Origin of the sequence: Allobosea sp. ASV33, assembly GCF_016428755.1 — a bacterium.
Taxonomy (GTDB): domain Bacteria; phylum Pseudomonadota; class Alphaproteobacteria; order Rhizobiales; family Beijerinckiaceae; genus Allobosea.
In genome coordinates this window covers 57,672-153,777 of record NZ_JAELTI010000001.1, presented here as the reverse complement: position 1 = coordinate 153,777, position 96,106 = coordinate 57,672, and the positions used below count along the sequence as shown (strand labels likewise).

The 96,106-nt window shown below is 62.4% G+C and carries 87 protein-coding genes, 13 pseudogenes and 1 other annotated feature (1 of these 101 running past the window's edge); of the genes and pseudogenes, 31 read left to right on the top strand and 69 right to left on the bottom strand.

Going from position 1 to position 96,106, the window contains the following annotated elements; genetic code table 11:
* Both JHD80_RS00715 and JHD80_RS00710 read left to right on the top strand, forming a co-directional pair.
* A partial coding sequence (locus JHD80_RS00715) for a cupin domain-containing protein (RefSeq protein WP_465246487.1) occupies positions 1-233 on the top strand: 233 nt, incomplete at its 5' end.
* Between the two features lie 68 nt (positions 234-301).
* Positions 302-1,972: an FAD-dependent oxidoreductase gene (locus JHD80_RS00710; protein ID WP_199084436.1), complete on the top strand. Its 1,671-nt coding sequence runs from the start codon at positions 302-304 to the stop codon at positions 1,970-1,972.
* A gap of 248 nt (positions 1,973-2,220) precedes the next feature.
* On the opposite strand, the gene JHD80_RS00705 is transcribed toward JHD80_RS00710, so the two are convergent.
* The 12 genes from JHD80_RS00705 to JHD80_RS00650 all read right to left on the bottom strand — a co-directional run bounded on the left by JHD80_RS00705 (position 2,221) and on the right by JHD80_RS00650 (position 14,125).
* Positions 2,221-2,412: a hypothetical protein gene (locus JHD80_RS00705; RefSeq protein ID WP_199084435.1), complete on the bottom strand. Its 192-nt coding sequence runs from the start codon at positions 2,410-2,412 to the stop codon at positions 2,221-2,223.
* A gap of 235 nt (positions 2,413-2,647) precedes the next feature.
* A complete protein-coding gene (locus JHD80_RS00700) occupies positions 2,648-2,866 on the bottom strand; it encodes a hypothetical protein (RefSeq protein ID WP_199084434.1) in 219 nt (72 codons plus the stop codon).
* A 193-nt stretch (positions 2,867-3,059) separates the two neighbouring features.
* Positions 3,060-3,548 (bottom strand): hypothetical protein, encoded by a 489-nt coding sequence (locus JHD80_RS00695; protein WP_199084433.1) that lies wholly within the window; start codon positions 3,546-3,548, stop codon positions 3,060-3,062.
* A gap of 51 nt (positions 3,549-3,599) precedes the next feature.
* Positions 3,600-4,082, bottom strand: coding sequence for a hypothetical protein (locus JHD80_RS00690; protein ID WP_199084432.1), 483 nt, complete (start codon positions 4,080-4,082; stop codon positions 3,600-3,602).
* Positions 4,075-4,275 carry a hypothetical protein gene (locus JHD80_RS00685; RefSeq protein ID WP_199084431.1) on the bottom strand — a complete coding sequence of 67 codons (201 nt, stop codon included), beginning with the start codon at positions 4,273-4,275 and terminating at the stop codon, positions 4,075-4,077. The genes JHD80_RS00690 and JHD80_RS00685 overlap by 8 nt, the downstream gene beginning before the upstream one ends.
* A gap of 32 nt (positions 4,276-4,307) precedes the next feature.
* A complete protein-coding gene (locus tag JHD80_RS00680) occupies positions 4,308-4,553 on the bottom strand; it encodes a hypothetical protein (protein ID WP_199084430.1) in 246 nt (81 codons plus the stop codon).
* A gap of 50 nt (positions 4,554-4,603) precedes the next feature.
* Positions 4,604-7,477: an NHLP bacteriocin export ABC transporter permease/ATPase subunit gene (locus tag JHD80_RS00675; RefSeq protein WP_199084429.1), complete on the bottom strand. Its 2,874-nt coding sequence runs from the start codon at positions 7,475-7,477 to the stop codon at positions 4,604-4,606.
* Positions 7,467-9,629, bottom strand: coding sequence for an NHLP family bacteriocin export ABC transporter peptidase/permease/ATPase subunit (locus JHD80_RS00670; protein WP_349237183.1), 2,163 nt, complete (start codon positions 9,627-9,629; stop codon positions 7,467-7,469). Before JHD80_RS00670 ends, JHD80_RS00675 begins: the two co-directional genes overlap by 11 nt.
* Positions 9,630-9,643: 14 nt before the next feature.
* Positions 9,644-10,894, bottom strand: a complete 1,251-nt coding sequence (locus tag JHD80_RS00665) for an NHLP bacteriocin system secretion protein (RefSeq protein WP_199084427.1) — start codon at positions 10,892-10,894, stop codon at positions 9,644-9,646.
* Positions 10,895-10,943: 49 nt separating this feature from the next.
* On the bottom strand, positions 10,944-11,213 hold the full coding sequence (locus JHD80_RS00660; protein ID WP_199084426.1) for a hypothetical protein: 270 nt from the start codon (positions 11,211-11,213) through the stop codon (positions 10,944-10,946).
* A 92-nt stretch (positions 11,214-11,305) separates the two neighbouring features.
* Entirely contained in the window at positions 11,306-11,494 is a 189-nt protein-coding gene (locus JHD80_RS00655; protein WP_199084425.1) for a hypothetical protein, read from the bottom strand.
* A gap of 516 nt (positions 11,495-12,010) precedes the next feature.
* Positions 12,011-14,125: a sensor histidine kinase gene (locus JHD80_RS00650; protein WP_199084424.1), complete on the bottom strand. Its 2,115-nt coding sequence runs from the start codon at positions 14,123-14,125 to the stop codon at positions 12,011-12,013.
* Positions 14,126-14,155: 30 nt separating this feature from the next.
* On the opposite strand from JHD80_RS00650, the gene JHD80_RS00645 reads away from it, so the two are divergent.
* The 3 genes and pseudogenes from JHD80_RS00645 to JHD80_RS00635 all read left to right on the top strand — a co-directional run bounded on the left by JHD80_RS00645 (position 14,156) and on the right by JHD80_RS00635 (position 17,273).
* Entirely contained in the window at positions 14,156-14,932 is a 777-nt protein-coding gene (locus JHD80_RS00645; RefSeq protein WP_199084423.1) for a response regulator transcription factor, read from the top strand.
* Positions 14,933-15,434: 502 nt separating this feature from the next.
* A complete protein-coding gene (locus JHD80_RS00640) occupies positions 15,435-15,773 on the top strand; it encodes a hypothetical protein (protein ID WP_199084422.1) in 339 nt (112 codons plus the stop codon).
* Between the two features lie 113 nt (positions 15,774-15,886).
* Positions 15,887-17,273: pseudogene (locus JHD80_RS00635) on the top strand (IS1182 family transposase).
* 205 nt (positions 17,274-17,478) lie between these two features.
* Here JHD80_RS00635 and JHD80_RS00630 read toward each other — a convergent pair.
* From JHD80_RS00630 to JHD80_RS00590, 9 genes and pseudogenes are all read right to left on the bottom strand, one after another.
* Positions 17,479-18,456 (bottom strand): Csu type fimbrial protein, encoded by a 978-nt coding sequence (locus tag JHD80_RS00630; RefSeq protein ID WP_282568341.1) that lies wholly within the window; start codon positions 18,454-18,456, stop codon positions 17,479-17,481.
* Complete coding sequence (locus tag JHD80_RS00625; RefSeq protein ID WP_199084420.1) at positions 18,447-20,876, bottom strand: fimbria/pilus outer membrane usher protein; 2,430 nt, start codon at positions 20,874-20,876, stop codon at positions 18,447-18,449. The genes JHD80_RS00630 and JHD80_RS00625 overlap by 10 nt, the downstream gene beginning before the upstream one ends.
* 4 nt (positions 20,877-20,880) lie before the next feature.
* Positions 20,881-21,597 (bottom strand): fimbrial biogenesis chaperone, encoded by a 717-nt coding sequence (locus JHD80_RS00620; RefSeq protein ID WP_199084419.1) that lies wholly within the window; start codon positions 21,595-21,597, stop codon positions 20,881-20,883.
* Between the two features lie 118 nt (positions 21,598-21,715).
* Entirely contained in the window at positions 21,716-22,201 is a 486-nt protein-coding gene (locus tag JHD80_RS00615; RefSeq protein WP_199084418.1) for a Csu type fimbrial protein, read from the bottom strand.
* 213 nt (positions 22,202-22,414) lie between these two features.
* Positions 22,415-22,656: pseudogene (locus tag JHD80_RS00610) on the bottom strand (hypothetical protein); the annotation flags it as partial.
* An 827-nt stretch (positions 22,657-23,483) separates the two neighbouring features.
* Positions 23,484-23,678, bottom strand: coding sequence for a hypothetical protein (locus JHD80_RS00605; RefSeq protein ID WP_199084417.1), 195 nt, complete (start codon positions 23,676-23,678; stop codon positions 23,484-23,486).
* 81 nt (positions 23,679-23,759) lie between these two features.
* Positions 23,760-24,083: a hypothetical protein gene (locus JHD80_RS00600; protein ID WP_199084416.1), complete on the bottom strand. Its 324-nt coding sequence runs from the start codon at positions 24,081-24,083 to the stop codon at positions 23,760-23,762.
* Positions 24,084-24,127: 44 nt separating this feature from the next.
* Positions 24,128-24,355: a hypothetical protein gene (locus JHD80_RS00595; RefSeq protein WP_199084415.1), complete on the bottom strand. Its 228-nt coding sequence runs from the start codon at positions 24,353-24,355 to the stop codon at positions 24,128-24,130.
* A gap of 3 nt (positions 24,356-24,358) precedes the next feature.
* Entirely contained in the window at positions 24,359-25,546 is a 1,188-nt protein-coding gene (locus JHD80_RS00590; protein WP_199084414.1) for a GNAT family N-acetyltransferase, read from the bottom strand.
* A gap of 138 nt (positions 25,547-25,684) precedes the next feature.
* On the opposite strand from JHD80_RS00590, the gene JHD80_RS00585 reads away from it, so the two are divergent.
* Entirely contained in the window at positions 25,685-26,683 is a 999-nt protein-coding gene (locus JHD80_RS00585) for a LysR family transcriptional regulator (protein ID WP_199084413.1), read from the top strand.
* Positions 26,684-26,860: 177 nt separating this feature from the next.
* On the opposite strand, the gene JHD80_RS00580 is transcribed toward JHD80_RS00585, so the two are convergent.
* From JHD80_RS00580 to JHD80_RS00560, 5 genes and pseudogenes are all read right to left on the bottom strand, one after another.
* Positions 26,861-27,274, bottom strand: a complete 414-nt coding sequence (locus JHD80_RS00580) for a helix-turn-helix domain-containing protein (RefSeq protein WP_199084412.1) — start codon at positions 27,272-27,274, stop codon at positions 26,861-26,863.
* Positions 27,275-27,668: 394 nt separating this feature from the next.
* Positions 27,669-27,814, bottom strand: a pseudogene (locus JHD80_RS00575) (IS3 family transposase); the annotation flags it as partial.
* Between the two features lie 39 nt (positions 27,815-27,853).
* A protein-coding gene (locus JHD80_RS00570; RefSeq protein WP_248311302.1) for an IS3 family transposase occupies positions 27,854-29,085 on the bottom strand; the annotation gives its coding sequence in 2 pieces (ribosomal slippage) (positions 27,854-28,794 and positions 28,794-29,085; 1,233 coding nt in all).
* Positions 28,685-28,801, bottom strand: a sequence feature (AL1L pseudoknot). (Overlaps the previous gene by 117 nt.)
* 56 nt (positions 29,086-29,141) lie before the next feature.
* A pseudogene (locus tag JHD80_RS28530) lies at positions 29,142-29,666 on the bottom strand (transposase); the annotation flags it as partial.
* A gap of 77 nt (positions 29,667-29,743) precedes the next feature.
* Entirely contained in the window at positions 29,744-30,049 is a 306-nt protein-coding gene (locus JHD80_RS00560) for a hypothetical protein (RefSeq protein WP_199084410.1), read from the bottom strand.
* An 860-nt stretch (positions 30,050-30,909) separates the two neighbouring features.
* Between JHD80_RS00560 and JHD80_RS28525 the strand changes: the two are divergent.
* Positions 30,910-31,108 (top strand): annotated as a pseudogene (locus tag JHD80_RS28525) (integrase); the annotation flags it as partial.
* Between the two features lie 276 nt (positions 31,109-31,384).
* On the opposite strand, the gene JHD80_RS00555 reads toward JHD80_RS28525, so the two are convergent.
* The 8 genes from JHD80_RS00555 to JHD80_RS00520 form a co-directional block, all read right to left on the bottom strand.
* Entirely contained in the window at positions 31,385-32,437 is a 1,053-nt protein-coding gene (locus tag JHD80_RS00555; protein WP_199084409.1) for an extracellular solute-binding protein, read from the bottom strand.
* On the bottom strand, positions 32,434-33,204 hold the full coding sequence (locus JHD80_RS00550; RefSeq protein WP_349237182.1) for an ABC transporter permease: 771 nt from the start codon (positions 33,202-33,204) through the stop codon (positions 32,434-32,436). Before JHD80_RS00550 ends, JHD80_RS00555 begins: the two co-directional genes overlap by 4 nt.
* A 41-nt stretch (positions 33,205-33,245) precedes the next feature.
* On the bottom strand, positions 33,246-34,130 hold the full coding sequence (locus JHD80_RS00545; protein ID WP_199084407.1) for an ABC transporter permease: 885 nt from the start codon (positions 34,128-34,130) through the stop codon (positions 33,246-33,248).
* Positions 34,127-35,203, bottom strand: coding sequence for an ABC transporter ATP-binding protein (locus JHD80_RS00540; RefSeq protein WP_199084406.1), 1,077 nt, complete (start codon positions 35,201-35,203; stop codon positions 34,127-34,129). The genes JHD80_RS00545 and JHD80_RS00540 overlap by 4 nt, the downstream gene beginning before the upstream one ends.
* 24 nt (positions 35,204-35,227) lie before the next feature.
* Positions 35,228-36,517 (bottom strand): NAD(P)/FAD-dependent oxidoreductase, encoded by a 1,290-nt coding sequence (locus tag JHD80_RS00535; RefSeq protein WP_199084405.1) that lies wholly within the window; start codon positions 36,515-36,517, stop codon positions 35,228-35,230.
* Between the two features lie 3 nt (positions 36,518-36,520).
* Positions 36,521-37,342, bottom strand: a complete 822-nt coding sequence (locus JHD80_RS00530) for an IclR family transcriptional regulator domain-containing protein (RefSeq protein WP_199084404.1) — start codon at positions 37,340-37,342, stop codon at positions 36,521-36,523.
* A 395-nt stretch (positions 37,343-37,737) separates the two neighbouring features.
* On the bottom strand, positions 37,738-38,175 hold the full coding sequence (locus tag JHD80_RS00525) for a hypothetical protein (RefSeq protein WP_199084403.1): 438 nt from the start codon (positions 38,173-38,175) through the stop codon (positions 37,738-37,740).
* Between the two features lie 83 nt (positions 38,176-38,258).
* Entirely contained in the window at positions 38,259-38,768 is a 510-nt protein-coding gene (locus JHD80_RS00520) for a MarR family transcriptional regulator (protein ID WP_248311300.1), read from the bottom strand.
* Positions 38,769-39,042: 274 nt separating this feature from the next.
* On the opposite strand from JHD80_RS00520, the gene JHD80_RS29225 reads away from it, so the two are divergent.
* The 9 genes and pseudogenes from JHD80_RS29225 to JHD80_RS28515 form a co-directional block, all read left to right on the top strand.
* Complete coding sequence (locus JHD80_RS29225; RefSeq protein WP_349237181.1) at positions 39,043-40,011, top strand: helix-turn-helix transcriptional regulator; 969 nt, start codon at positions 39,043-39,045, stop codon at positions 40,009-40,011.
* Positions 40,012-40,758: 747 nt separating this feature from the next.
* Positions 40,759-45,000, top strand: a complete 4,242-nt coding sequence (locus JHD80_RS00510; protein WP_199084402.1) for an autotransporter domain-containing protein — start codon at positions 40,759-40,761, stop codon at positions 44,998-45,000.
* 75 nt (positions 45,001-45,075) lie between these two features.
* Positions 45,076-45,564 carry a DoxX family protein gene (locus JHD80_RS00505; protein WP_199084401.1) on the top strand — a complete coding sequence of 163 codons (489 nt, stop codon included), beginning with the start codon at positions 45,076-45,078 and terminating at the stop codon, positions 45,562-45,564.
* Positions 45,565-45,657: 93 nt separating this feature from the next.
* Positions 45,658-46,029, top strand: coding sequence for a hypothetical protein (locus tag JHD80_RS00500; protein WP_199084400.1), 372 nt, complete (start codon positions 45,658-45,660; stop codon positions 46,027-46,029).
* 170 nt (positions 46,030-46,199) lie between these two features.
* A complete protein-coding gene (locus JHD80_RS00495) occupies positions 46,200-46,448 on the top strand; it encodes a hypothetical protein (RefSeq protein ID WP_199084399.1) in 249 nt (82 codons plus the stop codon).
* 110 nt (positions 46,449-46,558) lie between these two features.
* On the top strand, positions 46,559-46,918 hold the full coding sequence (locus JHD80_RS00490) for a globin family protein (protein ID WP_210339759.1): 360 nt from the start codon (positions 46,559-46,561) through the stop codon (positions 46,916-46,918).
* Positions 46,919-47,046: 128 nt separating this feature from the next.
* A complete protein-coding gene (locus JHD80_RS00485; RefSeq protein ID WP_199084397.1) occupies positions 47,047-47,802 on the top strand; it encodes a SapC family protein in 756 nt (251 codons plus the stop codon).
* Complete coding sequence (locus tag JHD80_RS00480; protein WP_248311298.1) at positions 47,799-48,461, top strand: invasion associated locus B family protein; 663 nt, start codon at positions 47,799-47,801, stop codon at positions 48,459-48,461. The genes JHD80_RS00485 and JHD80_RS00480 overlap by 4 nt, the downstream gene beginning before the upstream one ends.
* 49 nt (positions 48,462-48,510) lie before the next feature.
* Positions 48,511-48,743 (top strand): annotated as a pseudogene (locus JHD80_RS28515) (hypothetical protein); the annotation flags it as partial.
* 129 nt (positions 48,744-48,872) lie between these two features.
* On the opposite strand, the pseudogene JHD80_RS00470 reads toward JHD80_RS28515, so the two are convergent.
* The 10 genes and pseudogenes from JHD80_RS00470 to JHD80_RS00425 all read right to left on the bottom strand — a co-directional run.
* Positions 48,873-49,241: pseudogene (locus tag JHD80_RS00470) on the bottom strand (xanthine dehydrogenase family protein molybdopterin-binding subunit); the annotation flags it as partial.
* Positions 49,236-49,546 (bottom strand): annotated as a pseudogene (locus JHD80_RS29360) ((2Fe-2S)-binding protein); the annotation flags it as partial. The pseudogenes JHD80_RS00470 and JHD80_RS29360, both read right to left, overlap by 6 nt.
* Positions 49,547-49,942: 396 nt before the next feature.
* The gene (locus JHD80_RS00460; RefSeq protein ID WP_199084396.1) at positions 49,943-50,947 is read right to left on the bottom strand and encodes an asparaginase domain-containing protein; all 1,005 of its coding nucleotides are present in this window, start codon (positions 50,945-50,947) and stop codon (positions 49,943-49,945) included.
* Positions 50,948-50,951: 4 nt separating this feature from the next.
* On the bottom strand, positions 50,952-51,776 hold the full coding sequence (locus JHD80_RS00455; protein ID WP_199084395.1) for a creatininase family protein: 825 nt from the start codon (positions 51,774-51,776) through the stop codon (positions 50,952-50,954).
* Positions 51,773-52,507 carry an HpcH/HpaI aldolase family protein gene (locus tag JHD80_RS00450; RefSeq protein WP_349237185.1) on the bottom strand — a complete coding sequence of 245 codons (735 nt, stop codon included), beginning with the start codon at positions 52,505-52,507 and terminating at the stop codon, positions 51,773-51,775. The genes JHD80_RS00455 and JHD80_RS00450 overlap by 4 nt, the downstream gene beginning before the upstream one ends.
* 86 nt (positions 52,508-52,593) lie before the next feature.
* On the bottom strand, positions 52,594-53,691 hold the full coding sequence (locus tag JHD80_RS00445) for an ABC transporter ATP-binding protein (protein WP_199084393.1): 1,098 nt from the start codon (positions 53,689-53,691) through the stop codon (positions 52,594-52,596).
* A complete protein-coding gene (locus JHD80_RS00440) occupies positions 53,688-54,800 on the bottom strand; it encodes an extracellular solute-binding protein (RefSeq protein ID WP_199084392.1) in 1,113 nt (370 codons plus the stop codon). The genes JHD80_RS00445 and JHD80_RS00440 overlap by 4 nt, the downstream gene beginning before the upstream one ends.
* Positions 54,797-55,612, bottom strand: a complete 816-nt coding sequence (locus JHD80_RS00435; protein WP_199084391.1) for an ABC transporter permease — start codon at positions 55,610-55,612, stop codon at positions 54,797-54,799. Before JHD80_RS00435 ends, JHD80_RS00440 begins: the two co-directional genes overlap by 4 nt.
* Positions 55,599-56,492: an ABC transporter permease gene (locus JHD80_RS00430; RefSeq protein ID WP_199084390.1), complete on the bottom strand. Its 894-nt coding sequence runs from the start codon at positions 56,490-56,492 to the stop codon at positions 55,599-55,601. The genes JHD80_RS00435 and JHD80_RS00430 overlap by 14 nt, the downstream gene beginning before the upstream one ends.
* 21 nt (positions 56,493-56,513) lie before the next feature.
* Entirely contained in the window at positions 56,514-57,143 is a 630-nt protein-coding gene (locus tag JHD80_RS00425) for an RraA family protein (RefSeq protein WP_199084389.1), read from the bottom strand.
* A gap of 110 nt (positions 57,144-57,253) precedes the next feature.
* Between JHD80_RS00425 and JHD80_RS00420 the strand changes: the two genes are divergently transcribed.
* Positions 57,254-58,150, top strand: a complete 897-nt coding sequence (locus JHD80_RS00420) for a LysR substrate-binding domain-containing protein (RefSeq protein ID WP_199084388.1) — start codon at positions 57,254-57,256, stop codon at positions 58,148-58,150.
* Positions 58,151-58,277: 127 nt separating this feature from the next.
* On the opposite strand, the gene JHD80_RS00415 is transcribed toward JHD80_RS00420, so the two are convergent.
* The 4 genes and pseudogenes from JHD80_RS00415 to JHD80_RS00400 all read right to left on the bottom strand — a co-directional run bounded on the left by JHD80_RS00415 (position 58,278) and on the right by JHD80_RS00400 (position 61,134).
* Entirely contained in the window at positions 58,278-59,357 is a 1,080-nt protein-coding gene (locus tag JHD80_RS00415; protein ID WP_199084387.1) for an ABC transporter substrate-binding protein, read from the bottom strand.
* Between the two features lie 392 nt (positions 59,358-59,749).
* The gene (locus JHD80_RS00410) at positions 59,750-60,034 is read right to left on the bottom strand and encodes a Csu type fimbrial protein (protein WP_199084386.1); all 285 of its coding nucleotides are present in this window, start codon (positions 60,032-60,034) and stop codon (positions 59,750-59,752) included.
* A 365-nt stretch (positions 60,035-60,399) separates the two neighbouring features.
* A pseudogene (locus JHD80_RS00405) lies at positions 60,400-60,545 on the bottom strand (tail protein X).
* A gap of 325 nt (positions 60,546-60,870) precedes the next feature.
* Complete coding sequence (locus JHD80_RS00400) at positions 60,871-61,134, bottom strand: hypothetical protein (RefSeq protein ID WP_199084449.1); 264 nt, start codon at positions 61,132-61,134, stop codon at positions 60,871-60,873.
* Here JHD80_RS00400 and JHD80_RS00395 point away from each other — a divergent pair.
* Positions 61,070-61,291, top strand: a pseudogene (locus tag JHD80_RS00395) (IS110 family transposase); the annotation flags it as partial. The gene JHD80_RS00400 and the pseudogene JHD80_RS00395 overlap by 65 nt on opposite strands.
* Before the next feature lie 423 nt (positions 61,292-61,714).
* Here JHD80_RS00395 and JHD80_RS00390 read toward each other — a convergent pair.
* Positions 61,715-61,909 carry a hypothetical protein gene (locus JHD80_RS00390; protein WP_349237179.1) on the bottom strand — a complete coding sequence of 65 codons (195 nt, stop codon included), beginning with the start codon at positions 61,907-61,909 and terminating at the stop codon, positions 61,715-61,717.
* A gap of 10 nt (positions 61,910-61,919) precedes the next feature.
* On the opposite strand from JHD80_RS00390, the pseudogene JHD80_RS00385 reads away from it, so the two are divergent.
* Positions 61,920-62,982: pseudogene (locus tag JHD80_RS00385) on the top strand (aminotransferase class III-fold pyridoxal phosphate-dependent enzyme).
* Positions 62,983-63,176: 194 nt separating this feature from the next.
* Here the strand turns inward: JHD80_RS00385 and JHD80_RS00380 are convergent.
* Positions 63,177-63,407: pseudogene (locus tag JHD80_RS00380) on the bottom strand (amino acid synthesis family protein); the annotation flags it as partial.
* 11 nt (positions 63,408-63,418) lie between these two features.
* Here JHD80_RS00380 and JHD80_RS00375 point away from each other — a divergent pair.
* Positions 63,419-65,092, top strand: a complete 1,674-nt coding sequence (locus tag JHD80_RS00375; RefSeq protein WP_199084385.1) for a helix-turn-helix domain-containing protein — start codon at positions 63,419-63,421, stop codon at positions 65,090-65,092.
* Between the two features lie 310 nt (positions 65,093-65,402).
* Complete coding sequence (locus JHD80_RS00370) at positions 65,403-65,732, top strand: site-specific integrase (RefSeq protein ID WP_349237178.1); 330 nt, start codon at positions 65,403-65,405, stop codon at positions 65,730-65,732.
* Here JHD80_RS00370 and JHD80_RS00365 read toward each other — a convergent pair.
* From JHD80_RS00365 to JHD80_RS00355, 3 genes are all read right to left on the bottom strand, one after another.
* Complete coding sequence (locus tag JHD80_RS00365; RefSeq protein WP_199084383.1) at positions 65,680-66,510, bottom strand: universal stress protein; 831 nt, start codon at positions 66,508-66,510, stop codon at positions 65,680-65,682. The two genes, JHD80_RS00370 and JHD80_RS00365, sit on opposite strands and share 53 nt — an antisense overlap.
* 77 nt (positions 66,511-66,587) lie before the next feature.
* Positions 66,588-66,983, bottom strand: a complete 396-nt coding sequence (locus JHD80_RS00360) for a hypothetical protein (protein WP_199084382.1) — start codon at positions 66,981-66,983, stop codon at positions 66,588-66,590.
* A 152-nt stretch (positions 66,984-67,135) separates the two neighbouring features.
* Positions 67,136-71,512 (bottom strand): chemotaxis protein CheB, encoded by a 4,377-nt coding sequence (locus JHD80_RS00355; protein ID WP_199084381.1) that lies wholly within the window; start codon positions 71,510-71,512, stop codon positions 67,136-67,138.
* Positions 71,513-71,926: 414 nt separating this feature from the next.
* Here JHD80_RS00355 and JHD80_RS00350 point away from each other — a divergent pair, with 414 nt between their 5' ends.
* On the top strand, positions 71,927-72,295 hold the full coding sequence (locus JHD80_RS00350) for a response regulator (protein WP_248311297.1): 369 nt from the start codon (positions 71,927-71,929) through the stop codon (positions 72,293-72,295).
* A 99-nt stretch (positions 72,296-72,394) separates the two neighbouring features.
* Here JHD80_RS00350 and JHD80_RS00345 read toward each other — a convergent pair whose 3' ends face one another.
* Complete coding sequence (locus JHD80_RS00345) at positions 72,395-73,105, bottom strand: BON domain-containing protein (protein WP_199084444.1); 711 nt, start codon at positions 73,103-73,105, stop codon at positions 72,395-72,397.
* 283 nt (positions 73,106-73,388) lie between these two features.
* Here JHD80_RS00345 and JHD80_RS00340 point away from each other — a divergent pair, with 283 nt between their 5' ends.
* Positions 73,389-74,000, top strand: a complete 612-nt coding sequence (locus JHD80_RS00340; RefSeq protein WP_199084379.1) for a hypothetical protein — start codon at positions 73,389-73,391, stop codon at positions 73,998-74,000.
* 439 nt (positions 74,001-74,439) lie between these two features.
* Here the strand turns inward: JHD80_RS00340 and JHD80_RS00335 are convergent, their stop codons facing one another.
* The 4 genes from JHD80_RS00335 to JHD80_RS00320 form a co-directional block, all read right to left on the bottom strand.
* Positions 74,440-74,775 carry a c-type cytochrome gene (locus tag JHD80_RS00335; protein WP_199084378.1) on the bottom strand — a complete coding sequence of 112 codons (336 nt, stop codon included), beginning with the start codon at positions 74,773-74,775 and terminating at the stop codon, positions 74,440-74,442.
* 172 nt (positions 74,776-74,947) lie between these two features.
* The gene (locus JHD80_RS00330; RefSeq protein WP_199084377.1) at positions 74,948-75,799 is read right to left on the bottom strand and encodes an ABC transporter ATP-binding protein; all 852 of its coding nucleotides are present in this window, start codon (positions 75,797-75,799) and stop codon (positions 74,948-74,950) included.
* On the bottom strand, positions 75,799-76,500 hold the full coding sequence (locus JHD80_RS00325; RefSeq protein WP_199084376.1) for a VIT1/CCC1 transporter family protein: 702 nt from the start codon (positions 76,498-76,500) through the stop codon (positions 75,799-75,801). Before JHD80_RS00325 ends, JHD80_RS00330 begins: the two co-directional genes overlap by 1 nt.
* 4 nt (positions 76,501-76,504) lie before the next feature.
* Positions 76,505-77,383 carry an aldo/keto reductase gene (locus JHD80_RS00320; protein ID WP_199084375.1) on the bottom strand — a complete coding sequence of 293 codons (879 nt, stop codon included), beginning with the start codon at positions 77,381-77,383 and terminating at the stop codon, positions 76,505-76,507.
* Positions 77,384-77,958: 575 nt separating this feature from the next.
* On the opposite strand from JHD80_RS00320, the gene JHD80_RS00315 reads away from it, so the two are divergent.
* Entirely contained in the window at positions 77,959-78,372 is a 414-nt protein-coding gene (locus JHD80_RS00315) for a DUF3775 domain-containing protein (protein ID WP_199084374.1), read from the top strand.
* 71 nt (positions 78,373-78,443) lie between these two features.
* Here JHD80_RS00315 and JHD80_RS00310 read toward each other — a convergent pair whose 3' ends face one another.
* Both JHD80_RS00310 and JHD80_RS00305 read right to left on the bottom strand, forming a co-directional pair.
* Complete coding sequence (locus tag JHD80_RS00310) at positions 78,444-78,677, bottom strand: NAD(P)H-hydrate epimerase (RefSeq protein WP_199084373.1); 234 nt, start codon at positions 78,675-78,677, stop codon at positions 78,444-78,446.
* A gap of 116 nt (positions 78,678-78,793) precedes the next feature.
* Positions 78,794-79,441: a BON domain-containing protein gene (locus JHD80_RS00305; RefSeq protein ID WP_199084443.1), complete on the bottom strand. Its 648-nt coding sequence runs from the start codon at positions 79,439-79,441 to the stop codon at positions 78,794-78,796.
* Between the two features lie 408 nt (positions 79,442-79,849).
* Between JHD80_RS00305 and JHD80_RS00300 the strand changes: the two genes are divergently transcribed.
* The 6 genes from JHD80_RS00300 (at position 79,850) to JHD80_RS00275 (ending at position 86,123) form a co-directional block, all read left to right on the top strand.
* On the top strand, positions 79,850-80,239 hold the full coding sequence (locus JHD80_RS00300; protein ID WP_199084372.1) for a PRC-barrel domain-containing protein: 390 nt from the start codon (positions 79,850-79,852) through the stop codon (positions 80,237-80,239).
* Positions 80,240-80,302: 63 nt separating this feature from the next.
* The gene (locus JHD80_RS00295; protein WP_248311295.1) at positions 80,303-80,563 is read left to right on the top strand and encodes a hypothetical protein; all 261 of its coding nucleotides are present in this window, start codon (positions 80,303-80,305) and stop codon (positions 80,561-80,563) included.
* 227 nt (positions 80,564-80,790) lie between these two features.
* Complete coding sequence (locus JHD80_RS00290; RefSeq protein WP_199084442.1) at positions 80,791-83,154, top strand: phosphoketolase family protein; 2,364 nt, start codon at positions 80,791-80,793, stop codon at positions 83,152-83,154.
* Positions 83,151-84,194 carry a class I fructose-bisphosphate aldolase gene (locus tag JHD80_RS00285; RefSeq protein WP_199084371.1) on the top strand — a complete coding sequence of 348 codons (1,044 nt, stop codon included), beginning with the start codon at positions 83,151-83,153 and terminating at the stop codon, positions 84,192-84,194. The genes JHD80_RS00290 and JHD80_RS00285 overlap by 4 nt, the downstream gene beginning before the upstream one ends.
* Entirely contained in the window at positions 84,188-84,823 is a 636-nt protein-coding gene (locus tag JHD80_RS00280) for a histidine phosphatase family protein (RefSeq protein WP_199084370.1), read from the top strand. Before JHD80_RS00285 ends, JHD80_RS00280 begins: the two co-directional genes overlap by 7 nt.
* Complete coding sequence (locus tag JHD80_RS00275) at positions 84,810-86,123, top strand: glycoside hydrolase family 130 protein (RefSeq protein ID WP_199084369.1); 1,314 nt, start codon at positions 84,810-84,812, stop codon at positions 86,121-86,123. The genes JHD80_RS00280 and JHD80_RS00275 overlap by 14 nt, the downstream gene beginning before the upstream one ends.
* Positions 86,124-86,175: 52 nt before the next feature.
* Here JHD80_RS00275 and JHD80_RS00270 read toward each other — a convergent pair.
* Together JHD80_RS00270 and JHD80_RS00265 are read right to left on the bottom strand one after the other, a co-directional pair.
* A pseudogene (locus tag JHD80_RS00270) lies at positions 86,176-87,315 on the bottom strand (glycosyltransferase family 4 protein); the annotation flags it as partial.
* A complete protein-coding gene (locus JHD80_RS00265) occupies positions 87,312-88,268 on the bottom strand; it encodes a class I mannose-6-phosphate isomerase (protein ID WP_199084367.1) in 957 nt (318 codons plus the stop codon). The gene JHD80_RS00265 and the pseudogene JHD80_RS00270, both read right to left, overlap by 4 nt.
* Positions 88,269-88,701: 433 nt before the next feature.
* Here JHD80_RS00265 and JHD80_RS00260 point away from each other — a divergent pair, with 433 nt between their 5' ends.
* A complete protein-coding gene (locus JHD80_RS00260; protein WP_199084366.1) occupies positions 88,702-89,457 on the top strand; it encodes an HAD-IIB family hydrolase in 756 nt (251 codons plus the stop codon).
* A gap of 221 nt (positions 89,458-89,678) precedes the next feature.
* Here the strand turns inward: JHD80_RS00260 and JHD80_RS00255 are convergent, their stop codons facing one another.
* The 7 genes from JHD80_RS00255 to JHD80_RS00225 form a co-directional block, all read right to left on the bottom strand.
* Positions 89,679-90,671: an ABC transporter transmembrane domain-containing protein gene (locus JHD80_RS00255; protein ID WP_199084365.1), complete on the bottom strand. Its 993-nt coding sequence runs from the start codon at positions 90,669-90,671 to the stop codon at positions 89,679-89,681.
* A gap of 92 nt (positions 90,672-90,763) precedes the next feature.
* The gene (locus tag JHD80_RS00250; protein WP_199084364.1) at positions 90,764-91,510 is read right to left on the bottom strand and encodes an ATP-binding cassette domain-containing protein; all 747 of its coding nucleotides are present in this window, start codon (positions 91,508-91,510) and stop codon (positions 90,764-90,766) included.
* On the bottom strand, positions 91,503-92,729 hold the full coding sequence (locus JHD80_RS00245; protein WP_199084363.1) for an ABC transporter permease: 1,227 nt from the start codon (positions 92,727-92,729) through the stop codon (positions 91,503-91,505). Before JHD80_RS00245 ends, JHD80_RS00250 begins: the two co-directional genes overlap by 8 nt.
* The gene (locus JHD80_RS00240; RefSeq protein WP_199084441.1) at positions 92,726-93,943 is read right to left on the bottom strand and encodes an efflux RND transporter periplasmic adaptor subunit; all 1,218 of its coding nucleotides are present in this window, start codon (positions 93,941-93,943) and stop codon (positions 92,726-92,728) included. The genes JHD80_RS00245 and JHD80_RS00240 overlap by 4 nt, the downstream gene beginning before the upstream one ends.
* A 178-nt stretch (positions 93,944-94,121) precedes the next feature.
* Entirely contained in the window at positions 94,122-94,670 is a 549-nt protein-coding gene (locus JHD80_RS00235) for a hypothetical protein (RefSeq protein ID WP_199084362.1), read from the bottom strand.
* Between the two features lie 73 nt (positions 94,671-94,743).
* Positions 94,744-95,391: a BON domain-containing protein gene (locus JHD80_RS00230; protein WP_199084361.1), complete on the bottom strand. Its 648-nt coding sequence runs from the start codon at positions 95,389-95,391 to the stop codon at positions 94,744-94,746.
* A gap of 133 nt (positions 95,392-95,524) precedes the next feature.
* Positions 95,525-96,106, bottom strand: the 3' portion of a protein-coding gene (locus JHD80_RS00225) for a BON domain-containing protein (RefSeq protein ID WP_199084360.1). The gene runs 159 nt beyond the window's last position; only the last 582 of its 741 coding nucleotides appear in the window; its start codon lies beyond the right edge, outside the window — the gene reads right to left on this strand; its stop codon occupies positions 95,525-95,527.

Sequence of the window (96,106 nt, the reverse complement as noted above, 5' to 3'; positions counted from 1 at the left end):
ACATTGGCTATGCTCCGATGGGCGCCGGGCATTACATCCGCAACACCGGATCGACGGTGTTGCGCGTCCTCATCGGGTTCAACAATGGGCATTATGAGGCGAACGACCTCTCAGCCTGGCTCGCCGCTAACCCGGTTGACGTGCTTGCAACGAATCTCGGTTTGCCTCGTGATGTGGCAATGACGCTTCCGCATCGGGCGCGCTTCATACTGTCCGGTTCCATCCCACACTGAGCGCAAGTCTTGTCGGCCTACATGTCGACGGCGGCCTGCATTCCTCACATGATCGATCGGAATTTGAGATGAGCCTGATCGAGACACGCGGCTACCAGATGTTCCCGGTGCTCGTTGCGGAACAGATTGCAACGTTCAGGAGGTTTGCCAGTGGGCCCGCGCGCCGGTTTCAACCCCACGAATTGATCTTTGACGTCGGCGACCACCATGCACCGGTATGGATGGTTCTGGACGGTGCGATCGAAGTCGTGCGCCGCGATGGCCTCGGGCGCGAGAATCCCATCACTGTTCACGGCATCGGACAATTTACGGGTGAAGTCAGCCAGCTTGCGGGGCGTGGCTCATTGGCCGCAGGCAAGGCGGGGGCAGGGGGGTGTCTGGCGCTGCCACTGGATGCGGCGCACCTACGGGCTCTGATCATCGGTTCGGCCGATCTCGGCGAAATCGTCATGCGCGCGCTGATCCTGCGCCGGGTCGGGCTGATCGAAGGGGGTTCGGCGGGATCGGTGCTGATCGGACGAACGGGAGAGAGCGAGCTCGTGCGCTTGCAGGGGTTCCTGTCCCGCAACGGCTATCCCTACACCACGATCGACGCGGAAGACGGCGGCGACGGGCCCATCATCGTAGAGCGGCTGGGGCTGCATACGGACGATCTTCCCCTGATGATCTGCCCGGTCGGCACTGTCTTGAAGCACCCCAGCAATGCGGAAGCCGGGGTCTGCCTCGGAATGACGCCCGAGCTCGATCCGACCAAGATCTACGACACTGCCATCGTAGGGTCCGGGCCGGCCGGGTTGGCCGCGGCCGTCTATGCGGCATCGGAGGGCTTGAGCGTTCTGGTGCTCGATCAGCGCGCCTTTGGGGGCCAAGCTGGCGCCTCGGCACGGATCGAGAACTACCTAGGCTTTCCGACCGGCATATCAGGCCAGGCCCTTGCCGGACGTGCCTATAATCAAGCTCAGAAATTTGGCGCCGAGATCGCTATTCCCCTGGCCGTAACCGAACTCGATTGCCACGACAGCAGGATCAAACGACTGTCCCTCTCGAACGGCATTGGCATCCAGGCTAGGACAGTTGTGATAGCTGCGGGCGCGAGGTACCGCCGGCCGGATATCGCAAACCTCGACGCGTTCGAAGGAAATGGCGTCTCCTACTGGGCCTCGCCTGTCGAAGCGCGCCTTTGCGAAGGTGAAGAGGTTGCGTTGGTCGGCGGGGGGAACTCTGCCGGGCAGGCGGTGGTATACTTGGCCCCCAAGGTGAAACGCCTTCACCTGGTGATCCGCCGTCGCGATCTCGAAGCGACGATGTCGCGGTATCTGATCGATCGGATTGCAGCGTTACCAAATGTCGAGATCCACCCGGAGACGGAAGTGCTTTCTCTCGAGGGAAGCAAACAGCTTGGTCTGACGGGCGCCACATTCGGTAACCGCACGACTCGAGCCACACATCATCGCACGCTGCGACACCTATTCTTGTTCATTGGGGCCGAACCAAACACCGACTGGCTGGCGAACTGCGTCGGCGTCGATCATGGTGGCTTCGTGAAGACGGGAACGGGCCTGACGCGGGATACCGCGATAGCCGGAGAAGTCCTGCGAACGCTGGAAACCGACAAGGCTGGTGTCTTTGCAATCGGCGACGTGAGGGCAGGATCGACTAAACGCGTCGCCGCGGCCGTCGGAGAGGGAGCAGCAGTGGTGGCCCAGATTCATGGCTACCTAGCCGATGTCGTTCGATAGCACCCCTACTACCGCGGTCGCCGCGTCCGCCACCAGGGGCTCCTGGTTGACGCTATCGCCGGTCTAGGTGCCTTTGACGTGCTCGTTGGCATTCCGTGGGCGGCCAGGGCAAACCGGCGGTGAAGGAAGCGTAGCCAACAAAGCCCGACGAATGTCCGGTTTTCGTCAAGGCATGGATGTCGGCTCATCGCGCGTTCTGCCATTAGCGCAGAACGCTGACGTCGCCGCCGCGGAACCGACCTTCTTCGTCAATCCTCGTAATGGACGAGGTGGCTGCCGAAGAAGCGGTCTTTGAGCAGGCCGCCCATCTCGCTCAAAGCCTTGCCGATGCGCACGAACGGCGTCGGATCGACAAGGGTGCGCTCAGTTATGATTCCGCCGCCATTCACGGCGTCCAGCGTGGCGTCATCCAGCGCGATATCCTTATGTTCGGTATCCATCTGCCTGCTTCCCGCTCGACCGTGCATGTCCATTCTGTGGCTGAGGATGCTCTATCAGGATCGGCTTGCGAAACCTTTACGGAGAAAGCTCGAATTTCGGGATCGGCGGCATTGCAGCGTGCTGTGGAAACGAGCCCCATCATCACCCGGTACCGAAACGTCTTACTGAAACAAAAATGCTCCCCCAGCCGGAGCTGACGGAGCTTGATATCGGAAGATGAGAGTAGCTGTTGCGTCAGAAGATCTCGTTCTTGATGCCCTTAATCAGACCAACGTAGGCTCCGACTGCGGAACCGATCACCTGGGCGGGGCCCCTGCCGCCGATCTCTGCTCCGTTCTTCAAGTCGGTAATCACCGATTCCCCGACGCGCTTCAGAGCATCGCCCAAGCCCGCGCCATTCACGGCCTCCAGCGCCTTGTCATCCAGCGCGATATCCTTCTGTTCGATATCCATCTGCCTACTCCCCGCTCGACCGTGCTTGGCCATCCTGTTCTGGGCAGTCATACCAAGGCTGGCTTGCGAAACCTTTCAGAGACCGCGAGAGTTTTGATCTATCGGCGGAATCACAGCGTGCCGTAGGTATCTCGGCCAAGAAACAAGTAACGAGAGCGGCACGAGCCGCTCTCGTTTGTTTTATATACGCCTCTTACGAAAGCGCGCTTTTTATAGTCTGGGCGATGCCGCCAACCGCAGCGCCGCTGCCGGCACCCACAAGCCCGCCTCCGACGGCACCGAGCGTGGCGGTGCCGACCACTTCGAAAGCTGCGCCGGCAAGTGCGAGACCAACACCGCCCGTCACCGCGCCAAGGGCAAGCCCCGCGACCGCGCCGATCGCGACCCAGCCCCATCCACCGCCGACCACTTCGCTCAGTTCATTGTCCTGGAGCGGCCGCTCTTCGGCCGGCCCCTGCTCTGGCAGCGTCGCAGCGAGCTTGTGCAGAGCTCCGTAGACGGTCTCCGCCTCGCTTGAATTGACGGCGATCCCTTTCTTGGAAAGATAGAAAGCGAACGTCTCCGGATTATTGACGGTTGAAGCGAATTGCCTTGCCTCATCGGGATCGGAGGCGAGCTTGGAAAGAACGCCCTGGAATTGAATAAAGCGAGGGCTGTCTGAAGTCATTGCTTGTGCTGTCATGAACGGTTATCCTTCACAGAAGAAGACAATATCAGTTATAGGGACAGAGCTTTACGACTTGACCGCACTGACAACCTTGTCGACGACCAAGCCGGCGCCACCGCCTACCACGGCCCCCGAAAATGCCATCGCACCACCGTTCACTAGCGTGCCGGCGGCTATGGTGCCCCATGTCGTGTAACCGGCGGCCACCGTCGCGGCCATGAAACTGGTCCCGATTCCTGCCGTGAAAACAGTAATGGCCGCGATGCCGAGCGCCGCGCCGACGCCGACGCCGATGGCCGCGAAGCTGATGCCGCCCACCACCTTGTCCAGATCATCGTCGCTCAGCTGACTCTGCATCTGGTTATAGGCGGCCTGCCCTTGCTCGAACAGGTTGTCGGCCTCGAGCTTGTCGAGCGGGCAGCCGGCATCGGCGGCATAGGCGACAAGATCGTCCGGCGTTTTCACCTCCGTGAAAAAGCGCTCCAGCTGCTGCTGGTCGTCGGCGATGGAGCGGATGTGGTTTTGGAACTTCTCGACAGCTTCAGTCATGTTCTACCTCGGTTGCAAGTTTGACATTGGCAGTGCGATAGAGCGGATCGCGTACGGCGTATTTGTGCGCCAGGGCCTCGATATTGACGGACCCGCGCGCTTGACCGACGCCGCCCACCGCCGCCTCCAGATCGTCGTCGGACAGCTTGAGATCCATGCGCTGTTCGCCGATCCTGGCTTTTTCGTTATCCATGGTCTTCTCCATCGGCGATCGGCGCCACCGGCTCAGACCCTGCGGATCGCCGGGGCTTCGCAGCTATTGGCCCGGTCCCAGCGGATAAAGCCGCCATTGCCGTCCGGCCGTACGGAGCTTCTGTTCTCGCTCGCCCCGAAGAAGCCATGGGCGTCGCCGGGCACGGTGGTCACCCACATGGAACTCTTGCCGCTATGGTCCCAATGCCCGCCGGTTCCTGCGCCGTGCACCTGGTCGAGCTCGGTCTCGTCGAGCTTGCGGTTGCTGCTATCCGTCATGTCGGGTTCCTTCTGTGGTTTGCTGCGTTTCGGTCCGGCGGATGCCTGGTTCACGCGACCTGCCTGAGCGCCATTTGGGCGAACAATCCGCCGCGCTCGAGCAGCTCGCGATAGCTTCCCTCCTCGGCAACCCGCCCGCCCTGCAGCACATAGATGCGGTCGGCGTGCTGGATAGTGGACAGGCGATGCGCGATGACGACGCGGGTGGCGTCGAGCCATTCCAGCCCTTCGGAGACGATCTGCTGGGTGCGGTTGTCCAGAGCGCTGGTCGCTTCGTCGAAGAGCAGGATCCTCGGCCGGCGCACCACCGCGCGGGCGATCAGAAGGCGCTGGCGCTGGCCGCCTGAGAGAAGCGTCCCGTCCTCGCCGACGAAGGTGTGCATTCCCATCGGCATGGCGCGGATGTCGGCCTCCAGCCCCGCGAGGCGCGCCGCCTCCCAGGCATCCGTCTCCGCCAGCGCAGCCCCGTTGAGGATGTTGTCCAGGACAGTGCCGCCCGTGGCGCGGCTGGACTGGAGCACGACACCCATCTGCCGGCGCAGCGCGCGCAGATCGAGACTGCTCAGCTCCTGATCATCGAAGAAGACCGAGCCGCTTTCCGGCGTCTCAAAGCCGAGCAGGATGCGCATCAGCGTCGATTTGCCGGAGCCGGAGGTGCCGACGATGCCGACGAATTCGCCTGGCCTGATCCTGATCGACACTCCGTCGAGAACGGCGGGGCCGTCGCCGCGATAGCGGAAGACCACGTCGTTGACCTCGATGCCGCCGCGCAGATCGTGCAGCGCGCCGCGCCTGCCCGTGTTTTCAGGCGAAGCCGCGAGCAGCGGCGCGGCGCGGCCATAGAGCGGCTTCAGCGACAGCAAGGCTGGCAAAACGCTGCCCAGCGACAGGGTCGCCGACATGAACTGGCCGTAGGCGGCGTTGAAGGCGACGAAGCGGCCGATGCCGATCTCGATGCCGCCGAGACCGACGATCCCGATCAGCAGGGCGGCCGAAGCGATGCCGAATGCCGTTCCGAAGGCCGAGAAACCGGATGAAAGCCCGCTCTGGCGGAAGCCTAGAGCCCGCCGCGCGATGAAGAGCGGCGACCAGCGGGCGAAGGCCCGGGCCTCGGCGCCCGCAACCTTCAGCTTGGCGATACCCTGGATCAGTTGCAGCGCCAGGGCCTGCAGCCGGCCTTCCGTCTCCAGAGCGCGCCGCTTCCAGGCGAGCATCCGCAGATTGACCACGACCATGACGACGAGCTGGATGACGACCAGGCCGATCGCAACCAGGGCGAGCCGCCATTCGTAATAGAGGATCAGGGCGAGGCTGGAGACCGAGAAGACTGCCGAGAGCAGGGAGCTGACCGCCGTGCCGCTGACGGCGTCACGCATCTGGTTGATCGCCGCGGCACGCAGGGCGAGATCGCCCGCGGCATGGTTCCGGAAGAAGCCGGCTGGCAGGCGCAGGAGCCGGTCCCATACCGCGCCTTCGAGATCGGTGTTCAGGAGCGTGGCGAGCCGCAGCACCAGAAAGCCGCGCACGAGCTCGAAGGCGATGCCGCCGAGACCGAGCGCCGCGATGCCGACGGTAAGCTGGAGCAGTTCGGGATGCGAGGCGGCCGGGATCACCGTCTCGAACAGGATCTCCGTCGCCATCGGCGTCACTAGGCCGAGCAGGCTGCCGGCGAGCCCGATGATCAGGATGGCCATCAAACTTGGCCAGGCGAGCGGCGCGGCGAAGCGCAGCAACCCGGCGCCGTCGATCGCCGTATCCGGAAGGCAGCGCTGCAGCACATGACCGTGGTCGACCAGGGCTGCGGCCGTGCCCGCATCGACGGGCAGGTCCCGACCTGCCTCGCGGATGCGGTAGCCGCCCCGCCAGCCGGTTCCGGCGATCAGAGCGACCGGCCTGCCGTCCTCGCGGCGGAAGCCGAGGATCGATTGCCCGCCCCGGCGCCACCAGCCCGGTTCCAGCCGGATACGACGGGTCCGTACGCCAGCCCAGGCGGCGAGGTCGGCGAGCTGCCGTTCGGTCCCCAGACCCTCATCCTCGCCTGCCTCGGGCGGCGGCGCGGAAGGCAGGGACACTGCGCTGGCTTCGGCGACGGTGCGGAATGCCGATGCGAGCGAGGCACCGGGCAGCGCGCCGCCGGCGGCAGGAGGCAGAAGCGGCGCGACGGTCGCGGCCAGAATGGTTCGGTCGCGGGCCGCCTTGCCGCCGATGCGGGCGATCTCGGCGTCTTCCCGGCTCGCCTCCGAGAAGGCGAGCGCACGGGTGATCCGTTCGTGATGTCCGAGCAGCGCGCGCGCAAGACCGCCTTCTGCGGCCAGCGCCGCGCTCGTGCGGCAGTTGATCGCGCTGGTGCGTTCAACGACGATACCGCCGGAGGTCACGGGAACCGCCGGCATTCCGGGGAGAACCGGGCCGGCTCCTGGCAGGTCGGTCACCAGCGTCGCGTCCCCGGCCGCGACCCAGAGCAGGCCCTGTGCCGGCCGCGCGACGCAACCCGGCTCGAGCGTGCCGTCCCCATCGCCGAGCAGGACGGAGGTTCCCGCCAAGGGCTCGCCTGCTGCGCGTGCCGTGCGCTCGACCCAGCTTTCCGCGGCGGTGATCGCGGCGGCATCGCCACTATCGAGGCTGGCCAGAAAAGTCTCGATCGCGAAAGTCGACAACCGCGATCCGGGCGCTGGGAAAGCGAGGAGCCGCGCCTCTTTCGGTATCGGCGACGTGGCCTCCGTCAAGGACAACGGCAGCGCGATGTCATGGCTACCGAGAGTCGCCAGACGGCGGCGGCGTCCCGCCTGACCGGGCCAGTCGAGGTAGAGATCGGCCGAGCCGACATCGACCCGCAGGCCGGTGGTCGCGACGGGCATGGCCGCGCCGGAGTCGACGGCAGCGCTCCCGGAGGCGGCGATGCGATGGGGAGCTTCATGCAGCACGGATCAGCTCCCCATAGGTGCCCGCTTGGCGATAGAGCGCCTCGTGCGATCCGCGCTGGACGATCCGCCCACGGTCGAGCACGAGGATTTCGTCGCAATCGCGGATGGCGCTGAGGCGATGGGTGACCAGGATGATGGTGCAGCCACGGCGCCTCAGATTGTCGAGGATCGCTGCTTCGGTCGTGGCGTCGAGCGCCGAGGTCGCCTCGTCGAGCACGAGGATGCTCGGCTCCCCGACCAGCGCCCTCGCGATCTCCAGGCGCTGGGCCTGCCCGCCCGACCAGTTGCTGCCGCCCTCGCTGACTGGGGCGTCGTAGCCACCGGGGCGCGCGGCGATGGTGTCGTGCAGCCCGGCATCGCGGGCGGCCTCGACGATCGCCCGCTCGCTCACCCGCTGGTCCCAGAGCGTCAGATTCTCGCGGACGGTGCCTTCCATCAGGACGACGGACTGCTCGACATAGGCGATCGAGGCGGCGCGGACGCCCGGCAGGATCCGGTCCGCCGGCCGTCCGTCGAAGGCGATTTTGCCCGTCCATGGATCGGCCAGCCCGACGATGAGCCGCGCGATCGTCGACTTGCCGCTGCCGGAAGGGCCTACGAGTGCGATGCGCGCGCCCGGCGCGACCGTCAGCGAAAAGCCTTCGACCAGCGGCGGATCGAGCGGATTGTAGCCATAGGCGAGATCGGTGATCTCGACCGCGCCGGAGAGGCGGCGCGGTGCGGCCTCGGCCGTTTCCGTGGATTGCGTGTCCAGGCGCCGGTCGAGCGGATAGCGCAGCACGTCGTCGACACGCTCCATCGCCACCCGCAATTCGCGCATGCCCGAGGCGACACCGACGAGCCCGCTGACCTGCGACAGGAAGCTCGACAATACGGTCTGGAACGCCGCGAGCGTCCCGACCGTGATCAGCCCCTCCATGGCGCGCCAGCCGCCGACGCCGAGGATCGCGGCCATCGTCAGCGCGCCGAGCGCGCGCGGGATCAGATCGAGGAGTTGGAGGGGCAATTGCGAGCGGTGCACCGCATTCATGGTGCGGGCCTGGGCATTGGCCCAACGGTTCAGGAAATCGTGCTCGGAGGCGGTCGCCTTCAGGGTCTCGATCGACTGGATGCCACTGATGGAAAGGCTGCCCAGCGCCGACTGCTCGCGCATGACGGTGCGGGCGGCGTTCTCCTGCCGCCTCGCGATCAGGCGGGCGAATACCGCGTTGAACAGGGCGAGCACCAGACCGATGCCGGCAAGCACCGGATCGTAGACCGCCATGAGCATGCCGTAGAAGAGGGCCGCGAGTCCGGTCACCAGCATGGCCGAGACTTGGCTGCCGATCAGGTCGCAGGCCCGCTCCGTTGTCGCGAGCCGGCTCGCGATGTCGCCCGCATAGCGCTGTGCGAAGAAGCTCGGCGAGAGCCGCAACAGGTGCCATGTCAGCTTGAGGCCCAGCGAAACGCCGAGCTTCCATTGCAGGCGCGCGAGGAAATAGCCTTGCAGCCAGCTCAAGAGCCCGCCGAGCAGGGCGGCACAGGCGAGGCCGAGCAGCAGCGGCCGCATCCAGTCCGTCAAGTGGCGGACGAGGATGTCGTCGACGAAGACCTTCGTCGCCGCCGGAACGAAGACGCCGGGCACAAGCGCGGCCATGCCGGCCAGCACCAGGAAGACGACGGCGCCGCGCGAAGGCGCGAGCTGGTCGCGCACCGCGCCCCAGACATTCGTCCGCGCACCCGAAGGGCGGAACTCCGGGCCTGGCGCCATGGTCAGCATCACGCCGGTGAAGCCGCGATTGAATTCCTCATGCGTGACCGTGCGCGGGCCGCTGGCGGGATCGTTGAGATAGACGAGCTTGCGGCCGATCCCTTCCAGCACGACGAAATGATTGAACTCCCAGAACAGGATCGCCGGCAGTTGCTTGCCGGCGAGGTTGGCCGGCTCCGTACGCCAGCCCTCGGCCACAAGGCCGTAGCGGCGCGCAGCCTGGACCAGGTTCTTCGCCTTGCTGCCGTCGCGCGAGACGCCACAGGTGACGCGCAGTTCCTCGAGCGGCACCCATTTGCCGTGATGAGCCAGGACCATGGCAAGGCAAGCCGCTCCGCATTCGACGGCCTCCATCTGCAGGATGGTCGGGACCGACTTGCGGCCGGTTTGCGGAAAACGCACGGGAGGCACCTTGCTCATAGGCCGACGAAGCGGCGCAGCGCCGGAATGAACAAGCTGATTGGCCGGCCCGACTTCACGGTCACCTGGCCTTCTAGAAGCGTGGTCGAGGCGAGTTCGACTTGCTCGCCGCGCCTGGAGGTCCAGGCGTAACTATCAGGGCCGTTGGAACCCGGATTGATCCGGACGACGAGCTGGAGCGGCGGTCCGGCGCGAGTGAAGAGCCGGGCGAGATCGGGGTTGCCGAGGCGATGGGCCAGCGCCGATTCGTTTTCGGGGCTGTCGTCGACCTGGATGACCGTGCCGATCAGCGAGCCGTATTCCTCCTTCTTGGCCGTGGAGGGCGACAGGCGCACCTCCATGCCGAGTTTCACCTCCTTGCCGCTGTCGGCGGGCACATAGAGCAGCGCGTCGAGCCGGGGCCCGCCCTGCTCGATCACCATCAGCTTCTGGCCGGCGCTGACCAGCGCGTGGTCGCCGGCCTCGTTGGTGGTGATGGTGCCGTCGGAACGGGCGACGATATTGGTCGCCAGGTTCTCGCTCAGATGGGTCTGGGCGCGCTGCCCCTCGGCGTCGCGCAACTGGCGATCGAGCGCGGCGCGCTCCTGGTCGGTCTGGTGACGCAGGGTCTGGAGCGAGGCGTCGAGCGAGAGCAGCTCGGTTCGCGCCCGCGAGATCGATTCCCGCGCAGCGAACAACCTCTCGCGGGTTTCGATGATCCGGTCGGAGGGCATCAGCCCCTTGGACAGGAGCGACTCACGCTGACCGAGCAAGGTGTTGAGCGCGTCCATCCGGGATTCCCCCAGATCGACCGTCTCCTGCAGGGCCTCGCGCTTGCGCTGGGCAGCGATCGTCTCCTTGCGGATGCGGTCCTCGATCTGCACAGCAAGCGCATCGCGCTGTGCCGTGAGCTGAGTGACGCGACTATCGACGTCGGCGAGACGAGCGGCGTCCTCGGGTGCGCTGAGGCGGGCGATCAGATCGCCCTTCTTCACCTTGTCGCCGCGCTGACGATAGCTGTCGAGCCATCCAGCCTTGGGAGCGTAGACGCTGACGAAGGCGCCTCCCGCCGGTACGAGCAGGCCCTGGCCGCTGACGGTGGTGCGATAGCTGCCGAGGATCGACCAGCCGAGGCAGCCTGCCACGATCACCAGCGCCGTGCCCAGCGCCGCCCAGCCATGCGGAGAGGTGACCCGCACCATCTCGTCGAGCCGATCAGGGCCCGCGAGATGGTCGAGCGCTTCCTTGCGGTAGAGAGCCGCCGTCATGTCGCGTTGTCTCTGAATGAAGGGTCGAACAAGGTGACCTAAATGACGGCTATTGACCGCTGACCGGACCATCGGAGTCCGGCGCGAATGCTCCCATGATCGCCCCGCCGATCACGCCAACGGCGCCCAGCACTCCGGCCCCGACGGGGCCGCACATGGCACCGACGCCAGCAAGGCTCAGGCCGCCCGTGACGGCACCCTTGAACGCATTGTCGATACCGGCGCCGTTCACGGCTTCGAGTTCCTGCTCGCTGAGCTTCACGTCGGAGCACGACGGCTGCGGAACAGAAGCGTTGTCACGGATGTCATCATTGCTCATCGATCGAGTCTCCGGCTTGGTTGCTGCGTGTTCGGGTTTAAGATGAGGCTGGCGCCTTTGGCCCGCGCGGGATCAGGACACCGCGTCGGAAATCAAATCGGCCGCGTCAGCGATCGTGGCGCCTCTGCCCCCACGATGACCGCTGCGCCCGCCAATATGGTTCCGGTCGCGATCGCCGCCGGAACGACCGTCGCAGCCGCATTTCGATGGATAGCGACGATCCGAATTTGAAGCGTCATCGGCCGCATATCGTCGAATGAATCGTAATTCCAGCCGGCCATTCGATGTCCCACGCGATTCATCGGGGCAATGCCGCCCTGATCGAGTGGATTTATAGAGGAAATCTATTTCGAAATTATTAATTCCGAAAAATGGCACTGAATTTTACGTTAGAAAATCAGATATGCGAGAAATATATATTTATAGAAAATTGATAATACTTACGAAGACGGTGTCGGGGGCGGCAATTTAGCAAGCCGGGCACCCCGAAAGACAAGGCGAAAACAACTAACGCCGCACGGGCTTCAACTCACCTTCGAGCCAGAGCCATACCCTCAGACGGCACGTTGTCGTATCTCAAGCCCGCATGTTCCATCATGCTCGATGGAGAGATGACGCTTGCTACGGACGTCCATCGCGATCAATACTCGAAATTGTAACGGGTCTTTCGAGTTGTAACGCGATGTAACGAATTGCCTCGACTGCGCGTTGTTTTTTGAAGGCAAGCAATAAATGTGTCAATTTTGGCACATCGATGGAGCGACTTCGTCGCGCCCGTCTTTCGGATCGATGCCTGGTCAGGACGCGGTCGGCAGGTTGATCCGCACCGTCGTTCCTTCGCCTTCGCGACTCTCGATCGAAACCCGGCCGTCATGGGCGGTGACGATCTTCTTCACGAGGAAGAGGCCGAGGCCAGATCCTTCGACGGCCTCCGAATGGCGCCCGCGAGCTCCCAGAGCGAAGGCCCCGGGAAGCTCGGAGGCCGGGATGCCACAGCCGCGATCCGTGACTGTGATGGTCACTTCATCTCCCGCCATGGCCAAGGCGAGCTCGATCGGCTCGCTGCCTTTCAATGCGGTGAATTTGACGGCGTTTTCCAGCAGATTGACGACCACGAGCTCCATCATGCCCTCATCGGCGGCGATCGACGCCTGCGCGGCCCGCGGCTCGAGCAACAGTCTGATCGTCGGGCCGCTGAGCAGGTCGCAGGCGCGCTGATGCGCGGCGGCAATGAGGGCGCCGGCATTGGTGCGGACGATCCGGGGACGGAAGGACGGTCCCTGCACCCGGCTGCGGGCGAGATTGATCTCCAGCATCTCGACGAGCCGCGCGATAGCTCTGCGGATGCGCTCGATTCGGCCGCGGTTGGCGCCGTCGTTCCGCGGCAGGCCGAGCTCGATACTGTCGATGCTCGAGCGGATGGCGGCGAGCGGCGTCCTGTACTGGTGCGAAACCACTTCGAGGAAGCGGACCTGCTGGAGCTGGGACTGCTTTTCGAGGCGTAGCGCCTCCTCGGCGATACGTCTGGCGTCGACCAGCTCGCGCGTCCTCTCCTCGACAAGGCCAGAGGCGATGTTTTCCGCGAGCTGCGCATGCCGCAGCGCCTCGTCCTTCATCCGCTTGGTCAGCGCCTCCGCATCCCGAAGCCGCACCGCCAGAGCCCCCGTCAACAGGATCGTCAGAAAGAGGCCGGCGATCCCGTAGCTGTGGACGGTCCAATGCGGAAGCCATTCACTCCCGAGGCGCTGCGCCATCGTGAGGAAGGCACCGAGGCAAAGCGCCGCGAAGGCCGCGCCCCTGAGCCGGCTTGCAGCTCCTTCCTCGCTCCATTGCCGCACACCCTGCACCATGTTCACACAGGCCATGACAATAACCAGCACTGAACCGATCGGCCCGAAGATCATGTTCTTGCCGGCGAAGGCGAAGCCCACGCCCACAAGCCCGGCGAGAGCAGCTCCCTGATACAGGCGATGCACAAGCGGCGCCCGACGGCGCAGATCGAGGATGTGCATGTAGGCGATCGCGCTGGCCGTAAGGCCGGCCCAGGCATTGAAGCCGAGAAAGGCGTCGTTGGCGGCGCCGTTGTCGGGGAAGAGATAAAGCCGGCTATAGCCGAGATTGCCCATATAGATCAGCATGATGCCGAGCGTGCTGATCGCCAGCAGCGGATACTGCGACTTCCTGTCGAAGAAGAAGAAGACGAGCTGCGTCACCAGCAGAACGCCCATGCCGCCGAGCCACGCACCATACAGGCTCGCGTTCATGGCGACCCTGGCGGCGTGATCCTCGGCCGAACCCAGCTGCAGTTGCAGATAGGTCGCCGTATTGTTGTTCAAGATACGAATGAAGACGCGCGTCGTCGCGCCCTCGGCAAAATCGAGACGAACCGCATAGTCGAGCGCTGAAATGCCGTCCCGCGGCAGCGGGCGGCGGTCTCCCATCTCGTGCCGGGTAAACCGCTCGGCAGAGAGTGGGGCGTCCGGCGCGGCCGTGTAGATGTCGACATGGTCGAGAAAGTTCGGCGAGAGCGAGAGGATCGCCTCCCCGGACATCCGGCCGGGCAATTCCAGCCGGATCCAGACGGGGGTCTGGATGAAGCCGAAGTTGACACTCGCCCCCCGGATCGGTCGAAACTCGGCCTGCTTGGTCGGATCGAGTACCCCCGCCAGCGACAGTGTCGAAGCGGGATCGGACAGGACGGAAATCGTGCCGTTCAGTGCGGGTAGGGACGCGGATACGGGACGAGGTTCAGCCGCCCAGGCCAGATGCATGCTGCCGAAGACGAACAGTGCCGCCAGCATGGCGAAACAAAGCCGGAGCTGGCTGTGTTGCGTTCGGAAGGCCGCGGCAGCATCAAGGTTTGCACCTTGCGGTACTGCTTCGTCGGACGCGAATCGGGGCGGAGGCGTCAACGGAATCTCGTCGCGATGGAGTGCGTGCACATGATGATGGCGGAAGCGATGGTCGGCCCGGAAGGTACTACGCAGGAGGTCTCGCAAGATTTCAAAATCATTCTCGTGGAGGATGATCACGATCTCCGTCAGAGCCTCGCCGACTACCTAAGACTGCGAAACCTGCGCGTAACGGAGGCGCCGTCCGGCATCGCTTTCTATAAGGCGCTGCGGAATGAGCGCTATGACATCGCGGTCCTGGACGTCAACCTGCCGGACGTCAGCGGGTTCGAACTGGCCAGGGACCTGGCTGCGCAGCCGGAGATGGGCATCATTTTGTTGACCGCGCGCACTGGGCGCGAAGATCGCGTGCGCGGCTATGCCGAAGGGGCCGACCTCTATCTCACCAAGCCCGTCGACACCGAGGAGCTCGCGTTGGCGATCCTCAATCTCGGACGACGTATGCGCCGACGATCGGACGAAACCGCAAACGCACGAGGGGGCGCCGCCATCGCGGCGCCTGAAGGTACAGCTTGGCGCCTCGATCGGCAGACGCAAACGCTGTGTTCTCCGGACACCAGATCGGTGAAGCTTTCAGTTCGGGAGGTGGTCCTGCTCGAGCATCTGGCGGCGCGTCCGGACGAGACGGTTTCGCGGGATCTGATCATGGGCCTGTTCGGCCACGCCCGGATCGACCCCGAAAGCCGGCGTTTCGACGCACTTCTGGCGCGCCTGCGCTCCAAGCTAAAAACGGCAGGAATGGAATCTCCCTTGCAAGTTGTTCACGGCGCGGGCGTCAGACTGGTCAGGCCGATAGGCATTGTCTGAGGCAGTCCGGCCCCTCATCATCGCTCGGGTCGCGCGGCTCGTCGTACCCTTCCGCCGTCACAGGGACCGCATCGCGATCCCGTCGGTCCCGCTCATAGATCCGCCGTGTCCGGACACGACGCATTTCAGCCGCAGTCTCGTCCGCGGCAGTCGGCGTCGAGCCGCATCTTTCAGCTGTACGACCAACTCCCACGCGCACGGGAAACAACGCATGCGCCCCAGCTCACAGCGGTCCAGTTTGGAGGGCTCAGAAGAATGTCAGGGTCCAGGCAAGGCTCCAAGGGCAGCTATTGACGCTCTGCGTTCGCGCCTGTGCGTGAGCCGTCTCAAGGTATTGCCCAACAGCGGGCGCTGGCCAACGACGCAAAACGACCGCGAGTGGCTGCTCTGACTTCGGGGTATCAGTATGCATCCGGCAACGAGGAACAATGGTCGCTATACCGCCCCGACGGCTTCTTTTTCACCTACCTAACCGATGGCCGGTGCAGTTTGGGTCCCGGCGTTGAAGACCCTGACCAGCGGGTCGGGCATCCTGTGTCGGGAGATGTGCACGTCCTATAACGGCGAGATCCGGCTTGGGTCGTTTGCGGACGTTAGCCGCCCCCGCCAATTCCCGCTTAATCGCTGTAAAATGCAAAAGATCGTGCGAAAAGGTGCAAAAGATCGCGCCGGGCTACAGTGCCTCTTCTACATTCCGTGGGGCTTGCTTCCCGGCGTCATGGACAGCGACCGCCTCGACGACATCGCACGCCGCCTCGTACACAAGAAGTGCGGCGCGCGACCCGATCCAGAAGGCGTCACCACCCACAGTCAGAGGGATATCAAATTTCCGGAACTGTGAGTTTGCAAGGCTTACCTGGCCGATGTCCGTTATGGGTCGATGTCGTTGAAAAAGTCGGCATTGCTGGGGACGTGAAGTCCTGATTCAGTCTTCCCTGAGCGGAGGGCGGCGCGATGATGGGCGAACGGCAGGTGGCGCAGGAGGCGTTGTTCTACGAGTTCAGCCTGGAGCGGCACGTCCCGGCCGATCATTGGGTCCGCTCCATCGATCGGTTCGTCGATCTCTCCGATATCCGCGCGCATCTGCGACCATTCTACAGCGAGATAGGGCGTCCCTCGATCGATCCGGAGTTGATGATCCGGATGCTGCTCATCGGCTATTGCTTTGGCATCCGCTCGGAGCGGCGCCTGCGCGAGGAGGTGCATCTGAACCTCGCCTATCGCGGGTTCTGCCGGCTCGGGCTCTAAGGCGACGTCCCGGATCACTCGACCTTCTCGAAGAACCGGCATGGCCGCTTCCGTGAGAGCAACCTCCTGCGCGAGCTGTTCGAGACGACCGTCCGGCGCTGCATCGCGGAGGGTCTCGTCGGCGGCGAGGGCTTCGCGGTCGATGCCAGCCTGATCAGGGCGGACGCCAACAAGCAGTGCTCGGCCGAAGCTTCGGAGATCGTCGACTAGAACGATCTCGCCCGGACACGTCGCTCGGTCCGCGAGTATCTGGATACGCTCGATGAAGCCGCCTGGGGTGCGGCCAGCGAGGCGAAGCCGAAGTTCGTCTCGCGCTCCGATCCGGCGGCGCAATGGACCGGAGCCCTGAAGGGCCATGCCTTCTTCGCCTACGCCACCAACTATCTGATCGATCTCGACCATGCCGTCATCGTCGATGTCGAGGCCAGCCGCGCCATCCGCCAGGCCGAGGTCGGCTCAGCCCGCACCATGATCGACCGGACGCAGGAGCGCTTCGGCTTCTGGCCAGCCAGGCTCGCCGCCGATAGCGCCTACGGCTCGGCCGAGAACCTCGCCTGGCTGGTGCACGGGCGCGGGATCGAGCCACATATCCCAGTCTTCGACAAATCCCAGCGCAGCGACGGCACCTTCAGCCGCTCCGACTTCGCCTATGATCACGCCCGCGATCTCTACATCTGCCCGGGCGGGAAGGAGCTGAGGCAGCGCCAGAAGGTCTATCGAACCGAGCGCCTGCTCGTCGATGAGAACGGCCTGATGCGCTATCACGCCAGCAAATTTGCCTGCGACGCCTGCTCGCTGAAGCCGCGGTGCTGCCGCAACACGCCGGCCCGCAAAAATCCTGCGCTCGATCCACGAGGGCTCCCGCGACATGGCCAGAGACATCGCACAGACCGACGCCTACGTCGTCTCGCGGCGAGAGCGGAAGAAGGTCGAGATGCTCTTCGCCCATCTCAAGCGCATCCTGCGGCTCGACCGGCTACGACTACGCGGCCTCAATGGCGCCAGCGACGAGTTCCACCTCGCAGCAGCAGCCCAGAACCTCAGGAAGCTCGCCAAGCTCCTGCCCAACGGACCGCAGATGAGGGCCGCGTGAAGGGCGAACGCGCCCGCAGGCAAATCGAGTTCGCGAACGCCTCACTCGCACACCGACTTTTTCAACGGTATCGGCGCAGCACGAAAGCAGTCCACTTCCTGTCTCAGCTTTTCCGGGAAATATGCCATCGAGATAAACAGGACATGCGAACGACTACGTTAGAATCCGATGTCTTGGAGAGTTTTCTTGAAGCAACCTTCGGCATTCAATAGGTTATAATTGCCTGAATTGTGTCGGTATACGCACCCGGCGAGGGCGTGACCTGGGCGGGCACGCGTCCGTAGACGAGGGTCGTCTGCGCCAGACCCGTGCCCATGCCTGCTAATGTGTCGACGCCGAGCGTGTTTCCGAAAGGCAGGCTGCGCGCGGTATTGCGATAAAGCCCGTAGGTAACGATTTCCGATCCCTTCGTCATTCGCCTCAGGGTTGGGTTCGCAGCTCCCGACAATCCGCCATCGAGGCCGATCTGGTAAGGGGTGCCATTCGTGCAAGTCGGCGCCAGGTTCGTGAAGGCATCATGCGGCGCGCTCAGCACGCCTACGGACCCGAAGTTGAGATCACTCGTGGTGACCCTGCAGGTCGCCGGCACGTTCGCGCTGACCGTAAAGCTCGTCGACTGCGTCACGGTCAAGAGATCGCAACCGAGCAGAAAGGACAGCAGCCCGTAGCGGATCCGGGCGTCGATTCCCGAGAAAGTGCTGGTATAGGGCACGGGCGCCGCCGTGGCCTGGCCGCTATAGATGCGACCGAAAATCGTGATGCTCCGGCTACCGGTGCCGGATCCGGACAAGGTCAGGTTGAAGCCGACTGCCGAAGCTCCCCCTGCAGGCCAGGCACTTGACCCCCATGGCACACTGGCAGCCGCGTCGGAGAACAAGCCGTAGTTCAGCAGATTGGCGCCGTTCACCAGCGCGCGGTTCGCCGCGCTGGTGCCGCCGCCGGTTCCAGGCCCCAGTTCAATGCAGACCCCGACCGGCAGAAGCGCCGACCCGGTGCAGGAGACTGTCGCCGTCGCCGTTGCGTTCACCTGGGCGTTTGCGGTGACATCGATGTTCCCGAAGACTAGCGGGGTGATGCTCAACGAACAGGATTGTGCCTTTGCCGGCGCGCTGACCAGTACGCCTGAGGCCCCTAGCAGCGCGGCCCACACGCAGAATGTCAGAAGGCGGAGAACTAGTTGCATCGCACCGGTCCGATCGAAACCTGAGCTTTGGCTCGTGGTGTAAAGGCAAAGTGAGCTCTGCAAATCCCCGTCCCCAGCTGCACGACGATCTCATTGTCCGCGGCGAGGTTCTCGATGAAGGCCCTGCCGTCATAGCCGACGGTGAATTCTGGGGCGGCTGCGCTGGTGCCCTTCAGGCCCGGCTGAAGGGCACCTGTCGCCCCGACCTGGATCGGACGGCCGGCGGCATCCTGAAGGATGACGATCGCCGAATTGCTCGTCGATCGAACGCCGAAATCGACGACCACGCCGGCGCGATCGGAGGGAGCGCGTATCTCGACCGTGGTTTCCGACACAGCGTCGACCGGGAGACCACGCGGATCGATCGATATCTTGTTCGGCTGATAGGACCGCAGCGTCGGGATGAGCGCATTGCCGGATGCGTTGGTTCTGCCAATCACCCTGTTCTCGAAAAGCACGTCCACATCGGGAGCTCCTACCTTTGCCACGGCGAAGGCATCGTCGATCCGGTTGGCGGCGAAGACGCTGCCTCCAGCCATGGCGACCGCGCCATCGAGCTGTAGCGTGCCCGAGAAACCCGTAGCGCCTTGTGTGACGCCGGCCTCAAGCAGCCCCGCGCTGCCGCGATAGGCAATCGAAGCCGAGCGCCGCTTCTGATCGCCTTGCCCCTCCACGTCGCGTATGCGCCAGCCGACGCTGCCGATATCCTGGTCGACAGGCTTGACGACATCGGCGGCCACCGACCAACGTGATCCCACGCGATTAGCGCCTGCCGAAGAGGTGATGTTCGTGCCGAACGGAAAGGATAGGCCAGCGAAAACGCCTGCGGAATTACGGTCTGCCAAATCCGTATAGAAGGTCGCGTAGAAGGAGCCCCCGCCCCAGAGCGGTCGGGTATAGCTCGCATTGATGATGCGGTTGGAGCGGCCCAGCACGGGCTTCATATGGGCGAAGCCGAGGCTGACGGCTCCTCCGAGAGCCGGTACCGGCAGGCCGATTGAGATCCTGTCGAGCGCGCGCGGCGGCAGAAGCATCCGCTCCCAGTTGCTCCCGCTCAGTGCCGAAGATGTTGCGGAGGCAACGTAGTCGCCAAAGCCGTTGCTCAGGCCGGTGAACGGGGCTCCGGTGACGGAGGCGAGGTCCCGATAGGCAGCGAATGTTCTCTGGGATGCAGCTTTTAAGGAGATGCCCCAAGCCTGTGTCTCGAACGAGAGGTAGGATTGGCCGCCGAGCTGCCCGTCGCGCCAGCTCCCGGCGCCTGCCGCAGTCAGCACACCATACTGGCCGAGCCCGAAAACCCCACCCACGCTGCTCATGCCCAGCCCCTGCGCCCCTTCGGCGTGAGCGACGACCGTCATCGTGTCGGTCACCCCGTAGCGCCCGCTCGCCGATCCGGCGATGCCCTCGTCATAGATGCTGGAGCGCAGGCCGTATTGCAGGCGCGGCATGCCGAGTTCTGCCGAAAAATCGAAGAGCCCGGGACGAAGCAAATTGCTCGAAACGACGAAAGGCAGACTCGTTTCGCTCTGGCGCCCCGAAGCATCTCGGACGACGACGCTGGCATTCCCATTGCCCGTGAGAATGGGAATGTTGGTGATGCGGAACGGCCCGCTGCCCACATCCTGCGAGATGGTCTTGGTTCCGTTGACCAGGACGTCGACCGTGGAGGGCACAGCTGCCGAGCCGGTGACGCTGGGAAGCGGAAGCGTGATCAGGTCCGGGCGCAGTCCGAAATTGCGTTGGGCCTGCAAGCCGCCGAGGCGAACGGGCCGGGTCCAGGCCAAGCCGCTCGATATCAGATCGCCAGCGCGATAGGTCACCAGGCTGCCGGGGTCCGAGTAGGTCCATGTCGTCTCGAGGCGCAGAGCTTCCGCAGCGCCGCCGGCCAGCGACTGATCGCTCAGGATACCGGTCTGCGAGAACACGCCGACCGGGCTGAAAAGCCTTGCATCGACTGTCGCCGAAAGCGTGGGATAGCGCCAGAAATCGCGGAACTGCTTGTCCTGTGACGCCCCGAACAGCGTGTAGTTGAGCACCGCGCCCGTGCTGCTACGCTCCGGGGCAGGTCCCGGGGCGCTGGCAGGCTGCGCATCGTAGGTCTTGGGCAGCCGGCCACCTGATGGCAGCTTGATATCGATCCGCTGCGTGGCTTCGTCATAGGCGAAGCTCAGGCCCGGAATCGCACCAAGCGACACCTCGTCCTCGACCTTGACGCTTCCTGGAACCTTGACCCCGAGCTCCTCAAGCTCCTTGCGGGCCGCAAGAATGTCACCACGCTGATTTTGCCGGAATGTGCCGATCAGGCCGATCGCCTGACCGTCGAGCAAAACGTCCAGATGCAGGCTTCGACTCGGCGCGTCTTCACCGCGCGCAGGGACGATTGCCCAGCATGCCGATCCCAGCACCAGCGCCAGCGTCATGAGCCTACCGGCCCGCTGACATCGGCAACGTTGCATTGAACGGACCTGCCTCCGTCATCCCGGAAATCGTGAAACGAGCGCCCGATTTCGACGCTGGCTGGACGGGAAGAACCCACTGCATCGCGGAGCGGCCGAGGGAATAGCCGAGCAAGCCCTTGTTGGCTGCCAATACCTTTCCGGACTCGTCGCGAACCGTCACAGCGGCCAGCCGGACCCGGCGGTCGCCGCTATTTGCGGCGTCGATCGTGATAGTCTTGCCTTGCCGGCGGGCTAGCCACGTTACCGACGCCGGCGATGCGGCGCGATCGGTGAAAAAGACGGGAACGACATGACGCATGACGAGAGCAACGGTCCCCGGCGTTCGGTTCGGCTTGGGTAGTTCATCGACGACCAGCCTGAAGGCCGCTTCGCCGCCACCGGAACTGCCCGCCAACCGGACGACGCGCACCGTGTAATCTTGGCGGGAGCGAAGCTGCACGACAGGCGGACTTGCCACCACGTCGTCCGTCGGCTCCAGCCGTTCCGCCCCATCGCGCTGGGTCCAGCGAAAGACGCGAAGCTGCGCCGTGATCGGCTCGACATCGGTGTTGCGCAGGGTGATCGTCGCCGTGTTTCCCGGCGCAGGAAGATCCAGCAACACTGGCGCCACCTGCAGGGACGCCGCATCCACCGTTCCGGCAGCGAGGCCCGTAAGGGCCACACCGATTGCTGCGCTCCTCATCTGTTTTCCTCCTATCCCGGCAAGGCGGAGGCGATCGGCGCTGCGCGGGCAGTGCCGTCCAACCTCCCGGTTGCATTCAAGGCGATCGTCGGAGGCTAGCGGCGCTGGCCGTCGCTAGTCAGTAGGTAACCGTCACCGTGATCGTGTCGGTGTAGAGCGCGGGCGCCGGAGTGGTCTGGGCGGGGACGCGACCGTAGACGGTGTAGTTCTGGGCCGCGCCGTTCCCGACGCCTGCAACGGTATCGCTGCCCGCCGTGGTTCCCCAGTTCTGCGTGCGGCCAGCATCGCGGAAAATCGAGTAGTTGATCAGCCCACCCGCCCCTGCCATCTGCCGGGTCGTCACCGAGCTTCCGTTCACGCCCTGGTTGAGGCCGATCGTGTATGGAGTAGTCGTTGTGCACTGGACACTGATAGTACTCGTCGAGTCCACACTTGCAGATAGAACGCCAGCATTTCCAAAATTCAAATCCGAAGCGGCGACGAAAATGCAAGTCGCCTGTATATTGATCTGAACTTGAAAATTTCCTACCGACGTTGCGGCATTTGCTTGAGTGAATACGAAAGCAGAAACAATTAGGCCGAACGTGAGGCGAGTTATTGCCATGAGTTAGGCTCCCATACCTGATGGATAGGCAGGTAGATATGTAGCCGAAGCTTACGCCGCGATGGTTAACGAGGTATTAAATATACAACTTTTGCGTGCTTATGCGTGCTGGCCAACGAAGGGCTCAATTTCGCTCAAGCGGGCATTCGGTCGATGCCTCGCTTCAATCTAACCAAGAGAGGCCAATCAAAATGGCGCTCGGATCGGGCTGAGCAACCGGTCTTCGGCCTCAAGGATCGCAGCCAGCGTATCGACCCAGGATCCCGGCTTCCGACGCGGTTTGACCTCGCGCTTCTGCACGAACTCGGTCGCCCCGGAGCGAAGCACTTGCGGACCGTACCGCGCGCGACGCCGAGTTCCCGCGCGATCCGCTTGATCCCCTTGCCGTTCTGGAAATGCTCGAAGCGGATCGGCGTCGCAATATAGACCGGTGATGAAAACCAATGCAGCGGCATAATGCCAGTACACCGCCGGACGTAGAATTGTTCCGAAAGAAACTCGAAGGACGACCCATCGGAAACCTTTGAGGCCCATGGGTGCTTCCTGCTCCGCCGAGATCGGAGCCTTTCACGTTCCATTACTCCCCTGATTTTGGTCGCCATGACAAACTGGCCCTTGCGTCCGCAGAGTGGGCTTCAGATGAGGCGAGCGCTGGTCGCCCTTCTGCCAGATGGCGATTTTGAAGCCATTCCTGCTGGTGAAATGTATCGCTTCAGGACCTCTAAGTGGGGTGGTGCTCAAGAAGTAAAACTATAGTGCCCGGATGCCCCATGACGGCGGCTCTACGCTTGACCAGCCATCGACAAGTGCGGCCTGTAGATCACGCGATGCTAGCAGGCGCGAAGCGCGTGCGCGCTTGATGCCGACGCGCACACGCTGCTCTGCTCGGGAAGGTCTGACCAGTCTCAAAGGAACGGAGCATCGCCGCGGTCGATGCTCTCGAAATCGAATTGCTGTAGCGGACGCGTCACTTGCAACTCACCCTGCGTTCTGGATCAAATGCTTGTCCAGATCAGGAACATACCAAGCATGGTGGTAGTGTAGCCGCGGCGCCCCGCAACTACCTGATGCGCCCCCTCCGGCTTGCGTATCAGCCCTGCCCGCGCAACATTAGGCAAAATCGGAGACCAACTGCGGGCAATGCGCTTCTATCACTAATTGCATATTCCGCAATTGCAACTTTTAGGTGATGACTTGCCTGAGAGCGGCCGTTAAACTCCGGCGCGGTTCGCAGCGTGGCTGCGGGACGCAATTTTTGGGTCTCTCCGGTGGGGGTAGCTTCTTATGAAGAAGAAGTGTCCTCCGCGTTATTTTCGCGTTCCTTACGAGTCGCCAGCTCTCTTCTGACGAGGCAAAGCAGCGCTGCACTGAGTGGGTCGAACCCGGTAACCCTATCGATCAGCCTGTCGACGTCGCTGATCAGTACTTCAATCGGCGGCCGATAGGGAATTGGCACCGGAGGCCAGGCATCGATCATGGCTCAGCTCCTTACGCTGCGAGGTATTGCGGCTGCTCCAATTGAAGGGGCAGCCGCAAAGCCCTCTCTTGAGTTTGCCGCCTAGTGCTTCGGACTGGTCTCGCTGCCCATCCTGCTTCGCCCGGAGCCTTCACCATGCGGGTCCAGCTCATGTGGCAGCTTGACGTTCAGGATACGATCGATTGCGATGCGTAGCTCCGTCAACGCATGACGGGTGCCGTGAATTTGGCCCACGCCGATGAGCTCCTGGCCGAGGCGCCCGTCTTGAAGCGGAATAGGGCTGCCGGCGGCGAGCGTGAGACAGTACACTCCGTTCGTGCAACTCATCGCTACAGCATGCTCGAAAAATACTGTCGGGCCGCGATTCGCAGCCATCATTGATTTTGGCGATGGAACGGAACTCATGGGAAACTCCTTGAAAATTAAATGAGGCAACGCCGAGAAATCGGCTATTGGATGCAGGGAAAGCGCTCGATGACTGCTTTCCGGAAGGCAAGTGCCTTCACCAGCTCGTGCTTCGCCAGACCGAGGTGCAACGCAATCGTCGGGCTAACCTCGCGTGCTTGCGGCAAGAGATACTCGAGCATCGCAAGCATAGCCTCGATCTCCTCCGGCGAGTCAGGGTTGAACTCCGTATCCGGCGCATTCTGGTCTTGATTAAGTTGGATAGGGCGCATTTGTCAGCCCTCCTCGAAGGCGCCGGGCTGATGCCATAAACCTTCCTGGCGAACCAAGATTTTGGCGCCAGACTCGGGAGTTATGGCGTCGGCAGGCGCGTCGAGCTCGAGGTCGATCTCGTAATAGACCTCGTCGGTCAGGTACGTGATGCCGGTGCCGATCCGTTGACGAAAGCCATGCTTTTTCCAGAACGGCAAGAATGGCTCGGCGGCTTGGCCATAGACACGCCGATAGCCCTTGCGTTGAACGAAGGCCAAGGCGGCTTTGACCAGCGCACTGGCGAGCTTGTCGCCGCGGTGCTGCGGCAACACGGCGAGCCGCTCCAGCTTCACGAAGTTCGCGAAGTAACGAATGCGGATCGTTCCGGCTGGATTGTCGCCCACGTAGCCGATGACATGAGTTGAGGACATGTCGTTGCCGTCGATGTCCTCGTGGACCGGCAGGAAGCGTTCGCCGACGAAGGCTGCACCACGGATTGAGATAGCCAGAAGCAGATCATCAACGCCGGTGCCGATCCGAATACCGAGCCGCTTGGATCCGGCGCCGGCAATATAGGAAGCGTAAAGCGGCGTGCTTTCCACGAGCTCGGGCGGCTGCAGATGAAGGAGCTTCTCCAGATACCGACCGTTGTGCTCGCTGCCCTCCTTCCAACCCGATCTCAGGAAAAACGCGCGAGCCTGCGCGTTTGCGGCGTAGCAGTACATCGGCACGTTCTTGTAGCGCGGAAGCGCAAAGCGTTCGAGCGCAAGCGCGAATCCCCCACCGAGCTGAGCCGGCATGAAGGTATACCAATGATAAACGGCGGCCGGCTTCTCCGATGCTGCGGCAATAAAATGCAGCTTCGGATCGGTCGTATCGAACTCACCTGAGAACAAAGCGTCGTGGCCCGCCTGATTCAGCGGGATATGCGCCCAAAAGCCGACGGGTGCCATACCGGACTTCTGCCGCCATTGCCCTTTGGCGATGGCAATAATCGTGTCAGGGTTGTAACGAAACACCCTCATCACGGCTTCGTAGGAGGCAGGCTTCTGTACGAATGCACCAGCTTTTGCGACCATGTCACCCAGAAGGTTTGCACTGGGAGTGAACGAAACCAGGCCGCGAGCATATTTGCTCGGGTCAAGGCGCAGCAGATGCCTGGTCGCGTCGGCCGATATCCTTTCGCCCTCGATACGCGAGTGAAAGCTCATCGTCATCCTCCTCTCAATCAGCGGCGTTCTGCCGCTGATTTGAATAGGCTAGCCCACACCCGACGGGGATAAATGATGTCAAAAGGGAACCACGTGGGAACCGTACTACCTCACCCAGGGCTGGCCTTGGGAGCAGACATGGATTGGGAAACCATCCGGATTTTCATAGCGGTCGCGCAGACACGCAGCATCCGCGAGGCGTCCGCTCAGATCGGGTGCTCGATCAAGACGATCCGCTCTCATCTAGAGAGCTTGGAGAACATGGTGGGGGCTCTACTTTTAACCAGAGATCCGCGAGGCGCGCTTCTAACTGAGACGGGTCGGATGATTTATGATCGATCGCTGGATATGCTCCGAGCAGCTCGCGCCCTTCGCGGAGTTTGCATCCGCGGCCAGGAGCAACGGCGATCAGTGAATATTGGCTGCTCCGAAGGGATTGGCACCTTCTGGCTGTTGCCGCGCATCGTTGATTTCTATGACGAGCGCATCCGCATGCGCCTGAACATTGACCCGAAGCCTTACGACGTAAAATCGTTTGAGGTCGATATATCCGTACAATTCGATCAGCCGCCACCAGATCCGGACATTGAATCCGTCAGGTTATGCGCCATTCATGTCCTTCTATTTGCATCTGAAGAGTACATCACTCGCAGAGGCTACCCAGCCACACGAGCGGAACTATCAAAGCATCATGTTCTTGAAATCGCCGCGGCCCAGATTGCTACGGAGGCGCTTGCCTTGGATGAGCTGGGAGATCCGCGCTCGTTCATCGATCTCTCCGTAAACACGGCATCGTCACAACTCATCGCTGCACGGCGCGGCGTTGGAATCACCGCATTTCCGAGCTTTACGGTCGGTCTAGCGCCCGAGTTGAAGCATGTCGCAAAGGACTGGTCACTCAAACGAGATCTGTGGCTGGTTTACAGCTCCCGAGCGACCGAGTTTTTCCACGTCCGGAAGACGATCGATTGGATTCGGAGAGCGTTCGATCCGAAGCTTTTCCCGTGGTTCGCGGAGACTATGATGCCGCCGGAGGATATCCTTCAGCATCTTGACCAGTTAGAGAAATGGGGCTTGTTCAAGGGGTACGAACATTATTCGGCCACTGTGGCGCCTACGGCTGCAAGAGCAATCTAATGTTTCCCCAGGGAGGCAAGAGGCGTCCTTCCATGAGCATTGAAGAGCCGATCTCTATTCTTTTTCGCGAGTTACCGCGCCTTTGCCTCAAGGCAAAAAAACTAGACTCGCCGATCCTCAATGAACTGCTGAGAAATGCGAATCTTGAAGTAAGCGAGCGTCGCAAGAGCGCACGCCTTAGAGAGGACCAGAGTCAGACTCCGCCAGCGCTTCTACAAGATCAATGATTCGCCGACGAACTCGGCCGGTTTTGATCCGCGTAAAGGCCTTGGTGAGCTGCACCCCCTCGCTGGTCGCAAGGAACTCAGAAATGTAAGTAGTCGCGGCAGAATCGGTAAAGCCAACCTCCGTAACATCACCTGTCGGAGCACCATCAAAGAAAAAAGACACCGGGACATCAAGCATCTTGGCAATTTGCTGTAGACGGCTCGCACTGATGCGGTTGGAGCCCTTCTCATATTTTTGCACTTGCTGAAATGTCAAGCCAAGTGCGTCGCCCAGCTTTTCCTGGCTAATACCCGCCAACATCCTTCGCATGCGGACACGACTACCAACGTGCTTATCGATCGGATTCGGAATCTTGGTGACCATAGGTACCCCCATTCGCTGACAACAACATGTCGATACCTAAGGCCAGACTCGAAAGGTCGAGACGCTCAGGAGCTTGGAACAACGAGGCAGGCGCAGGCGTCGCAACCAGTACGAGAAATACGAGACCGATAGTTCATAGACGGTGACTAAGCGGAAATCGCGGCATTAGCATAAATTTAGGTTTCTGAAAGCGGCTCGATTGGCACTCTCGTGGGAGGTACCAAATGCAGGGCCTTTTCAGCAATACACGTTTTGATTGTAAAATTCATGATTTGCGCTTTCTCCTCGTTCGCTTCTGCCAGCGCTGGAGGAGCATATGGAGTCGCGTCCTGGGTGCGCAAATTGAATAGGCGAAGCCTTCCTGGGGCCTGATGTAGGTGATGTCCGTCACTCACGCCTTATCCTGCGCATTGCCATCGAACCGTCGGGCCAGGGTGTTGTCGACCTCGACCGACGGCTTGCCGCCTGAGGACCGGGCCGGCGCCGATAGCCGATTTGGGCCTTGATCCCGGCCAGCCTTGCGAGGCAGTCGACGCGGTTTGAACCGCCCCGGTTTCGCCGGAGGCCGTTTGGTTTGAGTCAGGCTGCGATTGCTGGCTCGTCCAGCATCGCAAAATAGCGTTCCTCGGCTTCGGCCGGCGGGATGTTGCCGATAGGCTCGAGCAGCCGGCGATGATTGAACCAATCGACCCAGGTCAGCGTCGCGAACTCCACGGCTTCGAAGGGTCGCCACGGCCCGCGCCGATGGATCAGTTCGGCCTTGTAGAGTCCGTTGATCGTCTCTGCGAGAGCGTTGTCATAGCTGTCGCCGACGCTGCCGACGGAGGGCTCGATGCCCGCTTCGGCAAGGCGCTCGGTGTATCGAATGCTGACGTATTGAGATCCCCTGTCGGAATGATGCACGAGACCGCCACGATGGACGGACCGTCGCTCGTGCAGCGCCTGCTCCAGCGCATCGAGCACGAAGCTGGCATGAGCGGTCCAAGATACGCGCCAGCCGACGATCCGCCGCGCATAGGCGTCGATGACGAAGGCGACGTAGACGAAGCCCGACCAGGTCGAGACGTAGGTAAAGTCCGAGACCCAAAGCCTGATCGGGGCCGGCGCGTGGAACACCCGGTTGACATGATCCAGCAGGCACGGCGCGGCCTTGTCCTGGACGGTCGTGCGGATCGGCTTGCCGCGAATGACGCCTTGCAGGCCGAGCTCGGCCATCAGGCGCTCGATCGTGCACCGGGCAACGGCGAAGCCCTCGCGCAACATCTGCCGCCAGATCTTGCGTGCGCCATAGACTTCGAAGTTCTCGCCGAACACGCGCTCGATCTGCGGCTTCAGTTCCAGGTCCCGCTTCGCCCGAGCCGACTGCTTCCCGGGATCGGCCCGCTTGGTGACGTGCTCATGATAGGTTGACGGGGCGATCGGCAGCACCTTGCAGATCGGCTCGACCCCATAGGCCCCGCGATGGTCGTCAATGAAGGCGATCATGACCGGTGTCGGCGGTCGAGCTCCGCCTGGGCAACATACGCCGATGCCTTGCGCAGGATCTCGTTCGCCTGCCGCAGCTCCCGGTTCTCGCGTTCGAGGGCCTTCAGCCTGGCCGCCATATCCGTCGTCAGCCCGGGCTTGCGGCCGCTGTCGACCTCGGCCTTCTTCACCCACTCGTTCAGCGTCTGCGCCGTGCAGCCGATCTTGCCCGCGATCGACGTGATCGCCGCCCAACGCGACGGATGATCGGCCTCGTGATCCAGCACCATCCGCACCGCGCGGGCGCGCACCTCAGGCGAGAACTTGTTCGTCGTCTTGCTCGTCATAGCCCCATCCTCTCAGGAGTCGGGGCCTCCGACAAACCCGGGGCGGTTCACTTGGCGCAACTGGTCTCGTCCTGATCGAGCAGGTCGTCATGCAGCTTGCGATAGCCATAGACCGTGCGCTCTTGTTCCAGGCCTTGTCGAGAAGCTCGATCTGGCGCGCATCTCCCGAGCGCTCCGGCTCAACGGATCCGTCAGCCAGGCATAGAAACCGCCGGGCTGGATGCGCAGGCAGCGCATCGCCCGCACCAGAAATTGACGGCGACGCTCGGCCACAAACGCGTAGCTCGCTGCTTCGCGCGGCCCTTCGGGTCACTTTGCATTCTTGGCGAAATATGCGGTGGCTTTTTTTGGGATGTCGCGCTCCTCGGTGATCCGGGCCAGCTCCGCCTTCAGGCGGCGGACCTCCGCAGCCTGGTCAACATCAGCAGTGGCCGGCGGCTTCGAAAGCTTCCGCTTCCAGGCGTAGAGCGAGTATTGGGTCACGCCGAGCCGCTTCGACACCTCTGCAACGGGTAGCCTCGTTCGGTGATGTGCGCGACCGCGTCGCGCTTGAAATCATCGCTGAAATGACCATGCCCTATCATGGCCTCCTCGCCTCAAAATTAGGGAACAAGGCGTCCAAAAATCTAGGGGTTATTCAAAGTGCATCATGATCGGTCTAATCGATGTCTGAGTTCTCAGGTGGAGCGATCGAATTCAGGTACAATAAATAGGAGGACCGCATTGTTTGGTTGTCGCCGAATTTCTCGTCGATTTCGGCGGTCGACTTGTCGAGTTCAATGTTTCGGTCCGAGATGTCACGAATGGTCATGGGATGAAGCCCTAATTGCTCGAAGTCGCGGGCGCTTTTTTCCCAGATGATCTGAGCCTTTTCCATTCGCTCTCGCTCTTCGCGGATGTAGTCACGCTGCCTCGCCTTGCATTCCAATGCGAATTCCCGGAACGATTTCGGTGCCTGCGACATGCGAGCCTCAAAGAGTGGGTGGCGCTATAATGTCTTGAAACGGATCAACGGGGCGATCTCCAGCATGGGCCATCGGGAGCAAATCGGGCAAGACAATGCCGCTGCGCGGGAGAAACGGCGGAATGAGCCTTGGTGGCGACCGGCTCTGTTGAAGCACGTCCCAGCGTTGCCGGTGGCGGTGGCATGGGTCTTCGATACAGGACCGCCAAACATTCGGTTTTGACGCATGGAGATGGCTGCCATGCACGAGACGTGCTCGACTTAGGTCGATAGAATTGGAGAGCCAGTCAGTTATCGTTGCCTATCCATGGAGTCGGGCCATCCGAAAGGGCGGCTTCGAGGAGTTCGCTCAAACGTTTGATCGTGCCGAGGCTCTCTCCGCAGGCCGGACAACGAAGTACGGTATCGTCGTGGATAACGTCTGGTAGCTGAATCGATAAACCGTCGTAACTTTCGCAGTGAAAGACGTTGGGCCGTGTTGACATGGATTCAAATCTCAGCTGCAGAGCGCCGATCTGCACATACCTTAACAAATGCAATAGGCATTCACAACCATGGGTTGTGGTTCAGCCTTAACGAGAGTTGCCGTTATGGCTGGAGCTCCGACTTCAGAACTCGCATCCGGTCGGAGACATCTCCATATCCCGATCATTCTAGGGATGCGACGCCTCATAGCGGGCACCGAAGTTTGGTTGCAGCCCGATGGTAGAGCCGCCAGTGTCCGCTTTCGGCGCGCGTGGCGAGATGCCGCTAATGGCGCAAGCTGCGCTCCTCGTCGCGTTTTTCACCACTAGGCGCAATAGAACGTCTGCATTTGATAGAATTTTCCAGGATGCGGCGTCCCAAGAAGGGGATCTGCCATGGATATCCAGGCGAGGAGCCAACAGCCTCGTAATACGTGGAACCTCGGTCGCATCATCGGACCGAAGCCGCCTCTGAAGCCAAAGCATATCTGGGCGTTGCGAACCTGACTTCAGCATGAGGGGCGAATCCGCGATCTCGCCATGTTCAATCTTACGATCGATATCAAGCTGCGCGGGTGCGATCTCGTTCTCCTTTCGGAGCAAACGGGCCTTATGGGCACGGATGGCTCCCGCCGTGCTCCTTCCGCCGTTCGGCCAACGGCAAAGCCGGATCGGAAGCAGGCATCCAATCTCGGTCGCATGGGCGCGGCCGAGTCTCCTTCGTTTGGTGGCGTCCAGCGCGCCAGGAGCTTCCCGTACGCTGCAAAAAAGTCCCGCTGCGACGAGGGACATCGGCGGGGGGAGTTTGGGGCTAACGTCAGGATTTTAACCTGCGCACGATGGCCCTGCGGTTGGCGGCGCTCGCTCCAAGTCAGCGGCGCAAGCGTGTCCAGACATTATCCCGGATTTCACGCGCCTTGAGCGAACAGTCCTTGACGGGCCTGAATCTCGTCTTGAGCGGCTCGGATGGATTGATCGCGGGATTGTCGCGAAGGTCGGCCTTCAGCAGGTCCTCGGAGCCCTTGATCGCATTGTTGTAGCCGCTGAAGTTCGACGCCTCAGCCGCATTCTTCGGAAGCATCATCCAATTGAGGAAGATCTTCGCGCTTTCAGGGTTGGAGGCGCCCTTGGGAACAACGAAATTGTCGCCCCAGAGATTCATGCCTTCGGTCGGATAGACGAAGACGGCCGTCCCGAGCTTGGCCCGGGACCGATGAGAGGCGCCATTCCACTGCTGGTGCATGATGACCTCGCCGGCAGCGACGCGGTCGATCGTCCCAGTCGAGGAGTAGATCTTCACGTGCGGCTTCTGCTTTTCCAGCAGCGTCAGGATCTTCTGGCCGTCAGCGGGATCTTCACTGCATGTATCAAGGCCGAGATAGAGGGCCGCGGCGCTGTAGACCTCCCCCTGGTCGTTGAGCACGGCGATCTTGCCGGAAAGCTCCGGGCGCGGCTCAAAGAATTCCTTCCAACTCTCGTCGAGCTTGCCGCCGGGGACCTTCGCGGAATCATAGGTGAAGCCGGTCGAGCCCCAGAGATAGGGCACCGAATATTCCCGGCCGGGGTCGGCTGCGGGCCGATCATGAGGTGCGGCGACATTGCTGAAATTGGACATCTTCGCGGCGTCGACCTTCAGCAGCAGGTCGGACTTGATCATCGTCGCGAGGATGGAGTTGCTGGGCACCACGATGTCGTATCCGCCACCACCAGCCTGCAACTTGGCCAGCATCGTGTCGTTGCTGTCGTAGACGTCGAGGCTGACCTTGATGCCCGTCTCCGCCTCGAAGCGCTTGATCAGGTCGGGCGGCACGTAGTTGGCCCAACTGTACAGCAGCAGCTGCTTGGATTGGGCGACGGCGGCGGCAGGCGCAGCCACGATGGCAAGGGCCGCGAGAAACGTGCGAATTCGGCTTGCTCTCTTCATGACATCTGGTCTCCCCTCGTTTGATTGGCGGGCGTGGTCCCACTACGGAAGACGACGGCGACGATCACGACCGAGGTCAGCAGAAGCAGGGTCGACAGCGCATTGACCTCAGGCGTGATGCCGGTACGGATCATTCCGTAGATGTAGACGGGCAGCGTCGTGGCGCCGGGGCCCGCGACGAAATAAGTGATAACGAAATCCCCGAGCGAGCTGATGAATGCGAGCAGCGCGCCGGCGAAGATGCCCGGCGCGAGCAAAGGCAGCTCGATGCGCAGAAAGCGTCGCCAGGCCGGGGCGTAGAGGTCGCTTGCCGCTTCGCTCAACGCCGGGTCCAGAGCAGCGAGGCGCGAGCGGATCGGATAATAGGCGAAGGGGATGCAGAACACCGTATGCGCCAGGACGACCGACATCAGCCCTAACCGGATGCCCGCGAGCACGAAGAGCATGAGCAGGGCGACGGCAGTGACGATTTCGGGGATCAGAAGTGGCAGGCCGAGCAGGCCTTCGACCACGCCACGCAGGCGCCGCCCGGAACGCACGATGCCGAGGGCAGCGGACGTCGCGGCTGCTGTTGCGATGCCGGTCGCCGCTGCCGCCACCATCAGCGAATTGCCGATGGCCACGAGCATCGTCTCGTTACCGAGGGCCTTGGCGTACCATTGCAGACTGAAGCCGGTCCAGATCGTGGTCAGGTCGCTCGCGTTGAACGACAGCACCGCGAGCACGACGATCGGCACATAGAGGAAAAGCATTGCCAGCGCGGCCACGATCGCGGTGCCAGGAAGGCGTAATGGGTGCCGCGTCTCATTCATGATGCGGCCTGCTCGCGCCGTTTGATCCGGGCCACCAGTATCAGGGACAACAGCAGAACCAGGAGCAGCACGAGTGCAAGCGCAGCACCGAACGGCCAGTTGCGCGATGCCCCGAATTGCGCCTGGATGAGATTCCCGATCATCAGCGACTTGCCGCCGCCGAGCAGTTCCGGGCTGACATAGGCGCCCAGACACGGCACGAAGACGAGGATGGCGCCGGCGGCGATGCCCGGTGCCGCCAGCGGCAGGACCACCCGCGACAGAACACGCCAGCGATCGGCGCCGAGATCGAAGGCCGCCTCGATCAGGCGTTTGTCGATCCGTTCCAGTGCGACATAGATCGGCAGGATCATGAACGGCAGGAACGAATAGGTCAGGCCGATGCCCGTCGCCAGCGGCGTGTAGAGGATGTCGAGCGGTGGCGTGAGGATGCCGGTGGCGGCAAGCGCGCTGTCGAGCGGGCCGCCGTTGCGCAGGATCAGGATCCAGGCGAAATTCCGCACCAGCAGGTTGGTCCAGAAAGGCACGGTGACGAGGAAGAGCATGAAAGCGGCGTGGCGCGGCGGCAGGCTCGCCATGTAGAGCGCCGTGGGAATGCCGAGCACCAGCGTGATAGCCGTGGTGATCGCCGCAAGCCTGAGCGACCGCAGGATGATCGCGATGTAGTCGCTGTTGAAGGAGATCTGGCCCGTCAGGTCCCGTTCGAACAGCAGCTTCTCATAGGCAATGCCCGTATGGCTGCCCCACGCCACGCCTCCAAAGGCTCCGCGCTCGAGGCTCGAGACGTAGATCATCAGCCCGACTGGCACGAGCATGAACACGATGAGGAACAGCGCAGCTGGTGCCGCCAGCAGGCTCGGAGATGTCGATATCGACCTCATGCCGGAAACACCCGCGCCGCATCTGCGGGGAATGTGAAGCCCGCCTCGCGCCCGATGACCGCGTCCGCAGCCGTAGTGCCCGGCAGGCGTGCTCGCAGGGAGCCGCCGCCCGCCAAAGCCGCATGCACGACGAGGTCGCTGCCACGATAGACCGCCGTTTCCACCTTGCCGTGCAGCATGCCGGGCTTTGGTTCGCCGATGGCGATGCGCTCGGGCCGGACGACGAGAGTTGCCTTCTCGCCGACGGCGACCATCTGCGCCTCGGTGACCGAGACGATGTCGTTGCCGTTGCCGATCGAGAAGCGGCCGCTGGCGCCGCTCTTCTCGATACAGGTCGCCGGCCAGAAATTCGCCTCGCCGATGAACTCCGCGACGAAGAGATTGGCCGGCGCGTCATAGAGGCTGTCCGGCGTGCCCACCTGCATCACCGCGCCATCGCGCATCACGGCCAGTCGATCCGACATGGCGAGAGCTTCCTCCTGGTCGTGCGTGACGAAGACGAATGTGATGCCGGTCTCGGCCTGGAGGCGCTTGAGCTCGATCTGCATCTCGCGCCGCAGCTTGAGGTCGAGCGCCGAGAGCGGTTCGTCGAGCAGCAGGACCTTGGGCGCAGGCGCCAAAGCGCGAGCGAGCGCGACACGTTGCTGCTGCCCGCCTGAGAGCTGGGCCGGGCGACGCTCACCCATGCCGTCGAGGCGAACGAGGCGCAGCATTTCCGCGACGCGCGATTTGATCGTTTCCCGCGGTCGCCCCAGCATTTCGAGCCCGAACGCGATGTTGGCGGCTACGCTCATATGCGGAAAGAGCGCGTAGCTCTGGAAGACGGTATTGATCGGGCGCCCGTTGGGTGGCGTCTGGCCGAGGACATTGCCGTCCAGGCTGATCTCGCCTGAATCAGGCATGGCGAATCCCGCGATGAGGCGCAGGAGCGTGGTCTTGCCGCATCCCGAGGGGCCGAGCAGAGTGAAGAACTCGTTGCGGCGGATGTCGAGCGAGACGGCGTCGAGCGCGGATTGAGCCGCGCCGGGAAACCGTTTTGACACGCCTGCGATGGCGACGATGGTATCCGTCATGGGCAAGCTCGGGTCATGGCTGGGCTATCCCTTGGCGCCGGTGCGAGGCCGCCTGAGCCGATCCTCGATCTGATGACGCCAGTAGATCAGTTGGAATGCGGCGCGGCCGATCGAGCCGCCGGCGAAGGGCAGGCCAAATGGCGCGAAACGGCGGTGGCGGTCGTCCCCATCTGCAATGGCGGATGCGATCAGCTCCCCAGCGAGCGTCGTGTTGACGAGGCCGAGTCCACCAAAGCAGGCGGCTGCCCATAAACCTTCGGCCAAAGGGCCAATGACGGGCATTCTGTGTCGGGCGATCGGCATAAGGCCGGACCAGGCGCGTTCAATGCCCAAACTCGACAGCTGAGGGTAGATCCGCGTGATGTCGCTCTTCAAGCGGGCCCGGATACCCTCTGTGCTATAGGCGAAGGCATTGGCCCGGCCTCCCCACAGCAGGCGACCGTCCGGCAAGACCCGGTAATAGTCGGTCGCGACGCGCAGATCGGACACTGCGAAGCGGGTGCGGATCGCCTCTTGCAGCTTCTCGGGAGCCGGGTTCGTGGTGACGACGAAAGACGCGACGGGAACGGTCGCTAGCCCGAGCCTGGTGTCGAGCATCCCGAGATGCGCGCCCCCGGCCAACACCACGTGGCGCGCGACGACAGTGCCTGTGCGCGTGACGACCTTGCGCGCCGCGCCCGCGGCCTTGACCCCGACGACGGTGGTGCCTTCGTGGATCCGTGCGCCGGCCCGCACGGCGGCGTGCGCCATCCCGCGCGCGAGGTTGAGAGGTTGAATTTGCAACGAGGCGGGATTGACGAAAGCGTCGGCATAAGCGTCCGTCGCCAGCATGTCGCGAAGCTCAGTTGGCGGGAGGTAGACGAAGCCCGGGCCGAACTGATCATTCATCCAGTCGACATGGCTCCGCAGGTTATCGGGCTGCCAGGCCATGCGGCAGCGCAAGGCACCTTGGCCCTGCCGCGTGGTCGGCCCGAGGGCTTCGGCGCGGCGGCCAACAATCGCCAGGGCTTCCGCGCTCAAACGCCACAGCGCTAAGGCGTCCGAAAGCCCATGGCGCGCGACCAGCTCCCGCATCGAGAGCGGATAGCCTGCGCTGGCAAACCCGCCATTGCGACCGGACGCCCCCCAGCCTAGCCGGTTCGCCTCAAGCAACACCACCGACCGTTTCCGCTCGGCAAGGGCCAATGCCGTAGCAAGCCCGGCCAAGCCGCCGCCGATCACGCAGGTCTCGGTCTCGCAATCGCCGTCGAGACCCGGCCATCGGGCATCGTCATCGCGTGTGGCGGCGTAGTGCGTGTCCGGGTAGACCTGCAATGCTCAGTATCCTCCGCCGGCGATCAGGCGGGCGGTGGCGACCGCCATGGGGGCGAACCGGGCCCGGACCTCGTCCTGGTTATGGTCGGCGATCGACATGGCTATATGAACCGCGCCGCGCGGAACCCCGTTCAGGTCGACGATTGGCGCTGCGACCACGATTTCTCCCGTCAGTGCCTCCTGAGCGCAGATCGCGAAACCGTCGCGCCTGGCCCGGGCGATTTCCACCATGACGGCCTCGACATCGGTGATGGTGTAAGGCGTCAACGGGGTGCGCGGGCTGTGTTCGACCAGGGCCCGTGCCTCCGCCTCCGGCAGCCGCGACAGCATGGCTCGCCCGCCCGACGAGCAGAACGCCGGAATGCGTCGTCCCACGATTGTCGCGCCGAACGCTTCGCGCTGGCTTTGGAGGCGGACGACATAGACGATGTCGAGGCCGTCCAGCAGGCTGAGGTCGACCCGCTTTTGGCAGGATTGCCTGAGATCCGAGAGATAAGGCGTCGCCAATTCGATCAGCGGATCGCTCCGCAGATAGGAGTGTGCGAGGCCGAGCACGCGCCGTGACAGCTTGAAGCGCCTCGTGGAGGGGTTCTTTTCGAGATAGCCGAGAGATTGAAGCGTGAAAGCGAAGCGCTGCGCCGCGCTCTTGTCCAGGCCCGTCTTGGCCGCGATTTCGGTGACGCCGACATCGCGCCGTTCCGTTGCCACGGCTTCGAGCACGGCAAGGCCGCGCTCCAGCGAGCCTACGAAAAGCGCGTTCGCCTTTTCCGGGGCAACAACCCCGGACGAAGCCGCAGCGTCATCATTTAGCGCGTGTTTGACCACTTTACCCCTCTTGCTTGGGACGGTACGGCGGCGACCGAAAGATTGCAATACGATTGATAGTATCGTCTAGAGATACAAGCAAGCTTCGGCGGGTCAGCGTGACGGGCCTGTTAGATCCCCAGATTCGAGAAAAATGCTGACTTTGGCCTGGCCCAATTGTACGGCGGATTCCTAGCTGACGAATGGTCGGCTCGCGGGTTCGGGCAAGCCGCTCCTGAAGTAATTTAGCGAGTTGGATCCGCTAGACCAACCAAGCAGCCGCCCGTGATGCAGGCCAGCCGCTGCGTCAGCTCTCATAGAGAACACGCTGTTGAGGGTCAGCGGTTCTTCCTCGCTGGAACAGCAGCGGCAGTGCTTGCTGCCCCTAGCAACCGCGCTTCGACACGATTTGACACTTACATACATTCCTTCTGCATCGCGGCTGTTGAATTCTGGCGGGCGATTTCGCCTGCGGCCGACGCGCCGACATTGGCTGCCGCGACTGCAAATCCGGATGCGGAACCGCCGAAAGGGATAAGTCCTATGACGCTCGAGAGGACAGCCGTCCCCGTGGCCGTCGCTTGGGCATTTTGTGCTGCTTCTTCGCACTTCTGCCGGCTCTGCCCAGACGCTTGCCGCTGCGCTGTGCCGCCCACATGTTCATGCAGCGCCTTTTTGGATGCCCCGCGGCCGCCAAGAGGCGTGTCGACTATCCCTTGGGCTTTCCGCTTGTTGTACTCTTTAATATTCGCAGCGCGCTGAGCCGGCGATAAATCGACCTTGTCAGCCATAGCGGTCGATGTTGACAGGGCCATCGCGATTGCAGCGGCATATATGATGGAATTCTTATGCATGATCTGTCCTTCTCGTCTGAAAGAAGGTCATGCTTATTAACGAGACAACCCTGGTTCAAATCGGATCGATTGCGATTTGATGGCTATTGTTCGCTAGCGCAATCTTGTGACAGATCATGGACAAAGCCATGCTGGCGAGCGATTTCTTTGCGTGCATGCAAGAAGATGCGACCGATCTCGAACAGGCGACGGGTTGGAATCAAAAGCAGACGGCGCCGATCCTTTGGATCCGGTCTGCGCACGAGCGTGCCCGACGCCACCATATCGTCTATGTGACGGGTAACGGTGACTTCGCTGGTGAACGCATCGAAGTAGGTCGCGACCTGCTTCACCGTCAGTATTTCTCCCTCCAGCCATTTATGACCGATCAGGGTGAAGATCATGTCGGCTTCGAAAATGCTTCGCCAGGGGTGCTTAAGAAAGCCGTCCTTGATCATCTGACGGCGGAATTCGGCTCGGTATTCCAGCCAGGAGACGTCTGACGCAAGGAGCGCGCGCTGCGCCTGGTCAAGCTCGACGTGAGCGCGATCTTCGATCAGGAGAATTTCATCAAGTTCTTCTGTCGGCGTATTTGCGGCGTTCCCATTCTTCATAAGTCCGAGTCCAATCGTAACGAAACGACCGAGACTATGTTCCGGCGGTGAGTTTTTGCAACAAATTGATGTGCATTTTCGGTTGCTTAGTGCTTTTTCAAGGACCTTCGGATTTATGTTCGTTCTGTGCGAAACTTCAGTTCGTATCTCATCAAGACAGTCAGGCGGAACTCGTTGTATCGTTCCGCCGAACGGTACTGTGAAGTTTTTGCCCGGCGAAGGTCCATGGTGATCGAGTGCTCATTAAAGGGGTAAGGCGAAAGGAAAAGGTAGAGTGAGTTCCGGTCCATTTCCGACACGGCGCCTTTCCACGAACGACGTTCCCCGGCAAGAACGACTTGCGTTCGTCCATGACTTTATGGCGCGTCACATCGGGGGGCGCGAATTTGCGCCGGCTGATTGTGAAAACGTGCGGATCGATATGGAGGCGATGCCTTTGCCTGGCGGCTTGACCGTGGCTCGGGGGCTGTACGCACCAATGAGCGGCGCGCGCACCCGCGATTTGTTACAAGATGGCCGCGAACAATATCTGCTTCTGATCCACAACCAGGACCATGAGATTTCGATTGACGGCAGGCCGGCGTTCAAGGTTTCCGCAGGCGACACGGTGATCGTGAACGAGGGGACATGTCACGAATTCCGCTATGGGAAGCCCACGACCGTCGACCTTGTTTCGCTCGATCGCCATATCATTGCCGATCTGGCGCCGCGTCTGGAACTTGAAGCCAGTTATCTGATCCCTTCGGGCGCATGTGGCATGCCGCTGCTAGCGAACTATGTCGAGACGCTTCGCCGACATCCGCCTCTCTCGGCCAGGGCCGGAGATATGGCAGCGCGCCACATTTACGATTTGACGGCTTTGGTCCTCGATGGCTTCGTTCGTGGTGGAGCAGAGCGGAATGAGCGCAGTAAAGCGGCTGCGCGCCGCAGGCTTGTTCGGCAGGACATTCTTCAAGGCTTATCCGATCCAGGGCTGAACATTGACGCCATCGCGCGCCGTCAGGGGGTGACGCCGCGCTATATTCAGCGACTATTCGAGAGCGAGGGGCAGACGTTTACCGAGTTCTTACGTGATTCCCGGCTCGACCTTGCCTACCGTCTTCTCAAGGAGCGAGACGCGGAGTCGAGCAGGATTACGGCAATCGCATATGATGTCGGTTTTTCCGATCTTTCGACATTCAGCAGAGCGTTTCGTCAACGCTTCAATGCTACGCCATCTGAGATCAGGCGTTCGGCGCTGTAGTCTTTTTAGGCTATATTCGTAATATTTTCGGTAAGCGACGCCTGATTTTAAATACCGAATCGATATCTGGGCCGTGATTTATTTCTTCCTGCTCCATTCCGCATAGCGCTCACACGAATCGTATCGCCACAGATGCGGCGCTTGTTCGCGATACATCAAAAGTCGGTTCGGTATCCCCCAAGATAATAGTGGTCGTTTTCTTATACTTTCTGCGGCAGCAGGCGGAAATTGAACGCTGCTGGTAATGCAGTGGGGGATTCTACGTGCGCAAGAAGTTATGGAACCTGATGCTGATGTCAGGCCGCGGGCGCCGCAGCAAGCAGGGACGAAATTCACGAATGATCGGAGCACGCAAGAAATGGCGCCGGCTCGTTGTCAATCTCCGCCGTTCGTCTGGGCGGCCGTTTCTTGGCGGCGATCTTGCGTGCGGCAGCTCGGCAATTAGCAGGCAAATTGAAGCTAATTGGCTCTTCGGCCTGACGAAGGGCATCGCTATAGCTCGGTGAAGCCGCCAGCAACATCGGCGACAGAGCTGGTGATAGGCGCGCGCCCGCGGTCAAAGCAGGGCGCTACACGAAACAATTGGTTTTTCATTCTTCGGACGCAGCAGCGCCCGTCGTGGGCGAAGCTTTGCCTACGGCAGATCGATCAAGGAGTAGGAAATTGCAGGTTAGAGCTTTCAATCTGTTGAGGTCGACGAACGTATCGCGTCTGCGGCACGTACAATCACTTCTCGCCGGTGCCTCGATGATTGCGCTTGCTCTTCCGGCGTCGGCCGCCACATTGGAATTCATCAACGGCGAGACGAAAGCCGACCCGCTCACGCTGTCAGGTTCGAATACTTTGATCGCGGGCGAGGGTGTGGGCGGTACTCTTGCCGGTGTAGTCTCGGGAACCGGAGGTCTTTCCAAGACCGGAGCCGGCACCATCACGATCTCCGGTGACAATACCTATTCCGGTGGCACCGACCTTGTCGCAGGCGAGTTGCGTCCGACGCACATTAACGCGCTGGGCACAGGCGTCGTGACCTTCAACGGCGGGGGGCTCGGTTTCTACGGACTCGGGACGTTATCCATCGGCAATGATATGGTCTTCAACGGCACCGGCCAGATGGCCGTGCAGCAGGCGACCATCCTGTCCGGTGCCCTATCGGGAGCCGGGAGGCTCGCGAAAAACGATGCTGGAACCTTGACGCTTTCGGGCGATAACACCTTCACGGGCGGTGCTATTATTCGCGGCGGCATTTTGCGGGCGGAAAGCCAGCATGCACTGGGATCGGGCGCAATCACCTTTGCCGGCGGATCACTCGCAATCTACACACCACAGGAGATGCCGGTCGCCAACGACATGGTGGTCAATGCCGCCGCTACAATCGACACTGCCCAACATGCCAGGGTTTCAGGTGTTCTCTCGGGAGCGGCAAGCCTCACGAAGGACGGCGGGGGGACTCTGACTCTTGCTGGGAACAATAGTGCCTTCTCAGGCGGCCTGATCATTCAAGCCGGGGCGGTGCACGCTGAAAATAGTTCCGCGTTTGGTTCCGGGACCGTCACGATCGGTGGAGACCATGGAGGCACCCTTTCTTATGCGGACGGCATCGCGATTTCTAACAACGTGATGGTCAAGGCAAATACAGGGTTCCATGTCGCATCGGGAACGGCCACGCAATCTGGCCGGATCGATCAAGGGAACGGTATGTTCTTCCTTGGAAAAACGGGCGCTGGTGAACTTGTCGTAACGAGCGCTATCAATGCGGGCCATCAATTTTACGTAGCCCAAGGACAGCTGACCGCAGCGGCTGAAAACGTACTTGGAGGCCGAACATACGTCGTCCGATCGGATGGGACCTTGAAGCTCAGGGCTGATCAACAGGTCGAACATATTGCGGGCAGCGGTACAATTGACATTGGATCAAGCAAATTAACGGTCGGCGCTGGGGCAGGGGCGTTGAACTTTAGCGGGCGTCTTATCGGCGGGGAGGACGCGCACCTCGTCAAAACGGGAGGTGGTATTCAAGCACTCGATGGCGATGGCCTCGATTACTATGGCCGGATATCGGTGCTCGGCGGCACGCTAGCCGTTAACGGCAACTTTGCTGGGACACCTGTGCTCGTAACGAATGGCCGCTTGCAAGGGAGCGGTCAACTCGGAGATGTCGTCGTCGATGGAGCTACCCTGGCGGGGACAAGCGGTACGACGCTTTCCATGCGTGACTTGCGTCTGACCAGCAGCGCCGTCATCCAAGCCAACCTTGGTACCACAAACAACGGTGCGCTCTTCCATGTTGTCGGGGATCTCGTGCTCGACGGCACGTTGAATGTGACCAACGTAGGCGGATTTGGGCCCGGTGTTTATCGCGTCTTCAGCTACGGGGGCGCGCTCGACGATCGTGGACTCGAGATCGGATCTGCTCCCAAGGGCTATAGCGCTGGCAATCTCGCCGTGCAGACCTCTGTTGCCGGGCAAGTCAATCTGGTTGCAGACAATCCGAACTATGGGCCGGTGTTGTTCTGGGACGGCGACAACGCAGCGAACTGGGACAACGGCAAGATCGATGGCGGGAACGGTCGCTGGAGAACTGGTGGTCGCGCGTTCACCGATGCCGCTGGGATCCAGAACGGCGCGATGAATCCTCGCCCCGGATTTGTGGTTTTCGGCGGGCAGGCCGGTAATGTCGAGGTCTACACAGGCACCGGCCAGGTCCAGGCCACCGGTATGCAGTTTGCGACAAGCGGCTATCGGCTTTACGGCGATATGCTCGACATCGTCGCTGGCGAGGCGATCATCCGTGTCGGGGATGGGACCGCGGCGAGCGCAAACTATACCGCGACGATCTCCAACAAGCTGGACGGCGGCGGTACTCTGACCAAGACCGATCTCGGTACGCTCATCCTGGATGGCGACAACACCTATTGGGGCGGTACGGAGATTCGCCAAGGCACGCTCCAGCTCGGCAGTGGCGGCACCTCGGGCTCGATCGTTGGTGACGTGGTCAACTACGGTGTTCTGGCCTTCAATCGATCGGACGCGACGACCTTCGATGGAACGATTTCAGGCACCGGAGCGGTTCGCATCATCGGCGGCGATGTCACCCTCACGGCCGCCAACAGCTATACTGGCGGCACGATTGTAGACGGCGGGGTTTTGAGGGCAGGCGCGTACGGCGCTTTCGTCGACCAAACCGCCTACACCGTGAACGGCGGTACGCTGGATCTCAACGACTTCGCTCTCAGTATGTCGTCTTTGTCGGGCACAGGAGGCACCGTGGCGATCGGTGCGTCGGCACTCACCGTCCAGCAGGACATTGATACGAATTTCGCGGGATCGCTGTCGGGGACAGGTTGGTTCTCAAAGGGTGGCAGCGGCACGCTTACGCTCTCGGGCGACAATTCTGGCTTCACGGGCGAGGGGTTCGTCGGAGACGGCACGCTTGCCGTCAATGGCGTATTCGGCGGTTCCGTCGATATAGCTCCAACTGGCCGTCTGCAGGGCACAGGCACGGTCGGCGACACCATCGTGTCGGGCACCATCGCGCCGGGCAATTCCATCGGCACACTGAATATCGCTGGCAATGTCACCTTCCATCCCGGCTCGATCTATGAGGTCGAGATCAACGCCGCGGGGCAAGGCGACAGGATCGTCGCGACGGGCGCGGCTACGATCAGCGGCGGCACGGTCAGGGTGCTCGCCGGCATGGGCGATTACGCGCCCGCGACGACCTACACCATTCTCACCGCTAATGGCGCTACCGGCGTCAACGGCAGCTTCAACGGCGTGACCTCCAACCTCGCCTTCCTCGATCCCTCGCTCAGCTACGACGCCAACAACGTCTATCTGACGATGACCCGCAACGCGACGAGCTTCCAGAATGTGGGTGTGACGCGGAACCAGATGGCGACTGGCGGCGGGGTCGAAAGCCTCCGCTTCGGCAATCCGCTCTACAATGCAGTGCTGAACCTGTCGGCCCCCCAGGCGCGAACGGCGTTTGATCAGCTGTCGGGGGAGATTCACGCTTCGGCAAAGGCGTCGATGATCGAGGATAGCCGCTTTGTCCGAAACGCCATCAACGATCGAATCCGTGCGGCCTTTGATGGCGTCGGCGCGTCCGGCGCTATGGTCACGACTTACGTCGATGGCAAGCCGGTTCCGGTCGCGGCGAATACCAACGGCGTTGCTCTGTGGGGGCAGGGCTTCGGCTCATGGGGCCACACGGACGGGGACGGCAATGCCGCTCGTCTCAATCGCAAGACCGGCGGATTCTTCCTTGGTCTCGACACGCCGGTCTTTGATACTTGGCGTTTCGGCGCGGTTGCAGGCTACAGCAATACCAGCTTCGACACGAAGGACCGCCATTCCTCCGGCTCCAGCGATAATTACCATCTCGGTCTCTATGGTGGCACGAATTGGGGCAATATCGCTTTCCGCACGGGCGCTGCCTACACGTGGCAAGATGTTTCGACGAAGCGCAGCGTGAACGTCTCCAGCTTCGGAAACAATCTGAGGGGCGACTATAACGCGGGCACGGCACAGATCTTCGGCGAACTGGCCTATCGCGTGAATATGGGCGCGACCAGGTTCGAGCCCTTTGCCAATCTGGCCTACGTCAATCTGCATACGGATGGATTCAGCGAACGGGGCGGTGCTGCGGCCCTGACCAGCCCGTCGAGCAACACCGATGCGACCTTCACGACTCTCGGTCTGCGGGCTTCCAGCTCATTCGAAGTGAATGGCGCGAGCCTGACTGCCAAGGGCGCGCTCGGTTGGCGCCACGCCTTCGGGGGTGTCACGCCGATCTCGACGATGCGGTTTGACGGCGGAAGCGCCTTCACCGTTGCCGGTGTGCCGATTGCGCGGAATGCTGCGGTGATCGAGGCCGGTCTCGACCTCGCTCTGACGGCGAATGCGGCGCTTGGCGTGAGCTACGGCGGTCAGTTCGGCTCTGGAATTTCTGACCAGTCGGTCAAGGCCAACTTCAACGTCAAGTTCTGATTGTTTGACGCCCGCGATGACGGTGCCGACGTATCTCGGCACCGTGGCCCTCCTTTGCGATTCATCGGAATAAATATGAACGTTGAAACCACCAAGAGCGATCTCTTGCCAACCGTATCCTCGACGCCCGCGCGGATCCTTGCAGGCGCAGCCGAGAACGATTTCGGCAAGCTATGGTTCGGCTATTTGGCGCGAACTGTACTGACCTTCATGTTCTGGTCCAGCGGCCTGGCTAAACTTTTCGACTTCGATGCAGGGCTCGCGGAAATGCGGCATTTCGGTCTGGTGCCGGAAGTCCTTTTCTATTTTGCGACGGTGATCACCCTGCTCCTCGGCTCGATCCTCGTCATCCTCGATCGGTGGACGTGGATGGCTGCCGGGGCTTTGGCCGCTTTCACCGTTTTGACGATCCCGATCGCTCACGATTTCTGGACCATGGAAGAGCCCATGAGCACCATGGAGTTCCATGTGGCGATGGAACACATCACCGTTACGGGCGGCCTTTTCGTCGCAATCTACGCGTCTGCGATCCGGAAGGGGTCTCGTCTGTCAATGCAGGCGTAAACGTTGCGCGGTTTCACCCGGTCACAGCCTTCTGCGCCCAGGGCGTCGAAGCCCGGGGCCCATGATCCATGTTCAAAGGAGGGAGCGAATTGCATGAGCACAGGGTATTTCATCGTGGGGGCGATTTGCCTGCTTGCGGCTGGTTGTAGCTCCGGCGACGCGCGGCTGAGTGCCTTGCGAACAGACATGGCAGGTCGCCAGGCGGCTGCTGAACTGGCGGCGAGCCAGCCCGATGCGAAACCCGAAGATCGGGAACGAGCCCGGGCATATGCCTCTGCGCAATCCTGCATCGATCAGCTTCAGGCGCACACGCAAGGCGTGCGGGCCGCAAATATGGGGGTGAACGCGGCCGTCGCCGGCATCGGCTTCGCGGGGCCGGGCGGAGCGCTTGCGGCGCGGGCAATGGGGCCGATGCATGGCTTCGTTCTGCGGAACCAGGGCGAGTTCAAAGTCGCCTGTTATTGAACATCTATCAAACCATTTGAGGTCGTCATTTGCGCGTCAATCCAGAAGGCCCTCGTGCTTCATTTGTATCGCTATTCGTGGCCGCGGCTGCGCTAGCCGGTTGCCAGAGCACGCAATCCAATTTTCAAGGTTCGAACTTCTCAAGCGAGACAAGAGCCTTGGAGAAACAATTGAACGCTGAGGCAACGGCATTTGGTGCCGTTCAAGGCGCGACCAGCCTTGCCGCCAGCGCAGATCCGACAGGCCTCTCTAGTTTCGCCAAAGCTCCCGTTGCGCTGGCCGCGCGAAACGCGCTGGCAAAAAGCGCCGACGCGCGCATGGATGCACAGTTGGCTCGTGACGAACAGGCGCTGTACCGCCGTTACGGCATGAATCCGGATGGGACACCGTCCGGCAAACGGCCTGCAGGAAGCAACTGACGTTCGGCATATTCAAAATTCAATGCGGCTTCCAGGCAGGTTGCTGCGGGCCTGAAGCCTCCAAGGGAGTGCCGTAGGATTAGGACGTGGTTATGGATCAATGCACGCTCTTGCTGATCGAAGAGAGTCTCGATCAACTGGACTCCGTTTCCGATGGCGTCGACACGATGTTCGCTCATCGACTTCTGGATGCGTATCCCGAAGTGTATCGGCTGTTTGCAATGGATCTGGAGCCGCAGGCAAGGAAGCTTCTGCCGACACTGAGGCTGGTGCTGGACGAGATTCCGCGATTTGGAGCTTTGCTTCCGTCGGTTCGAGATTTGGCGTACTCCCGCAAAATCTGCCGCATGATCGATGCTCATTACCAACCGATCAGCGAGACCTTGCTTTGGACGTTGCGACGCAGCCTCGGATGCCGTTTCACGAATGAGGTCGAGCGAGCCTGGCGCGAAATGCTCCTCATGCAGTGATCAACACCTATAACGCAGAGGTCAACGGGGCAAACCCAATGAAGGGCCGCTGCCTTTGGAAACAAATAACGTGATGTGAGTGCGTCGCGAGGAAAGACAATATGACACTTCATGATGCAAATAGAGGAGTGGCCCTTCCGCTCTTCTACAAGGACCCGGTGCTTCTGCGCTTCGAGGACCACGGTGACGTCGGGCTCGTGCCGGCCGCCGGATACGGCTTCGCGCGTGAAGCCGTTGCGATACCGCTGTCGACCGGGGAGTTTCCCGTGGTGATGCGGCATTACCCGATCGTCATCGCGATGGATGATCAGGCCTCGCCGATCGCGCTCGTCGCCATCCGTAAGGAACACAATCTCTTCGTCGAGCGGGACGGGAGCTGGCGGGCGGGGAGCTACGTGCCGGCCTATGTGCGGCGCTATCCGTTCATCGTGATGGAGACGCCGGACGGAGAGCAGCAGCTCCTCACCGTCGACCGCGGGAGCGATCGCTTCGTGGCCTCCGCCAGCGCCCGGGAGGACGCGCAGCGCGTTTTTGACGACGCGGGCCGGCCGACACCCATGGCGCAGAACGCGATGGCCTTCTGCCATGCGTTCCATGTCGACTATGCCGCCACGGTCGCCTTCGGCCGGGCGCTGATCGCCGCCGGCATCCTCGAGCCCTATCACGCCGATTTCCGCCTGCCGGATGGGACGCAGCATCAGCTCAACGGCTTCTTTGCAGTCAACGAGAAGGCCTTCCGCGCGCTCCCGGAGAAGACCGTCGCCGAATGGCACGCGAAGGGCTGGCTCAGCCTCGTCACCCTCCATCTCGCTTCTCTGCAGAGCTTCCAGGCCCTGCTCGATCTCAATGCGCAGCGCGCGAACGAACGAAAGGCGCTCGCATGATGCGCAAGCAGGCACGTTTCCTTGGCCTATCCTCCCTCGCAGCACTCCTGGTTGCCGGCGGTGTGACCGGCTGGCTGGCCTCGGAAGGCGCGATCTCGACGCCGAGCTTTGTGGCATCGGCAACGGAGATCCACGACGATCCGGCACCGCCGCGCTTCGAGATCGCGCAGGCGCAGTCGACCGGACAGGCTGGCGCCGGCGGCGCAGCGGCAGGACTGCCGGGCGGCGCCTCGTCGCTCAACGAGACCTATAAGGACTGGCGTGTCGCCTGCGCCCAGCAGGGCAATCAGAAGCGTTGCGTGCTGAGCCAGGTTCAGGCGCAGCAGAATGGCCAGCGCGTGCTCGCCATCGAGCTCAACGCCCCAAGCGGCAACATGGTGGCCGGCACGCTCGTCCTGCCGTTCGGGCTGGCGCTCGATGCTGGCGCGTCGTTTCAGATCGATGAGAAGCCGGCCATGCAGCCGGTGCGCTTCCGCACCTGCATGCCGGGTGGCTGCCTCGTCTCGGTCAGCTTCGACGCGGCGACGATCGTCGCCCTGCGTTCCGGCACGGCCCTCAAGATCAAGGCGACGGCCGATGGGGGCGCCGCCGCGCCGTTCTCGGTCTCGCTTCAAGGCCTTGCCACCGCCCTCGATCGTGTCGCGGCGTTATCGCGTTGACGTTGGGTGCCGCTGCAAGACAAGAGCGAGGCGCGCTGCGGCCCCGCCAAAGATGCTCGACAATGTTGTTGACATCAATCTCTACACGATCCCGGAAGCGCGCCGCTCGAACAGGCGCCATCGACCGGTCGGGTTCGGCATCATGGGTTTCCAGGACGCGCTCCAGACACTGCGCTTGGCCGCGGCGTCAGACGACACGGTCGCCTTCGCCGACATCTCGATGGAACGATCAGCTTCAACGCGATTTCGGCCTCGGTCGATCTGGCCGCCGAGCGCGGCCGCTAGAGTGCTAAGCGTCTGCCGGAATGTCTCGTATCGGGCAGATGCTTAAGGTCGGCTCCTGGCGTTAGCTCGCCGTCGGCGCTTGGCGGTACTGATTGATCCACGACTACCTGCGCTTCCTCCCGATCGCTAGATCAATTTGTCCAGCGTGATCGGAAGGTCGCGAACACGCTTTCCCGTCGCGTTGAAGATCGCGTTTGCAACGGCGGCCCCGGTGCCGGTGATGCCGATCTCGCCCACGCCGCGTGCCCCCATGGGGGTGTGGGGGTCGGGAATATCGGTCCAGATCACGTCGATGTCCGGCACGTCGAGATGTACCGGGACATGGTACTCTGCAAGGCTTGGGTTCATCACCCGGCCCTTGCGCTCGTCGAACTGGGTTTCCTCCATCAGGGCTAGGCCCAGCCCCATGATGATTCCGCCGCGGAACTGGCTGGCTGCCGTCTTGGGATTGAGGATGCGGCCGCAATCAAAGGAACCAAGGAAGCGCGACACGCGCCCCGGCGTGCAGTAGCCGCACTGGAAGCCGTCATGGTCGATAAAGGCTTGTTGCAGCGGCGCCAGTGAGGCGAGCGTCCCGAGCCCCTCAACCGTCGTGATCTCGCGGCCCTCATACTGCACAGCAAGCCCCAAACAGGCGTTGATCCGCTCGCCATCTACGAGCACGGTACAAGCGCCGCAGGCCCCCTGGTTGCACCCTTTTTCGAGCCGGTCAGCCCGAGATGATCGCGCAGGATATCGAGGAGCGAGGTGCGCAGATCGGCTTCCACCTCGACGGAGTTGCCGTTGATGTTAAATCGCATGCTGCGCTCCCGGGTCGAACTTTTGTTCATTCCAGTTCGCAAACGCGGGGGAAGCCAATCGGTTCACGCAACAATCGGCGGTCCTTCGGATCGCTGTCTGATCGGCCTGAACACCATCAGGGGCGATCATTGGGTAGATGGCGTGCCGCGGCTCCCTCAGGTGCATCAGTTCAACAAATACAGTTTCGTTCTTACGGAAACATAGAAGGCGCGAGAGCTGCAGGGACTGCGGCCAGCCCTGCCACGAGCGCCTCAGTGCCTTACGCACTTTTGAGGTGGAACAGCTCCCTCTTATCGGAAGAATGGCGCACTTATGGGATGCGCAACAAATGCAGCCTGTACGGGGGACGCTCGCGTTCGGATATCGAATCCTACGATGGGCGATCCAGACCCCTGCTAGCCACGAAAGGCCGTCAACAGGTCGCTGATGCGCTGTGGTGACGCACCGTACCTCATAGCCAGCGCTGTCAGAATCCGCGCTTTTCGTCCATCGATCCAGCCGCTGTCGACAAGGCCCTTTCCCAACAGATCCATCTCGCTGCCCGGAAAGCCGTAGGTGTTTCGCAGTACCTGTCCAGCCCCTGTCCGCGAGGCCAAGATCACAGGCTTCTCGGCTGCGATACCTGCGAGCACGACGGCCACCTCGGGGCCGCAATGACCGCCTCCGAGCGCCTCGACGACGAGCGCGTCGACGTCCGTTTCAGCCACGGCCTTGAGGGTTCGGATATCGAAATCGAGCGTCAGCGTCAGAAGCGGGACATGGGCGGGACGCGGGTCCGGAAGCCGCGCGATACAAGGCCCTTTGGGAAGCCTTAGCGGAACAACGACCGCGCCCTCCGATAGCCATCCGAGCTTGCCTGCATTTGGGGAGACGAAGGCTGCAACATTGGTCGTGTGCTGCTTGGTGACGAAACGCGCGGCGTGAAGCTCGTCATTGAACACGACGAGGACGCCGAGATCGCGCGCAACGGGCGAGCGAGCAACGTGAACCGCGGCGAGGAGATTGGCAGGACCATCTGCCCCGGCCAGCGAGGGATTGCGCATCGCTCCCGTCACTACCACGGGCCGAGAGAGGTCTAGGAGCAGATCGAGGGCAAAGGCTACATCCTCGATCGTGTCGGTTCCCTGGGTGACGACGACCCCTGTGGCCCCACGCTCGCAGGCCTTTTGAATCTGACCGGCGAGGCTCTCGATGTCGTCGAATGTCAGGTGGGCACCAGGCTTCTGCCTGAAGCTCACTGCGTCGAGGTCGAAGGCCGCCAAAGCGGGAACGGCCTTGACCAGATCGTTCGCATCGAGCCGCGGGACGGCTCCGCTGTCGACCCCCGGCACCATGGCGATGGTTCCGCCCAATGCGAAAATGGCAACCTTGCCGGTGAGATCCTGATCGGGCGAAGTCACGGGCCTATCCCGCCCGCACCGATGGCCGCGCCACTTGATCGGCATTTGACAGGATATCGGTGGTGCCGAACATCTCGACGAACTCCACGACATAGTCGCACAGTTTGTCGAAGGCGACTTGGCCGCGCTCGGCGCTGCTGTTGGTCACGTCGGCCCAGGCACCGCTGGCGTTGACCTCCTTCGAAAGGGGGAACAGCCCGACCTTGCTGGCCTTGAAGGCGAATTTCGATGATCCCAGCGGCTGCAACCCGGCGACGCTATTGAGCCCCGGCGGAAACCGCGCATCGAGCCTGATATCATCGCCCTGGAGATGAGCGATCAGGGACATGAGGGGCTCGCCACCATGGCCCGTCGCCCATTTGCCATCGCCCTTGAAGGCTTCGCCGGCGACGTCGCGGGTGATTTCCAGGGGGTCGAGCAGCGCCAGATCGGCCAGGGCTTCGCGCCGCATCTTGCGGCCGATGATTTCCAGCGGCTGGATATTCTGCCGATGGCAATTGAACATGACGATCTTGGTGAAACCGTTTCTGACCGCCTCGCGCACCACCGTTTCGACGAGCTGCGAGAAGATGGGTTCCGACAGGGTGAAGGTGCCGGGCAATGAATCGTGCATTTCCGACAGCCCGTAATGCAGGGTCGGCATAACGAGAGCGTTCGTGCGCGCCGCAACGGCGAGAGCGAGCTTTTCGGCAATGATGAAGTCGCATCCAAGCAGTTGGTGCGGCCCGTTGCTTTCCACGGTGCCGATCGGCAGCAGCAGAACGCTGCCGGACTGTGCGGCGCTCAAGACTTCGATGTTGGTGAGGTGGGAGAGCGAGGTCTTTTTCACGCCGCCTTCTCCTGCTTCGCCGAGATCGTCCTGGCGAGCGCGGCCTGGGCCGCCAGCGCCGACATGATGATGCCGCTCGGCGTAGCGTTGAGCATCACGCCGCCGCCCTTCGCGAAGGACCGGTAGACCGCCTCGTCGGGCAGGTGCCCCTGGACGCTGTGCCCCGTGAATTTGCCTGCGGCCTTCGCCCTGGCGAAGACCGACGCTTCGATCGCCTTCACATCGCTCATCGGCGGCATGTTCATCGATTGGCGCAGGTCCTTGGCCCCGCAATCCACGAAATCGAGCAGCGGTTCGGCCAGGATGGCCTCGAGGTTGTCGATCGCCTCGGATTCTTCGATGATCACACCCACCAGAAGCTCCGCGTTGACCTCCTTCATCCAGCTGTCTTCCTCGGTTTCGAAACCGAAGCGTCCGGACCGGCCGAGCGCATAGACCGTTCGCGTCCCATGGGGGTAATAATAGAGCGCATCGGTCAGCTCGCGCACGTCCGCGGCGGTCTTCACCCGCGCCAGATTGAAGCCTTGCGCGCCGGCCGACAGCATCGGGTCGATCATGTGCATCGAAGAGCGGCCGAGCCGCACGATCGGGGTCATGCCGCACAGCAGGGTCGTCTGGACCAGCTCGGCGGCCTCCCGCACCGTGAACGGCTCGTGCTCTGCGTCGACGACGACGTAGTCGCAGCCGGCAATTCCGGCCATCTCGACGATCTCGGTCGAATGCAGCCGCATGACCGCGCCGAAACATGTCGCGCCCTGCGCCAGCTTCTTTTTGAGCGAATTGCTGAATGGGACAGGCATTGTCTTTCCTTTTTCTCTTAGTCTCTTGAAACCAGCCAGCCATCGGCTTTCGACCAGCAGGCGAATTTTGACGCCGAGGGCGCGATCGCCGGGGCGGATGCGGGAAGCATCGCGTCCAACGACACGCCCCCGAGATCGAGTGCGTACTCGGTCGAGGTCCCGAGAAAGACGCTGTCCGTGATCTGCACCCGGCAACCGTTCTCGCCGGGTTCGACCGCGTCGCGCAGCCGGATCTGATTGGCGCGCAGCGCCAGAAGCGCCCTGGCGCCGACGGTGGGCCGGTAGTCGAGAGCCTGGCCGGCGATGACGATCTCTCCGGTGGCTTCGACCCGGCAACGATGTTCCGTCGCGCCGATCGCTTCGACGACGACCGGCAACACCGACGAGCCGCCGATGAAGTCCAAAGCGAAGCGCGAGGCCGGCTTCATGTAGATGCGCCTGGGATCGCCTATGTCGGCGAATACGCCGGTGGACATCACGGCGATCCGGTCCGACATCGCCAGCGCCTCTTCCTGATCATGCGTCACGAAGATCGTCGCGACGCCCATCAGGCGTTGAATCCGCCGCAGCTCCGTCTGCATCCGCACCCGAAGGTGACGATCGAGGGCCGCGAACGGCTCGTCGAGCAGCAACAGGGCAGGCTTGGGAGCCAGGGCCCGGGCCAGCGCGACACGCTGGCGCTGCCCCCCGCTCAGGGCGCCCGGAAGCCTATCGCCGAAGCCGGACAGCCCGACGAGCTCGATCATCTCGGCGACGCGTTGCGCGATCTCGCTGCTCGCCCTGCCGCGCATCTCGAGCCCGTAGCCGATGTTGCGCGACACGGTCATATGCGGAAAAAGTGCGTAATCCTGAAAGACGACGCCCATTTCGCGGCGATGCGGCGGCACGCCGTTGAGGGTCTTGCCGTTGACGACGATCTCCCCGCTCAGCGGGTTTTCTAGCCCCGCGATCAACCGCAACGTGGTCGATTTCCCGCAGCCGCTGGGGCCGAGCAGGGAAATGAACTCGCCGGGAGCGACGGAGAGGTCGATGCCGTTGACAACCGGCTCGCCACCATAGGAGGCGACGAGGCGTCGCAACTCCAGGGCTGGGACCGAATTCTTCGACGCCGTCATCGCGCGACTTCGCTGTTGAAGAGCTTGGTCAGCTCGGCGATCTGCTTTTGAGGCAGCTCGGGCAACAGAGCCAGTTTCTCGATCTGCTCCGGCTTCGGCACGATCCGCTTCATCGCCTCGGGGATATCGATTACGGCTCGTCGGTTCACCGGCGCCGAGCCGATCTCCGACGCCCACAGGCTCTGGATCTCGGGCGACAGCATGATGTCGATATAGGCGTTGGCGATCTCCGGGACCGGGGAGCCCTTCACCGGAACGAGGCAGTTCAGGCTGTAGAAGGCGCCTTGCGTCGGCACGATGCAATCGAGCGGCGCGCCCCGGAAGATCCAGTCCGTCATGAAGCGGGTCTTGTTGAAACACACGCCGACATCGCCATTGGCGAGAAGCGGCATGACCTCCTGCGAGCGGGTGTAGATCATCTTGATCTGGTCGCGGAACCGCCCGAGATAGCGCACGCCCGCTTCCAGATCGTTCATCGCTTCGGTGATGCTCTTGCCGGAACTGGCTGCCGACGCCGCGGCCAGAAATTCGAGGCCGATATTCGACCCGGCTGCCGGAACCGCCGTGGTCCTGACCTTGGCAGGGTCGAAAATGTCGGCATAGCTCTGGGGCGCTTTCGGCCAGAGCGCCGTGTTGTAGGTCAACGTATCCGCGCTGAGAATAAAGCTGACGATGTTGCCGTTCGCGGCGAAGGCTTTGGGAATGACATCGGCCAGATTGGGAATGTTGGCGACGGTCGCAGGCTCGGCAAGCCCCTCCTCCAAGGCTTGGATCGCGAAGCTCAGATCCAGCGTCGCAGCCAGGATGGTCGGTCGGCTGCGCTGCACGCGCATCGTGGACAACACTTGCGAGGACGATGACTGCTGGGTCTTCAACTCGACTTTGAACCGGTCCCGCAAGATTGGGGCGACCCTGGTGAGCACCAGTTTCTCGATCGAGGCGTCAGGCAGAGTCACCAGAACCTGCGTCACTTTTTGACCGAATGCCCGGTTGCCAAGGAACGGCATAGCCAGACCGCCAGCTCCTGCCTTCAGCATGGTCCGGCGTGATGGATTGACCTTTGTCGCGATGGTCATTTCAGTTCCCCTTGTTTTTATGGAAAACGTCACTTGCCGGTGCTGATCAGGTATTTGCCGAACAGGGCGACAAGCACCACGGAGAAGAGGATCAAGGCGGAAGAGACAGCCATCAGCACCGGGCTCAGTGCCTGCTCCGCCTGGTTGTAGAGAACCACCGGCAGGGGTGGTGTCAGCGGATCCTGCAGGAATGCTGAGACGTTGTAGTTGTCGAAGGAAATCAGGAAGGCGAACAGCGCGGCCGACAGCACGCTCGGCATCGCGATCGGCGCCAGGATCGTCCGGAAGGCCTGCCAGGGATTGGCGCCCAGGGTCCGACTTGCCGCCCAGAGATTGCGGTCGAAAGTCTCCAGAGCGGGCAGGATGCTGCGTAGCGCATAGGGGAAGCTGATGATGAGGTGGCCGATCACCAGCCCCGTGAAATAGTCGGCGGTCCAGAAGGCGCTGAAGAAGAGCATCAGCGCGAGGCCGACCACGATCGAGGGCAGCACGAGCGGCAGCATCAGAAAGCTCGTAATCAGCGCTCGGCCGGGAATGACCCGCAGCGTGAGTCCGATCGCGCTCAGGAGGGCCAGCGCCACGGACATTGCGGTGACGATCAGCGACAGCTTCAGACTGTAGATCAGCGAGGCGATCAGCCCCGGAACCTCGTCGAACGCCGTGTACCAATGAAGGGTGAAGCCCTGGGGCGGAAAGCGGGCATAGGCGGTCTCCCCGAAGGATGAGACGATCACGGCCAGCATCGGCAGCACGAGAATAACGGCACCGAACGAAGTGGCAGCGTAGCGGAAGGCGTCGCCGAACGAGACGTCGGCCAGCCGGGATCTGCTGCTATCTTGGCGCATAGAAGCCTGCCTTCCTGTCGAGCCACGTCTGGTAGGCGGTCATCGTCACGATCACGATGACGAGCAGAACCACGGCGATCACCGAACCCGTGATCCAGTTGGCGAGATTGAACATCTGCTGCCCGAGCAGGGTCGTGAGCATCAGGTAGCCTTGCCCGCCCAGCAGGCCCGGCGTGACGAAAGCGGTCATGTTCAGCGTGAAGGCGACGATCGTGCCCGCCGCGATCGAAGGAACCAGCAGCGGCAAGGTAATCGTGCGGTTGATGCTGACCTTGGTCGCGCCCAGGGTCGATGCCGCCTCGAGCAACCGGCCGTCGAGGCGGGCTATTCCCGCCGCGAGCGGCAAGATCACGAAGGGCATGACGAAGTAGATGTTGCCGATGATCAGCGCCGCCGGGCCATATAGAAACTGGACGGGCTGGGATACGAGGCCCAAGGCCATCAAAAGCTTGTTGAGCGGACCCTCGCGGCCAAGAACCATGATGACGCCGTAAGCGCGCACCACGCCGCTCGTCGTCATCGGCAGCAAGGCCAAGGAGATGAGAACGCGCCGCATTACCGGTCCGCTCTTCGCGACGCTGATGGCATAGGGATAGGCGATCACCAGTGCGATGAGCGCGCTGACGAACGAAATCCAGAGCGATCGCCAGATCACCCGCAGCGATGTCGGATCGGCAAAGAACTCGAAATAGTGTCGCAGCGTGAAACCCGCCCCGTCCAGGACGCTCGGATCCGCCGACGAGACGCTCAGCCTCAGCACCTGGAGCAAAGGCAGGATGTACGTGACGAGCAGCAGCAGGATGGCCGGAAGAACCAGAGCGGCCGAGCCCGACAGGAAGGTTCTCGTTCTTCGCGTGGATGTCTTGAGCGTCGAGGCCATGATCCAGCGCTCCTCTGAGCTCTATCGTTCGCCGTGGAGTTCGATCAGCTCAGCGAGCCATCGCCTGTCGAAGCGGCCTTCGGCGATGTCCTCCAGCAATTGGCGTTCCTTGACGAGCTGCTGAGTGGACTGCTTGAGCACATGCTCTGCCTCGTCCGGACGGATCGCGACCACTCCGTCGACGTCCCCGACGATGATGTCGCCCTGCTGCACCGGCATACCGCCGACCGAAATCGGCTGCCGCACCGTGCCGGGCCCGTTCTTATGCGGGCCGCGGTTCGAGGTTGACCGAGCAAAACAAGGAAACTCAGCCTCGATAAACGCGGCCGCATCGCGAACGGCGCCGTCGATGACGAAACCGGCAATGCCCTTGCTCTGGGCATAGCGCATCATGATCTCACCGATGAGGGCGCCGGTCTCGAGCCCTCCTCCGTCCACGACAATGATGTCGCCCGGCTTGGCCAGATCGAGCGAAAGATGGACGAAGAGGTTGTCGCCGGGTCGGGTCTGCACGGTGAAGGCCCGGCCGACGACCGACTTGGAACCATGCAGCGGCCGAAGGCCGACCGCTCCTCGCAACCTGTCGAGGTTGTCGCCGATCACGGTCGTGGACAGGCCGGAAAAATCGCGGATCAAAGCATCTGAGCTCACGTCGTGCTCCTAGCTGGCTGTTGACAGTCATCCTGAGCCCGCTCACAAACATAAGAAAGCGAAATAATTAGCAGTGTCGATGTCGTAATTTTCCAGTATCGGAAGCCCCCGTGATTACATTCAAACAGGTCGAGGCGTTTCACAGCGTTGTTCGCTTGGGCGGAATCGTGAAGGCGGCCGAACGGCTGAACACGACCGAGTCGACAGTCTCCAAGCGCCTTCAGGAGTTCGAAGCGGCGCTGGGCATGCGTGTGTTCGAGCGCGACGGACGCTCGCTCGTCGCCAGCGCCGAGGGGCGACAGATCCTGCTTTTGTGTGAGAAGCTGCTTGATACGCGAGCCAACATCTTCCGGCTGACCAAGCCCACCCACAAGCACGGCAACGTGCTGCGTCTCGGCATCACCGAGCTGGTCGCCTCGCTTTATCTGAAGCAGCTGATCGACGCGATCGGTGCAGCTTTTCCAGGCCTGCAGATCGATCCTACCGTCGATTGGAACGATATTCTGGTGCAGGGCTTGCGCGACCAGATGCTCGATCTCATCATTTGTCCGTCCTTGCCGATGCGTGCGGGCGAGTTCAACTGCACGATCCTGACCGAGAGCCGCCCGACCTGGATTTGCAGCCCGGGGCTGCTGCCGAGGGGAACAGTCGGTTCACTTGCCGAGCTTGCCGAACTGCCGCTGCTGCTCCAGCCGAACATGTCCCTTTTCCATGAGGCGATCATCAGCTTGTTTCATCAACACGGGCTCTATCCCTCCCGTATCCTGAGCGCGTCCAATCTCTCGGTGCTCCGTGAATTCGCCATCGTCGGCCTGGGTGCGGCGGCATTGCCTCCAGCCTATTGCCGGGCCCAGTTGGCGGCCGGCGAACTGCAGATCATCGAGACGAAGTTCAAGCCTCCGACGCTGCAATATGCCGTCTTCTGCAACAGGACCGTTACAGACCCCACCATCATCAAGGCGACCGACATCGTCGCCAGCATCATCGGCGAAGGCGCTTTCCAGTAACCGAAGCCATGTCGAGCGTCTTCGACCGGTTCCCGATGCTGTTAGTGACCATCGGTCTCGTCAATGCGGTGGAGCGCTGCGCCGGGTCACGATAATTCAGCAGCCCCCATCGAGCGTCTGAACATCGCTAGCGAGCGATCTTCGCATTGAACATCTTGGCTACTGAAGCAACTCTCAAGGGCGTCAGGTCCGGTAGCAGGACGAGACTGTCGATCTGCGCTGGCGTGGGCACGACGTTCTTCAACGCATCGGGGATCTTGCTCTCGGCCTTCAGATTGACCGGAGCCGAGCCGATCTTGGAAGCCAGCCGGCTTTGAATCGCCGGCGAAAGCATCGTGTCGATGAACGCCATCCCCATGTCCAGGCTGGGGCTACCTTTGACCGGCAACAGGCAGTTGAGGCTGTAGAAGGCTCCTTCCTGGGGAACGGTACAGTCGACGGCGGCTTTTCGCTCCATCCAGTCCGTCAGGAACCGTGTCTTTGTGAAACATGAGGACATGTCGCCATTCGCGAGCAGCGGCATCACCTCCTGCGTGCGCGCGTAAATCATCCCGAACTTGTCGCGGTATCGCGCGAGATAGTTGATGCCAGCCTCCAGCTCCAGCGCGGCCTCGACGAGCGGCTTGCCCGTCGCGATCGATGAGAGGATTGCCAGAAATTCGAAACCGATCCCGCCGCTCGGCGATGGGATCGCGGCTTTCGACACCGGGCCATCCCGGAAAACCTCCCGGTAGCTTTTCGGCGCCCCCTGCCAGGCATCCGTGTTGTAGCAAAGCGTGTCAACACTCAGGATAAAGCTTACGATGCTGTCGTCGGCGACCTTCGCCTTGCCCATCACGTCGGCGAGATGAGGGACCCGTCCCACCGACACCGGCTCGACCAGATCTTCCTGAAGCGCCTGGATGGCATAGCTCTGGTCCAATGTGGTGGCGATCAACGTGGGGGCCCGCCGTTGCGCCCGCAGCGTCGACAAGGCCCCGGAGGAGGCGGCAGTCCGGGTTCGGATCGTCGCGCCATATCGCCTCCTCATGATGGGAGCGACGTCATCGATGACGAATTTTTCCAGCGCGGCGTCGGGAACCGAGACCAAAAAGATCGCGTCCTGGGCTACGGCGCGTCGCGACAGGAACGGAACCGTCAGCAATGTAGCGCCGGATGTCTTCAGCAGCCCCCGTCGGGTTGGCTCACGCGCTTCTTTGACAAACATGCCATTCCCTTGAGTTCCAGGTTCTTGGACGATGCATCTTGCGCGGATGGAAGGGCGATTTTAAGCGAATTAAAGGACCCTGAAACTGTCGATATTTTCCAGCTCCAGTCTTGGTGGCGCCACTGTTCTTGAGAGGCGGCAAAGTTCCGGATTGGGCGCCGGCTGAATGCAAGCTTACAAATGAACCTCGCCTGCTCATGGGCGCAGCGGTCACGTGTTAGAATGTCCAGTATCGGGCAGGGTGCCAGTTTCTGCATTTGGCGCAGCACGAAAGCAGTCCACTTCCTGTCTCAGCTTTTCCGGGAAATATGCCATCGAGATAACCAGGACATGCGAACGACTACGTTAGAATCCGATGCCTTGGAGAGTTTTCTTGAAGCAACCTTCGGCATTCAATAGGTTATAATTGCCTGAATTGTGTCGGTATAGGCACCCGGCGAGGGCTTGACCTGGGCGGGCACGCGTCCGTAGACGAATGTCGTCTGCGCCAGACCCGTGCCCATGCCTGCTAATGTGTCGACGCCGAGCGTGTTTCCGAAGGGCTGGCTGCGCGCGGTATTGCGATAGAGCCCGTAGGTAACGATTTCCGATCCCTTCGTCATTCGCCTCAGGGTCGGGTTCGCAGCTCCCGACAATCCGCCATCGAGGCCGATCTGGTAAGGGTGCCATTCGTGCAAGTCGGCGCCAGGTTCGTGAAAGCGTCATGTGGCGCGCTCAGTACGCCTACGGACCCGAAGTTGAGATCGCTCGTCGTGGGACGCGACGTCGTCGTCAAGGGAGAGCATGTCGTTGCTGCTTGGCTTGTCGAGCCACGGTAGGTTTCGCCCAATCACCGGCATGCGCGCTGAGCTTCCAAAAACAAAGGGGGGCGCCTGCGAAGGCGGCCCCAATCCAAGGCGGGATTCGAACCCGCGACCCCCGGATTACGAATCCGGCGCTCTATCCAGCTGAGCTACGTGGCTGAATCCAGAGTGGCAGGCTTTGGCGGGCGGCCAAATAAGCCAAAGCGATTAGCCGGTTGGTTGCGTTGCTGCTTTCTAGGTCACAGCGCTGAAATCTTTGGAAGAATGATCTTCACGCCAGCCGGCAGTATCGGTCCGTGATCCGCTAAGCCCGGTTTGCCTCTAGAATGCCTTCGGTGGCGCCTTGCGATGTCCCGTAGTGGTCCCATGCGACTTTATTGACCATGTCGCCCTCGTTAGACACATAGAGGACGCTGCCGTCACTCTGAACCTCGACAGAAAGGGAGCTTGAGTGAGCCCCTTGGTTCACCACCGGCAGCGGCTTAAGGAGGATCGCCTGCACGAAGTGAAGGGATGTCACGTTGATGATAGGTCCCTTGATGATCATGGGACCGGGGCCGGGAGGGGCGAAGGGCCCCTTGCTTAAGTCAACATCGGCGAGTTTCACCAGGGATGCTGGTATGCCTCGACGGTGCCTCCTTCCTCAGAAATACTACCGTCAACATCAACCATTGTGAAGGTGTAAGTTTTTCCAACCTCGCACATTCGTCTCAGTCCTCTTCCCGCCCTGCAGGGCGGGTCTCTACGCCGACACGGGTTGCCGAAGCTTGCAAATTTCCGCTGGCGCGGATGCTAGCGAACATCAGCTCAAGTTCAATGTCGGCAAAACCGTAGTCAGCATCGACGCGCTGCCCGCTGAGGGCGAAGTAGAAAGCGATGGTGCTCGCCAGAACGGCCTCCTCGGCTGTCGGGAGTATCTCCAAGGTCGGTGACAAGCGCGTGCGGACACTGCTCCACGAAGCTGCGATCATCATGCTGACCCATTACAAGGGCGAGCTGAAATTGAAGGACTGGACGCTCGCCATCGCAAGGCGATCGACAATGGGCAAAGCGCGCATAGCACTCGCCCGCCGCCTCGCCATCGTCATGCACGCCATGCTGCGCCACGGCAACGAGTTCCGGTCGGCCTGACATCCACGAGCAGTTACGCGAAGGCAAGACAGGAGGCCGTAACGAGCTCCCGAGCGGGCGCGATGCCCGAGGAGGGAGTAGATTATCGCGCCGATTCTGTGTCATGCCGCCGACCAGATCCGCCGATCTGCGGTTTCAACCAAGCTACACCGCACTCAGCTGCCCCATCAATTGCCGAGGAGAACGCAGAGAACGTAGGCACCCGACGGCAATTTCCGCTCAGGACCATGCAGCCAGACCTTGACCCGTTAGAGACCAATCGGCGCATCCTTCATTCGAGATGCAAGTCTCCCGCGGCCGGGACCGATAGTTTCGCTGCACGCGGATGCCTCCGCAACCGATTGCTCCGCCGTTCATTGGCGGAAGCTTACGGCACGGTTCTATAACTCATCGAGTGCCGACGTACCGACGCCGATTGGGGCATCAGTCCTCCCGGAGCTCCCTGTGCAGTTCTGTTGGGCTCAAGCCTGAGAGACAAAGCGCCGGGAGCAGGTCGTTCTCGGCACGGAAGTCGCGCGCCATGATCGCGTCGAACAGCGCGATACCGGCCTGATGGACCGGCAGGGGCGTTCCGCAGATCGCACCGAGGAATACGAGCGGCACAAGTCCGAAGGGCACGTCCTCGGTGATGAAGCGCGTGTCGAGGGTCGCCTATTATCATTCCTACGCCGCCCATACGACAGATGAGCTCGCGGTCCTGTCGGATCGGCTCGTCCGGATGGCGCCGGGCAAGATGAGCAAGGTTTTCTACGGGATGTCCGGCTCGGACGCGAACGAGACCCAGGCCAAGCTCGTCTGGCACTACAACAACCTGCGCGGCCAGCCGCGGAAGAAGAAGATCATCTCGCGGCTGCGCGGCTACCATGGCTGCTCAGTCGTCTGCGGCTCGATGACCGGCATGAGCTTCTATCACGACCATATGGACCTGCCGTTCTCCGGCATCCTCCACACTGGCGCGCCGCACCACTACTGGGGTGCACAGGCCGGCGAGACAGAGGCCGAGTTCTCGAAGCGCCTTGCCGACGAGTTGGAGGAACTGATCCTGCGCGAGGGGCCGGAAACGGTCGGCGCCTTCATTGGTGAGCCGGTGCTCGGCACGGGCGGCATTACCCCGCCGCCGGAAGGCTACTGGACCGCGATCCAGGCGGTCTTGCACAAATACGACGTACTGTTGATTGCCGACGAGGTCGTCACCGGCTTCGGCCGCATCGGTACGCCTTTCGGCTCGCATCTATGGTATCGAACCGGACCTGATCACCGTCGCCAAGGGCCTTACCTCGGCCTATTTCCCGTTCTCGGCCGCGATCGTGGGCGAGAAGGTCTACAAGGTGATGGAGGAGGGCGCCGACCGCGTCGGTGCCTTCTCGCATGGCTATACCTATTCCGGCCATCCCATCGGTGCGGCGGCCGCGAATGCCGTGCTAGACATCGTCGAGAAGGACGATCTAGCCGGCAAGGCGCGCGAGGTCGGCGGTTACTTCCAGGAGCGGATGAAGGCAACATTCGCGCAGTTGCCAATTGTCGGCGAGGTCCGTGGTGTCGGCATGCTCGGCGCCCTCGAATTCGTAGTGAACCGCGAGTCCAAAACACGCTTCGACCCCGTTCTCAAGGTCGGCGCGCGCATCTCCAAGGCGGCGCGCGATCGCGGGCTGATCCGCATGGCGAAATACTCGGCTTTGCGCCGCCTTTGATCGCGACCCGAGTCGAGATCGACGAGATCGTCGCCATTGCCGAGAAGGCGGTCCGGCAGGTGATGGACGAGCTCGCCCGCGACAAGGTGGCGCTTGCCTGACATGGCCGCCCGGTCCTCCGGCAACCGGTATGGAAAAGGCGCCCGCCGGATCGGCGGGCCCGCAATGCCGTCGGCAGGGAAAGCGTCGAGCGCTCACGCGGTCTCCAACTCCCGCTTCATTTCCTCCATGTCCTGGAAACGATCGGCGAGGCGGGGATGGGCGCGGCTGCTATCGGCGGCACCGATCGCGACCAGAACTTCGTCGGCGGCCGGCGCGTCCGGGATCTGGAACTGGGCGGTGAGGAAGTGGGAGCGCTTGCCGGTCTCGCTCTTGTGGATCATCGGCAGGGAGATAAGCGCGCCCGGCCCGTTGCGGGTGGGCGCTGGGTTCGATCATGGCGATCGATGCGCCGCATGGCGACGCCCATGTCGTCGTCCGCCACGATCCGACCTTGCTGCGCCGGCGCCTGGAAGACCGGTGGGAACTAGCCACCAGCCCGGCCCTGATCGCGCTCCAGCGTAACGAGCCCGTCTATATCCGGGACGCGCGCGCCTCGGAGGAATTCCCCGGTTATCGCCGGGAGGCTTTCGAACGCGACTACCGCACCGTTCTCGTGCTGCCCATGAGCTGCTCCGATGCGCAAGGGCGGGCCATGGTGCTGAACGTCGTTTCCCGCGAGATTCAGGACGTTTCGGCCGACGACCTCGCCTTCATGAGCATGATCGTGCATCTCGGCGGCATTGCCGTCGAACGCGAGCATCGACTACGCACGCAGCGCCAGGCAGCCGAGCAATTGCAGAGCGCGCTGCAGACCCAGACCATGCTGCTGCAGGCGGTCCTGTCGGGCGGCTCGATGGCGGCTCTCTCGACGATGCTTGCCGAATTGCTGCCGGAGGCGATCCTTGTCGTGGATTTCGCCGGCAACGCGCTGGCCGCCAGCCGCTCCCCCGCGCCTTTACGCTTCGACGATTCCGCCTGGGCACGGGCGATCGACGGCCCGCTCGGCGCCCAGATCACGCTCGCCGCGCGCGACGCGGTCGCGACCGGCGGTGCCGAGCCCTTGATCCTCCGTCTCGATGACGGGGCGCAGCGGCTCCAGGTCACGGCGCGGATCGAGGCGCTCGATGTCGACGGACAGGCAGTCGGCGCGCTGGTGATATTTCCGGGAGCAGGCGAGGGCGGCGGCGATCTCCAGCGCCTGCTGCTAGACAGCGTGAAATTCGCGCTCAGCGTGCAGATGATGCGCAGTGTCATCCGGTTCCGCTTCGAGACACGCACTTTGACCGAGTTGTTCTTCGAGATCGTCGAAAGGCGTTGGCGCGATTCCGACGATGTCGTCCAGCGCGGCCGCCGGCTTGGGCTAGCGCTCGGCGCACCGGCCCGGATGATCGTGGTGGATTTCCCCGATGGCACATCGCTGCCGACCGATATCAGCATTGATTGCCATCATGCCGTGACGCGGCTCGCGCGGCAGATGAACCTGCCGATCAACGTCATCGCGGTCGGCGGCGGGCTTGTCTGTCTGGTGCCCGAGGAGAAGAGCGGTGAGGCGGAGCGTGCCGGGCGGTTGCCCCGACGCATGGTCGAGGTGCTCCGCCAAAGCTTCAGCCGCGAGCCGATCGTCGTGCTCGGCGGCATCTGCGGCGGGCTCGACAGCTATCCCAAGGAATGGGAGCGTTGCTGGAGGATGATCCGCATCGCGCGCTCCTTCGGGCGTAGCGGAACCCTGTCAGCTTTCGATTTCGGCCCGATGCCCATGCTGATCGGCGCCGCCGAGTCGGCTGATGTGCGCAGCTTCGTCGATGGCGCGATCGGTGCGGTGATCGCGCATGACCGGAAGCACGACACGCCATATCTCGAAACGCTAGCCGCCTATCTGCGCGAGGGCTGCCGGGCCCAGGCCTGTGCCGATGCGATGGGTCTCCATGTCACCACGCTGCGCTACCGGCTCTCGCGCATCCAGGATCTCTTCGGCATCGACCCTGAAACCGCCGACAAGCGCTTCGCCATCGAGCTTGCCATCCGGCTGCACGGGGTGATCGAGGGCAGCGAAGTGGCGGCGGGCTGAATGCGACCGGCCTCCATCGATCCGACGAAACATTTCCTGAATTCATCCGGCTATACTGCGGTGCTCAAAGAGGTGGTCTCTTGGGGCAAACGGAAGTTATCCTGGCGGATCGCAACGGTGATGCGCATCTCTTCAGCTTCGAAACTTTTTTAACCGGTTCGAAGCGCTCACGCTCGGATTTTGGCTGAGGCCCTATTCGGTAGTCCGGCCTGCGGCTGCTTCTTCCTTCTAATGGCCGCGCGCAATCTGCTGCTATGGTGCGGGCGATCTGCGTCAGCGATGGGTCAGCCCCGGGGCAGAGTTCCGAGGAATGGCCTCTATGAATGATCGCCAACTGTCCGAACTGTGGCTGACAAGCCTGTCGAGTGAGCGGGGTGCATCGCCTGGCACGATCGAGACGTACCGCGACGACCTGAATGTCTATCTTCGGTGGCTCTTGGAACAGGAGCTAACGTTGATCGAGCCAGACGACGGCATGGTAATGCGATGTCATGGATTGGTCCTCTTGGTCGGTGGGAAGTTCAAGTCGAAATCCTCGCTCCGATCCGTTCGAAGGCGTTTCGGCGCTTTGCACCCGCGATTGCGCGTCAGTGCGACAGCAGCGCGCAGCATCCGGGGTGGTGAAGCAGGCTGCGCGTGACGCCGCCGAAAGCCCATTCCCGGACACGGCTGTGGCCATACGCCCCTGCCACCAATACGCCGGCGCCGTTGTCCCGGACGATATCGCCCAGGCGCGTCGCATCGTCTTCTTTCGTCGCCTCGGCCAGCGCCTCGGCCGTGATGCCGTGCCGCTTGAGCCAGCGGGTGACCTCGGCGAGACGGTCGCGCACCGACGGCAGATCAGCCGTGGCGGCCAATTCGACGACGGTGACGTGGCCGGCCTTCTTCAACAGCGGAAGGGCGTCGCTGATGGCGCGCCGCGATTCCCGCGTATCCTTCCAGCCCACCGCCACATGGTCCAAATTGATGCCGACGATAGCGGCGGGAACGACCAGGACCGGTCGCCCCGCCGCCATGACGAGATCGGCGATGCTGACTTGGCGCGATCCGTCGAGCATCGAGCCGGCCTGCTCGGGGGCAGTGATGATCAGGTCTGCTGCGCGCGATTGCTCTGCGATGTAATCGGCGGGCCAGGCGAACCCGACGGACGAACGCCAGGTCAGACGCGGTGCGCGTCCTTCCAGGACTGTGCGGAATTCCGTCTCCGCATCCGTCGTCTCCTTTTCCAGCTCATCGCGGCACTCTTGGATCAGCGCGCCCGACGTGTAGCCGTCGCCATAGGGGATCGACGCGGGCTCGCACGCGCTGACGCCGACGACATCGGCTTGGAACAGCTCGGCGAAGTCGGCCGCAGCCTTCAGGAGAGCCGCGTTCGAGACGCCGACCTGCAGATGAAGCAGCATGGTGGAGTAGGTCATGAGCGGTCCTCGTAAGCGAGAGGGTCTTTGCGGAGCGCTGGTTGACGGATACTGGGTGTAGCCGCAGGGAATGCCAGTCAGCAGCCCCATACGTCGCAGCCGCCCCGTAGATAAGGCTGCGGGTTGCCATAAAAGCCCGTGTCATAGGGGGAGCCCCGGGCCGCGTAGTACGCGGACCCGCCATAGTATCCGCGCCGGTCAAAGCGGGCGGACCCTTCGGCGACGGTCGCGACGCCTCCCAGCCCTGCCGTCGCGCCCACCACCTGTGCGCCGGCTGCGGCGTCCGACTGGCGGCGCTCTTCGCCATAATGCGAGCTGACGCAGGTTCGGAAGCTGCGCGTGCCCGGCCGAAGTCCCGACTCGCTGCAGAGCTCGTCGGCGCCGCGGCGCGGCTGCTCCATGGTCTGGCAGCCCGCGAGCCCGGTTGCGACGACCCCGGTTGCGAAAAGGGCGGCGGCGGCGATCGAGCGCATAGGACGGTCCTCGAACGGGCCAGTTCAAAAGGCGACTGGCCGATCTTTCGGGAACGTTAGAATCAATTATGATCCGCGCCAGCGTCGGAATCTACGCAGCCTTGGCAATTGGGCGGTGGCGACGGCCTCGATGCCCGCCGAGCCGGCGCGTCTTAGGACGCCGCCAGCGCGAGCCTGGCCAGGGCGGGCAGCGACTTCGATGCCGTCTTGTGCATGATCGAAGCCCGGTGGTTCTCGACCGTGCGCTGACTGATCCCGAGGTCCGCGGCGATGTTCTTGTTGGGATGTCCGGCGAGCACCAGATCCATTATCTGGTGTTGCCTCGCCGTGAGCGCCTCCAGGCTCTTGAGCGCGCTCGCCTTGCGCTCGGCGCGGTGATTGGAGTCGCGGGACTCCGCGATCGCCCGCGTGACGCTGGCCAGTAATTCTACGCTGCGAACCGGCTTTTCGATGAAGTCGGATGCGCCGGTCTTCATCGCCTCGACGGCCATGGCCACGTCGCTGTTGCCGGTGATCATGATCGCCGGCAGGTGATACTCCTGCGTGTTCAGATGGCGCAGCAACTGCAGCCCCGACATGCCCGGCAGATAGGCATCGACCAGTAGGCAGTTGCCATCGCCGGGCACAAAGGCAGCAAGGAAGCCCTCGCAGCTTTCGAAGGCTGCCACCTTATGTCCGGCGTCTTCCAGAACCAGGCGCAGTGTGTCCCGGGTCTGAGCGTCATCATCGACGATGAACACGTCCGGATTGTCAGGTTTCGGTCTCTGACCAGTTGCCTGATGGACCGTTCCGGGTGCGGCTTTCTGATCCAGGATGTGCTGGATCGCCTGGGTGACCTCCTCGACCTTAACCGGCTTGTTGAGGTGCAAGCAATTCAGCAACTTTATTGCACGCAGAGTCTCGGTAGAGATGTCTCCGGTCAGGATTATCACGGGGGTTTCGCGGTGATCCTGCTCGCGCAGTTTCGCCGCGGTCTCAAGGCCATCCATGCCTTTGGGGAGGTTGAAGTCCGACAGGATGATGTCTGGCCGGGATGCGTCGCTCGTCATCATTGAGAGTGCTGCATGCCCATCCATCGCTGCAAGAACCTGATGGCCTTCGTCCTTCAACAAGAGCTCAAGGAGATCGCGCAGTTCCGGGTCGTCCTCGATCAGTAGCACGGTCCCGGTCCGATGCGGGGTGGCGATAGCTGGGAGCACGGCACTTGAGCGCCTTTCAGCGTCCGAAGTCCCACGGACGATCTGGCGGGGCAGGGCAAGTTCAATCGCAAACACGGATCCCTTGCCATTGTCGGAACGGACGCTGACCGTGTGGTCGAGCAGGCCGCCAAGACGCTTGACGATGGACAGTCCGAGGCCAAGACCAAGGCTCCGCTGTCGCGCGGCGTTGTCGATCTGGTGATACTCGTCGAAGATCGCGTGTAACTCATCCTCGGGAATGCCAATGCCAGTATCCCAGATCTCGATGTTGAGTTTGTCGTTACGCCGCTTGCAGCCGAGCAGGACCTTGCCAGTCTTCGTGTATTTCAGGGCGTTGGAGACCAGATTGCGGATCATCTGCTCAAGGAGGTGCGGGTCGCTTCGCACAACTAGGCTGGAGGAGACGACTTTGAGGACAAGGCCACGGGCCTGGGCGTGATAGGTAAACTCCTCCCGTAGCCGGCTGAGCAGACCATCGATCGGGAAATCGACGATTTCGGCATGGACGGCGCCCGCCTCGATCTCGTTGATGTCGAGCAGTGTGTTCAGCATGCCCGACATCGCGTCCAATGTATCGCTCAGCCGCGCGACGAGCGTCTTGGCCTTCTCGCCCTCGACGATCTTGGCGAGCAACCCTTGCAGCAGCGCGAGGCCCTGCAGGGGTTGCCGGAGGTCATGGCTCGCAGCGGCCAGGAAGCGCGACTTGGCGACGTTGGCGAGTTCGGCCTGCTTGCGCGCGTCTTCCAGCGCGCGTGCGGCTCTCTTCTGCTCGGTGATGTCGGTGAAGGTGATGACGACGCCTTCGACGCTGTGGTCATGGGCCCGGTAAGGCATGATACGGCGCAAGAACCAGACGCCGTTGCGCGCCGCGATGCGGCGCTCCAGCGGCGCCAGCGTCTGCAGGACCGTCCGCGCATCCAGTGGCAGCGAGCCGTCGACCGCAAGCGAATTCAGGTCTTCAAGAGGCCTGCCGACATCGCCTGGTATGATCTTGAACAGCGCTTTCGTGGCGGGTGTGAAGAATCTGATCTTCAGATCGCGATCGAGAAAAACGGTGGCGACGTCAGTGCTGTAAAGGACATTTTGCAGGTCGTCCGCAGTCCTGCGCTGTCGCTCCAGCGTTTCCTGCAGTTGGCCGTTGAGGGCGGTAAGCTCCTCATTGAGGGATTGGAGCTCTTCCTTCGAGGTCAGCAGTTCCTCGTTCGTCGACTGGAATTCCTCGTTGACCGAGAGCGCCTCCTCGTTGATCGCCCGCTGCTCCTCACTGGAAATTTCGAGGGTGCGAATGGCGTCCTTGAGCTCTGCCCTCGTGGCGTCGAGCTCCTGCTCAAGCTCCCCGACCCGGGGTGCGTCGGATGACGAGGCCGACAACATTGGCGTGGTGTCGTGTTTCTTCTCGTCGACAAAGGAGACCAGAAAGAGCGCTTCGCCCTCATGCTTCAAAGGTAGGATGTCGACGCTGAAGGCATAGCTCTGATGGCCGCGCCGGACCCTCATGCCATCGAGCTTCACCGCAGTGTTGTTTTGCGCCGCCTTGTGGATGGCGGCTCTCAGCTTGGCTCTCGCGCCCTCCGGGGCCATCGCCAGAATGTCATGGCTCGGATAACCCGGCGCGACATGGAGATAGAGTTCCGTTGCGCCCAGACTGTACAGGCACTCGTGGGCGCCGTTGATCAAGACCGCCGCAGGAGCATAGGCTTCGATCACGGCGCGTTTACATAGCTCAGCAAATGCGCTCTGCCGTGATACCGCCTGCCCCTGTCCCATGCGGACCGGAACACGGATCGGTTCGCCCGTGCCACCGGAAAAACGCGCATCTCCCGGACGACTGCGGCCGATGTGACGGTAGAGGCGCTGGGCTTTTGCAACGACCGCAAAGCGACCTTCCGCGTGGCTGACTGTTTCGGAACTGCCGAGCAGCAAGGTCCCTCCCTCCCGCAGTGCAAAATGAAACAGGGAGAGGATCTTCGTTTGGGCCTCAGGCTGAAGGTAGATCAACACATTCCGGCACGAAATCATGTCCAGGCGCGAGAATGGCGGATCGGCCAGCAAATCCTGGACGGTGAAAACTACCATTCCACGCAATTCTGGCAGAATCCTGTAGTTTTGACCTTCTTTTCTGAAGAATCGCGCCAACCTATCAGCGGAGACCGCGTCCTCGATCGTGTTCGGATACAGGCCCTCTTGAGCGCTCAAGACCGCGTCGGCATCAATGTCCGAGGCGAAAAGCTGGAGCCTGACATTGCTCTTAGCGGCCGCGATCTGCTCGCGGAATAGGATCGCCAGCGAGTAAGCTTCTTCGCCGGTGCTGCATCCGGCGATCCATATGCGCAATGGTCGATCGGAAGGCTGCTTGCTGACCAATTCGGGGATGATGGTCTCCGCCAGGACACCGAATGTCTTGGGGTCTCGGAAAAAACTCGTGACGTTGATCAGCAAATCCTTGGCCAGCAGATCAAGTTCTGCGGGATTTTCGCGCAGGATATCAAGATAGGCCGACATCTCGCCGGCCTCGATGCCCGCCAGCCCCCGACGGCGTTCGATCCTGCGGAGCAAGGTACCGGGCTTGTAGAACGTGAAATCATGGCGGGTGTTGTTTTTCAGGAGATCGATGACGTCTGCGAGCCAGCTCTGCTCCTTATCCGTCGCCTGACGCTCCATCATGGCCGGGTCGTTATGAATCTTTCCGGCGCTCTCAAGCAGTGCTTCGGGAATCTCAGCCGCCAGCAGGATGCGATCGACATCGCCCGTCGCGATGGCGCTGCGGGGCATGCCGTCATATCCCGCTTCTTCGGGATCCTGCGCGAAGACGATGCCCCCCTTGGATTTGACCGCCTTAAGCCCGACGCTGCCATCCTCGCCTGTCCCTGAAAGCACAATGGCGATGCAGCGCGAGCCGTATTCCTCCGCCAGAGATTGAAGCAGGAAGTCGAATGGCAACCGGGTCCCGTGGCGCTGTTGAGGGGTTGAAACATGGAGCGAGCGCCCGATAACAGAGAGGGCAGTGCCCGGGGCGATGACATAGAGATGGCCGCGCTCCAGCCGTATGCCTTCACTCGCCTCCCGGACCGTCAAGGACGTATGCGGAGACAGCAGTTCCGCAATCATGCTGGGGTGATTGGGATCAAGGTGCTGGACGAGAATGAACGCCAGGCCATCAGTGTCGGGCATGGCGTCGAGCAATTTCCGGCAGGCCTCCAATCCTCCCGCTGAGGCCCCAATTCCAACGACGATGGGCCCGTCCAATTGTGCGGTCTTGTCTTGCGCCGCTTTTGTCTGCTGAACAGGGCGGCCCTGTGCCTTTGCATCGTCGTGTGTATGAGCCGGCATTGAGATATCGCTTTCTGGCACGCGCAGAGCGCGGCCATGGGAAAACGTCGGCAAGCACGCCGGCGGCGTCGAAATCTCACAGGGACATCGAGCGCAAATTAACCTGATAACGATGCCCGGCTCGGCCCGCCTTGATCTAAGTAAATTCCGACCCTTATTGTTCCGGTATTATGGCATTAATATTTTCCCGGGCTGGAAATTATTCCGGCCAATAAGCCGAAAGTGAACGCAGGCCTCCTTGCGAGTTTATTTTTGTCTTACTTTGCGTTGATTGGGATGACCAAGTGGCCATCTGAAGTACTCTAGAATCGATCACTGGTCCGCATCTGCGGTCAAAATCTAGCCAATCGACCAATTGACTGCACTTTCTCGTCCACGCTGGCGATTTAGTTTGGAAAATGGCGCCTTATGATAATGCTTCGCGTGCTCGTCATCGAAGATGAACCCATCATCGCCACGCTGCTTGCCGAGGTTCTGACGGAACTCGGGCATGTCGTGAGCGGCATCGCGACGACCGAAGCGGAGGCCATTCGGGAAGCCACCCGTTGCCGGCCGGATCTGATGATCGTCGATGCTCGCCTACGCCAGGGTAGCGGATTGACGGCTGTCGCCGAAATCCTCGAGGACGGCTTCATTCCGCATGTTTTCGTCAGCGGGGATCGGCTGACCAAGAATTCGATGAGCCCGGAGGCGATCGTGCTTCAAAAGCCCTTCCAGGAGGCGGATCTGGTTCGGGCCATCGCAAGAGCGCTCAGCGAAACCAAGCTGCGACAGCAGGCCTGAGACGAGCGAGCACCTCTCGATCGCAGAGCCAAATCTGCGCCAATGGCACGACTGCGAAAACGATCTGGCCTGCCAGACCGATCAAGCCCGCGCCTGTCGTCAGATTGGCGAGATACCGGCCGCCGCCTCCAAAGAGGAAGGCCGAAAGGGCAAATTCCGCTGCGATGAGCAAAGCGAAGGCTGTGCGAATGCGCCACCGGGCCCGGCCCAGGCGGTATCGCCTGCGACCTCACGGTCATGCCAACTGTGGACGGTGCCGGTCAGTCGCACCTTGCCGCCCGTCGCGCTCACCCAGACGGTTTTGGGATCGAAGAACCAGGAGCGGTGCAGGGCGGTGGTGATCTTGTCGCTGAGATTGGCGGTATCGACCTGCGGCTTGATGGTGATTTGGCTGGAGACACCGAGAACCCCGAAAAGGCCGCGGATGTCGAGCTCTGCCGCGTCCTGCTGATAGTGCCAATCGACCTGGCCGCTCAGTGTGACCCAGCCCTTGTCGACCGTCACCTTCACGGTGTCCTTGGGGATGGAGACATCCCAGGATAGTCGGCTGACGGCCGCTGCGGCGATCTCGTCGTCGGTCCGCTTCACATGGTATGGCAGGCGGACCTCGATCTCTTCGGCCAAGGCCTTGACGCCCTTGACGCGCCGCGCCGCCGTTTCGGCTGCGTGCTTTTCCATGAAGCTTTCGACATGCCCTGAAAGTGAGACCACGCCGTTATCGGCGGTGACGCCGATATGTGCGGAGTCGATGCTGGGCTCCCAGCTCAACTCTGCGATGACGGACTTCTGCAGTTCTGTATCGTGAGACATCGTTGGCTCCTGTGTGTTCGGATGAAATGGCCTTGGCGCCGCGCTAAAAGGCAGGTTCCGAAAGCTCGGCCGACCACAATCCGAACCGAGCGCTGAAGTGCCTGTCGGCCGGATCATTCAGCCCATAGGAGGCTAGGCGGGATCACGTCCGTCGCGACAGGGTCGGAAAACACGCAGGTTCGGCGGCGAGACGAGCTGAGCCGTGCACCCGTGATTGGCGACCCGGCCCGGTCTATTCCGTGCCATAAGGCGTCTCACGCTAGGCACGGGAGCCATAGAGCCCATGACGCACCGCATGCGAGAACTGGCGAGCGAGATCGTGCGTCTGCAGACCGAACTCGACCGGGAGATCGAGAAGCGCCGGAAGGCCCTCGGCTGGAGCGTCAAGAAGCGCCTGGTCGCCTTCGAGCACGGCATCGCGATCGAAAATCGCCGCCTGCGCATGTCGGTCAGGAGCTTCCTCGGCAAATCGCCCCTGGCGACGATTGCGTCCGCGCCGGTGATCTATTCGCTGATCCTGCCGATGCTCCTCATCGATGCCTGGGCCAGCCTTTACCAGGCGATCTGCTTCCGGGTTTACGGCATCCCGCGGGTCAGCCGAAGCGACTACATCAATCTCGACAGGCGCCATCTCAATTACCTCAACTGGATCGAGGTGCTGAACTGCCTGTTCTGTGGCTATTCGAACGGCGTGGTCGCCTACGTCAGGGAAATCGGCAGCCGGACGGAGCAGTACTGGTGCCCGATCAAGCATGCGCTCAAGATCAGCGACCCGCATCGCCGCTACTACGAGTTCCTCGAATATGGCGATGCAGAAGGATACCGCGCCAGGTTGGATGCCTTTCGCGAGGGGCTGAAAGCCGATGCGGCCGTGGAGGCGGGAGCGGCCAAATAAGACGTTCGCGCGCGATCGCTTGACCCTCGTTTTTCAGCGTCAGCGGGATCGCAGGCTCTCCAGATAAGCGATCAGATCGTCCATCTCGGATGGGCTGAACTGATAGCGGGGCATCTCGCCATGGGGGTGCGAAGAGAGACGCGCAGCGAAACCTCCGTCATCGACGGCATGTCAGCGACGGCCCCGAAGTCCGGCGGGATCCTCGATCTGTCCCGATCGTTGGCGCTTACCCGATGGCATGTCACGCAGAGGTTTTCCGCCAGAACACCGCCGGCTCTGACTTGATCCGGGCTTTGCGCATTGCATGGCTGGCACATGCCCACAAGCGCCATGATCGCGAGCGCAGATGTCGCCCGATAGACCCTGTGCGACAGGCCCGGGTTGGGCGCTGTGCGAGACCAAGCCGAGGGAAGAGGGCCGATGGCTGCCTTCAATCCAGTCATTTGGGCGTCCATTTCCGCGAGATGCGCCGGATGTAGGCGACCAGGCCATCGGTCTCGTTTTCGAGGAGCTGGAATTCCGGCATGCCGGGATGCTTGACGACCGTTCCGTCGATCAGAACCGATGCCGGATTGTCGTCACGGTAGCGCTCCGCGATGAGCGGAAACCGTGGTGATTTGGGATTAGGGCTCTCGCCGTCGCGTCCGATGGCATGACAGCCGCTGCAAAGGCGCTCGGCCACCTTGTGGCCGATTTCGGCGCTCTCCGCATTCTCAGGGCGCTGCGCATCCGCCGGCATCGCGCGGCCGGGCATGCTCGCGCCGATCGTCGCCATCGCGAATCCGAGAATGACGAGGCCTTGGTGAGCCATCTGTCGAAGAGCCATCTTTGCGCGCGATCACTTTGCTGCTGCAACATCGATTGAGATGTTAGGCGGTCTAAACGCCGTGCGAGAGCATCGGAAAATACGCAAGGCGGCCGACGATCGTCGGCCCTGCGGAGCGCGGTCAGGCGCGACCCGGCCGCCCGCGAACGCCATTGAAATAGGCATGCAGCCATCGGTCGTTCGACGTGAGCATCGTCTCGATCGGACCTATCGCGATCACCCTCCCATCGGCGATCGCCGCAACCCTGTCGCAGATCTGATGCAGGCTATCGAGATCGTGGGTGACCATGAACACGGTCATGTCGAGCGTCTTGCGCAGATTGCCGATCAGGACATCGAATTCTGCAGCCCCGATCGGGTCCAGCCCCGAGGTCGGCTCATCCAGGAAGAGGATCTGCGGGTCGAGCGCCAGCGCGCGGGCAAGCGCTGCTCGCTTGGTCATCCCCCCGGAGAGCTCTGCTGGCGATTTGTCGGCCGCATCGGCCGGCAGTCCCACCATCTCGATCTTTAGCATCGCCATCCGTCCGAGAAGATCGTGTGACAGCTGCGAATGCTCGCGCATCGGGAACTGGATATTTTCCTTCACCGTCAATGAGGAAAACAGCGCGCCATTTTGAAACATGACGCCGCATCTGCGTTCCAGCAGCCTGGTCGCGTCAGCCGAGATTTTATCGACGTCCTCGCCGAAAACTTCGATGTGTCCTTCGCGCTTTGGAAGCAGGCCCAGGATCGCACGGGTGAGGACCGACTTTCCCGAACCGGACGCGCCGATGACACCGAGAATCTCGCCGCGACAGACATCCAAGTCGAGGTGGTTCAGAATGATCCTGTCGCCAAATCCGACGACGAGATCGCGAACGCCGATGGCGATGTCCCGCGGGCTTTTCTCTATCACGACGACGGGATGGTCGAGACCAAGAGCTGCCGCGTTGGATGCCGGTTTGGGAAAAGAAGCTTTCTCGACCGAGCCCATCAGACCCGCGTTCCAAACAGGGCGCCGATGCCGGCCGTGACGGCCATCGCGAACGCGCCCCAGAATGTGACACGGATCGCGGCAATTCCTGTCGGCGCGCCGCCGACCCTTGCGCCGACAGCGCCCAGGATGGCCAGGAACACCAGCGAAGCGATCGATACGGACGCCACAAGAAGGTGTGCCGGAGCGATGAGGGCAATGCCGACGGGCACGATGGCCCCGACGGCAAAAGCGGCCGCCGAGGACAGCGCCGCCTGGACCGGCTGCGCGGCGGTTGCGGTCGACAGGCCAAGCTCGTCCCTGGCATGGGCGCCCAGCGGATCATGCGCCATCAGCGACGTGGCGACCTCGATGGCAAGACGCCGGTTCAGCCCGCGGCTCACATAGATATTGGTCAGTTCGGCCAGCTCCCCGACAGCATCGTCGTGCAGTTCCTTCCGCTCGCGAGCGAGGTCGGCATTCTCGGAATCGGCCTGCGAACTGACCGAGACATATTCGCCGGCCGCCATCGACATGGCGCCGGCGACGAGACCCGAGACGCCAGCATTGAGAATGCTGTTTGCGTTACCTCCGGCGCTGGCGACGCCGATAATCAGGCTGGAGGTCGAGAGTACGCCATCATTGGCGCCAAGCACGGCGGCGCGAAGCCAGCCGAGCCGTCCGGTAACATGGTGTTCGTGATGGGTTTTGAGCCGCGTCATTGCATCAATGGTTCTCGAAGACAGCTATTCCCGCCACGTCCAGCGCTGCGAATTCCTCGGGCGACAGCGCGATGCTGGCTGCAGCCACGTTCTCCTCCAGATGCGCGACATGCGACGTCCCGGGGATGGGCAAGAGCACATCGCTCCGGTTTAAAAGCCAAGCCAAAGCGATCTGCCCGGGCGTAGCGCGGTGCGTCTTGGCGATGCCGTCCAGGAGCGAGCCCGGCTTCTCCAGTTTGCCCGCGGCCAGCGGATACCAAGGGATGAACCCGATGCCGCGCGTTTCGCAATAGGTCAGCACGGCCTCGCTCGTCCGGTCGATCAGGTTGTAGCGGTTCTGCACGGTGGAGACCGGGAACACGGCGCGCGCCGCCTCGATCTCCTCGACCGAGACCTCGCTGAGCCCGGCATGCCGGATGAGGCCGTCGTCGAGCAGCGACTTGATCGCGCCGAACTGCTCATCGCGCGGGACGCCGCGGTCGATCCGGTGCAACTGCCACAATCCGATCTGCTCCACGCCGAGAAAGCGAAGGCTCATCAAGGCCTGCTGTCGCAGATACTCCGGCCGGCCGAGCGGCTGCCAGATATCGGGACCACCCCGCACGAGGCCCGCCTTGGTGGCGACGAGAATATCGCGATAGGGATGAAGCGCCTTGTGGATCAGACGTTCGGAGACGTCGGGTCCGTAGGAATCGGCGGTGTCGATGAAGTTCACACCGAGTTCGGGCAGGCGCTTCAGGGTCGCAAGGCATTCGTCGTGGTCATCCGGGTTGCCCCAGATGCCCTTTCCGGTCAGCCGCATCGCACCGAAGCCGAGGCGGTTGATCGCGATCTCGCTGCCGATCTTGAAAGTGCCGGACTTGCCGGCATCGAGTTTGGCCACGTCGAGCTTCCTTGAATAAATGCCGGAAGAAGGTGCCGGGTATCGCCGCGCATGCGGCGTATCCTGCGCGTAAGGGACCGGCGAACGGCATGGCGAACCCGGGATTTGGGAAGTTGGCCACGCTTGCGACAGGCATAGGGCCAGTGACGGGCTGGAACCGCTAGCCCCGGGAACTACGCAGCTCCGCGGAGGGGCAGCATCACTCCTCGATGTGCGCAGCTGCAGTGGATCTGGCGGGCGTCATGGGGGTTTTCCGAACCTTTCCGACGGGGCTCAGCCGGTCAATATGGGCGCGCTCGCCTGCAAGCCCGACGCGGCAGACGCACAGACCTCCGCGGAGGTCGTGGCTGCCAAATCGATCGCGGAGGCACGGAGGACAAGATCTCGACGGACTGCGCTGCCAGGCCCCCCGGATCACCGGCGTCGAGGTCAAGCCTTCGTGCGCGGGCGAAGCCACACGAACGCGAAACTGAGCGCCCAAACGGGCGGAGCTTGGCCCGGTTCGCCGAGCCCATCGCCCGACCTGGCGGAGCAGCATACCCTTTTGCAACGCCGCCCCTGATCCGGAGAAAATCATGACCCATAGACCTGATCTGGGTATTGCGACCCGCAAGGTCTGCTTCATTCTGTCCAAAGCACGCCAGTTCGACGGGAAGGAAGGCGTGACCGATCCGGATTCCGGCTCGAATGCCAGCGACGATGGCATGGTCGATGTTCTGGAGGACGACCGACACGATCCAGTCGAGCATGAGCTCAAGCGCTTCATCCACGACCTCGACATCGACGAGCAGATCGAGCTCGTCGCGCTCGCCTGGCTCGGCCGCGGGGATGGCGACCTCACCGAGTGGAGCCGGCTGCTGGCCGACGCACGCTGTGCCCATAATACCCGTACGGCCGCCTATCTGATGGGAATGCCGCTCGTTTCCGATTGCCTCGAGGAGGGGCTCTTCCTTTTCGGCGAGACCTGCGAGGATTTGAATCCCGAGTGACCGCAAAGCTTATGGCGAGAGCCGGGTGCGTGCAGGGCGCGTGGGCTGCGCCGTCGAAGAGTTGCTTTCCGTTAGGGGTCTGGGATGGCGGGGCAGAGGCCTGTTCCGCCCAGCGCATCCACGGCAATTGCGGCGACGAAGCCGTCGCCGCCACTGTTGCCGGAGCCGTACAGGGCGGCGACCGGGCAGGGCGCCCAGCGCGCGATGGTCTCGCGGGCGACCGATGCACCCGCATTATCCATCATCATAATGCCCGACAATCCGGCCTCGCCCATCCAGCGGGCGTCGAGCAGGGCGCTGTTCATGGCGGAGCAAGGGGCGGCTCGTCGATCTGGGTTGACCCATGGTGATCTCGCAAAGGGGCACGGTCGGCCTGTCCATTCCCCGCCGGCGGACCGCCGGCAGGGGGAGCGTCTCGGTGTCAGCCGACGTGGATCGCGTTGTCGACCGACGTCGTTCCGGGAGCGGCCCAGGCGGCCGAACCTGCCTCGTCTCGCTCGTACCAGCTGTTGACGGTGCCTGTGAGTTTCACCTCGCCGCCCTTCGCGGTCACGTTGATGGTGGCGGGATCGAACCACGACCTGTCCAGCGCCTTGAGGATGTTCTCGCGAATGGCCGAGGTATTCGGCCTGGGCTTGACGGTGATCAGATCGGACACGCCGATGACGCCCCAGAGGCCGCGAATGGCGCTCACGGCCGATGCCGCCTGATAGTGCCAGTCGATCTGGCCGGTCAGCGTGACCCAGCCCTTTTCGACCTTTACCTTGACGGCGCCCGTCGGAATGCTCGAATCCCACTTCAGGCGGTCGAGCGCGGCGGCCGCGATCTCCTCGTCGCCGTGCTTGACGCTGAAGGGCAGTTGGACCTCGATTTCCTCGGCCACTGCCTTGACGTCGTTCACCCGACGAGCGGCCTTCTCGGCCGCGAGCTTTTCGGTGTAACTCTCGACATGGCCCGTGAGCGTGACCACGCCGTTGTGGGCCGTGACGCCGATATGGGCCGCATTCACGCTCGGCTCCCACTGCAATTCGTCGAGGATAGCCTGCTTCAAACTTTTGTCGTCGAACATGTCGTTCTCCGGTGTTGCGATGATGAGGACGACGTCGAATGGCGTCATCCCGAGCATCGTTATGGAGCCCGATCTTGCATCGATAGGCTCGGAAACTACCCAATTCGCAAAATTCGGGCCCGCGGAGGCCGCTGTCATGGGGCGTGGTGAAGTAGAGCGCCGGTAAGCGCATCTGAATGACTGATCCATCCTCAGCCGATAAGGCGATGAGTACTTTCCGATCCTGTTTCGCCAGCAAGAAAAGGCGATAGCCTTCATTCGTAGCTTAGAGAACGAGTAAATTTATGAAGCTTCTGCTTCGTGGATTGTCGCACTCGAAGGCACTCGCCGATCGAGCCTGGAGACACGGTCGCGCTCTCTTGCCGACAGGTCTCGGTCTCACGATCCTCCCTGACGAAAGACACCGCCATGAAACGCTCGACCACACTCATCGCCGCGACCGCGCTCCTGATCGCCTCGGCCGCAATGCCGGCCTTTGCGCAAGGCGCCAAGCAGACCGTCGCGCTGACGGAAATCAACCCGATGACATTGGCGACGGGCTACCGTTCGTCAAAGCTCGTTGGCGCCACTGTGTACAACGATGCCAAGGAGAACATCAGCAAAGTCGACGACTTGATCGTTACCTCCAAGGATAGCGTCCCTTACGCCGTCCTGTCAGTCGGCGGCTTCCTCGGGATGGCCAAGCAGCATGTCGTCGTGGCGGCGTCCGCGCTCACCGTCGTCGACGGTCGCATCACGCTGAATGGCGGAAGCAGGGATTCGCTCAAGGCCCTGCCGAACTATTCCTACACCTACTGAAGCCGAAGCAGACAGGGCCGCTTCGACGCCCTGTCTGCTTGAACAACGAGAAGGAGTAGACCGATGCCCGCGGGACAGAGCAGTGGAACCGGCGCGATGACCGAGCTCGACGACGAGAAGGTCAGGAAAGACTCTATCCTCAGCAATCGCGACAAGGCACAGAGGATACCCGGCCAAAGCCTCGATGGAAAGGGCGTCCAGATCGACGAGTATAAGGACAATCCATCAAACCACCGGCCGTCGCGCGAAGCGGCGTCGCAAACCGATGCGGGGTCGGTCGACGACGCTCGGAGCACATCGTCGGACGAAGCGGACGACAGATGACCGCAGGCGCGTCGCCGGCTCCACGCCCTGGTGGGTCCAGGGCAACTGCCCGATCGCGCTGGCTACGTAGATTCCGATCCTTACCGGGTCGGCGGCGTCGCTTGATAGTGCGCCGAAATCTCATTCGGTGACGAGCGATACCGCCGATCCCCGGATGACGCGGAGCTGCAGCGATGAACCGTTCGAGTCTTGCCGGAGACGGCGCTGTCCTTGTCGACCTCGCATCGATGCGGACGCCTTGCCTCGCAGCCGATGAACTGCGCCTGACCCATGCCTATTGGCGCGCCGCGAATTATCTCTCGGTCGGTCAGATGTATCTCTACGACAATCCGCTTCTGCGCGTGCCGCTGACGCTCGACCATGTGAAGCCTCTGGTTGTCGGGCATTGGGGCACGACACCTGGCCAGAACTTCATTTATGTCCACCTGAACCGGGCGATCCGCGCGGGCGATCTGAACATGATCTACGTCGCCGGCCCCGGACACGGCGGTCCCGCGATCGTTGGCAACACCTATCTAGAAGGCTCGTACAGCGAGTTCTTCCCTGAGGTCTCGCAGGACGAAGCCGGCATGAAGCGGCTGTTCACGCAGTTTTCTTTTCCCGGCGGCATATCGAGTCATGTCGCGCCGACCACACCGGGCTCGATCCATGAGGGGGGAGAGCTCGGCTATTCGCTCAGCCATGCCTTTGGCGCGGCGCTCGACAATCCCGATCTGATCGTCGCCTGCGTGGTCGGCGACGGCGAGGCCGAGACGGGGCCGCTGGCGACTGCATGGCAGTCCAACAAGTTCCTCGATCCCGTCTCCGACGGCGCGGTTCTCCCGATCCTGCATCTGAACGGCTTCAAGATCAGCAATCCTACGATCTTCGCGCGGATCGACCATGACGAGATCGAGCAGTTCTTCCGTGGCAACGGCTGGACGCCGCATTTCGTCGAAGGCGACGATCCGCATGTGATGCACCAGCAGATGGCGGCGACGATCGAAACGGTGATTGCGGAAATCCGCGCCATTCAGCAGAACGCGAAAGACAACAATGACACGACGCGTCCGCGCTGGCCGATGATCGTGCTGCGCTCGCCCAAGGGTTGGACCGGGCCAAACACCGTCGACGGCCTGCAGATCGAAGGCACCTTCCGTTCGCATCAGGTGCCGCTCCTCGTCGATGCTGCACACCCCCGCCATGTTCAGGCGCTCGAAAGCTGGATGAAGGCCTACGGACCTGACGATCTGTTCGATCAGGACGGCGCGCTCGTGCCCGAACTGGCTGCGCTGGCGCCCGAAGGCAACCGTAGAATGGGCGCCAACCCGCATGGCAATGGCGGAGTGCTGCTGCGCGACCTCCGGATGCCCGATTTCCGCGCGCATGCGGTCACCGTGCCCGCGCCCGGCGCCGTCAGCAGCGGCGACACGCCGATACTTGGCCGGTTCCTGCGCGACATCGTGACGAAGAACCCCGACAATTTCCGGATCTTCGGCCCCGACGAGACGCTGTCGAACCTGCTCGGCGCCGTGTTCGAGGTCGCGAACCGGCAATGGGAAGCTCTGATCGAAGCCGAGGACGAGTTCCTTGCCCCAGCGGGCCGCGTGGTCGATGCAATGCTGAGCGAGCACCAGTGCGAAGGCTGGCTCGAAGGATATCTGCTGACGGGGCGCCACGGCCTTTTCAACAGCTACGAGGCCTTTATCCGCATCGTCGACTCGATGGTCGGCCAGCATGCCAAATGGCTGAAGGTGACCAATGAAATCCCGTGGCGGCGCGATATCGCTTCGCTCAACATCCTGCTCGCCTCTCATGTTTGGCAGCAGGATCACAACGGCTTCACGCACCAGGACCCCGGCTTCCTCGACCATGTCGTCAGCAAGAAGGCCGATATCGTCCGCGTCTATCTTCCGCCCGACGCCAACTGCCTGCTCTCGGTGGTCGATCACTGCCTGCGCAGCCGCCATTACATCAACGTCGTCGTCGCGGGAAAGCACGCGCTGCCGCAATGGCTGACGATCGATGCCGCCATCACGCACTGCACCCAGGGCATCGGTATATGGCAATGGGCGAGCAACGATCAGGATGGCGAGCCCGATATCGTCATGGCGAGTTGCGGCGACACGCCGACGCTTGAAATCCTGGCTGCGACATCGATCCTGAGACAGCATCTTCCCGAGTTGAAGGTCCGTGTCGTCAATGTCGTCGACCTGATGAAGCTCCAGCCTTGTGCAGAGCATCCCCATGGGCTCAGCGAGCGCGATTTCGATGCCTTGTTCACGCGCGACCGACCTGTGATCGTCGGCTTTCATGGCTATCCCGGGTTGGTCCATCAGCTCACCTACCACCGCGCCAATCGTAACCTCCATGTTCACGGCTATTGCGAGGAAGGCACGATCACGACGCCGTTCGACATTCGCGTGCAAAACAAGCTCGACCGGTTCCACCTCGTAATCGACGCGATCGATCGGCTGCCGCAGACGGGCAGCCGGGGCGCCTATATCCAGCAATCGATGCGCGACAAGCTGGTCGAGCATAAGCGCTACATCGACCGCCACGGCCAGGACATGCCCGAAATCCTCGATTGGACCTGGGGGGCGCCGATATGAACGCCGACGATCTGGCGGAGATCGCGCGCTCGATGGGCGCAGACGACAAAGGGTTGGTGGCGATCGACGAAAGTATCGGCACCTGCAATCGGCGCTTTGCCGCGCTCGGGATACCCGATACCGCCGACAGGCGTCGCGCTTGGCGCGAGCTGATCGTCACTACGCCCGGCCTGCGACAATCGATTTCAGGGGCCATCCTGTGCGATGAAACGATCCGCCAGGAAACGAGCCATGGGGCGTCATTCGTCTCGCTGCTCGACCGGGTCGGAATTCTGCCCGGAATCAAGGTCGATGCCGGCACGATCGAGCTTGCGGGACATCCCGGCGAAAAGATCACGGAAGGACTCGATGGGTTGCAGGCCCGGCTCGCAACCTATGCCGAAATCGGCGCGCGCTTCGCCAAATGGCGCGGTGTGATCGCGGTCGACACAGATCGCCCCAGTCGAGGATGCGTTGAGGCGAATGCGCAAGCTCTCGCGCGTTACGCGACAATCTGTCAGCAGGTCGGGCTGGTGCCCGTGGTCGAGCCCGAAGTGCTGATGGAGGGCAGCCACGATCTACCGCGTTGCGCCGAGGTGACCGAAGCGATTCTGCGCGCCTTTTTTCGCCATGCCGACGAACAACGCGTGATGCTGGAAGCCATGATCCTCAAGCCGAATATGGTGCTGTCAGGTCTGGACTGTGCGAACCAGGAGGACGCAGACACTATCGCCGACGCAACGGTTAATTGCCTGTTACATACCGTTCCGGCCGCGGTTCCGGGCATCGCCTTCCTCTCGGGCGGGCAGAGCGGAGAACTCGCATCCGCGCGGCTTAATACGATGCATCTCCGGTTTCGCGGGCTCATGCCTTGGCAGCTGACGTTCTCCTTCGGGCGGGCCATCCAGCAGCCGGCGCTCGAAATCTGGGGCGGACGCGACGATCGCGCGCAGGCGGCGCAAGCGGCCATCAGGCATCGCGCCGGCTGCAGCCAGGCCGCACGCCGTGGCCTCTACGATGCATCCAACGAAATCCGGCGGTTCACGGGGATGGCATGCTGAAGCCTCTCCCCAGATTATACGTGATCCGCCACGGCGAAACCGAGTGGTCGCTGTCGGGGCGGCATACCGGGAAGAACGATCTGCCTCTTACGGAGCATGGCGCAGCCATGGCGCGGAGGCTTCGAGCCTATCTCGTGGTCACCCCGTTCGCGCTGGTGCTGACCAGCCCGCTCCTTCGCGCACGCGACACTTGCACCCTGGCAGGTCTCGGCGAGCATGCTCAAATCTCGACCGATCTTTCGGAATGGGATTATGGCGACTACGAGGGCCGAAGCAGCGCCGAGATCTGCAAGGAAGTGCCGGACTGGGATCTCTTTCGCGACGGCAGCCCGAATGGCGAAACGCCTTCACAGGTTGCCGCCCGGGCTGACAGGCTGATTGGCGGCCTTCTGGCTATCGCGGGCAATGTCGCGCTGTTCTCCCACGGCCAGTTCGGATGCGCTCTAGCGGCCCGATGGATCGGCCTGGCGATCGCGAACGGCCGACATTTCGCGTTCGATCCAGCCGCGGTTAGCGTGCTGGGTCCCAAGTCCGGTCACTCACAGGTCCCTGTCATCGAGAGATGGAACGCCGCGCTGGCACAGTCCGACATCGGGCTCGGCGTCGGAGATGCCCATGTCGGCTCATGATGATCTGACGCATCTGCCGGTCACGCTCCGGCCCGATCCGTCGCGCGTGGTCATCCGGCCATTCATTCCAGCCGACGACCAGGAGCCCTTCATTTCTCCAAACCAATCGCGCGCGCAGCGGATTACGGATCGCGTCCTCGGCCTCGACAAGGCGGACGTGCATTGCGGACTCACGCATTTCACCGAAAGCCTCGAAAAACATCATCGCGATGTGCCTCAGGTCCTGCTCCGCCGCTTCCATGAGGTCAACGGACCGGTCATCGACCCCGGCGCGATCGATGCCGAGCAGTCTTTGCTCGTGGGGGCCTATTTCAGCGAGGAATACTCGTTCGAGGCTGCCGCATTGTTCAACCCGAGTATCGTGCCGCATCCCGACCAGACTGGCGTCGCGCCCGGAGACGTCCGGCTGCTGTTGTCGCTGCGCGGCATAGGGGAGGGCAATATCTCATCGGTCACCTTTCGCACAGGCCTTTGGTCATCGAAAGGCGCGGTCACGATCGACCAGCCCAGCGATCAGGCGATCTGCCCGCGTATCAAGGCCATTCCCGGCGGGGCGGCGGACGATCCCGGCGTCAGACTATTCTGTGAGGAAGCTCGCGACCCGTCGGAGATCGTCCTCTTTCCCGTGACGCCGGCCCAGCGTCACGGCATCGAGGATCTTCGGCTGGTCCGCTTCGTCGATGATGACGGGAACGCCACCTATCTCGGCACCTATACCGCGTTCAGCGGCGGCGCGATCCGGCAGGAGATCTTGCGCACGACCGACTTCGTGACCATCGACCTGACAGCGCTGCGCGGCCCCGGGACCGACAACAAGGGCATGGCTCTGTTTCCCAGGCTGATCAACGGGCGCTACGCCATGCTCGGCCGGCAGGACCATGAGAATATCTGGCTTCAGATGTCGGACGATCTCTATAGTTGGGAAGCCGGCGTGAGGATCGTCACGCCACGCTACCCGTGGGAGTTCGTCCAGATCGGCAATTGCGGCTCTCCGATCGAGATCGACGAGGGCTGGCTGGTGATTACCCATGGTGTCGGTGCGGTTCGCAATTATTGCCTGGGCGCCTGTCTGCTCGACAAGAATGATCCGTCTAAGCTACTCGCCAGGCTGGCCGAGCCCCTGATCCGCCCTGATACGGACGACCATGACGGGTATGTTCCCAACGTGCTCTACAGCTGTGGCGCGATGGTTCATCAGCGCACCCTGTTGCTGCCCTATGCGATAGCGGACAGCTTCACGACCTTTGCATCCATGCCGGTGAACCGGCTTCTGGAGGCGATGGTGAGGACGCAGGCGTGAGATCATGCGCCCTTATCGCTTGCCGCAGGACGGGACGGGGAGGGCGGGGCAGGCGTGCCTGTGCGAAAACCGAGAGATAGCGTGCCGCCGTCTTCTCCCAGGTCATCGAGCGGCTGCCGGCATAGGCGCGCTCGCGCATCGACCGCAGCCGTGGCGCATCGCCGAGCAGCGCTGCGATCTGCGCGCCGGTCGCCGCCGCGTCGCCGAATGGTACCAGGATGCCGCGGCCGCCGGCCAGCAACTCGCTGGCATGCCAATAGGGCGTCGAAACCACGGCCTTTCCCAGGCCGAAGCTGTAGGCCAGCGTCCCCGAGGTCATCTGCGCCTCGTTCAGATAGGGGGTCACATAGACATCGCAGGCGGCGATGAAGGCCAGCAGCTTTGGCTGATCGACGAAACGGTCGAGGAACACGACATGGTCCTCGACAGCGAGTTCCTTGACGCGCGCGACCAGGCTCTCGCGATAGGCCTCGCCCTGCTCGCGCACGAGATTGGGATGGGTCGCGCCGAGCACGAGGTAGAGCACGTCGGGCCGCTTGGCGACGATGGCCGGCATGGCGTCGATCATCACCTCGATCCCCTTGTTGGGCGAGAGCAGACCGAAGGTCAGGATCACCGTACGCCCCTCGAAGCCGAACTGTATCTTGGCGTCGTCGGGCTCGACGAACGGAAAGGACGGGATGCCGTGCGCGATCACCTCGATCTTGTCGGATGGCACGCGATAGATATCGCGCAGCAATTCGCGCGCCTTTTCGGCCATGACGACGATTTTCGCCGAGGAATCCACGACCTGGCCGAAGACGCGCCTATGCGCTGGCGTCGGCTCTTCCACCACCGTGTGAAGGGTGGTCACGACGGGCATCGTCAGGCGCGACAGCATAGCCATGATATCGCCGCCGGCCTCGCCACCGAAGATGCCGAATTCGTGCTGCAGCGAGACGACGTCGAACGCGGCTCTGTTCAGGAACTCGGCGGCGCGCACATAGTCCTCGATGCGGTCGTCGCGCACCTGGAACAGCACCGTGGGCGGATAGTCGTAGACATGGCCGTGATCGGTCATCGCCACGATGCCGGTGTCCGCGACGCCACTGGATTTCGCGATCGCCTGATGCAGGTCGGTCGTGAACGTCGCGATGCCGCAGCGGCGGGGCAAGGAATTGCCGACGAAGGCGATCTTTTGCGGGCGAGTCATCGAATGTCACCAAGCGCGCGGTTCATGGCGAGGGGCTGGGGCTGTGTAGGCGACGACCGTGCCTGCCAGGCGTGCGGTTGCGCCGCCGGCTGCGTTTCGATTTCTGTGAGCAGCATGGAACAGGCGGCGCCGCCGACATACGCGACGAGGGCCTGAAGACCCGACGCGCCGGCCTGAAGGGGCGCATGCTGCGCCTTCAGATAGATCGCCTCGCCCATCGCGAGATCGAGGTCGGCGACGCGCGCGTCTCCGCCGATTCCCAAAAGCCAGGTCTCTTGCGCGGCGAACAACTGCCAGCCCGAATGGGCGGCCAAGTCCAGATGCTCGATCACGAAATGCGGATTGGCTAGGAACAACGTCCGGTTCCGAGACAGCCGCAGCGAGCACGACTGTGCCGGGGTGACCTCCGCCTTGGCGACGGCGAGCGCGCTTTCGATCTGCAGCTCGCGGCCGCGGCCATAGTCGAACAGCCGGAAGGTGGTGTCGCTGCGCTGCTGGATCTCGGCCAGAACGAGACCGGCACCGATCGCGTGGATCGTCCCGGCGGGCACGAAGACGAATTCGCCGACTTGGACCGGCCGCCACGCGATCAGCGCGTCGATCGAGCCGTCAATAAGGCTGGCCCGAAGCTCTGCATCGGTGATCTCGCGCTTGAGCCCCACCGCCACTTCGGCGCCAGGCTCCGCCGCGAGCACATACCAGGCTTCACTCTTGCCGTGTGGCAGTCCCATTGACCGGGCAAAGGCATCGTCGGGATGGACTTGGATCGAGAGGCGCTGGGTCGTGTAAAGCAGTTTCACCAGCAGGTCGGGCTCCGCGCCGACGAGGTCGGAGCGCTGAAACCATGTCTCGCCGATCATCGCATGGTCGGCGGAATGCCCGCCCCAGCATCCACGATTGGTGCTGCCCCAGGGCTTCGCGACATCCAGCCGAACGGCCTTTTCGATCGTCATGCGAAATCTCCTGATGCAGCTCACCGGCGCAGCTGCGCCTCGCAAGCCAAGCTCGGGAGCCTAACGGCTGCCGGAGCGCGCCGGCAGGGTCGGGAAGTACTCAAATGGCCCGGGGGCTCATCGCCAAAGTGCTGTCACCGCAGCCGCGATCGACGAAAGCGTAAGCGCCCGGCGAGGGAAATCCCCGTTATCGCGCCGGCCGACGGTCGGCTGGTTCAGGCTGCGTAGTTTCCGCTGCTGGTTCCGTTGCGGAGCCGGCCTATGGTCGATCCCCGTCGACCCTGGGGCAGGCAGCGTCCAGATCGAAAGGCAAAGCCAATGCAGATGCCTTCATCACGGTATTGCCTGGCCGCGCCGGAGCGCGTCGCGGACCGGCAAGGCGGCGCGAGTTGCGTCGCCAGGCTACCGGCCTCGGTACTAGGCAGCTTCTGAGGTGAAGACGCTTGCCATCTTCGATCTCGACGGCACGCTCGCGGAGAGCAAGTCTCCGATCGACGCCGAAATGGCAACGCTGCTGAGCTTGCTGCTCGCCATCGTTCCCGTCGCCATCATCTCGGGTGGGGATTGGCCGCAGTTCCAGACGCAGGTCATTGCCCGGCTGGCGGCGACGGCCGACATCGCCCGCCTCTCGCTGCTGCCCGCATGCGGCACGAAATTTTACCGCTATGTCAACACGCGTTGGGAGAGGCTGTACTCCGACGATCTGGCTGATGAAGACAAGCGCATGATCGTCGAAGCCATCATGCGTGCAGTCGCTGCCTCGAAGATTGCACCCGCCCGGATCTGGGGCGCTCAGATCGAGGACCGGGGCAGCCAGATCACCTTTTCGGCCATCGGCCAGCAGGCGCCGCTGGACGAAAAGGCGAAATGGGACCCCGATTTTTCCAAGCGCAAACGCATCAAGACCCTGCTCGACCAGTCGCTTCCCGATTTCTCCATCCGGCTGGGCGGCACCACCTCGATCGATGTCACGAGGCCCGGCATCGACAAGGCTTACGGGATCGGAAAGCTGCGCGAGGTCCTCGGTGTAAGTCTGGACGGGATGATCTTCGCCGGCGACGCGCTGTTTCCGGGAGGAAACGACGAGCCGGTGAAGAATGCGGGCGTCGATGCGATCCAGGTCCGAGATCCGCAAGAGGCAAAGCGTGTGATCGAGACGATGATAGCCTGTCTTGCTTCGGCGCCTTGACCAGGGAAAGCCTTACATCAGCGCGGAGCCCTCTTGTGAATCCAGCCGTCAGGCCGAGGACTTCGATGGGCAGGCAGGAAGAGTTCCAGTTTCCGTATACGTAATGTCTGCACCAGAATCATGAGCTTCGCGTCGGTCATTAGAGCGCGGTCCGCCAGCCCCCATCCGCTCGACGGTCAGATAGCCCGAATAGACGACTTCTCGGCCGAGGATGAGCGGCTTCATTGATAGGCCTCCGTTTCGCTTCGGTGCATCCGGAGGACCTGTTTCTCGACGAGCCGATACTTCGTCGACGAAACGGCGAGGCCCGTCGCCCAGTCGACAAGGTCGTTCCAGGGATCCACGATCTTCCCCAAAGCGGAGACGAACGTCACGACGGTGGCGATGTCGGCTTGCCCCCGCAGCACGAGCCAGCCGCCGAAGCCAAGGATCGCGCCGATGCCGAGGCTGTAGGTGAAGTTCATCAAGAAGTTCATCGTCGTCTTTAGCTTCAGCACGCCGACGTTCAGGCTGAAGACCAGATCAAATTTCCGATGCTCGTCGCGGCTGCTCGAAGCCGAATGGACCACGAGGATGTCGTGGCCGACGCTCCTGAGCAGAGTGATCCGATGGGTGACGCGACGATTGATCGCGCGCTGCATCAGGGGAACGAAAATCAGCTGCGGCGTCAGAACGGCAAACCCGATCAGCGCCATCCAAGGTTGGAGATAAGCCAGATAGGCGAAAACCGTGACCAGAAAGCCGCCTTCCAAGATGGGAACGCTGATGCTCGTGCCCACGAAGCCGCCGATGTCGTCGCACTCTGCCAGGATCATCGAGATGCTGACCGCATCTGTCGTTCCCTGACGTCTCTCGTGGTCGATGTCGTCCAGCCGCCGATCGATCACCAGCCGCAGAGCGCGAACCGCGCTCTCAGCGATCCACCCGCGATAGACATTGGTGAGGAGCTTGATCAGTCCGAAGGCAAGCACAACGGCGAGGTAGCCGATCGTAAGCAGCAAGATCGGACGAAACGCACCGCCCTTGACGGCGGCATCGACGATCCGCCGCTGGATTTCGAGGGGCGCGGCATTCAAGGTGAAGACCACCACCGAGAGCAGTGACAGCCAGAGCTGGTGCCAGCCGCTGGTCGCGAAGACGAAGCCCATGAGCGTTGCGGGCAGTATCGCAACCCGTTCGAATAGGCGCGAGGCGGCTGAGGGCTGGCCAAACATCGAAGCCTCGTTCTGGGCAGGGATGGGAGCGGCTCGCTAGCGCCGCTCCGTCGATCGCATGGCGAGCCGCTCGCGATCGGCCCGCGCGAATCTCAGGCCGGCGACAGCGGTTCAGCTACGGCGCGCGACCCGGGGATATTTTCTGCCTCCGCGGCCTCCTGTCCCGAGATCCGGCCGTCGATGACGTCGAGAATCCGGTCGCAGCGCATGGCGAGATCGAGATTGTGCGTGACGATCAGGAAGGTCGTCGAATGCTCCGTATTGATGCGTCGCATCAGGTCGAAGACACCATCGGCCGAAACGCTGTCGAGATTGCCGGTGGGCTCGTCCGCGAGTACCAGCGAGGGGTTCATCGCCAGCGCACGCGCGATCGCGACGCGCTGCTGCTGGCCGCCAGACATGTTGGTGGCTCGGTTGTCGCGCCAGCGCGTCAGCTCGACATCGGCGAGCAAGCCATAGGCGACGTCCTGCATCGCATCTGTTCGACGGCCATGATCGACCATCATAGGCATCATCACGTTCTCGGCCGCCGTGAAGGCCGAGATCAGGTAGTGATATTGGAAGACGAAGCCGATGGTGTGTCCGCGCAATGCGGTCATCTCGGAATCGCTCATGCCCGCGGTGTTCTGGCCGTTGATCGAGACGGTGCCGGAGGTCGGCCGGTCGAGCAGACCGATGATGTTCAGCAGCGTGCTCTTGCCCGAGCCGGACGGCCCCATCAGCGCCACGAACTCTCCGGCCGCGAGCTTGAGATCGATGCCATGCAGCACCTCCGTCTCGACCGGAGTGCCTGCATTGTAGAATTTGCGAATCTGTTCGAGCTTGAGCACGTCAGCCACGGATCGCCTCCACGGGATCGAGGCGCGCCGCCCTGAGCGCCGGCGCCATGCCGGCGGCCACGCCGGTCAACGTCGCGACGGCAGCGGCGACGACGAACAGGCTCGGCTCCAGCATCAGTGGGAAGAGCTCCGTGCCGTCGGCCTGCCGCGCGGCGCCGTGCCAGAGAAACAGCGCTCCGGCGCCGAGGCTGGAGCCGATGATGGCCCCGATGAAGCCGAGCACGCCGCCCTGGATCAGGAAGACGCCCAGGATTTGCCCGCGCCTCGTGCCCATGGCCCGCAGGATGCCGATATCCTTCGAGCGCTGGATCACGGAGACGATCAGCACCGCCGCGATGCCGAATGCGACCGAAAGCCCCACGAAGGACCGGATCAGCGTGTTGGACGACTGCTGTGCCCTGACTGCGGTGAAGAACTGTGCGTTGGTCTTGATCCAGCTATCCGCCTGGACGGGAAGCGTGGCCGAGATGTCCTGCGCGATCGTCTCGGCCGCGTATATGTCGGTGACCGTGATGTCGAGGGTCGTGATGCCGCCAATCAGGCCGAGCAGGCTTTGGGCTGTCCTGAGGGCGACGAAAGTGCTGCGTTCGTTGGCGCCCTTGTTGCCGAGGTCGAAGACGCCGGTGATGGTGAGCACCTGCGTGGCGCCGCTCGCCGTGCTGAGATTGAGTTTGTCTCCGACCGCTGCGCCAAGATCCTTGGCGAGCTCGGTCCCGATCAGAATGTCGTCGCTTTCAAGCTTCGCTGCGCCGGCGACGATGTAGTCGGGAACCCGCACGATCTGGAAATAGAGCTCCGGCTCCATGCCGGTCAGCGTTATGCTGCGCGCCGCGTCACCGCGGATCGCCAGGGCGGACCCCGTCGCCGTCGGCGACACCGTGATCACGTCGGGCCGCGCCTTCATGGCGGATCGAATCGTCTGCCATTGGTCGATCGATAGGATGCGCTGCGAGGGGCGCTGGACGATCGCGCCCTCGATAAGACCGGAACTGCTCCGAAGCGGGCGGGCGACCTCGTCGGGCGGGATGATCTGGATATGGGCCTGCGAGGTCAGCACGCGCTTGATGAAGTTCGCCTGGAGGCCAGACAGCATCGCCGACATGAACACGATCACGCCTACGCCCATCGCGATGCCCGTGAGGATGAAGACGGTCTGCATGATCCCCTCGGTGAGGAAGCGCAGGCCGATCGTCCATTCGATCGGCGCCCAGTTCTTCATAATGCGACCGGTCGTAGGCGCTGGCCGGCGCGGACGCCGGCGGCAACCGGGATCAATCTGTCGCCAGGCGTCAGGCCATCCAGGATTTCGATGTTGTCGGCGGCGCGCAGCCCGATATGGACCGCCTGCATCCGCGCACGCCCATCCTTGACGACGAGAACCCAGGGCGCGGCGCTCAGCGGATCGTGAACGGTGCGCGCCGGCACGACCATGACGGCGTTTCGGCGATTGACCTGGATATCGACCGAAACCGTCATGTCCTGACGGAGATAGGCCGGTGGCTGAGTGGTGGTCAGCTTGACCTCGACCGAGGCGCGGCTGATGTCGACCGACGGGTTGATGTAGGACAACGTCGCGGCAAAGCGCTGGTCGGCATAGGCGTCGGCCGAGGCGACGGCGCTCTGCCCCAGCTTGAGCAGGCCGATATTCTTCTCGTCGATCTGCAGGACGAGCTGAACCGCACCGGTCGGCGCCAGGACCAGCAGGGCCTTGCCGGGTGCGACGACCATGCCGCGCTCGACGCTTCGCGTGATCAGGATGCCGTCGCGCGGGGCTGTGATCGTGGCGTAGCCGAGCCGTGCTCTTGCCTCGTTCAGGGCGGCCTGAGCCTGATCGAGTTGGGTCTGCGCCATAACGAAATCGGCTCCCCCGGTGGTCGAGGTAAAGACCTGGAGCTCGGCGGTGCGGACCTGCGTCCTGGCGATATCGAGGTCCTTCGTCGCTGCATCGAGGACGGCGCGCGTGCCATAGCCGGACGTCGCGAGTTCCTCCGCGCGTTGGAATGCGGCTTCCGAGTTGGCGAGCGTCGCCTTGGCCTGCTTCAGGCTCTGGTCGGCGGCCGGCAGCGTGAGCTCCCGCATCTGGCGAAGCCTGGCGTCGGCTTGCGCCGACGTCGCCTGCGCCTGCACGACGGCAGCTTGCAACTCGCGCGTCTCCAGCGCCACGAGCGGTTGGCCAAGGGTGACCGACTGGCCTTCATCGACGAGCACGTCGGCGACGGACGCGGTGATCTGGCTGGCGATCTCGACCCGGAACGGCGTCTCGACATGGCCGCTGGCGACGACCGTCTTGACCAGATCGGTCCGCAACACGGGATAGACCGCAACCTCAGGGCCGAAGAACCAGCGCAGGCCACCGAGCACGAGAACGACCCCGGTGAATAGAGCAGCCGCGAACGGCCATTTGTGAGCCCACAGCCAGTGCGCACCGGCCATGGCTGCTGAAAGCTGCTTCACGGCTGTCGGGAGGGGCGCTACTGCAGAATCGTTCACGATGACCTCGCAGGGCCGGGCTTCCGGCGGGCTGGGCAGCGGGCTTGCCCCAAGGCGGGAGAGGCGCGATGTTCAGGCGCCGTCGCAATCCTGGCGACGACGCCGGCGCGGTCGGGGATCGTCAGGCGACCTGCTTCACGGGTGGTGTGGTCGCGGCCGCCGCATGGACATCGATCCGGCCCGGCTTGAACGTGTCCAGGATGGCCTTGGCCTTCTGGACCTCGTCGGCAGGCCCTCGCGCCAGAATCAGGAACGCGTCGGCCTTCAACGCGGTCTCGTAGGTCACCACGCTGTTCTTGGGGATGCCGGCTCCGTAGAGTGCGGCGCCGAGAGCGCTGACCCCGCCGACGACGACCGCGCCTTCGATGGCGGCGACTACCATCGTCGCGAGATATCCCAGCACAACGACGGGTCCGATCACCGGAATGGTGATGAAGACGCTGCCGGTGAGCCAGCCCCAGAGGCCGCCCCATAGGGCGCCGTTGGCTCCCCAGAACTTGATGCGATCGCCCATGTTGTAGAAGCCGATGACCTTCTCATCGGTGTGGTAGCCTTTGCCGACGATGCTGAGATCGCCCATCGTGATGCCGGCATCGGCCAGCTTCTTGACCGCCGCCTCCGCCGTCTTGTGGTCGGAGAAAACGGCGATGACGGACGTGTGCGAGGTCATGATGGTCTCCTGAAGATTGGGAAAGGGATTGGCGACACATCGCGCTTGGGCAGCCATCGGCCGCCAACGCGGCTCACGCGATGAGGAGGTTATCCTCGACCTGCGTCACGCCCGGTGCCGACCAGGCGGTTCGTGCAGCGAGGTCGCGCTCGTAAAAGCTGTCGACTACACCAGACAGCGTGACCTTGCCGCCATCTGTGACGACGGTGATATCCTCGGCGTCGATCATGGCATTGCGGGCAAAAGCCGTTTTGATCTTGGCGTGGACGTCCGAGGCCTGAATGGACGGATCGATCGTGATCATGTTGGTGACGCCGGTGACGCCGGGCAACTTCCTGACATCGGCTTCCGCCGCGGCGCGCTGATACTGCCAGAACAACTCGCCGCTCAGCGTCACCCAGCCATTTTCGATCTTCACGCGCACCTTGTCGTGCGGAATGGCGACGTCCCAGTCGAGGACGTTCAACGCCCGCTTGGCGATGTCGTCGTCGCCGTGGCCCGTGTAGTAGTGGGACCGGACCTCAAGTTCCTCCGCCACTGCCTTCACGCCTGCGAGCCGCTCGACGCTACGCTCGGCACCCCATTTCTCGGCGTAGGTCTCGACATGGCCGGACAAGGTCACGACGCCATCGCGCGCCGTGACGCCGATATGCGCGGCGTTCACGCTTGGCTCCCAAGCCAGCTCGTCCAGCACGGTCTGCTTCAAGGTCTTGTCTGTCATGGCCTGCTCCAGAGACTGCGCAGGAGTTCGTCTGCGTCGGCCGAACAGAGCGCTGAAATGCCCGGCGGGGTAGCATCGGAATCTACGCAAAGGGGAGCGTGAGTTGGTTCCTGCGATCGGGCGCAGGCTTGTCTCAGTAGACGGCGATCGTGTTTTCGACCCCGGTGACGCCCTGAACGGACCAGGTCGCGGCTTCGGCGAGCTCCCGCTCGTGCGGCGTATGGACGTACCCGCCCAACCTGATCTCGCCGCCGCAAACCTTGACCGTGATCCGGTCGAGCTGGTTCAGGCCGCCGCGCGTGAAAGCCTGCGTTACCGATGCCACGACGTCGTAGGGAAGCTTGCGCGGCTTCAGCGCGATCTGGTTGATCACGCCCGTCACGCCCGCGATCCTGCGCACGGCGAACTCGGCCTCTTTGCGCTGATAATGCCAACACAAATGCCCCGTCAGGGTGACGAGTCCATTCTCGACGGTGACCTTGATCAGTTCATCAGAGATCGAGACGTCGGACGCCAGGCAGAACAAGGCGCGCTCGGCAATCTTCTCGTCAGACGTCTGGTCGTCATCCCATAGCGCCACTTTGAGTTCCTCGGCGATTCCGCGCACGCCACGCACGCCGCGGGCGGCGCGGATCGCTGCTTCCTTTTCCCAGAGGCTAGGCACATGCCCCAGGAGCGTGACGACGCCATTATGGACCGTGATGCCGATCTCGGC

Bases quoted from the DNA above. Each gene is read 5' to 3' on its own strand.
- JHD80_RS00300 (WP_199084372.1), top strand. From the start codon at position 79,850: ATGAAACGCTCGACCACACTCATCGCCGCGACCGCGCTCCTGATCGCC.
- JHD80_RS00345 (WP_199084444.1), bottom strand. From the start codon at position 73,105: ATGTCTCACGATACAGAACTGCAGAAGTCCGTCATCGCAGAGTTGAGC.
- JHD80_RS00255 (WP_199084365.1), bottom strand. From the start codon at position 90,671: ATGTTTGGCCAGCCCTCAGCCGCCTCGCGCCTATTCGAACGGGTTGCG.
- JHD80_RS00305 (WP_199084443.1), bottom strand. From the start codon at position 79,441: ATGTTCGACGACAAAAGTTTGAAGCAGGCTATCCTCGACGAATTGCAG.
- JHD80_RS00325 (WP_199084376.1), bottom strand. From the start codon at position 76,500: ATGACGCGGCTCAAAACCCATCACGAACACCATGTTACCGGACGGCTC.
- JHD80_RS00655 (WP_199084425.1), bottom strand. From the start codon at position 11,494: ATGGCCGGCTGGAATTACGATTCATTCGACGATATGCGGCCGATGACG.
- JHD80_RS00310 (WP_199084373.1), bottom strand. From the start codon at position 78,677: ATGAACAGCGCCCTGCTCGACGCCCGCTGGATGGGCGAGGCCGGATTG.
- JHD80_RS00505 (WP_199084401.1), top strand. From the start codon at position 45,076: ATGAACGTTGAAACCACCAAGAGCGATCTCTTGCCAACCGTATCCTCG.
- JHD80_RS00685 (WP_199084431.1), bottom strand. From the start codon at position 4,275: ATGGATAACGAAAAAGCCAGGATCGGCGAACAGCGCATGGATCTCAAG.
- JHD80_RS00520 (WP_248311300.1), bottom strand. From the start codon at position 38,768: ATGAAGAATGGGAACGCCGCAAATACGCCGACAGAAGAACTTGATGAA.
- JHD80_RS00355 (WP_199084381.1), bottom strand. From the start codon at position 71,512: ATGCCGGCTCATACACACGACGATGCAAAGGCACAGGGCCGCCCTGTT.
- JHD80_RS00290 (WP_199084442.1), top strand. From the start codon at position 80,791: ATGCGGACGCCTTGCCTCGCAGCCGATGAACTGCGCCTGACCCATGCC.
- JHD80_RS00605 (WP_199084417.1), bottom strand. From the start codon at position 23,678: ATGATCGATGCCTGGCCTCCGGTGCCAATTCCCTATCGGCCGCCGATT.
- JHD80_RS00620 (WP_199084419.1), bottom strand. From the start codon at position 21,597: ATGAGGAGCGCAGCAATCGGTGTGGCCCTTACGGGCCTCGCTGCCGGA.
- JHD80_RS00450 (WP_349237185.1), bottom strand. From the start codon at position 52,507: ATGCGGCTGCATTCGACCGAGATCGTCGAGATGGCCGGAATTGCCGGC.
- JHD80_RS00660 (WP_199084426.1), bottom strand. From the start codon at position 11,213: ATGAGCAATGATGACATCCGTGACAACGCTTCTGTTCCGCAGCCGTCG.
- JHD80_RS00240 (WP_199084441.1), bottom strand. From the start codon at position 93,943: ATGGCCGGTGCGCACTGGCTGTGGGCTCACAAATGGCCGTTCGCGGCT.
- JHD80_RS00415 (WP_199084387.1), bottom strand. From the start codon at position 59,357: ATGTTTGTCAAAGAAGCGCGTGAGCCAACCCGACGGGGGCTGCTGAAG.
- JHD80_RS00480 (WP_248311298.1), top strand. From the start codon at position 47,799: ATGATGCGCAAGCAGGCACGTTTCCTTGGCCTATCCTCCCTCGCAGCA.
- JHD80_RS00265 (WP_199084367.1), bottom strand. From the start codon at position 88,268: ATGACGATCGAAAAGGCCGTTCGGCTGGATGTCGCGAAGCCCTGGGGC.
- JHD80_RS00400 (WP_199084449.1), bottom strand. From the start codon at position 61,134: ATGATGATCGCAGCTTCGTGGAGCAGTGTCCGCACGCGCTTGTCACCG.
- JHD80_RS00435 (WP_199084391.1), bottom strand. From the start codon at position 55,612: ATGCGCCAAGATAGCAGCAGATCCCGGCTGGCCGACGTCTCGTTCGGC.
- JHD80_RS00580 (WP_199084412.1), bottom strand. From the start codon at position 27,274: ATGGTCACCAAGATTCCGAATCCGATCGATAAGCACGTTGGTAGTCGT.
- JHD80_RS00645 (WP_199084423.1), top strand. From the start codon at position 14,156: ATGATGATGGCGGAAGCGATGGTCGGCCCGGAAGGTACTACGCAGGAG.
- JHD80_RS00430 (WP_199084390.1), bottom strand. From the start codon at position 56,492: ATGGCCTCGACGCTCAAGACATCCACGCGAAGAACGAGAACCTTCCTG.
- JHD80_RS00665 (WP_199084427.1), bottom strand. From the start codon at position 10,894: ATGACGGCGGCTCTCTACCGCAAGGAAGCGCTCGACCATCTCGCGGGC.
- JHD80_RS00705 (WP_199084435.1), bottom strand. From the start codon at position 2,412: ATGGATACCGAACATAAGGATATCGCGCTGGATGACGCCACGCTGGAC.
- JHD80_RS00625 (WP_199084420.1), bottom strand. From the start codon at position 20,876: ATGACGCTGGCGCTGGTGCTGGGATCGGCATGCTGGGCAATCGTCCCT.
- JHD80_RS00375 (WP_199084385.1), top strand. From the start codon at position 63,419: ATGGCGATCGATGCGCCGCATGGCGACGCCCATGTCGTCGTCCGCCAC.
- JHD80_RS00695 (WP_199084433.1), bottom strand. From the start codon at position 3,548: ATGACAGCACAAGCAATGACTTCAGACAGCCCTCGCTTTATTCAATTC.
- JHD80_RS00600 (WP_199084416.1), bottom strand. From the start codon at position 24,083: ATGAGTTCCGTTCCATCGCCAAAATCAATGATGGCTGCGAATCGCGGC.
- JHD80_RS00710 (WP_199084436.1), top strand. From the start codon at position 302: ATGAGCCTGATCGAGACACGCGGCTACCAGATGTTCCCGGTGCTCGTT.
- JHD80_RS00335 (WP_199084378.1), bottom strand. From the start codon at position 74,775: ATGGCGACGATCGGCGCGAGCATGCCCGGCCGCGCGATGCCGGCGGAT.
- JHD80_RS00275 (WP_199084369.1), top strand. From the start codon at position 84,810: ATGTCGGCTCATGATGATCTGACGCATCTGCCGGTCACGCTCCGGCCC.
- JHD80_RS00585 (WP_199084413.1), top strand. From the start codon at position 25,685: ATGGATTGGGAAACCATCCGGATTTTCATAGCGGTCGCGCAGACACGC.
- JHD80_RS00560 (WP_199084410.1), bottom strand. From the start codon at position 30,049: ATGTCGCAGGCACCGAAATCGTTCCGGGAATTCGCATTGGAATGCAAG.
- JHD80_RS00295 (WP_248311295.1), top strand. From the start codon at position 80,303: ATGCCCGCGGGACAGAGCAGTGGAACCGGCGCGATGACCGAGCTCGAC.
- JHD80_RS00555 (WP_199084409.1), bottom strand. From the start codon at position 32,437: ATGAAGAGAGCAAGCCGAATTCGCACGTTTCTCGCGGCCCTTGCCATC.
- JHD80_RS00365 (WP_199084383.1), bottom strand. From the start codon at position 66,510: ATGACCTACTCCACCATGCTGCTTCATCTGCAGGTCGGCGTCTCGAAC.
- JHD80_RS00370 (WP_349237178.1), top strand. From the start codon at position 65,403: ATGGCCTCTATGAATGATCGCCAACTGTCCGAACTGTGGCTGACAAGC.
- JHD80_RS00590 (WP_199084414.1), bottom strand. From the start codon at position 25,546: ATGAGCTTTCACTCGCGTATCGAGGGCGAAAGGATATCGGCCGACGCG.
- JHD80_RS00280 (WP_199084370.1), top strand. From the start codon at position 84,188: ATGCTGAAGCCTCTCCCCAGATTATACGTGATCCGCCACGGCGAAACC.
- JHD80_RS00285 (WP_199084371.1), top strand. From the start codon at position 83,151: ATGAACGCCGACGATCTGGCGGAGATCGCGCGCTCGATGGGCGCAGAC.
- JHD80_RS00315 (WP_199084374.1), top strand. From the start codon at position 77,959: ATGACCCATAGACCTGATCTGGGTATTGCGACCCGCAAGGTCTGCTTC.
- JHD80_RS00545 (WP_199084407.1), bottom strand. From the start codon at position 34,130: ATGAGGTCGATATCGACATCTCCGAGCCTGCTGGCGGCACCAGCTGCG.
- JHD80_RS00360 (WP_199084382.1), bottom strand. From the start codon at position 66,983: ATGCGCTCGATCGCCGCCGCCGCCCTTTTCGCAACCGGGGTCGTCGCA.
- JHD80_RS00700 (WP_199084434.1), bottom strand. From the start codon at position 2,866: ATGGATATCGAACAGAAGGATATCGCGCTGGATGACAAGGCGCTGGAG.
- JHD80_RS00350 (WP_248311297.1), top strand. From the start codon at position 71,927: ATGCTTCGCGTGCTCGTCATCGAAGATGAACCCATCATCGCCACGCTG.
- JHD80_RS00690 (WP_199084432.1), bottom strand. From the start codon at position 4,082: ATGACTGAAGCTGTCGAGAAGTTCCAAAACCACATCCGCTCCATCGCC.
- JHD80_RS00500 (WP_199084400.1), top strand. From the start codon at position 45,658: ATGAGCACAGGGTATTTCATCGTGGGGGCGATTTGCCTGCTTGCGGCT.
- JHD80_RS00540 (WP_199084406.1), bottom strand. From the start codon at position 35,203: ATGACGGATACCATCGTCGCCATCGCAGGCGTGTCAAAACGGTTTCCC.
- JHD80_RS00615 (WP_199084418.1), bottom strand. From the start codon at position 22,201: ATGGCAATAACTCGCCTCACGTTCGGCCTAATTGTTTCTGCTTTCGTA.
- JHD80_RS00235 (WP_199084362.1), bottom strand. From the start codon at position 94,670: ATGACCTCGCACACGTCCGTCATCGCCGTTTTCTCCGACCACAAGACG.
- JHD80_RS00510 (WP_199084402.1), top strand. From the start codon at position 40,759: ATGATTGCGCTTGCTCTTCCGGCGTCGGCCGCCACATTGGAATTCATC.
- JHD80_RS00630 (WP_282568341.1), bottom strand. From the start codon at position 18,456: ATGCAACTAGTTCTCCGCCTTCTGACATTCTGCGTGTGGGCCGCGCTG.
- JHD80_RS00680 (WP_199084430.1), bottom strand. From the start codon at position 4,553: ATGACGGATAGCAGCAACCGCAAGCTCGACGAGACCGAGCTCGACCAG.
- JHD80_RS00445 (WP_199084393.1), bottom strand. From the start codon at position 53,691: ATGACGGCGTCGAAGAATTCGGTCCCAGCCCTGGAGTTGCGACGCCTC.
- JHD80_RS00595 (WP_199084415.1), bottom strand. From the start codon at position 24,355: ATGCGCCCTATCCAACTTAATCAAGACCAGAATGCGCCGGATACGGAG.
- JHD80_RS00230 (WP_199084361.1), bottom strand. From the start codon at position 95,391: ATGACAGACAAGACCTTGAAGCAGACCGTGCTGGACGAGCTGGCTTGG.
- JHD80_RS00340 (WP_199084379.1), top strand. From the start codon at position 73,389: ATGACGCACCGCATGCGAGAACTGGCGAGCGAGATCGTGCGTCTGCAG.
- JHD80_RS00525 (WP_199084403.1), bottom strand. From the start codon at position 38,175: ATGCATAAGAATTCCATCATATATGCCGCTGCAATCGCGATGGCCCTG.
- JHD80_RS00330 (WP_199084377.1), bottom strand. From the start codon at position 75,799: ATGGGCTCGGTCGAGAAAGCTTCTTTTCCCAAACCGGCATCCAACGCG.
- JHD80_RS00245 (WP_199084363.1), bottom strand. From the start codon at position 92,729: ATGAAGAACTGGGCGCCGATCGAATGGACGATCGGCCTGCGCTTCCTC.